This window comes from Pedobacter sp. PLR, assembly GCF_026239675.1.
In the GTDB taxonomy this organism is placed as follows: domain Bacteria; phylum Bacteroidota; class Bacteroidia; order Sphingobacteriales; family Sphingobacteriaceae; genus Pedobacter.
Genome location: NZ_JAPIVQ010000003.1, coordinates 57,672 through 173,014, shown reverse-complemented (window position 1 = coordinate 173,014; position 115,343 = coordinate 57,672). Strand labels below are relative to the sequence as shown.

The window sequence follows — 115,343 nt, the reverse complement described above, 5'->3', positions numbered from 1 at the left end:
AGGCGAACTGCCGAAGGAACCAGGGAATGATCATGATAAGCTGATGCTGCATCGTCTGATTTCTCATCACCAACACCAAACAGCATGATTTTGTTCACACCAAGTTTCAATCCTTTCTCCACATCCTTCAATAAAGTATCTTCAGAAAAATGGCTGATGCCCGGCATTGCTTCTAAAGGATGAATTACATTTTTCCCCGGTACAATGAAGTACGGATAAATGAACATGTCTTTAGATAACCTTGTTTCAGCTACCATTTCCCTCACTAAAGGATTCTTTCTCAATCTACGCGGACGGTGCACCATATTAAATTTACTTTTATTATTTTATATCTATTCCGAATACTGCTTCCGCCAATCCGATCTCATCAGGAGAATAAGGCTGAGTATAGGTTACACCCATCTCATCAAATTTCTTTCCCGTAGAGTTTCCGATGGCAATTACGCGCTGTCCCGGTTCTAATAAGTTTTCTACAAAGTAAGCATCAACATTAGAAGGGCTGGTAAAAATCAGCACTTCCGCATAAGTCTGGTCTACATCTTCTTCAATTACAGTCTCATAAATTGGCAGATCCACCACTTTCGTATCCGGTGTTAACGCTTTTTGTATGGTCTGCAATGAATCCTGTGCTCTTGGGAACAATACAGTTTGTCCTGCTACCAATTTGGCGAAATCTTCAGCTACTTCTTCAATATCACCACCTTCACCAACAAAGTCTGCCAAATGACCGGCTTTTCTCAATGAATCTTCAGAACCCCTACCTGCTACTGCGAACTTCGCATGTTTAGATAAGAATGGTTTCAATGCGAAGAAATACTCCACGCTATTGCGACTGGTAAAGAAAATCCAGTTGATGTGTTTCAGGTAAAATGGATCCAATACTGTTACAATAGGGAACGTACGGATCAATGATCTGCCTTCAATATCTATCTTATGCTTTTCTAATGCTTTTCTAAAATAACTATGCTCGCCGATTTCTCTGGAGATAAACACCTTTGAAGGTAATTTTCTATCCGGACTAAATTTAGCGACAATCTGTTCAGCTACACCTTCCAGGCTATCTACACGACAAAAGAAACGGTCAGGGAAATGCTCATCAGTCTCCGCTTTGGAAGTCCAGATTTCATACTGATCATTTTCTTTTTTACAGTAACATCCTAAAGGCATGTGGCAACCACCTTCAAAAAGGTTTAACACCTTACGTTCCACACCGATGGCGTCTATCGTTTCCTGATGATTTAATTGTTTCAGCAACTCAGCCAGTTCCGTATCATTTTCTCTGATCTGGATGGCTAAAGCACCTTGTGCAGGCGCCGGAACTAATTCCGTTGTATCTACTACTTCCACATGAAATTCTGAAAGGTCTATGTTTAAACGGTTCACACCAGCTTTAGCCAGCAAAATCGCATCATAATCCTCATCCCTCAACTTTTGAATTCTCGTAGGCACATTACCTCTTAAATCTTCAATGTTCAGGTCAGAACGCAGGGAAAGCATTTGTGCCTTACGTCTGTTGGAAGAAGTACCCACCATAGCTCCCTTTTTCAGGGAAAGCTTTTGTTTGATGTCTACACAATCTTTCAGGATCAATAACAGCTCTGAGGGATCCTCACGCTCTGTTACCGCCGCAATGGTTAAACCAGCAGGATGTGTAGTTGGCAAATCTTTATGGGAGTGTACGGCTATATCAATGGTACCACCTAAAAGTTCTTCTTCCAGCTCTTTGGTGAAAAAACCTTTACCCTCCAGCTTATCCAGCCTAAGGTTTAGAATTTTGTCTCCTTGAGTTTTGATGATCTTTAGTTCGGCCTCGGCCCCAATTTCTGCAAGTCTGTCTTTAATAAAATTGGCTTGCCATAAAGCCAGGTCGCTACCTCGCGTACCAATAATAAGTCTTTTCACGTTAATGATAATTTTTGGGCAAATCTAGCTATTCTTTACCAATATCTCCTTTGCCATAACCATTGGAATGCTGATACACTTTTTTTCCATGTAATTCATCACTTTTTCCAATACCAGTCTTGAGTTTTCATCAAGACTGCTGATCTCCTCGGCAAAGACACCATTGATAGCAGTATGCTTAATTTCCTTGATTTTCTGAGGAACACTACTCATTGCAATCTCTATCTTGCGTTGACGTAATACCAATTCAAAGTCTTTGATATTTTCTTCTATGATGTGCTCGGCATTCACCAGCTCATCATAACGTTCCTGAATATTTTTGCGTGCAATCTCTTTAAGAGATTCGACTTCTATAAAATGGATAGGGAACTCTGCTACCACTTCCGGAGCGGTATCATTAGGAACTGCTAAATCGACAATTACCTTTTTGCCAGTTTCCCCATTTAGAAGTTTTGTATAGATTTCTTTGGTAATGATGGGCTCAGTTGCACCTGTACAGGTGATGATGGCATCAAATCCCTGGTTGAAGTTTTCCAGTTCGGACAGCGGATACGCTGTACCATTTAATTCTTTAGCCAATACCTCAGCATTTGCTAACGTTCTGTTGAAAACCGAGAAATTGGAGTACTTATGTTTTTTAAGATACTGTGCAATATTTTTGTTGGTCTCACCGGCACCGATAATCAGGAGCCTTGAATTGGCGCACATCTTAAGATCGCGCAATTTGCGGTAAGCCAGAGATACGATAGAAACCGGGTTTTTCGAAATATTGGTGTGTGTGTACACCTCTTTCGCTGTCTTCACTACCCTGTTCATAATCATGCGCATATAATCCGCAGTAAATCCTGCTACACGGCAAGCTTCATAAGCTTTTCGTACCTGAGCAAGAATTTCTTTCTCCCCTACTACCAAACTCTCTAAAGAGCAGGAAGTACGCAATAAATGATTAAAAGCTGCCCCTTGTTCATACACAACAACGTTTTCTACAAACTTGTCCATGTACTCTTCAGGCAACCCCATATTCAATACCGTAAGGAAACGTGTAATATAGGCTTTGTCCAGATGATGGGCAGAAGTAAACACAAATTCCACCCTGTTGCAGGTTCCGATGTAGAATATTTCTTTAACATCTAACTCCGATTGAATGTTCCTCAATCTGTCGTCTAATGTCTGCTCACATATCACCAATTTACCCAATGCTTTCAGGTCAATATGTTTATGCGTAAAAGCAATGATTTTTAAATATTCCAAAATGTCGTATTCTGTTTTTTTTTAGTGTAACAAAAGTAACAACCGAAGCTTATTTCACTGTCATTATGGAGTAATTAAGAGCTATTTAAAACGATTCCAAATAGAGCAGGAAGGTAGAAACATCTTTTCCTTAAATTTGTTATAGAGGTTATACACAAAGAAAACACAGCTACATGATTAAAAACGAGCAATTTACCATAACAGGGTCCTTAGGAAAGCCTATAATTGGAGATTACACAATTGATGATAAGCAGTCAAAATCAGCCATTATAATTTTTGTTCACGGCTTTAAAGGGTTTAAAGATTGGGGTGCACATCAGTTGGTTGCACGATATTTCGCCCAAAACGGGTATCCTTATCTCAAATTTAACCTGTCGCACAGCGGAGTTAGTCCGGAAAACCCAAAAGATGTGACAGATATGGAAGCTTTTGCGGCCAATACAATCAGCATGGAACTGGCGGATTTAAACTCCGTTATCAATTTTGCGGAGCAGAGTTATCATCCGGAAAAGATCTACCTGATTGGCCATAGCAGAGGTGGTGGATTAGTCGTGATACAGGCTGCACAGGATCCCAGGATTACTAAGCTCATCACCTGGGCTGCCGTTTCAGATTTCTCCAGCTTATGGAAAGCGGAGCAGGAAGAGGACTGGATGAAGACAGGGAAGATTTATGTGGAAAATGCCCGGACAAAAGAAAAAATGCCGTTGAATAGTACTTTATTAACGGATTTTAAGGAAAATAAGGAAGCATTTGACATTATTCATGCCGCAGGGCGGGTTACTATCCCATGGTTGATCTTACATGGTGATGAAGACATTAATGTCAAATTCAGCGTGGCACAGGAGTTGGCACAAAAGCAGTTAAAAGCGGAGATTCATAAAATTGAAGGGGCAAATCATGTTTTTGGCGCCAGTCACCCGTATCAGGAAACACAACTGCCAAAACATTTAAAGGAAGTGTGTGATAAGAGCCTGGAGTTTTTGAAGCAGGATGAATAGCATTGAGGCTAAAAAAGGGACAGAAACAAAAAAAGAGATAGATGACTCAAAGGCTGGAACCTTTGCCCTGAAGGGGGCAAAATTCCAAGGCCTTTTCCTTCACCTGTCTCTTTTTTTTTCTTAACAACAGTCCGATTATACTGAACCTTGTTTTGACTAACTAGTATCTATTTTGGTGTATTCTTTTTTATTTTACACGGAAGGAAACTGATTTATCTCCCCATAGCAAGGTTACTTTACCAGATTTTTCGATTTTGAAAGTCATCTGTTCTGTTAATACCGGAGATTTTTCAGGTTTTACAGTCACACGTAAAGCATCATCTGCTTCGGCGTATTTTGTTCCCCATTGTTTCCATGTTTTATTGAAGATAATGGTCCATTCTTTTTCTCCGGGGATGGTGTACACACTGTATTTTCCTGCAGGAAGTGCTTTACCTTCTACTTTTACGTCTTTGCTGACTTCAAAAGTAGTGGCATCATTGGCTCCGGTGCGCCATACTTTACCATAAGGGGCAATTTCTTCACCGATTTTCCTGCCTTTTACTGAAGGCTGACTATAATCAATGGTAATCGTTGCACCAGAGTTAATGGTTTCTTTAACGTTTGCCGGTGGACTCGCTTTCTTCTTCTCCTGAGCAGTTGCTGTCAGGGTAAAGAACCCCATAAACAGGGTTAATGCTAATAATGTATTTCTTTTCATCATCTTTTGGGTTTTGATCCAACTAAGATGATGAAAATTTAAAGAATGAAGAGCAACAATTAACTTACATAGACCCATTTGCCATCTTCTTTAATCAGGTCGATTAAATCATCGAGGGCACGGTCTGCATTTACATTTTTCTTTACTACTTCTTTACCACGGTATAGTGTGATTTTTCCGGGACCGGTACCTACATAGCCGTAATCAGCATCGGCCATTTCGCCGGGACCGTTTACGATACAGCCCATAATACCAATCTTGATACCTTTCAAATGATCGGTACGGGATCTGATCAATTGAGTAGTTTCCTGCAAGTCGAACAAAGTACGTCCGCAGCTAGGGCAAGAGATATATTCTGTTTTAGAGATGCGGGTACGGGTAGCTTGTAAAATACCAAAGCTGGTAGAGTTTACCAGTGCAAGGCCAACCTGATCAGCAGCACTGATCCAGGTCCCGTCGCCCAGGCCGTCGGTAAAAAGGGCACCAAGATCTGTTGCAGCGTACAACATGAAGTCGTCTGCATTCAGGTCAGGATAGTTTCTTTTGATAATTACCGGAAGCTGAATTTTATCGTTCAGCAAGCGGATAAAGAAAGCACGTTGTGCAGCCATACCATGTCCGGCAGTAGTTTCCAATACCAGTACTACATTGTCCTTGTCTTTTAACAGCGACAAGTCTATGGCTTCATTGGCATCAACACTTACTAAGTTTAATTGTGCATCTTTTACTACTGCAGCATGGTATTCTGCGTAGCTCATCAAAGGATGACTGTTGTTTTTATCTTTTAGATTTAACCAGGTCTGGTAGTTATAGATCTGCTTCAGGTTTCCCGGAAATGAAAACGAAGGAAGCGCATCACCCAGATAAACCAGGTCGCAGGCCTGATCAGCCATATTGTATTTATCCAGTCCGGCACTATATTTATAACCTACTGAAGTTAAAAAGTAAGGATCTTTTAAGTTTTCTTTAGATACATCCAACATCACGATCGGATGGTGATGCCCACCGATATGTTGTACAGGAGCAGTAATTCTGCGGTTGTACTCATAGGGTTGGTAAGGCAGGTTTTTGATGGCGATCTGTTCTCTATCAGGCGTTGAATCAGTTTGTAAAGCTCTTTTTTCATAGCGCAATGCCATTGCTTTAGCAACCGGTGCTTCAAATTCAGGATCTTCCGTCAGGGAAACACGAATGGTATCTCCTAAACCATCTTCCAGCAAGGTACCAATGCCGACAGCCGATTTAATCCTGCCATCTTCCCCGTCGCCAGCTTCTGTTACACCGAGGTGTAAAGGATAGTTCATCCCCTCTTTAACCATGGTTTCTACCAGCAAACGATAAGCCTGTACCATTACCTGCGTATTGCTCGCTTTCATCGAGATCACCAGGTTATAGTAATTCTGGTCTTCACACATGCGGATAAACTCCATTGCTGATTCTACCATTCCCCTCGGGGTATCGCCATAATGGCTCATGATACGATCCGATAAGGAGCCGTGATTGGTCCCGATTCTCATGGCAGTACCATACTCTTTACAGATTTTCACCAAAGGGACGAATTTCTTATAGATGCGGTCCAGCTCTGCCTGATAGGCTTGCTGAGTGTATTCTATACTTTCAAATTTCTTCTTATCGGCGTAATTCCCCGGGTTTACCCTTACCTTTTCTACAATTCTTGCGGCAGATTCTGCGGCATTAGGTGTAAAATGGATATCGGCAACCAAAGGCACATTGTATCCACGGTAACGCAATTCTTTTTTGATGTTGGCCAGGTTTTCTGCCTCTTTGATGCTGGGTGCAGTAATACGTACGTATTCGCAACCAGAGTTTACCATGCGAATGGTTTGTTCAACGGTACCAATGGTGTCCATGGTATCGGTAGTGGTCATCGACTGAATCCGGATTGGATTTAATCCGCCCATAGGCACATCACCGATGTTCACTTCACGCGTTAGAAACCTTGAATATTGGGTTAAACTATTGCAATACCCACCTATTAACTCTTTTTGAACAATTACTTCTTCCATCAATTTAAGATAAGAACATCAGCTTGCGATGTAAATATCTGGCAAAGATAAAGATTATGTTGATTAAATCAGTCTTTCCTTGATCACAAGGGTCTCTGCAATCAGGTCATGAAAACATTGCTGTTTCCTGTTGAGGAAACTATATAGATAACCAAAGAAAACCGGAAGTACCGATAAAGCTTTGGCTGCATTCCGGCCAAAGGAATTCCCCAGACTGATCCGGTTGCCTTCCATATCTGTGACCCGGATATTCAGCAGAGCCTTACCAATGGTTGCCTGTTTAATACCGGCCTCGGCGATGCTACCATAGAAAAATTTAGCCAGGGGAATCAGCGGCAGACCGATAACAATTGCTGCAATCCGCTCTGTCTTTTCCGTAATGAAAATAAAGCCCAGCAGCACTAAAAGCGCATAGCACAAAGTAATCAGGAAATAATCAATTACGCTGGCCAGCAGCCTTTGGTCAAAAGAGGCAAAATACTGTGGTGCGGTCTGATGATAAGTAAAACCAAGAAGCTCACGCAGTTCCGGGAACTCGTGAGCTTCTTTATAATCATCCATTCCAGGCTTCCTTACAAATGTTCCCGGAAGGATGGATAACGTTTTCAGCTGGTCTAAAGGATAAGGTCCCGTTGGCTTTCCATTGATCACAACGGTATATTTTGGGCTAACCCCGTTTTCCATGCTTTATAATTTTAAGCTGATGGCCATGGTATCATGACCATCCCTGAATTCATAACTAGTAACGTGAGACTTCAAAACTGCTCAGTCCACCATCAAAATTAATGAAAATCTTGTTAGTTGAAGTACTGTAATTCGGCGTTTCATAAGTCCCGTCTTTCATTTTTGTGAATCCGGTGAAATCTTTGGCAGAAAGTCCGGTTTTAGTTTTTATTCTACAACCCGATTCTGTAGGGATATTAATTTTAACATCCGCGATTCCCGTTTTCACATTCACATCCGTGATCGGTAATCTACTTCCAAGCTTGATATCCAATGCCGCAGCACCGCCATCAAAATTGAACGTACGCACTTTGTACTCGCTCAGGTCGAAATCTACTTCTCCCGCACCCATATTCATGTGCATCTCCCATTCCGGGTTTTTATTCAAATGAAAATCAACATCATTGCCGCCTTCATTCATCGACCAGCCCGACTTACCCTTCATTTTGAAAGTAACTGCAGTAGTGCTATCTGTAGTGCTTTTAGTTAAGGAGAACTCCCCTGCTTTTTTCTCTACATGCGCCTGCAACAAGCTGTCCGTTTCTCCTTTTAGCTCAAAGGAAGTTCCTCCACCGGAGATATTGAATACTACTTTCTTATTCAGCGCTTCATCATAAGCCTCAGAGAAATTCAACTCATCATAACCTCTGTCACTGGAATCGCTGTGATCATCCGTATTCATTTCTTCAGAAAGCTGATCTCCGATCCAATTACGACCATTTTCTGGTCTCTGCTGCCCTTTCACGAATAACATCGATAAAGTGATCACCAGAACGCCTATGGAAACCATGCCACCTACCTGCGATTTGCTTCTGCTAAATAGGATATTTACTCCTGCAATGATCAGGAAGATCGGCCAGAAACGGATCACATTCCGCCAGTAAAAATCAATAATATGAAAGTTCTCCAGAAGTAATACACCGCCGATAAACAACAGTACGATACCCCACATTATTCTATCTGTTTTCATCTATCTATATTTTTATAATGAATAGCTATACCTTTAATTAATCACGTTTAGTAAACCTGTCGTCTGCAGGTGGCACAGTTCCTTCAGTCCCGGTACCTGGTATCGAAGGGCCTGTTTGACTAACATCATCAGTTGATGGAGTCACAATACCCTCAGTAGCTACGGTCGGGTCAACAGCATCAACGGGATCAACCGTTGTAACCGGAGTAACGGGTGTTACCGGATTTGCCGCGTTCCCAAAACCATCACCCTGCTGCTCTTTCCAATTGTCCCAGGCAGTTTTATTTTTGCCTTTCATGATGAAACTCGCACCAATCGCAACAAAGACCAATGGCCATAATTTACCCAGACTAAACCAGAACGGAATGATGTTAAATTCATTCATCAGGAAGTAAATCCCGATAACCAGCAGGAATAAACCACCTACTGTTCTGCCTGTTTCATTATTTGTTTTAGAGAAGGGCTTGGTAAAGTCCTCCATTTTAGGGCTTGCTTTAAAAGGATCTTCATTAATAGTAGATGAAGTCCAGCTGCTGCCAGCAGAACCAGTATTTTCTGGTTTCGGCTGTGCCTGCGAAGCACTCCCCGGTGTACCAAACGGATTGTTTGGCTGCCCTTTGAAAAAGTCGTTGAATTTGGAGAACCGCAATGTCGGATCATTATTTACAGGAACAACAATCCACATCACAATGTAAACCAATACCCCTGTGCCTACCAAAAATATAGTAGAAAGCACAAACAATAGTCTGATAATAGTTACATCCACCTCCATATACTCCGCAATTCCTGAGGAAACACCTGCTAAAACTTTATCGTGTTCATTTCTAAATAATCGCTTGTCCATAATTATATCCTCCTTTTCTTATTTATTTTTTCTTTAAAACTGTAACGGTTTTAAGGTTACTTCATCAACGTTTACACCAGCACTCAGGTTTAAAATAGTATGTATGGTACCGGCAATATCTTCCGGTTGTACAAAACGCTCCGCGGGAATTTCTGTCCCTTCCCATGAAGATGTTAAGGTGGAACCTGGCAAAATTGCCGTCACTTTAACATTGTATTTCGATAACTCCTCCCGGTATACATCATTAAGACTTAGCAAGGCTGATTTAGTTACACAATACCCACCGGCATTTGGTATGATTTCTTTACTAGCTACCGAGCAAATGTTAAAAATATGCCCTGACTGCTGATTACGCATGATTTTACCAAAGTATTTAGAAAGATAATAAGGAGCCAACAGGTTCAGATTCAACTGTTTCTCGAAGGCATCATCTGCTTCATCCAGCATTAAACCCGGTAAATACGTCCCGGCATTGTTCACCAAAACAGCGATACCGGAATACGCCTGGCTTACCGCATTACAAAACGCAGCAACTTCCGCTTTGTTCCCCAGATCGGCAACATAAGTAAAAACAGAAACTCCGGTATAACTCAATTCGGCTGTAAAAGCCTCCAATTCAACGGCATTTCTTGCGCAAATGGCAAGATTATATCCGTTTTCAGCCAGTTTAATGGCAATAGCCCTTCCAATTCCTTTGGTGGCTCCGGTAATTACAGCATTCATCTCCTCTAAATTTGTCAGCAATATTACATAAAATGCCCTATAGTATATAGCCATATCCACACCTAAACGTGGCAAAAACAAGCAGTAAACGAAATATTTATTTAATAAATAAAGCAATGACCCAACAATTTTTGTTGTTTCTTTGTAGTAATATTGCATTATTACCATAGCTAATTTTTCATTAAATGAATTTCACCAATTTTGGCAGATACATACTCTTATTAAAGGCCGTATTCAGAAAGCCGGAGAAGTTAAGCATATATATGAAGGCCATCTTCAAACAAATGGACTTTATCGGCGTAGGTTCACTCGGCTTGATTTCTATCATCTCCACCTTTATTGGTGCGGTAATGACCTTGCAGATTGCCTTTCAGCTGGTTAACGATTTTATCCCTAAAACTATTATCGGTTCTGTAAACAGAGACTCCAGTATTCTGGAATTAAGTCCAACCATTACTGCAATTGTACTGGCGGGAAAAATCGGCTCTGCCATCTCTTCAGAGATTGGTACCATGCGTGTAAGTGAGCAGATTGACGCTTTAGAAATTATGGGCATCAACTCTCCGGGATACCTGATCTTACCAAAGATCCTTGCCGGAATTACCATGGTTCCCCTATTGGTGATCATTTCTATGGTATTGAGTATCGGTGGTGGATTTATTGGTGGTACTTTATCAGGAGCAGTTTCTGCAGCTGAATATATTCAGGGTATCACAACCGACTTCAACCCTTATACCATTGTAGTAGCCCTGGTTAAAGCTTTTGTATTCGGTTTCATCATTACTTCGGTTCCTGCATATGAAGGTTTTTATGTAAAAGGCGGTGCATTGGAAGTAGCACAGGCAAGTACAAGAGCGGTAGTAGTAAGTTGTATTACTATTCTGGCATGTGATTACATCGTAACCCAGTTATTACTATGATCGAGATCAAAGATATTTACAAATCATTCGGCGATAATGAGGTTTTAAAAGGGATTTCAGGGATATTTAAGCCTGGAGTAACCAACCTGATCATTGGCGGTTCCGGTTCCGGAAAAACCACCTTATTAAAATGTATGATTGGCTTACACCATCCTGAAAAAGGAAGTGTAGAATATGATGGACGCGAGTTCACCGCCATGAACTTTGAGGAAAAGATAGAGATCAGAAAAGAAATCGGGATGCTCTTCCAGGGATCAGCACTTTTTGACTCCATGACGGTAGAAGAAAACATCATGTTTCCTTTAAATATGTTCACCGATCAGGGGCGTTCCGAAAAACTGGACCGTGTAAACTTCTGTCTGGAAAGGGTAAACCTCACTGATAAAAACAAATTATTCCCTGCGGAACTTTCCGGAGGAATGAAAAAACGGGTGGGTATTGCCCGTGCCATCGCCATGAACCCTAAGTATCTGTTCGTCGATGAGCCAAACTCTGGTTTAGATCCAAAAACATCCATCGTAATTGATGAGCTGATTAAAGAGCTAACCGAAGAATACAATACCACTACCATCGTCGTAACACACGATATGAACTCCGTAATGGGAATTGGAGATTACATTCTTTTCTTACACGAAGGAAAAAAATTCTGGGAAGGATCCAACAAAGAGATCGCCCATACTGACATTCAAGAACTAAATGATTTTGTTTTTGCCAGCCGCTTTATGAAAGCTGCAAAAGACAAATTTTAATACCCATATTTTTATGATAAGCCTGTTAACACCAACACACTGGAAAGATTACGAGTTGATTGATTGTGGTGATTTTGAAAAATTAGAACGCTTTGGAAACCTGATTTTATGCAGACCTGAACCTCAGGCTGTATGGAAAAAGATGATGTCTGAGCAAGAATGGAAAAAATTAACCCATATCAGGTTCAAAGGTCGCTCGGCAACAACCGGCGAATGGACAAAAAGCTCTGCACACCTGCCTGACCGCTGGAATGTGAATTATAAAAACGACGATGTAAGTATTAACCTGCGTTTAGGTTTAACTTCCTTCAAACACGTTGGCGTATTCCCTGAGCAGGCAGTAAACTGGGACTATATCTCTTCCTGCGTTAAAAAGTTTAAAACACCAACACCTAAAGTACTTAACCTTTTCGCTTATACCGGTGCAGCATCATTGATCGCGAAAGCGGCAGGTGCAGACACTACGCACGTAGATTCTATCAAACAGGTAGTGAACTGGGCCAACGAAAACCAGGAACTTTCCAACCTTAAAGATGTACGCTGGGTAGTAGAAGATGCCTTGAAGTTTGTAAAAAGAGAACTGAAACGCGGTAAAAAATACAATGGTATTATCTTAGATCCACCAGCTTTTGGTCATGGACCAAATGGAGAAAAGTGGAAACTGGAAGACCATATTCAGGAGATGATGCAGGATGTAGTGCAATTATTGGATGAAGAAGAACACTTCTTAATCTTAAACACTTACTCTTTAGGATTCTCTTCTGTGATTGTAGAAAACCTGATCAAAACTTCTTTCCCACAGGTTCAAAACCTGGAGACCGGAGAACTGTATTTACAAGCTACCTCTGGTATTAAATTACCATTGGGTGTATTCGGAAAGTTTAATCACTTCGGTAAATAAGTAAGCAAATACCATCAGCTATAAAAAACAAAGCGTCGGGGCCTAATCCGACGCTTTAAACACACCTAAACCCAGGCAATCAATTATGGAGGGTAGTAGATTTTTTAGCTGACTACAGCCAGTTCATTCGCAATAAATCTCCAGTTCTCATCTTCAGGAATCCCTGGCTTACGCTTTCCGAAAAACTGAACGATAATCTCCCCTTTATCATCAAAAACTTCTATACTGGTTACAATGCCATCTTTTGTAGGCTTTTTAACCAACCATACCGAAGCAATGGCATCTGTTCTTAAATGCAGGTTGAAATCCGGATCAAGCACATTGAACCATGGACCTGTTTCCACTTGTTTTTTAACCAGTCCGGTGTGAATCTGAATACATCCGGCACTACTTGTAAATACCATAACCGGCAAGTCCGTTTCTGAGGCTTTGTGTAAAATCGCTTTCAAAGAATCCGGAGTGATAGAGAAGGCATGTCCTTCAGGAGCCAAACGAAGGGCTTGTGTTCTGCTCAAAGCATAGGTCCTCAAAAGACCATGAAAATCATGTGTATCCTCTAAAGCCAGCCATGACTTCTGGAAGCTTTCCACTGCTACTTCTTCATCAGCAACTTCTGTTGCCGCAACTTTTGCCGCAGCAATTTCTAATGGCGCTTTCTGATCATCCGCAGTATATTTAGCAACTAACTCTTCATAAGCAGCTTCCAGACTATCTTCCGTCAGATAAATCTTATGCACCGCTTCTCCGTCTTTACCAAAGAACTGTAAGCTTTTTCTATTGTTTTCATTTACGGCAAAGCCGGATGCCCATTGGCTCATGAATAACCTCAGGTCAATATCAGGATTTACAGCAAGGCCCATAGATCCGCGGAAAGTAACCTTATGATAAACTCCTTTACGCTCATGAACGCAATTGTCATTACGCGTTAAAGCCATTACTTTCCCTAAAGCTTCTACCCCTTGCAGGATTTCAGGAAACTCATCCTTTAAGCGGATGGCAGTATTCCCCACTGTAGTTGCCACTAAAGCTGCTTCGGCAGTACCTAATGCTCTGGCTGCATCTCTGATTCTTAGTTTAGGATTTTCTAATTTGAAAGCTTCCCATTGCTGTTTTAAATCTAATGAATTTTCCATAATTCTTACTTTAATATCGTTGCTGGTACAACCAGCGGACAGTTATAACCTTCACATTCCATCAGTTTTACTTTTATACTGAAAGTTTCGTGTATATTTTCACAGTTGATCACTTCTATTGGTAAGCCTTCGGCCACCTTTTTTCCCTGTTTCAGCATCATGATGCGATCTGCAAAACGGGAGGCAAAATTAATATCGTGTAAAATACAAACCACACAATAACCGCGGTCTGCCAGTTTCCTGGCCAGCTCCATAATCTGTTGCTGGTATAATAAATCTAAGCCATTCGTAGGTTCATCTAAGAACAAACAGGCATCGGGACTATCATAAATCTGCGCGATCACCCTGGCCAGCTGCACCCTTTGCTGCTCCCCACCGGAAAGCGTATTGTAATCTCTGGAAGCCAGGTGGCTGATACCTGTTTCTTCCATCGCCTCACGGACAATCCTAAAATCATCTTCGGTAGGCTTTTGCTTAAAATGAGGATAGCGACCCATTAAAACCAGCTCATTCACCTGAAAAGAAACCGACAATGTATTGTGTTGCGACAATACCGCACGTGTTTTCGCCAGATCTTCGAGGCGATAATCTGCTAGTGCTTTACCCTGGATGGTAATTGTTCCGGCAGAAGGGCGGATCTCGCGGCAAAGCAATTTCATCAATGTACTTTTCCCAGCGCCGTTGGCCCCTAATATCGCCAGCAACTCCCCTTTATGGGCGTCAAAGCTCAAGCCATCCAACAATTTCTTCTCTCCTACCTTAAAACTCAGTTCTCTTACCTTGATCATTTATAGGTTCGTTTTATTTCTTTCCGTAATGATGATATATATAAATACAGGGGCACCAATCATGGCCGTTAATATGCCAATTGGCAATTCTGCCGGTGCCACTACTGTTCTTGCAATTAAATCTGCCAGGGTTAACAACGCTGCACCCAGCAATGCAGAACCCGGAACCACCAACCGATGGTCGGCAGTAAAAGTCATCCTTAAAATATGTGGAATAATCAATCCGATAAAGGCGATCATCCCTGCTACTGCCACCGAAGCACCAACAGCCATCGTGGCCAGACAAATGACCAGTCTTTTGACCACTTTCACATTTATACCCATGTGCATGGCCTGTGCTTCTCCCAATGCCAGCGCATTTAGAGATTTAGCTAAAAAAGGCAAGCCAATTACCGGAATCAATACGAAAGGCAATAATGCCGTTACTGTTGGCCAGCTGGCACCGCCTAAACTCCCCAGACTCCAGAACGTAATGTTGCGGAGCTGTGCATCCGTAGCCATATAAGTTAACAAACCGGTAAAAGCCCCTGCCATCGCATTGATGGCTATACCACCTAAAAGTAAAGTGGTGATAATGGTTTTCCCGTTTCTCATTGCAATGCGATAAACCAACATCGTGGTTAATCCTGCGCCAATAAATGCGGCAATCGATAAAGCATAAAAACCAAGCACACCGGTTAATTCCTTAAATATTTTGGTTTCCAGTACGATCATGACCACCGCAAATAGCGTGGCTCCGGAAGAAATACCAATTAATCCGGGTTCCGCCAATGGGTTCCTGAAAAGCCCTTGAATCGCTGCACCGGAAATTCCGAGTGCGGCCCCAATCAATACGCCCAAAATTACCCTTGGCAAGCGCAGGTTTAAAAACACTGCTGCCTGCTGAGACTCAAAATTCTGTTGTCCGGATAAACCGGTATGATAGGCAATGATGGACATCAACTCTGAAAAACTAATGGGCACCGCCCCCACACAAGACGAAATAACCATCGTTAAAATCAAAACGATGGTTAAACATAAAAGGATATATCCTGTTTTTTTGATCACTTTATCTTTTCTGCTAATGAAGTTACTGCCTGACCTAATCGCGGACCAAAACTGGTCAGCATTTCTCCGGGCATAGTCACCACTCTTTTATTTTTCCCTGCATTGGTTTGGGCTACACCCTGTACTTCCAATAATCCGGAAACACCACCTAAACTTTCTAATCCATCATCAAATAGCAACAACACATCAGGGTTTGCTTTCACCAATGCTTCAGAAGTTAAAGGTTTGTATTCTTCAAATTCCGTAATGGCATTAACACCGCCAGCCATTTCAATCACTTTTTCTACGGGTGTACCTGTACCGCCAACCATCATGGTTCCGGTACCACGCGCATAAATAAACAACACTTTAGGCTTTTTAGAATTGTTGACATGCGCCTGTGCTTCTGCCAACTGTGTTTCAAAAGCTTTAGCCAGTGAATCTGCTTTAGCCGTATGCTGAAGACTATCCGCCACTGCATGAATCAGCTTTTTCGTTCCTTCCGCAGTAAAATCCTGATCAAAAAGAATCAAGCGGATTCCTGCTGCTTTAAACTGCGTAGCCAGCTGTGGACTCATTTCTTTAGCCATGCCCACTACGATATTTGGTTGTAGGGATAACACACCTTCTGCGTTAATTCTCCGGTTGTGTCCTACTTTAGGCTTGCTTCTCAGGCTCTCCGGGTAATTGCTGGTAATATCTGTCCCTACAATATTTTTCTCCAGACCAAGACCGGCAACAATCTCAGAAATCGTCCCGTTGAGGGAAACAATTTTGACACTATCCAGCTGTTGATCGGTTGTGTTTTTGTCTGCGCCGGCATTACAGGCATTAAGTGCCATTACCCCGCAAAACAAAATAATTAGTTTGTATTTCATGTCTTTGTTTTTTAAATCAGCAGCAGGAAAAAGGATGAGCTTCCGGCATCCACCGGAAGCTTCCTACAACCTAAACTAACCAAATTTTAGCCCTTCTTAACGAGTGCATACTCAATCACAGGCTCACCGCGTTTACCGCCATCACCAGCACCCATTGAGATGAACTTCAGTTTATATACATTTCCGGAAGCGTCTTTAATCACATAAAAACGATCCGCTTTAACTCCTGTTGCCGGACTGGTAGAGCGCCAGTCTGAACCAATCACATTACGATCTGCTTTGAAACTTGTTGCAGCGATATCACTCTCCTTATAATTAGCATAAGAAACTGTAGTTGTAGCTACCTGTGCTGCCTGAGCACCACCCAGATTGTTAACAAAAACAATATCAGAGAATCCATAAGGATAAGTAGTTCCTCCTGCTGCACCATAGTAGATAGACCAGGTCCAGGCCAGATCCCATTTCGCCTTTGCAGGCTCTACATTCAATACGCTTGCCACATCGCTAAAGTTTACAAACACAAAGTTGTTTGCTGCATCTTTAACCAGGTCGATCGTTTTGAAAGTCGTTTCTTTCAGTTTAGCATACTGTAAAGTATAGCCAGCTCCTTTTCTCAAGATGCGGATTTTCAATAAATTGTCTAATGACAACACTGAAGTATGGCTACCACCAGAAGGATTAACGATAAATACTTTATTGTCTGCATCAGTAGCAGAAACACTGGCAATAACATCTTTAGTTACATCGCCATAAACGTTGTCAATATTTACAAAAGGATGCACTGTAGGGGATTCTGAAACTCCCAGAGCAATGGCCAGATCATCCAATACCACATCTGATGCCGTTACCGCATTCAAATCTGATTTACCGGCAAGCTGAATCGCTGAGGTACCGTTGGTATTGTTCAGTCTTACGCGGAAATCAGTTCCCGAAGAAAAACCAAGTACCCAGGCATCTCTTTTTACATTGACCAGTGAGTTGCTGCTTAAATCTACGTACACCGTATTTAAAGCGCTACTTCCGGCTTCCGTTCCAAAAATCCCTTTTAGCGTCAATTGTGATCCTTCAGAAGTAATCGAAGAGAAAGTCAACTCTGTTTTCAGGGTGCTTCCCATGACCAGCGGACTTCCGGCAGCGCTAATGTTAAAGGCAATAGTTTCTGTACCATTGATCACTGCATTGGCTACTTTTTTCACTTTAAAAGAAGCAGTTGTTCCACCGGCAGGGATGCTCAATGTTAGGGTATTTCCTGTTGCTGCAGGTTCAGTGGTATATTCCGTTCCGTAAGTTAAGCCGGTTCCCTGAAGGTTAACGGTTACCGCTACGGCAACATCTGTGGCTCTTGCCAAATTTATTTTCAGTACCGCTTCTGCTGCAGATGCTTCAAGCCCCTGCTTTGCCGCTTCAAAATTGATGGTATTGTCTGGCATTGGCGGATCTGATTTTTTGCAGGACGTTGCCGTTGCTATCATCGTGATCATAAAGAGGAAATGGAGAACTTTTTTCATAATATTTTGATTTTATAATTGATTACTTTTTAGCCCAGCTCATGGTTAAACCCAGGAAATAAGAACGGCCATAGCCAAATGGATTGCTGCCATCGCTAACATGGGCGCCTGCCTCCACACCGGTGGTGCGGACTCTGGTTACATCCAGCAGGTTTCTTACTCCTCCATTGATGCTCAGGTATTTGTTAATGGTTTTATTTAGGGTCAGGTCTGCGATATGGTAAGCAGCCATTTTACTTAACCTGGCAGTAGTACCTTCCGCATTCTGACTCAGGATATAAGCGGATTTCTCCCCTGTAAATTTGTAGAATAAGCTCACATTGGTATTAATTTTTGGCACCAGATAAGAGATGTTGGAATTAATTTCCGGCGTCCATACAAATTTCGGTGTGCTCCCTAATTCATCCTTTTCTTCCGAATACATATTGTATTGTCCGATATAAGCAAAGCCTAAACTTGCTTGTAAACCTTTCCAGTATAGGGAATTGGTCCACTCGCCGCCCAGAGTTTTGTTTTTAGCGATATTGAGGTAAGTATTTACATTAGTTGTGCCTTCTACCAGGCCTAAATCAATCTTGTTTTTATAGTCGTTGAAAAAACCACTGACCATCGTATTTACTCGTAATTCCGGCGTCGATTTTACGGCCAGGGAAAGTGATCCATGGTAGCTATTCGAATATTCTGCTTTCAGATCGAGGTTTCCTTTCAGATCATGATTGCTGTCTTTCATATAAAAATACAGCTCTCTCAACATCGGTGCTCTAAACCCTCTGGCATAAGAAAGGCGCAGGTCAAGGTCTTTATTCAGTTTGATTTTAGTATGTAAGGAAGGAATAACCGGTGGCGCATCGTATATCGAGTTTTTAGTCAGCCTGAAACCAGGTTTCAATTGAATCGCCTCATTTATCTGCCATTGTGTGGATAGGAAAAATGAATAATCATTGATCACCGGTGAGCCGGTTATCCTGCCACCCTGTCCGGAATTCCTATTGAATTCAATACCTGGCTGCAAGGTCAGTTCCGGTGATATTTTATATTGAACTGTACTTCTAAAAAACAGGGTACTTAACTCATCCAGATCCTGTGAAGCCAGCTCTGTAGATAAGGTTTCTTTGCCTGTCGCCAGGTCCAGATCTGTAGACAATGTCCGGCGACTATAATCCGTATAAGCGGCAGCCGCATCTATGCTCAGCTTATCATTTACAAATAATGATCCCTGCAACTGGTGAAACCAACGTTTAGAAATGTACTCTTTATCTGATACTTTAGGCGAATTACTGACCGGTCCTAAGAGCTTTAAGCTTTCATCGGCACCATTGAAACGGTACCATATCTCTAATTTCCCATTTTTATATCCGGCAGCTGCCGAAGTCAGCCACTGATTTTTAGGCAACCATTCTTGCTCACGACCGGTTTTTAGCCCCTGCCATCCGCCAAAATTATTACGGCTACCGGAAGCAGCAGCATGCCATCCGTTTTTCTGCCAGTTGAATCCAATAAATTCGTTATGTGTTCCTTTGCCATCAAAGGCATTATATTCTTTTCCTGCGCTTTCTTCCTGAACCCTTGCCGTTACCGAGAACCGGTCCCGTCCGCCTCTTTTGGTAATGATATTGATCACCCCGGCCATGGCATCTGTACCGTATATCACCGACATCGGTCCTTCTACAATTTCGATCCGTTCTACGGTGTTTACATCAATTTGTCCGAGGCTCTCTTTTTCTACTCCACGATCCATCATCGGAACGCCATCTATCAGTATTTTAATACCTGCACCGGAAACGCCCATCAATTCAGGGGTACTAATTCCGGTTGGTCTATCTGTGGAGAAGCGAATGCCCAATTCCGTGTTTAATATACTTTTCAGCTCGGTAGCCCCGCGAAGACGGATCATTTCACTACTAATCGTCCGCACATTATAAACAGAATTACGTAAGGACTGAGGTTCGTATTGTCCGGTAATCACGACTTCATTGAGTTCGTAAGCATTTTCTTTCAGACGTATGGCCGGAAGGTTCTGTTCCTGATTCGCCACAACTTTCAAGGGCGTTTCTATTTGTTTTTTGGTAACCGATTGAAAAATCAGCGTTTGTTCCCCCTCAGGTGAAAATATTTTAAAGTTTCCTTCGGCTGTGCTGTAAGCAATCCCCTTTTGCCCTTTAATGAATACCAACACATTTGCCGCTGGTCTGCCATCTGCTGTATTTACAGTTCCGGAGATAAATCCACCTTTTTCCTGTGCATTAGCCGTGATTACGGAAATAAAGAGCAAAATAGGTAGCAGCAGCAATCGTGTCATTGTTTGATTATTTAGAATGATTTCAAATAGTGCTGCAAGTATAAGGACTTATTTAGAATTATTCCAAATATTATTTAGAATAATTCTAATAAAGATTAACAACAATAGCGCTTTCCTTTATGAAACTGCTTTTTTATTACTTTAAAGAGTGTTATACTTGTAACTATATTTATCTTTAAAAAACAATTACCCTTATATGAAAATACCTCAATTAGCAGGAAGAGTTTTGATTGGAATGGCATCGCTAGGTGTATTCATCAGCTGCACTTCTGACGCAAAGAAAACGAATGATAAGTCGACGACTGTAACTGCCACCGGCGATACGGTAACTACTCCGGAACCGGAAGTAGGAACAGTACGTGTACCGGTAGATACTGCAAAATATGATGCTTTAGTGAAAAAAATGGCCAATGGTGATACTACAGGTAACTGGGCAGGAAGAAAAGGTCCTTACCCACTAGCTGGTGCAATATTACCATTTAAGCGTATTGTGGTTTATTACGGTAACCTTCACTCTAAAAAAATGGGTGCTTTAGGGGAATATGCACCTAAAGAAATGTGGAGCCGTCTAAACAAGGAAGTGAAACATTGGGAAAAAGCAGATCCGAGCACACCTGTTCAGCCGGGAGTACACTACATTGCTTCTGTAGCGAGTGGTACACCAGGAAAAGACGGAATGTACATCAACCGCATGGGCGATAAACAAATTGACTCGGTATTGAAAATTGCTAAAATGCAGAATGCAATTGTATTTTTAGATATACAAGTAGGTTTAAGCACCATTCAAAAGGAATTACCAAGATTAGAAAAATACCTGAAAATGCCACAGGTGCATTTAGGTATTGACCCTGAGTTCTCGATGAAAGACGGTAGCAAGCCGGGAAAAAGAATCGGTACTTATGATGCTGCTGATATTAACTACTGTACGGATTACCTGGCTAAGCTGGTTAAAACGAACAACCTTCCTCCTAAAGTATTTGTAGTACACCGTTTCACCCGTAAAATGGTTACGAATTACAAAAACATTAAACTTCGTCCGGAAGTTCAGGTGGTTATGCACATGGATGGATGGGGTGAACCAGATCTTAAAATCGGAACTTACCGTCACTTTATTTTCCCTGAGCCGGTTCAGTTTACCGGATTCAAATTGTTCTATAAAAATGATTTGAAAAAAGCACCAAACAGATTGATGACTCCGGAAGAGTTGTTGAAACTGAAACCAGTACCAATGTATATCCAGTACCAATAATAGCATTGCTACCCTAATATTTTTTTAAAGGAGGTCTATATAGACCTCCTTTTTTTATGCGCTTCATATCCCAATCGTCCTGATTATCTTATTAATCAACAAAAACCCTTTCAGAAGAAACATCCTTTTCTAGTTGAATTTTCCTGAATCCAGAAAGAGAACACGAAAACCCAGGCTTAGCTGCTCCCGATAATTGAAAATCCTCCCTAATAATGCTTGAATATCGAGGTCCAAAATCCGATAAGAACCCGCTATCTGTTTTGCTTTTGTTTTGCTTTTGTTTTGCTCTTCTTTTGCTTTGATTTTGTTTGAGCAAAACAAAAGCAAAAAAACAGCAACAGAAGAACAGGGTAAAAAAAAGACAATAACCGAACACTTGCTCATTAACCTATGGTTAACAAGCAAGTGTTAAACTTCCTGAAATGTGAAACCATAAGCTCAGCCGGATCTAAAACACCAGGCTTACTGAATTTTTAGGGTTATCAAGCTTGGTGCTTTTCCTTTTGCCGTTTACCGTTACGTGGATCATATTGGATTGAGATTCGTGCTCGGCAAACAGCACATCATTTTTAATTTCGATATTTTTGATGGCTGGCAACGCTGCTGTTTCAAAGTAACACCAGGCGGCATCTTCTTCAATCTCATAGCCGAGATATTTAAATACGACCGGCTGCTGATTGACTTTAATTTGCAAATGCTTTTTCAGGTAATCCGCAATGCGCAAATCCACCTTTTTCCGATCTGCAGGTTTGAGAATATTGACCCTTTCCTTATACTGATGATCCAGTGCTTTTTCAAAATCATCAAAGAAAACACGCACGCTGACTTGTACTGTTTTAGTCTTAGGATCTTGTGTAATTTCCGTTACACTCACATAAAATGGGTGAAAGATGGGCAGCAGATAAATCAGTAGAATATGTAACATAGATGGCCTGGATGACCTGAAATTAAAAAAATGTGTGTATAATTAATTCAAAATTACGAATTCAATTAACAATGCAAGATTTTTGGCTTTATTTCCAGTTAGGCTGGCAACACATTTTAGACTGGCAGGGATATGATCACATCCTTTTTGTGGTCGTCCTCTGCGTAACTTACGCCATCAGCGACTGGAAGAAGGTCCTGATTTTGGTAACCGCATTCACTGTTGGTCACAGTATTACCCTCGCTTTAAGCGTTTTTAAACTGATCAACATTCACACTCCCCTCATTGAATTTTTAATTCCCGTTACCATTCTGATTACTGCGGCTGGTAATATTCTGAATAAAAGACCAAAAAACGGGGCAACAAACTTCAAATATCTCCTGGCTTTATTTTTCGGCCTGATCCATGGATTGGGATTCTCCAATTACCTGAGAAGTTTACTTGGAAAAAGTAAGAATATCGTCCCTGAGCTTTTGGCTTTTAATCTCGGATTAGAGTTCGGCCAGGTGATCATTGTGATTGGCATTCTTTTACTTTCCGCAATCCTGGTCGGCGTGTTAAAAATTAAGCGCTGGGACTGGAATTTCTTTGTTTCATCCGCTATATTTGGCATCTCCTTTATTATGGCTGCTGAAAGATTTTCTGCCGCCTTTTAAATGAAAAATAAAGAACAAACACCTTACACCACCGATTAATTCCTTACAAATAACAAATGAAAAGAAATCTACTGCTACTTGCTTTACTCTTGATCAGCATACATGGTTCTGCACAATATTTAAACAATCCCGGATCCAATCATGGCAATAAGTTTGAGCAACTGGGAACAATTATATCTGACCCGAACTCATACCGTTCAGCCTCAGGCGCACCAGGTCCTGCCTATTGGCAACAACGCGCAGATTATCAAATCAATGCGGAACTGGATGAAAAGAACCTCCGTTTAAAGGGTTCAGAGGCGATTACTTATTATAACAATTCCCCTGATCCACTCAGCTATTTATGGGTGCAGCTGGATGAGAATGAGCATAAATCTACCAGCGACAACAAGCTGACAGAAACCAGTAAGATGACCGACCAAATGGATTACCAGAAATTGGCGGGAATTATAAACAGTCCGAATGATCTGGGTGTAAAAATCATCCGGGTAACTGATGAAAAAGGAACTCCGCTTCCCTATACCATCAACAATACGATGATGCGGATCGACCTGCCGGCAGTACTTCAACCCAAAGGAAAGTATAAACTTAACATCTCCTGGACCTATAACATTTCCAACCGGATGACCGCTAATGGCAGAGGTGGTTATGAATATTTCCCTGAGGACGACAATTACCTGTTCACCATTACCCAATGGTTCCCAAGAATGGCCGTTTACTCCGATTATCAGGGATGGCAAAATAAACAATTCGAAGGAAGAGGTGAATTTGCACTGGTATTTGGAAACTATAAAGTAAACATGACCGTTCCGGCAGATCACGTCGTTGGTGCAACGGGCGAATGTCAGAATTATGCAGCGGTACTCAACAGCAACAGCTTAAAACGATGGAATGCTGCTCAAACGGCAAAAGCTCCGGTAGAAATTATAGACCTTAAAGAAGCCAAAGCTGCTTTATCAAAAAAAGCTACGGGCACAAAAACCTGGACTTATGTTGCAGAAAATGTAAGAGATTTTGCCTGGATATCCTCCCGCAGATTAGTCTGGGATGCGATGGCCACCCATATTAACGGTAAAAAAATCATGTCTATGTCGTACTATGGTCCGGAAGCATACCCGATTTACAGTAAATACTCGACTAAAGTAATTGACCATACCTTAAAAGTATATTCGAAACACACTATCCCATATCCTTATCCGGTGGCCATTTCTGTAGAAGCGGCAAACGGAATGGAATACCCGATGATCTGTTTCAATCATGGCCGTGCAGAAAAGGATGGTACCTATACAGAATCGACAAAGTATGGAATGATTGGTGTGATTATCCATGAAGTCGGACATAACTTTTTCCCGATGATTGTCAATTCCGATGAGCGCCAATGGTCCTGGATGGATGAAGGATTAAACACCTTCTGTCAATATCTGGCAGAACAGGAATGGGATATTAACTACCCTTCTCAACGTGGTCCGGCACATAAGATTGTAGATTATATGAAAATGCCAAAGGATCAGCTGGAGCCTATTATGACCAACTCTGAAAACATCATCAACTTTGGTCCGAATGCCTATGCGAAACCGGCCACCGCTTTAAACATCCTGAGAGAAACCGTAATGGGCAGAGAACTGTTTGATTATGCCTTTAAAGAATATGCTAAAAGATGGGCTTTTAAACACCCTACGCCTGCTGATTTGTTCCGTACGATGGAAGATGCCTCAGCAGTAGACCTGGATTGGTTCTGGAGGGGTTGGTTTTTCGGAACAGATCCGGTGGATATCGCCTTAAATGACGTACGTTATTACCGTATGGACAGTAAAAAACAACAGCTGGAAAACAAAGAAAATCAAAAATCATTTGATAAAAGCAATGACAATATCAGCAGAGCCCGCAATAGAAAAGAAGGGATAAAATTTGCCGTGGAACAGGACACCAGCTTATTGGATTTTTACAATAAGTTTGACCGTTTTGAGGTGACTAAGACTGCAGACGGAGAATTCCAAAAATACTATAGCTCCCTATCTGATGAAGAGAAAAAGCTTTATGAAAGCAAAAAGAACTTTTATGAACTGGAATTCTCTAATGAAGGTGGCTTAGTCATGCCAATCATCATTGAATGGACTTTTAAAGATGGCAGCAAAGAAATAGACCGCATTCCGGCTTATGTATGGAGAAAGAATGAAAACCAGGTGACTAAGGTTTTTGCAAAAGACAAGGAAGTCATCGCGGTTCAGTTAGACCCTTACCGTGAAACGGCAGATATAGACGAGCAGAACAACTCCTGGCCAAGGAAAGCGCAACCTTCAAGGTTTGAGCTGTTCAAGCAGCAGCAAGCGCCAAGAGGTAGCTCTACTGGTACCAATCCAATGCAACAAGCCCGACAAAAATAAATCAGGATTTCCTGATTTATTCTGATCCTAATAAAAAGGCCCCAAATTTAAATTTGGGGCCTTTTTATTTCATGAGCTATTTTAAAGGGGCTTTAAAACAAACCCAGCTGACCTTTATTGTCTATATCTACATCATCAGGGTTGGTGATCTCTAAGATGATGTTCTTAGCAGGCTTCTCTTCTTTATCTGTTTTTGAAGCGTTCCATGCCTTTTTAGGCTTTTCTTTTTCTGCAGGTGTTGATGCTTCTTCAGCTGTTGCTGTTTTCTCCGTTACCGGAGTTATTTCCTCAGTTGCTGTTGTTATTGCCTCAATTGGCGCCTTCAAAGCTTCTTTTGGATTTTCCACATCAACTGAACTATCCTTAACCAGCTCTTTTTTAGTGGTGTTAAACGGTTTTTTAACCGCAGGTTTTTCTTTCTTCTCCACAGCCTTATCCACAGCGTTATCCACATCCTGAGCCTGAATAACCTCTTTTACCAACAGTTTATCCACAACAGGTTCTTCCGGCGTAATTTGTTCCACTACTACTTTCTTAACCTTTACTGGTGTTTCTTTGACCGGGTCTACTTCCAAAGCCTCTTCAAGGGCTTCAGGGGATACATCTGTTACCTTCGTTGCTACCGGACTTTCAGCAACAGGAGTACTTTCTTCAGGGCTTTGCTCGCTAACGACAGGACCGTCTGTGCTTGTTTCAGCCTCATCAGCATCGTTCTCAGTTTCGGTATTGTTCTCAGTTCCGCTATCGTCAGGGTCTGTGTTATCCGGGTCGGTACTTTCAGGATCTGTATTTTCTGGTTCTTCGCCAGTATCTTCTTCCGTACTATTGTCTACTTTCCCTACCTCTTCCAATTCGTCCTCTTCATGGTTAAAGATTTCGATATGCTGAACATCATGTTGTGTTAAACGGTTTCCATTTGCACGGATTCCTTTGACATCAATAAATTCAGAAAGCAGGATTTCCAGTGTCTCCGGAGTCTGTGTTTTACCTTTTAACACATCTACCTTTAACATCGCCTCAGGGTTGCTGGTTAAATAAAGGAACTTAGATCCGTTTTCTTCAGAAATCAGACTTAGTTTTTTTCCTACACCAATTGGTTCGAAAACAAAACGTTTCACAAAGTGATTCTTTGCTTTACCTTCATACTGAACTACCGTAAAAGGCTTTTCAGGATCATACTTCTGAATCAGGATCAGATCCGCATCGAAATGATTGGTTAAATCAAAAGTACTCAGCTCATACCAACCATCTTTATGTACCTGCAGGATTTTATCATCTCCATCAAATTCGCCCAGATACTTACCTCTGCCATCCACATTTAACCTTCTCAGCAATTCATCATACCAGATTTTCAATCCTGATAAGGTAGATACCCCTTTACTTTTCAGTAAGATCTTTTTGATCGGGTATTTGGAAACGATATTTCCTTGCGAACCACGTCCTTTGATGGCGATTTCTGCAAGATCCAGATCGAACTGGGTTTTCTTTAATTTTGTATGTGGCTTCAGTAAAACTGTAACAATTTCCGCTTCCCCGTTAGGGTTGGCCGTAAAATAAAGGACTTTTGAGCCTTTACTTCCTTTAGTCAGGTCGTATTCTTTATCACGGGTAATACCGACTACAGCAAAGCGTTTCACGTAAGAAATTCCACTCGCCCCATCTTTATAGATCAGGTTGTAAATCGTACGCTCATCTCCTTTTTTAAACACCTGCGCATGTAAGATTCCCTTACCTACAAATGTTTTATCAGCTACTTTGGTGATGATACATTTTCCATCTTCCCTGAATACGATCACTTCATCGATATCCGAACAATCGGCTATAAACTCATCTTTACGCAAACCGGTACCAATGAACCCCTCTTCTCTGTTCAGGTATAACTTCACATTTGCTAAAGCCACTTTGGAAGCTTCTACCCTATCGAATAAACGGATTTCCGTTTTCCGCTCTCTTCCTTTGCCATATTTATCCAGTAATTTTTGGAACCAGGCAATGGCATAATCTGTCAGGTGACGTAAATGATTTTTTACGACTTTAATCTCATCCGCCAGTGCTTTCATTTGATCATCCGCCTTCTTCACATCGAAGCGCGTAATGCTGCTCATCGGTTTATCGATCAGCTTTTTGAAATCCTCCGGCAGGATATCTCTGTACAACTGCGGCATAAAAGGAACGAACAACCTGTTCAATACCTCTACTACAATGTCAAAGTTGCCTGAATTTTCATATTCGGCATTTTTATACATCCCCTCCTGAATAAAGATTTTCAGCAATGAGCTAAAGAAAATCTTCTCCTGAAGTTCGTTCAATTTAATTTCTAATTCCAGTTTCAGTAAAGCCTTGGTGTTGTTCGTATTCTCAATCAGAATATCGTTCACACTTAAAAAGTGAGGCTTATCTCCTTTAATGATACAGGTGTTTGGAGAGATCGACACCTCGCAGGAAGTGAAGGCATAAAGTGCATCAATGGTCACATCCGGAGATATTCCGGGTGCCAGCTGCACTACAATTTCCACATGAGCGGCAGTATTGTCTTCAATCTTCTTGATTTTGATCTTTCCTTTATCATTTGCGGAAAGGATACTATCAATTACAGAACCGGTAGTGGTGCTGAAAGGAATCTCCGTAATGACTAAAGTCTTCTTATCTTTTTCTGTGATTTTGGCCCTCACCCTGATCTTACCACCACGCATACCTTCGTTATAAGCAGAAAAATCTGCCATACCACCGGTAAAGAAATCGGGTAATATATTTGGGCGTTGTCCTTTTAGCACTTCAATGGAAGCTTCCAGCAATTCGATGAAATTGTGGGGCATTACTTTCGTTGCTAAACCAACAGCAATACCTTCGGCACCTTGCGCCAATAATAAAGGGAACTTTACAGGTAAGGTAACGGGTTCATTATTACGGCCGTCATAGCTCAACTGCCATACTGTTGTATCTCCGTTGAAGACCACTTCATTGGCAAATTTAGACAAACGTGCTTCAATATAACGTGGCGCAGCGGCGCTATCTCCGGTAATCGGGTCACCCCAGTTACCCTGACAGTCGATCAGCAAATCTTTTTGTCCGATCTGCACCATGGCATCGCCGATAGAGGCATCCCCGTGTGGGTGATACTTCATCGTGTTCCCGATAACGTTTGCTGCTTTATTGAAACGCCCGTCATCCATCTCTTTCAGCGAGTGTAAAATGCGTCGCTGAACAGGTTTCAAACCGTCGTTAATGTGTGGTACGGCTCGATCCAGGATAACATAAGAAGCATAATCGAGGAACCAGTTTTCATAAAGTCCGTTGATAGGAATTACGGTATGTTTGCTTTCTTCGTTTACGTTTTTTTCTATTTCGTCGCTCATCAAAAATGGATTGGATTCTGTAAATATAAGGGTTGAAAACGAAATTTTAAGCAGCGATTTCCCAACAGTACCCCATTAAGAAATACCTGCTTCAGGAAAGAGATTTAGCTTATTTTAACCAGGAAGAACACAGCCTGGTTAGCAAAAACAATTATACTGACAGTCGCGATTCCTTAAACAGGAAAGGCACCAGATTTTTTATCCCTTTAACTTTTAAAATTTCCCCGTTGATGCAATAGAACAAGACTTCAATCTCCTGTTTTTGTTGCTGTTCAAATTCTGCCATGACCTGTAAACAGCCACCACAGCAAGTCACCGGTTTATCGATGACAAAGTTATCAGTTTTTGCGGTAATTGCTATACTTTCAATCACGGCATTCGGATCTTCTGAACCGATCCTGAACAGGGCTACCCTTTCCGCACATAAACCCGATGGATAAGCTACATTTTCCTGATTACTTCCCAGGATTATTCTTCCGTCTTTTAACTTTACTGCTGCTCCTACTTTGAATCTGGAATACGGGGAATAAGATGTTTTCAATGCTTCCTCTGCCTTTAAGCATAATAATTTATCCTTCTCGTTTAACTCTTCCAGGCCCTCAAATGATTGGTAGCTGATTGTGAAATTTCTTTCTTCCATGCGCTAAACATACAAATTCCATGGCTTCCCTAAAAATCAATTTCATAACCCTGATCATAAACAATTTTATTATATTGATTGTACTAATAGGGAGAACATGCCAAAACCTGCCCGATGGCATGGTTTTAGTTAACCCATAATACTACAAACTATCAATTTAAGCCAATTGAATAAATATATACGTAAAAGTTTTAAAGTCGTCTTATGGATCATCGCGAGCATCATTTTGCTCCTGATCCTTATTGTAGTTTCTCTAAATATCCCTGCCGTTCAAAACTTCGTAAAAGACCAGGCAATCAGTTATTTAAAAAACAAGACTAAGACGGAGGTGAGCCTGGAAAGCATCCATATTGCCTTCCCTAAGGACATTGTGATGAACAAGTTCTATATGGAAGACAAAAAAGGTGACACGTTACTGTATGCGCAGAAATTGGCAGTCGACCTGGACCTCTTCAAAATCTTCAACAATAAAATAGAGATCAATAATATTTCTTTAGAAAAAATAAGGGCCAATGTGACCCGGATTAATCCGGATACCACTTTCAATTTCTCCTTTTTAGTGGACGCATTTATGTCTGATCAAAAGAAACCGGAAGATCAGGTGGAAAAAGATACGACCTCCACCCTTAAATTTTCAATCAATAAAATCAGTCTGGAAGATATTGGCATTGTGTATCGTGATGATGTTGCAGGAAATGAGATGAAACTTAATCTTGGTGAGTTTAAAACCAATATTAAAGACTTTGACATGGATCAGCAACGCTATGTTATCCGATCTCTTTCCTTAAAAAATACCGACTTAAAATATGCGCAGCGAAAACCACTCACGCAATTAAAAGCGCAGCTCGAACAAAGTATGGACACGGCAAAAACGGAATCCGGAAAACTTCCTTTAGTAGAGATCCAGGATTTTGTTTTTAACAAGGTGAAGATCGGCTTTGACGATCAGTTGTCGCAAATGAGCGCGGATGTTAACCTGAATGAGCTGGTGTTGACGCAACTGATTGCCGACCTGACCAACAACAAATACAATGTTGCGGAAGGGAAAATCAACAATTCTACCGTAGATTATAAAGCCTCCGCTAATCAGATGAAGGCCAAAGTAAATCTCAAAGAATTCTCTATCAGCAAATTGATGGCTGATTTAACTAAAAGCAAATACCAGTTAGAACAAGCGACATTAAACAATTCTGATGTGCTCTTTGCCTTTAGACCCGCAGCACCAGCAAAACCTTCATCATCGGGAAAAGCTTCATCATCGGAAAAAGCGGCTTCAGCTACAAAATCCGCAACATCTGCGAAAGGAGCCGCCAGTACAGACCCTGCTGCTTCGGCCCCGATTTCTTTACTACTGAGCAAATTAAATCTTTCCAAAAATAACATCCAGTACGACGATCTTAGTGCTAAGCCAAGCAAAGGCATGGATTTTAATCACTTAAAAATCAGAGATCTGGATGTCATAGCTCAGGGACTGGCATATGGTCCGGATGGCATCAAAGTGAAGGTAAATAAAGGCTTTATGAGAGAAAAAAGCGGCTTCCAGTTGTCAAGGCTTCAAGGTGACGTTTCTTACAGCGACAAGGCCATTTACGTCAAAAACTTCATCTTAAAAACACCGAATACTTCCATTGAAAATGCGACTTCATTGACCTATACCTCCATGGATGACCTGACGAAACATCCGGAAAAGGTAAAAATCAACATGGTGGTTAAAAACTCTACGATAGGTCTTAAGGATGCCGGCTATTTTTCCGATGCCGTTCCTGCAGCCTATAGGAATGAAAAACTAAAGATCAATGGCAGCGTTAATGGTTACCTCAACAACCTGAATATCCCGCGTTTTCAAGCCTCTGGTTTAAAAAGCACGAATATAGACCTCAATGGTAAGGTCAGAGGATTGCCGGATATGAACAAGCTTTATCTGGATCTGAACATTAAGCAGTTCTCCCTAACCAAACAAGATTTATTGGTTGTTATCCCTAAAAACACCTTACCCACAAATATAGAACTGCCAAACAGGATTCAGGCCACTGGTAAGTTTACAGGGTCTTTAACCAACTTCAACACCGGATTCAACATCAATACGGATATGGGATCGGCTAAATTACTGGCCACGATGAAGGGGCCGAAAGGCAAAGAGCAATATACGGCCAACGTTAGCCTGAACAATTTCAATGTTGGAAAACTGTTGAAACAACAGGCACAGCTGGGCAGGATTACTGCTAAAGCCACAATTAGCGGAACCGGTTTAGATGCAAAAACTGCCGCAGTCAAAATCAAGGGGCAGATTCTGACTGCTACTTATAACAAATACACTTACAAAAACCTGGATATAAACGGCACCTATGCACAACAAAAGCTGAACCTGAAAAGCAATATGGCGGATAGCAACCTGAACTTCAATTTAACCGCAGCGGTAAATATTGCAGGTAAATATCCATCCGTAAAAGCACAAATGGATCTGACGCAGGTAGACCTGAAAGCCCTGAATTTTAGTCCGACGGAATTTAAAGTTGCCGGTACTTTAGATGCAGACTTAAGTACTGCCGATGTCGATTACCTGAACGGCGATGTCTTTATAAAAGGCCTGCAAATCGTAAAAGAAGGCAAAAGGTTTAACGTGGACACGATTCAGCTTCATGCAGAAACCAGTGCAGAAAAAAGTCTGCTGACCTTAAAATCGGAGCTGATGAGCGCACGTATCGACGGAAAGTACCAATTGACGAATCTGGCCACCGCGGTGACCAATCAAATCAACAAATACTATCAATTTGGAGAAGTAAAACAGATTCCTGATCAGCGTATCCGTTTCTTTGCCAAAATATACAACCCTAAATTCATACAGGATTTTGTGCCTTCACTAACGACCTTCTCCCCTTCCTATATCTACGGATTACTGGATACAAAGAAAGACAGTTTAGCGATGAAAGCATGGGTTCCTCATGTGGTTTATGGCGATTACAAAGTAGACAGCACCAGATTGAGCATCGACAATACCGATCAGAAAATCAATTATAAGCTGACCGTAAAAAGCTTGCAAAGCTCTTCCATCAACCTATATAATACCGAAGTTAGCGGAGATGCTGTGGGCAATAACTTAGGGATTAACATTTATTTAAGAGATAGCAAACTCAAAGACAAATACCTGCTTGGCGGTACCTTCCAGTCTATCAATAAAGATTACCGCTTTAGTCTGGATCCGCAGAAGCTGCTGTTAAACTACCAGAAATGGGTGGTATCTCCGGACAATTACATCCAGTTTGGGCAATCGGGAATTATGGCCCGGGACTTTGACATCAGCAGGGACAATCAGTTACTGAGCGTCAACAGTGTGAGCAATGAAGCCAATGCGCCATTAAAAGTGCTCTTTAAAGATTTTAAAATTGAGACCTTAACCAAATTTGCTGAGCAGGACAGCTCGCTTGTTGGTGGTTCAATCAATGGAACGGTGGATGCGAAAGACCTGATGGGTACCCCAAAATTTGAGGCTAACCTGACTATTGATCAGCTCCGCTACCAGAAAGACCAGCTGGGTACGCTGCGTGTGGCCGTCAACAACAATACAGAAAACGCTTTTGAAACAGATATCTCCTTATCTGGTGTTCATGAACTTCGGGCCAATGGCTTCTATTATACCTCACCGGAAAGCGCTTTAGATTTAACCTTGAATGTGGATAAGATAGACCTGAAAGAGCTGGAAAGTGTTTCTATGGGTCAGATTAAAAAAGGCTCCGGAAGTATTAGCGGGCAAATGACTGTGAAAGGCGCTTTAACTTCACCAAAAATACTTGGAGAGCTGAAATTCAACCAGGCTGCATTTACTGCTACCTATGTGAATTCTTATTTCAGAATGCCGAATGAGACCATCAGTTTCAATGAGGAAGGGATCAAATTCAACAACTTTACGGTACTGGACTCCTTAAATCAGCCATTAAAGGTCAATGGGATGGTTTACACAACCAATTATAGTGACTTCCGCTTTGGGCTGGACATTTCTGCCAATAACTTCAGGTTGATGAACTCCACAGAAGCCGATAATGACATGATTTATGGAAAAGTATTTGTGACGACCCGTGCCTTCAAAATTCGTGGAGATTTAAATCAGCCGCAAATCAATATGGCGATTTCCGTGAATAAAGGAACCAAATTTTTCTTTGCCATGCCAACTTCGGATCCTTCGATCATAGATCAGGAGGGCGTGGTTCAGTTTATAGATGAAGATGCCCCGCCATTTAATGGCAATAAAGCCTTATCTACGGACAGCGTAAGCAAAGCGCCAATCCAGGGCATCAATCTAAGTGCCGATATAGAAATGAATAAAGAAGCTGAATTTACGGTTGTCGTTGATCCTTCTAATGGCGATATGCTAAAAGTAAAAGGGGAAGGCACTTTAAATGCAACAATGGATCCGAGTGGTAAGATCAGTATGACTGGCAGGTATCAACTAAGCGATGGATCTTATAAACTTTCTGTTGGTGGTATCGTGACCAGAGAATTTAAGATTCAACAAGGCAGTAGCATTGTCTGGACTGGTGAGCCGACCTCTGCCAATGTGGACATTACCGCTTTATACGAGGTGAATGCTCCAGCAATCGACCTCATCGCCAATGAAGTAAGTGAAGAAACAAGAAACACATCCAAGCAAAAATTCCCGTTCCAGGTATATCTGATGATCACCGGAGAAATTATGAAACCTATCATCAGCTTCAAGCTGGACTTACCAGAAAATGAACGCGGAATTATTGGCGGGCAAGTGTATACTAAACTGCAGCAGGTGAATGCCAATGAAAGTGAATTGAACAAACAGGTGTTCGCACTATTGGCACTGGAACGTTTTGTGGCTGATAATCCTTTCCAGAGTTTAGCAGGAAGTGGCAACGGCCTTGTGGCCAATTACGCCCGTCAGAGTGTGAGTAAACTACTGACGCAGCAATTGAACAATCTGGCTTCCGACCTGATCAAAGGGGTCGATGTTAACTTCGGACTGAATACTTCGGAAGATTATTCTACGGGAAAAATGGAGAACCGCACAGAGTTAGAGATAGGTTTATCCAAGAAACTTTTAGACGACAGGCTGACCGTTACGGTGGGTAGTTCTTTCGGGTTAGAGGGTGGCTCAGGTCAAAATAATGAGAATGCAAGTAACATTGCCGGCAATGTAAACATAGAATATTTACTATCTAAAGACGGACGTTACCGCCTTCGTGCCTATAGAAGAAATCAGACGGAAGGCATTATTGAAGGTCAGATTATAGAGACCGGAATAGGTTTTGCCCTGGTGGTAGATTACAATAAATTCAGTGAGATCTTTAGGAAGTTTAAAGATAGAAGATCGAATAAAAAAGAACAGAAGCCCAAAAATGAGAAAGCGAATTAGACCTTTATTTTTTATGAGTCTTTGCCTGGTATTTTCTGCCTGCAGCAATATTAAATACCTGCCCCCCGGACAAAACCTATATACAGGTGCAACGGTGATCATCAATCCGGATTCTACAGGAAAGATTTCGGAGGAAAAAGATGTGAAGGGGATTTTGGAGGCTAAGACCAGACCACGTCCAAATAAATCATTTTTAGGATTAAAAGTAAAACTATATATCTATAACCTGGCTGGCGAACCTAAGAAACAAAAAGGCATCCGATATTGGTTGAGAAATAAAGTTGGAGAGCCCCCGGTATTGCAAAGCCAGGTTAAAATCCCTTATAACAATGCCGTTTTAGGCAGTTATTTGATTAGTCAGGGCTATCTGCAAGCAAAGGTAACCGGAGATACGGTGGTCAAAAACAGAAAGGCAAAAGCCATTTATACTGCTGAAACCGGCGATAGATATATTATTAATAAAGTCACATTCCCAAAAGACAGTGCGGGAATCGCTGCCCATATCAACCACAATTCCAGCCAATCCCTGCTTAAACCCGGAAGTTTTTATGATTTCGATGTGTTCAAAGCGGAGCGCGAACGGATAGACAACGACCTTAAGCAAAGCGGTTATTTTTATTTTAACCCGGATTACCTGATCCTACAGGTCGACAGTACCATCGGAAAAAACAGGGTAAACATCTTTGTAAAAGTAAAAGAGATTACGCCGAATGCGGCACTTAAACCTTATACCATCAATGACATTACCATTTACCCAAATTATAGCCTGAGAAGTGATTCTGCCATCCGGGCCAGTACACCGGTTACTTATAATGACTTCATCATTAAAGATCCAAAAAACACGTTTAAGCTGGGCGTATTCGACCGTCTTGTATTTTTCAACAAAGGAGAGCTATATAACCGCAGAGACCATAACCAATCTTTAAACAGAATGGTAAACATCGGAACGTTCAAGGTGGTAAAAGCAGACTTTATACCGGTAGACAGCTTCAAAAATGATCAGCTGAACGTAAACTTCTACCTGACCCCTTTAAAGAAAAACTCCTTGTCTTTCCAGGTGATCGGAACTAGTAAATCCAATAACTTTGTCGGTTCTGAGGTGAAGCTAACGCAGACCACCAGAAACGTATTTCGTGGTGCCGAGCAATTGGAAATCAGTGCCAGCGGTGGTTTTGAGAAACAAATCAAGGGATCAGACCAGAAACAAGGGAATTCCTATTCCTTAACCGGACAGGCAAAATTGATCTTTCCACGTTTTCTGCTTCCTTTCTTTAAGTTCAACAGTACAAATGCTTTTATCCCTAAAACCAACATATTAACCTCTTATCAAATTCTGGACAGGGTGGATTACACCTTGAAAGCGATAAAAGCGGAGTTTGGCTATGAATGGAAGGAAAACATTTATAAAGAACATATCTTCAACCCAATCTCTATCAACTACGTGAAATCGAATGTAGTAGATTCGGCTACTTTATTTCAGAAAAACCCTTCTTTAAGGACAAGTTTAGAAAATCAGTTTATCATTGGTTTAAACTATAATTTCACCTACAATGATCAGGTGAATCAAAATAAAAGAAACAACATTTACTTCTCCGGAGATCTGGAAACCTCAGGTACACTTGTCGGCCTCTTTGCGTCTAAAGACGATGCAGGGAAAAAATCTTTATTTGGCACGGCATTATCTCAGTTTATCAGACTGGAAGGTGACCTGAGAAATTATTATAAAGTCAACAAAAAGGTAATCTGGGCAAACCGTCTGAATGTTGGTTTTGGGTATTCTTATGGAAATAAGCCAATGCCATTTGTCCGCCAGTTTTTTGCCGGTGGAAGTAGTGACATCCGTGCTTTTGGTTCCAGGTTATTGGGACCGGGTTCCTATGTGATCCCTGATAGTGTAACCTTCAAAGATCAGGGTGGCGATATTAAAATCATGCTGAATACCGAGCTGCGCTTCAAAATAGTGAGCATGCTTTATGGGGCTGCTTTTATCGATGCCGGAAATATCTGGCTACGGAAAAACGATCCATTAAAACCGGGTGGACAATTCAAATTTAACAGCTTCCTGAGTCAGATGGCCGTAGGTACCGGTGCCGGACTAAGGGTTGATGCTTCTTTCTTTGTGATCCGTCTGGACCTGGCCTTCCCGATCAGAAGACCCGATTTACCAACCGGACCAGCATGGGTGATCAGGGACATTGATTTTGGCAGCAGTGCCTGGAGAAAACAAAACTTAACATTCAATCTGGGTATTGGGTACCCTTTTTAACAGCTATATGGATTTTATCAAGAAGACATTCAACTTTCTTAAGGCAACCGGCCACCTTTTTATTGCGGCCGGAAAAGGTTTTATGGAAGACCGGGTGATGAAATTAAGTGCGGCTCTGGCCTATTACACCATCTTTTCGTTAACACCACTGATCATTATTGTTCTTTCCGCAGCCAGCTTATTTTTAGGTGACACCGCAGATCTGAGCAACATCAATCCGAGGGAGAAGTTCTTTGCGGAGATTGGAGACATGGTCGGTAAAGACGCAGCCAATCAATTGAGGAGCTTCGTGAACAATGCCAATTACAGCGGAAAAAGCACATTGGGACTAATTTTAGGGATCGGTACTTTAATTATCGGTGCTACGGCGGTCTTTATTGAAATCCAGGACAGTATCAACCTGATCTGGAAAGTGAAAGCCGTGCCTAAAAAAGGCTGGAAAAAACTCATCATCAACAGACTCCTTTCTTTCTCGCTGATTGCGTCCTTAGGGTTTTTACTCCTGGTTTCTCTGGTGGTCAACAGTATTGTGGTTGGCCTCGGGCATAAGATTGCCGCTTACATCAGCATAGCAGAAGTTTCTGAACTGATGATGTTAATTGTAACCAATGCGGTCACGCTGGCCGTAGTGACCAGTATTTTCACGATTATATTTAAGGTATTACCTGATGTAGAACTGAAATGGAGGCCTGCTATTATTGGCGCTTTATTTACGGCTTTACTGTTTGGAATCGGTAAATATATGATTGGCATTTATATAGAAGTTGGCAATCCGGCTTCGGCTTTTGGTGCCGCAGGATCCATCATTGTGATTCTGCTGTGGATTTATTATACGGCGATTATCCTTTATTTTGGCGCAGAGTTTACACAAGCCTATGCAGAAAAATATGGGGATGGAATTAAGCCCAGCAAGTACGCGGTACATACTAAGGTAGTGGTCGTAGAGAAAGAAGTTACCGCTTTACCTCCGCAGCATCCGGAAGACACCGTACGCTTAAAGTAGTTGAAGAACGGGGAAACCCAATATAGAACAGCATAAAACCGGCGGATACCATCGGATAGAAATTAAAATGGCCCGTAGATCAATTGATTTACGGGCCATTTTTATAAATTTATCATCGCTTTTTAAGCTGACTCTGCGACCATTTCTTCACCTGTCATTTCATCGGATTCTAAACCCCTGCTGATAACAGCTGCTTTGGAACGATCCAATGGAGCCACGATATCTTCTAAAGTATCTTTTTCGATTCTTAGGTTTTGGATGATGTGACGCTGTCTGTCGGGCGTATTTTTACCCATATAATATTCCAGCAGACTTTTGATCGTCTGATCTTTAAGGATCACAGGGTCTAGTCTGATGTCTTTACCGATAAACAAGCCAAACTCATCCGGAGAGATTTCGCCCAATCCTTTAAACCTGGTGATTTCCGGTTTATTACCTAGTTTGGCGATGGCTGCTTTACGCTCTTCATCACTATAGCAATAAATGGTTTCTTTCTTATTACGAACACGGAACAAAGGTGTTTGCAGGATGTAAACGTGTCCTGAGCGTACCAGATCCGGGAAAAACTGCAGGAAGAAAGTCATCATCAGCAACCTGATGTGCATCCCATCTACGTCGGCATCGGTAGCGATTACAATATTGTTGTAATGTAAACCATCCATACCATCCTCAATATTCAGGGCGTGTTGCAGCAAGTTGAACTCTTCGTTCTCATACACCACTTTTTTAGTCAGCTCATAACAGTTTAAAGGCTTCCCTTTTAAACTGAATACTGCCTGACAATCCACATCCCTTGATTTGGTGATAGATCCGGAAGCCGAATCTCCCTCTGTAATGAACAGCGTGGTTTCGTATCTTTTCTCGTGGGTGCTGTTGAAATGCACCTTACAATCTCTTAGTTTTTTATTGTGCAGGGAAGCTTTTTTAGCCCTGTCGTTGGCCAGTTTTTTAATTCCGGCGATGTCTTTACGTTCTCTTTCCGACTGCAGGATTCTTTTCAATAAAGCATCTGCCACATCGGTATGTTTGTGCAGGTAATCGTCTAATTCTTTCTTTACGAAATCATTGATAAAGGTCCTTACAGAAGGTCCGTCCGGCCCCATATTCTGGGAACCCAGTTTTGTTTTCGTCTGCGATTCAAATACAGGCTCTTGTACCCTGATCGAGATGGCAGCAATAATCGAAGCCCTGATATCCGCAGCGTCGTATTCTTTTTTATAGAACTCTCTTACCGTTTTCACAACAGCCTCACGGAATGCCGCCTGATGCGTACCTCCCTGAGTAGTGTGCTGACCGTTTACAAAAGAATGGTAATCTTCTCCATATTGCTGACCATGAGTCATGGCGATCTCAATATCATTCCCTCTCAGGTGAATAATCGGATAGCGGATGGTTTCTGCCCCTGCATGTTTATGCAACAGGTCGTACAGTCCGCGTTCAGATAAATATTTTTGTCCGTTGAAGTTGATGGTTAATCCGGCATTCAGGAACACATAGTTCCAGATCATGCTTTCCACAAAATCGCTGATGTAATGATAGTTTCTGAAAATCGTTTCATCCGGATAAAACGTAATGGCAGTACCATTGCGTTGCGTGGTATCAATAATCGGATTGTCGATCACCACCTCTCCTCTGGAGAACTCTACCTTTTTGGTTTTATTATCACGGTACGACTGCACCACGAAATTATTAGACAAAGCATTTACGGCCTTGGTACCTACCCCATTCAGTCCTACAGATTTCTGAAAGGCATTGCTATCGTATTTACCACCCGTATTAATTTTCGACACACAGTCGATCACTTTACCCAATGGGATTCCCCTGCCATAATCGCGGACGTTTACTTTCTGATCAGAAACGGTAATTTCTATGGTACGTCCGGCGCCCATCACAAACTCATCAATTGAGTTGTCGACAATCTCCTTTAGCAATACATAAATCCCGTCATCCTGAGCAGATCCATCTCCAAGTTTACCGATATACATACCGGGACGCAGCCTGATGTGTTCCTTCCAATCGAGGGAGCGTATACTATCTTCGTTATAATTCGGTTCAGCCATGATGTAATTTGAGTAGAATTACAAATTTAAGGTAATATGCCGGTGAATCAACATCAAAGTTTCAACAAATACACATTTTCGTGTATATTCAGGAAATAAAACAGAGACCCATGGCGGATAAGAAACAGCTCTCCCTCTTCGACTTATCTATGATTGTGGTCAGTTTGGTAATCGGGATGGGTATCTTCCGGACTCCGGTCAATGTTGCCGCAGGGGCGCAGGTCCCTGAGTTGTTTTTCTCCGCATGGATCATTGGCGGACTGGTTGCCCTGTGTGGCGCATTAACTTATGCGGAAATTGGCTCCAGATTCCCGGTCACCGGTGGCTATTATAAGATTTTCTCTGCTTTTTACCACCCTTCTATTGCCTTTGCCATCAATTGTATCATTGTGGTTTCCAATGCGGCTTCGGTTGCCGGAGTTTCCCTGATCGGTGCTGAATACCTGAGTAAAATTATCCTTCCTTTAGAACTACAGACAGAATTTTACCGGATTGTCATTGCCGCAATCACCATTTTTCTGTTTTACCTGCTCAATTTATCCGGGCTAAAAGTAAGTGCGAAGACGCAGAATGTTTTGTCGATGCTGAAGATTGGAATGGTGCTGATTTTAATTTGCGCTATTTTCACCGGTCCCGGAGCAGCAAGCCTCAGCAATAGTTTACCGGAATTTAAAACCACCACCGGTATTCCGCCGGATTGGATGGATTATGGAAAAGCCCTCGGCATCTGCCTGATTGCGATTTCCTTTACCTTCGGCGGCTACCAGCAAACCATCAACTTTGGCGGCGAAACCAAGGAACCGAATAAAGTGATTCCAAGGGCAATTATGACCGGTCTCGCCATCATCATCGTTTTATATATGGCCATCAATTATGCTTATGTAAAAGTGATCGGATTTGAGCAGCTGAAAACTGCGGAGAGCATCGCAGCCATCCTTGCCGGAAAAATATTCGGCCCACCAGGCTTCACCATCCTCTCGTGTCTGGTTTATTTTTCCGTATTGGGTTATGTAAATGTTAATTTACTGAGCAACCCCAGGGTGATGTATGCCATGGGCGAAGAAAGAGCACTACCTGCGATATTTAGTAAAAAGAGCGCAAAAAATGACGTGATGGTGGTGAGCCTCACCGTGTTTGCTATCATTTCTATTTTCACCTTATTCTACGCACAGACTTTCGATAAGATTTTAAACTACACCATATTTTTAGACTGTATCGGTATGGCAACCTCAGCGGCAACGATCTTTTTGCTGAGGAAAAAAACGGCACATCTGGACAAGCGCACAATATACAGTATGAAACTGTACCCGCTCCTCCCCTTGATTTTCATTGCTGCCTATACTTTTGTAGGTGTCAGTATTTACTTTAATGACCCCGAAGCAGGAACAAATGGCCTGTTAATTTTTGCGGGATTTATTCTCCTTTACTTTCTGAATGTTTTCATAAGGAAAGGAAAAAACAAGACCTGATGAACCGGGCCCTTCCTGATTTGAAACCAGCCCTAAAGACATGAAAAAAAGCGACCAAACCTACACACCGAATCCGAATTACAGAAGATGCCGATAAAACAACTGCCCTTAAATAAAGAGATCGCTTATGCTGCCGGAATGATGGGTTGGAGCATCATGACGAACCTGATTATTGTGATGTTACCTTACTTTTACCTGCCACCAAACAACTCTGGCTTGTCCCCGCTTGTGCCACAGCTTTTAGTATTCGGCGCTTTCAATATTTTATCACTCATTGCGGCTTCCGGCAGATTATTCGATGCCATGTACGATCCTTTTATTGCTTCCCTAAGTGACTCCAGTACGAATCCCGGCGGTAGACGAATCCCGATCATGAGATATGCAATCCTCCCGGCAGTGGTTTTTTGCTCCCTGGTTTTCTATCCATTGGTCAAAGGGGAAAGCATCACCAATGCCTGGTGGCTGACGATCGTACTGGCCGGTTTTTTCGTTTCGGTGACTACCTATATCATTCCATATAATGCTTTACTGGCGGAGCTGACGCATAGCGCCGATCAGAAAGTTCGTCTCTCCACTTATCAGCAGGTCGGTTTTGTTTTGGGGATGATTGTTGCCGCTTTGTGTAATAATTATGCGGATATAATCCAGCACTTTTTCCCGCTAACGGAACGTGCCGAAGCGTTACAATACACCATCTGGGGCCTCAGTATTTTCTCGGGACTGGTGATGACACTACCTATTATTTTCATCAATGAACGGGAATTTACGAATGCTAAACCTACGCATATCGCCCTCCTTCCAGCTATAAAAAACACATTCAGGAATTCAAATTTCAAGTATTACCTGATCTCAGATTTCAGCTATTACATTGCCTTAAGCATTATTTCCAGCGGATTATTGTTCTTTGTGACCGTTTTATTGGGCTTACCGGATTCGGACGGCGGGAAATTTATGGGGACCATGGTGGTCCTCTCTCTGGTCTTCTATCCTTTTGTCAATTATGGCGCTAAAAGGTTCGGAAAAAAGCCCCTGGTACTCGTTGCTTTTGCGGTGCTTAGCCTGATATTTGTCACCATCTTTTTCCTGGGACAGCTTCCTTTTTCTCCAACCATGCAGATGTACATCCTGGTTTGCTGCGCCTCCTTCCCGCTCGCAGCTTTGGGCATCCTTCCAAACGCAATCCTTGCCGATATCGCTCAGAAAGACACCGAAGAAACGGGAGAGAACCATGAAGGGATGTTTTTTGCCGTAAAATACCTGTTTGTGAAACTCGGTCAGACGCTGGGAATTGCTGTTTTCGCCATGCTTACCGTCTACGGAAAAGACCCCGGACATGATTATGGACTGCGCTTAAACGGGGTGGTTGGCTTTGTGCTATGTGTACTGGCTCTATTATTTTTCAGCCGGTTTAAAGAAAACAAACCCATTAATTAACAACTAGTTAGCTATAAATAAGGGAATTATGTAAAAGCCAAAAGTTATACGTACCTTTGCATTGAACGATATTCTTTCGTTTCATTATTACACATTAAAAGACAAACACATTGTTATTCGAAGAATTAAACCTGATTGAGCCAATTTTAAAAGCGCTCCAAACAGAAGGTTATACACAACCTACCCCTATACAAGAACAATCCATCCCAACTATACTTCAAGGCAGAGATTTATTAGGCTGCGCGCAAACCGGTACAGGTAAAACTGCCGCTTTCGCAATTCCTATGCTTCAGTTGCTGAGCAAGCCTCACGAAAACTCTAAAGTTCATAAGAACATCAAAGCATTGGTTTTAACGCCAACACGCGAATTAGCCATCCAAATTGAGGAGAGCTTTAAAGCGTATGGTAAAAACCTTCCGCTTCGTCATTTGGTGATCTTCGGTGGTGTTGGCCAAAAAGCACAAACTGATGCGCTAAACCGCGGTGTAGATATTCTTATTGCCACTCCAGGTAGACTATTAGATTTAATGAACCAAGGGTTTATCAACCTGAAGGAAGTTGAAATCTTTGTACTTGATGAGGCCGACAGAATGTTGGACATGGGATTCATTCATGATGTTAAAAAAGTAATTGCCAAGCTGCCTGTTAAAAGACAGACTTTGTTTTTCTCGGCTACCATGCCTCAGGAAATCCAGAAACTTGCAGATACAATCTTAACAAATCCTTTAAAAGTAGAGGTTACTCCGGTATCTTCTACCGCTGAAAAGATTAAACAGGAAATGTTTTTTGTAAGCAAGAACGATAAGAAAAACTTATTGATTCATATCTTACAAGATAAAGCGATTGAAACAGCGTTGGTTTTCACCAGAACTAAACATGGTGCTGACCGTATCGTTAAAGACCTGATCAAAGTAGGAATTAAAGCAGAAGCAATTCACGGTAATAAATCACAAAATGCCAGACAAAGGGCATTGACTAATTTCAAAGCAAAAGCAACAAGGATTCTTGTCGCTACAGATATCGCTGCACGTGGTATTGATGTAGATGAATTAGCACATGTGATCAATTACGAATTGCCAAACATTCCTGAAACTTACGTTCACAGGATCGGTCGTACCGGTCGTGCCGGATTAAGTGGAACAGCGCTTTCTTTCTGCGATGCGGAAGAAAGAGACTTTTTGAAAGATATTGAGAAATTAATCGCATTGAGTATTCCGGTAACGGAAGATCATCCATATGCGATGAGCTGGCAAAGCCTGATGAGCGCGTCAACTGAAAAACCTAAAGGTGGCGGTGGTTCACGTGGTGGTGGCGGTTCTCGCGGCGGCAATAGCAGAGGCGGCGGTGGTAGACCAGCTGCTGGAAAAGGTCAGGGTGGCGGTCAACGCGAGCCTAATCTGAGCGGAGCTAAAAGAACACCAAGCAGCGGAAGCCGCAGATGGAGCTCTAAATAAAAATGAGGGGGTACTTTGGTTCCCCTAAAAAAGCAGGCAGACTATTCGAATACTGAAATCTTTTACCCTGAAAAAGGGTAAAATTTTCTAGGTCTTCTCATAGCATGCTTGCTTTTTTTGTACATACTACAAAATACCTTGGGGAAACTAAACTGCAGGGGTATTAAAAAAGGTTAAGAGAGAGTATTGGCCAGAGTTAAGAGAGAGCCTTGGCCAGAGTTAAGAGAGAGCCTTGGCCAGAGTTAAGAGAGAGCCTTGGCCAGAGTTAAGAGAGAGTATTGGCCAGAGTTAAGAGAGAGCCTTGGCCAGAGTTAAGAGAGAGCCTTGGCCAGAGTTAAGAGAGAGCCTTGGCCAGAGCGGTTAATGGAAAGAAATCTCATTTCTAAAGCAGAACAACATTTCACAGATTTATTTGAGTTCTTTAAGTAAATTAAAAACATCAATCATTTTATAGATTATTTTAAGAATAAGTGGATATCATCTGTTTAAAAAAACAGTTTTGTTAAACATTTTTCGACATCAGACGTTAAGTAATTTAGCTATCTTGTATATGCACCTTTAACAGAAAGGGGTGAGCAACAATAGTTTAAACCAAATCTATCGAAAAATGAAAAAACTTATGAGCAAAATGATGGCTCTGGTAATGGTTACTGCCTTTATGGTGGCAACGATGGCCGGATGTAAAAGCACGCCGAAAGATGCTGACCTAAAAACTGCGGTAGAAACTGCGATTCAGTCCAGCCCTAACTTATCTGCTTCCGGCGTAACTGTTGACAAAGGAGTAGTTACCATTACCGGTCAGGTAACAGACGAAGCCAGTAAAGATGCCTTAGCAAAAGCAGCAGCTGCAGTTCCGGGAGTTAAATCAGTAGTGAACAACCTGACAGTCGAAGTGGCTAAAGTTGAAGTAAGTGCGGATACCCCATTAGCGCTTGCGGTAAAAGATGCAACAAAAGATTTCCCTACAGTTGCGGCAACCGTAAATGATGGTATAGTTACCTTAAAAGGAGAACTTAACAAAGGTGACCTTCAAAAGTTAATGATGGCAGTAAATGCCTTGAAACCTAAAAAAGTAGACAATCAATTGGTGATTAAATAACAGGAGGACCGAAAATGGCTTTACAAGAAAAATATAAAGAACTGGTTGACGCTGCCACTGCCGCTGGTGTAAACGATTTAAATGTACGTGAACAAGATGGTGTATTGTATATTGATGGTGCTACAAGTGGCGCAGTAAAACAACAATTATGGGACACCTATGAACGCCTTGATCCTAATTATGCATCAGGAGATCTTGTGATGAACATCAACAGTGTAGCAGGTGTTCCTGAAGGTGCTAAGCTAAAGGTAACGACCAACAGCTCTAACCTCAACATCAGAAAAGGACCAAGTACCAATGATGATATCGTTGGGAAAGCTGCCAGACACGAAGTTGTTACCCTTGTTGGAAAAGAAAATGACCAATGGTGGATGATCAAAACCGATGCCGGAGAACAAGGTTACTCCTATACTCAATACCTGACACCTGTAGAATAAATATAAAACCGCGGCATGGTATAATACACCGCGGTTTTACACGGTAGAAATCTACATCATGATTTTATAGACCTAGAAAATTATGTCCCCTTCCGGACAAAAGATTTCAGTCTATAAAATCATGATGTAGATTTTGAAGGTTTATAAGCACCTTGAACAGTTACAGGCAACCGATTCAGGATCTCTTCTTATACAGGTAATGATAAAGGACAACACCTGCTGAATAAGGACAGCGTGTTGTTCTTACTCAGCAGGTGTTATCCTGTCATTGTTTTAAACCTTCCTGATTCGGATGATATGCAACCAGTGCATCACCTTCATCAATGGATAGGTAGGATCAAATTCAAACCAGCGTGAAGCGAAGTTTGGGTTATTCGGTTTTTTATGGTGGTTATTTTGAAACAACTCACCCAGCATCAGGAAATCCAGAGGCAACGAGTTTTTACTATGATCGTCATTATCATGGTTTGAGTAACCGTATTTATGACCGCACCAGTTAACAATAGCGCCATGAATAGGGCCCATTAAGAAATGGATCGGTAATAGAAGGAACATCCACCAGGCGGTTGCAAAAGTGACATAAAACCACACATAGAAACCAATAAAAACGGTTCTTGTGATCCATGAATCCCCAATTTTATCGATGATTGGCCATGAAGGATAGTTATCTCTAAACTGCTCTTCAGGCTCAATATTATGTTTAGAATAATTCAGGTAGATATCTTTGGTCTTAATCATCATTCCCCATACATCTTTAACGAAATGTGGAGAGTGCGGATCTTTCTCTGTATCGCTAAACGCATGGTGCATCCGGTGTAGGATCGCATACGCTCTTGGATTTAAAAAAGAGGAACCCTGAGACAGGAAGGTAATGGCATAAAAAAACTTCTCCCAAAAGGCATTCATCTTAAACATTTTATGCGAAGCATAACGATGTAAAAAGAAAGTTTGTGAAAATAGAGAGAGGAACCAGTGTAAAAGAAAGAAAACTAAAATAATCATATTTGTATATATACGTACTTACGGACCTATGTCAGGTCTGGATGTTTGGGTTGCAAAATAGCAAAAAAATTCCCGTATAAGTTTTACCTATACGGGATTAAATCATATCTATTAGGTATTATCTACCAAAATCGTCTTGTACTCTTACAATATCGCTTTCATCAGATGGGTTTGCCGGATCAGTATGTTGCCAGATTTCGGAAACAATTCCCCAGTCGTCCAAACCAATTAAACGGTGTCTTTCACCTTGTTTTAATTTGATCGTTTGTCCGGGAGTCAGTTGTTTTACTTCTCCTTGTTCATCTGTATCACTGGTACATACCCCTGCCGTACCATTTACCACTCTCCATATTTCTGCACGGCGGTGGTGATATTGCCAGGACAAACGTGTATTAGGTGCAACGATTAATATTTTTGGGCTCAGTTTACCTGATATTTTCAGTTCATCAACATTTAATCCATCAAAATAAACATTGGCAAATTGTTGTGCCTGGTCTTCATCAATTACGAAAAAACCTCCCCAAGGGCGGCTTTCATCACGATTGACCACATTAAATCCTTCAATCTTTAAGCGTTGAGCTACGCCATCAAATATTTCTTTTTTCTGATCTGACATTTTATTCTCGTATTTAGGCCAAATATAATATATATCGACGGAAAATAAGTGCCGGAGCACAGGATTAACATAATCCATTGTAATTCAACGCACAAGGATTAAAATTCCCCATTAACGGGTAGTATCTCAATTCCGCACATGCGCGGGTCAGACACCTCGTTAATTTACCGGGCTCCTTAAGATAACAACCATGGATTGTCATAGAAATGTTTAATTTGAAATACGGGAAACTTTCCAGTAATTATATCCGTTATAGTCGTAGTTTGTTTGGTTTAGGTTGGTCTGTGGTGGGCCAACCATCAATTAACAGGGATACCTCTCCAAGGTTTATCCCTGTTTCTATTTTATAGCCCTGCCAGATTTCAGGGCCTAAAAAAAACGGCCTCCAATAGCTATTAACTATCGGAGGCCGTTTTTTCATGTAGTGTTTATGGTCTTAATTCACCAGTAACTTTTTAATTCTTTTCACTATATAGTCAATATCAAAGGGCTTGCTCACGTAATCATCCGCTCCCGCAGCGATACTTAAATCTTTATTCTGGTCATTTGCAGACATCACAATAATAGGAATGTGTTTGGTAAACATATCTGTTTTTAAATCTTTACAGATTTCCGCACCATCACCATCAGGCAACATAACATCCAAAATGAATAAATCGGGCACTGAATCTTTCAGTTTCCCTTTTAGCTCTGAAAAAGTAGACGATAGTTGCAATTCATATCCTTCATCTTTAAGCAGAACGCCAATGATATACCTGATATCTTCATCATCTTCAAGCACATGTATTCTTTTGATCATATTAAATTGTTTTTAAATTGAACTTCGGTCAATTACTAGCAACAATTTTGCCACATATTATAAACCCGCAATAATGATAGCATAAAACTTATAGAAATTAAGAAAACGCTAGTCTTTTTCTCCGATGCTGCTGGTACTTTCATTGATTCTGCTGATCATTTCATCGAGTTCCAGGGCGGAACGCTCCAACATCTCCATTAACGCAGGATCGGCAGCTTTCGTTTCAATCTTCATGAGGTTAACGATCCCGATGATATTGCTCACAGGCTTACGGAGTTTATGGGAGTTTTCCCAGGCAATCTTTTTAAGGATCTCATTTTTCTGCAACAAGCGATGTTCATAATCCTTGCGAACGGTAATATCCCGCAATGCACCTACCATCTTTTCTGCCTGCCCTTGCGCATCCAGCAGGATAAACGCCTGGTTGGAAACATATTTATAGGTGGCATCGGCACATTGCAGGCGATATTCACAACGCCAGAAATTACTCAACTGTTCCAGGCTGTCGGCCATGCTCTTTGCCACAAAGGCCTGATCTTCCGGATGGACCTTACTCAGGATCCATTCTTTAGTATTTTCCCGCAAAGCCGCAGTATAGCCATAGATTTCCGAAAAGCCATTTTGCCATTTTAATTCATCTGTTGCCGGGCTATACTCCCAGATCACATCATTCGTGACACGGGTTACGGTTTCATAAACCTGCAATAATTCTTTGATCTTTTCCTCAGCTTTCACATAGATCTCAATATCGATTGCAATCACCGTATAGGCCATTTTCCCCTTGTATTCTGTTTTATGGTGAGAAATCAGCACATGAAAAACTTCTCCGTTTTTCCTTTTGTGGTACCATACTTCTGTTGCACGGCCTTCTATATGTATCGTGTTGAGGTAGTTTTCCAGTTTTGGCTGCTCTTCTACCGGCCTGAGGTCCATAACAGACATGGTTAACAACTCCTGCCTGGTATAGCCATAGTTCTCCACCATCCGTTCATTGACCTCCAGCAAACGAAAGTTGCTGCGGTCGAACACATAGATCATGGCAATAGAACCTTCGAAAAGTTGTTTATAACTGTTTTCTACAGCAGAAATACTCCTTCGATACATTTCTATCAGCAAAAACAGGATGAGCCCTGAAATGACCAGAAAGATGAGGTTCTTATAATCGTATAAAAAACGCATATCCCTTTCCGGTGTTTGCTCGTTCAGATGTGTAATGCCTCTGCTACCCAAATTTAACCATAATGCGCCTAACGCAATATACATGAGGGTGATGAAAGCTGTTTTTCTACGCATACTGATTAAAGGTAGTTTAACTTTCCGATAGCAGTGTTAAACCTTCACAAATATCGCCCAGCATTTCGCAGGGATTCACATTGATTGCCAGTGCAATAAGATACAATTCCTCTGCCCTGAGTTTTGAAGTTTCCGTCAGGGTAAGCTCATTCATCCTTGCTTTTGTTAAACCCGTTCGTTTAGCTACCTGCGACTTATTCACAGATCTTTTAGCTAAATAATATCCTAATTTAGTCATGTTAAATATGGTTTTTCTTAAAATAAGTATAGATAAATATATAAATGAGAAAGATAATCTATACACTAATTGGTTAATTAGCCGGATTATACATACGTTTGTATTGATAATCTATACATATTATATAGTTAACAAGTCTTTTGTATGAAAAAGAACCACAACACCCCGATCCCCATCGTTTCTAAGGCCATCCTTTCCTCAGTAAATGTAGGCATGCTATATAGTTTTATGCTGAAAAGAATAGCCAAAGGCTACAGCACTTCAGAAGTTTCTTTTCTGATGGGATACACCAATGATTATATGAAACAAAAAGAAGAGTTGATCAGCATTGGTTTTTCTTTTGAAGACATGCACTGTTTTCGCCATGCGGTGGAAGAAAAATCGCTGAGCGGTGTAATTTCAAACTTCGAACACCTGAAAACGATGGGTAGCTACCAGCTTATCAAAGACAGTGATCCCATCAAAACATCGCTCAAAATGATCCGGTATGAAGAAGATGGCACGGAGACTCAAATCTTCCACCTGATAGAAACCAATATGGCCAATAGCAACCTTAAAACCGCAGAACTGGAAAATGAAGCAGAGGTTACTGCCATGCTCAACGTACTTTTTGAAGGCCGGATGTTTTACACACCGCAATCCCCTCTCCAGATCTATCAGAAATGCCGCAATACCTTATCAGATAATGTAGCGCCAAGACACCTGCAAACCGCATTAAAGACCTTAACAAAGAAGAAGGACTTCCCGAAGCTGAAAAGGATCAAGTCCAAAGACAATGGTTGCATGTATGAAAAAGTATTTGAGTGATGTTAGCGCTGGGTCAAAGAATTTCCGCTGTTCAAAGTATGATCAACAACATCAACACGGATAAGATTTATTTATATACGGTCAGCATAAACGGCAGAGAAACTCATTATGCGACCGTTATTGTGAATAACGAAACAGAAATCGAAATAGAAGAAAACATGATCAAAGGGTACCGCCAGCTGGAAGGACATAAAGGGTTGCTATTTACGATCTACCGGACCGAAGAACTTCTTTGGGAAATCAACAATGGCAACCTCTTCCTTTTATCTGTCTGTAGCCCTTCCAACCTCATTTACAGTGACCTTCATTCGTCCATTCTTTTGCCTTTATCGGATTTAAAAACAGAAATGAGGGCAAAGGCGATTGTCCGGTTCAGATCAGGCATAGAAAAAGTCAATTCTTTTATACGCGGGGCGAGTTTTTACCATCAGAGTGGGGAGCGTGGGCTCAGCACATTTATGCTCCATCAAGCCGCAGAAATCACTTATAGAACCATTGGCAGGAGCTTACTGGGTAAAGAGCGCCGCAGTCACCTGCTCCACATGCATCAGAACTGGCTGAGCAATGCCATTCCTCATATGCCCATCGCTTTTGATGACCAGCAGGAGGAGGAAAATGACCTGCTCCAACTATTAAACCTCTCCTACTCTTCGGTAAGGTATGAAACCAACTTTTCAATTGATGAGACCCGGCTCCTCCTCTTCTTCAACCGCATCCAGTACTTAATAGAAAGCAGCATCACCCTTGCGGAAGACCTGATTGGAATCTCGAATACCTATACTACCACGAAAATCATGACCATTCCGGTAGAGGGCTTTACCTTCGCCAAAGCGAATTACTATACCCGGATGAACCGGGCAAAAGCTCTAATAACAGCAGGAGAAAGTCTGCTTCAGGCAAAGCAAAAAGAGATCAGTACGACACTTTTTGCGCAATGTATTTCACAGGTATGTATGGCGATCATCGGTTTATACTCCGGCGGATACGAAGCCGAAAACCTCTTGCTACCTGACCTGCTCGACTTATGTCGCAGCCATTGGCCAGATCATTATTTACAGGTCCAGCGAGACGAGCCCAAAAACCATGCACTCTATCTATTACTCTTTAAAAGTGAGCATCCCTACAAACACGATTCCAGCCTGAACATCAAATGCGAGGAAATGCTGGCTATCCATCAGCTTTGCAAAGACTTCCTTTATGAGGCCGGAATTGCCGGAATAAAAAAACTCGATGATCTAGAACCACACAAACCATGAAGATAAAAACACCAACCCTCGTCCCCATTCCTCTGGAATTTAAGATTGCCTGTGCAACCTATGATTTGCACATTCCGGAAATCCTGCAACTTTTCATAGATCATGTTTCATTTTATGATTCATTGAGCCAGAAATCTGACGACCTCTACCGCTCTGCGACCAATACGCTGTTAAACTATTCCATTTCCATACGCAGAGAGACCAGTACTTCCTTTTTAAAGCAGCGGGAGCCGATTTTAAAATACATCAGGGAAGTCATCAGGATTGCCACCACGCCCGCACAAACTCATACAAAAAAAAGAAAAATGTGTGTGCCTATTGTGAAGAAGATCTATCAGATGATGGATCGGACCATAACCAGAGACACCACCTTAATACTGGACGAAGGCATCACATTACAGCTTAAAATGGATTTTTGTCTTTTATGTGAACTCCACAACTGCACACCGGAAGAATATCTGGAGCACTTCATGTCTCAAATATCCTTACCTAAAACCCATGCTAACCTGGGACTGAAAAGGGTGGTAGAAAACCAGGCGATGGGCTTTTTTTACAAGTCATTAAATATAAATAAGGCGAAGCCCAGCATTAGTGCCCATCGATATTTACAGGTGCAATTTATAGACCGGATACAGGAGTTACACCTCTGGTTGTTTATCATCAGAAGCTACGAAAAACGGGTTGAAAAATATGAGGAGCTCTATGACCAATATTATTATCAGCTCCTTGATGCCCATAAAAAGCAAAATGACCTCAAAAAACAACCAAATACATAACTATGAAAATGAATGTAACCATTAAGCCTACGGAAGACTTCAGTGTACTGTGCGACCTCTTCAAAGTAGAGCCACAAGCCCTGCTTCAGGAATTTGTTAACCAGGTTTCTTTCCCTTTTTATTACAGTCAGCCAGACGGTGATGAGCGCTGGGCAACGCTATTTTTTCTGTATTATCTTGGTAAATATGGCAGGGATAATGAAGTGGACATGCCGCAGCACGAACCTTTTATGAATCAAATGGCGGAAGTGGTATTCCAGCACCTGGAAGGTGGCCATCAAAATGCGACAAAAGCGGAGGCCGCCGGCCGGAAAGTAATGAAAAACTGGCACAAGCAGATCATGGAAAAAAGGGGGAAATAATCCCCCCTTTTTTATTATTTCGCTTTAATCCAATTTGCTAAATCATCCACCAATGTTGGGGAAACACTACCTGGTATTCCATACTGGGCCATGCTTCCTTTTTCTGTTTGAGGGATGAACAGGTGGTTTAAATCCGGGTACAACTTTAGGGTCACATTGCCTTTCTTACCTAATGCGGCTTTCCAAAGGTCAAAATCCTGTTGAGACACCTGAAAATCAAAAGCACCCTGAACTACAAAAATCTTTTGCTTGCTCAGTTTTTTTGCTGCTGCCACCTGATCATATTGATTGAGATCTGCCCAGTACGAAGCTGGTAGACCTAACAATACCGAATCCGGCTTCATTTTACCGAGTGTGGTAAATCTGGTTCTTGCAGTTTCTTTCAATACATCTGCCAGTTCTTTTTGCAGGTTACCAGTAGTATCCTTAGCTTGTTCAACGGCATATTTATTTTGTTCTTCAATGATATCTGTTAACTTCCTTGCAGGTGCAGCGGCAAGCACAATCCCTTTTAGGTCTGGTGCCATCTGCGCCAGTCTTGGCGCCACCATGCCCCCCATACTGTGTCCGAATAAAAAGACCTTACTCTTGTCCACACCAGGAATGGTTTTGGCCAATGCAATTGCAGCAAGTGCATCATCCATGATCTCTTCTTTTACGGTAAAGCTTTTGTTAAACTCACCGGGATAAGCCAATGTTCTTTTTACATAACGGATACTGGCAATTCCTTTACTGGCTAAACCACCCGCAAGGTCTTTAAAAGGCTTATTAGGACCTACAGTCTCGTCCATATCGCTTGGACCAGAACCATGTAAGAACACCACAAGCGGGAAGTTACTACCTGTAGCAGGCGTAGTCAATACACCGACCAGACTATGTCCGGGAGTTTCAATATAGGTTTCCTTTTCTTTATAAGCGGCTGTGTCCACATAAGCAGGCCTTGTATAAGGAATAACCTTTTTTAATTGTCTTGGGAATAGCCCGACTAACTTCTCCGTTTTATTGAAAACCAGTAGAAAGCCCTGAGTACCTTTTTCAAATTCAGCATCGACGGATACGGTGAAATACTCACCTTCGGATTTACTTTGCACCACATCCATACCTACATACTTGCCATAGTTGGTGGTCAGCGTGCTCCATATAGTCTGCAGATTTTCCGCAGAGATTTTAGACTGCACACTAATATCAAAAAAGCCCTGAGCTTCGGGAAACTTCTCCTGCTCCATCGTCTTCAAAAATTCTTCAGAACGTGTAAACAGCGACAATATGCCTTGTGAAAACCCGGCAACCGAGATCAGCAGGGCAAAAAATAATAAAATAACTTTCTTCATGTAGTGGTATGGATTGTGTTTTATTTAATTGGTTCTAAACCAAAGTTAGCATTATTTGATTCCCTTTTCGGGATTTCTAAATCAAAAAAAACCGGGTGCTCATTCGTCATGAACACCCGGTTAAAAAACAAAATCAGGGATTAATAACCCGGATTTTGCTTCAATATACCTTTACTACGATCTATCTGACTTTGAGGAATCGGGAAATACTCATCCTTATCTTCCATCACTACAGGTTTTAGATAAGAAAAATAATCTCCTTCAAAAGCGAAATAATTATTCATAGTTTGCTTCGCAATACCCCACCTCACTAAATCATAAAAGCGGTGACCTTCCAGCGCCAGTTCCAGTCGACGTTCAAAACGCACTGCGTTACGTGCATAGGTCTGGTCTGGAAAAACAAGATAAGGAGCCACATTATAGGCTGCTGCATTTCCGCCAGCTACCTGTTTTTTAGGCAATAATGCTGCCCTGGCCCTCACCCTATTGACTAATACCATCGCATTAGGTATGCTACCGGCTTCTACTTCACATTCTGCGGCCATCAGATATACATCCGCAAGACGAATAATATTCACATTTAAGCCCGTCACATTTGTATTTCCGGGACCGGTATTAGCCGGAACATCCACTGCATTAATTACGTTCTTTATGGCAAGGAAAGGGCCGCCATTTGCAGCATCCCTAATCCAGGTATCACCCGCCATATTGCCCCAATCCAAATATGGAACCCCTCTTCTGCCCAGGGTATAATCAATCCTTGGATCAAAAGGAATAGCCGTATCCACCACATAAGTGGCTTTTTGTTCCTTCGTCAATCCACGATCAGAAACATAAGCTCCGACGGTATACGTACCATCCAGGTAAGGTAAGCCAGCGGCAGTCACTTTAAATGCGTTTGCCAGGTCAATAGAAGGCTGGAAGAAACCGCAGCAGGTGATCGGCAAACCACTATTATATGGGAAATTAAGAATATCTCCCACATTACCGTTATCGCCACCCGTACCATCGGCACCTACAGAATGTTGCACAGAAAATATCGCTTCCGGTCCGTTTTCTGTATTGACATTAAAATTATTGGTGTAAGGGAGGGTTTCAATGCCTGGTCTCGCAGCAATCACATCATTAAACAAAGGCAAAGCATCAAGATATTTCTTTTGATACAAGTACACTTTCCCTAAATAAGCTTTTGCAGCAATTTGATTCATACGCCCTTTCTGTCCTTTAGGAAATTCCGGGGTAAGGTTGGCCACAGCAAATTTCATGTCCTCTACAATAGCAGGATAAATATCCTTCATATTGTCTACTGCCAGATCTGTGGTTGTTTCTGTGATCAAAGGCACATTTTTAAAGATCCTCACCAGGAAGAAATTATAATGTGCGCGTAATAATCTGGTCTCTGCAATAATTTCATTGGCCCTGGCCACAGGAAACTTTTTCTCCGTAGCCTGTACCAATGTCAATAGCTTTAAAGTATTATTACAGCGGGCGACACCTTCAAAGCAGCGATTCCAAACATTTTCCAAATTATCATTGGTACTCGTTGGCGAATGTCTTTCCAATAAATTCATATTGGGCTGATCCCCGTTCTCGCTTCCTTTGTGTGCATTATCAGAAGTAACCTCTCCTAATAACCACTGACTTGGTGCGGCCCCATAATTACCGAAAGTCCCGTTCACGTTTCCATTTAACAATGCATACGCACCTGTCAACAGTCCTTCTACACCATCTTGTGTAGTCAATTGAGGGAGAATCAACTCCCCCTGGGGATTCTTATCTAAAAATGACTTACTGCAACCTGTTGCGATAAGCACAGCCATTGCGAATATGATATAGTTTATCTTTTTCATACGTTTCTTATTTAATCATTAAAAGCCTACACTTAAACCTAACAGAAACTGACGTGGACTTGGGTACACCCCCCTATCTACACCTAGTGCAGAATAGGTTTCTGTTTCCTGACTCACTTCCGGATCAAGTCCTGTGTACTTGGTAATGGTAAACAGATTCGTTGCACTTGCATAAATTCTCAGTTTGTTTACACCCCATTTAGGTCCGAATACTTTATCAACCGGCAAAGAATAGCCGATCTGAAGATTTTTCATACGTAAATAACTACCGTCCTGTACGTAATAACTGGACGAAGCGTATTCAAAATCACTGGCTTTGATGTTTGGTGATGGAATCATGCTACCAGTATTGGTAGGACTCCAGGCATCCAGCATTCTTACGCTTTTTGCACCGGTAAAAGTGGAGAAGTCGGTGAAATATCTGGTGGCTTCATACAAATCAATTCCCTGCACGCCATTAAAGAACATAGAGATATCGAAATTTTTATAAGAAGCATTGAAGCTCAGTGCATATAGGAAATCCGGGTTTGGGTTCCCGATAATGGTCCGGTCTAAAGGTGAAATCACACCGTCACCATTCACATCCCTGAATTTCAATCCCCCAACTCTGGCGTCAGTATAGGATGCAGTTTGAGCCACTTCAGCAGCACTCTGATAAATACCCACTACATCGTAGCCATAGAAAGAGCCAAATGGCTGACCTTCTCTAAGAATACTGGTTTGCAAACTTCTGAATGAACCATATAACTGCTCCGTAATACCTGGCGCCAGTTTTTCAATTTTATTGGTATTCTTCGAGAAATTCACACCCACATCAAATTTAAATGGTTTATTATCGACTTTTCCATAATGATAAGCCACATTCAACTCGATTCCTTTGTTGCTCATATCCCCTGCATTCACAAATGGAGAGCTACCCATACCAACTCCTGTAACAGGCAATGGCACGGTAAAGAGCATATCACTGGTTTTCTTATTGTACCAATCTACGGAACCATCAATTGTGGAATTAAACAAGGTAAAGTCCATACCGACATTTATCGAGCTTAAAGACTCCCATTTGATACCAGGATTTGCATAAGCATTTTGCCATACCCCTGTGGTTACTGCATTTCCACCATCTATACCATAAGCAGAGTTAATTAATGAAGATTGGTACCTGTTCAGGTATTGATTAGAAGAAATCCGTTGATTTCCGGTTTCCCCATAACCTACTCTCAGTTTTAAATCCTGAATCCATTTGACCTGATCTTTAAGGAATCCCTCTTCAGAAAGTCTCCATGCCACACTTCCTGCCGGGAAATAACCATATTTATTCTCGGGTCCGAAGTTAGAAGATCCATCTCTACGAAGGGTTACACTGGCCAGGTAGCGGTCGTTAAAGGAATAATCTGCACGTCCAAAGATGGAGAACAAACTACCTACAGAACCGGTACTCGCATTGCTGATGTTGGAAGTACCTCCATTCAGGTAATAATAATCCATATCTCCCAGTAAGAAGAATCCATTACGTCCGGCATTTAACTGTCGGTTTCTGGAGCTGATCGCTTCTGTACCCAACAGGAGATTCAGGCGGTGTTTTTCTGCAAATACTTTGTTATAGGTTAATGTATTTGTCCAGGTCCATTCGCTGTTATAGCCTTGATATTCGTTCAGGTTATTGGAGTTATTTCCCTCGGAGAATTCCAGATTGGGATAGCGCATGCTCAAACCGTTATAGTTCTCATAGCGAAGACCAAAACTGGTTTTAGCGGTCAGGCCTTCAGCCAGGTCCAACTCAGCGAAAAGATTTCCGAAAAAGAAGTTACTTTTATTCAGGTTGTCTTTAGCACGGAATAAAGTAGCTAACGGGTTTTCAGAGTTACCCAGCTGACTGCCGCGGCTACCTGCAAAATTACCCTTGATATCATACACAGGAATGATGGTATTCATACGATATGCCCAGCCAAGCGGACTACCTTCATCCTGATACTCACCGGAAACATTAGGATTTACCCCAACACCGAAACCTTCAGAGTAGGAATACTGCATATTTTCCCCAAAACGGAGTTTTTTATCCAGTGCTGCAAAGCTCGTGTTTGCACGGACATTGTAACGCTTAAAGCCAGTGTATTTAATTGTACCCTGTTGGTTAATGTGTCCTGCAGAGAAGCTGTAAGTGGCATTTTCTCCTCCACCGGCTGCGCTTAACTGGTAATTTTGAATTGGTGCATTTCTGGTGATCTCGTCAAACCAATTGGTTCCTTCCTGATTAGCTTTTGTAATCTGATAAAAGGTTTTCGGATCATTGCTGTAATTATATAAAGCCGGATTGGCATCCGCTGGTGTTACTAATTGTCCGGATTTATCTCCTGCTACCAGATATTCCGGAAGTGTAGGTGTTGCTCCGTTACCGTAATTAGTCCCTGTTTCAGGTGGCAATCCTGCATTTTTATAGGCCGCAAACATATATTCTGCGTACTGCATTGGGTTCAACATTTTTGGGAACGTTCCCTTTCTAGGTGCCTGACGGCCATAATAAGTGTCAAAAGTAATACGTGGCGGACCAACGACCCCTTTTTTGGTGGTAATGATCACAACACCATTATTTGCCCTTGAGCCATATATTGAAGCAGAAGAAGCATCTTTTAGCACCTGCATGGATTCTATATCATTCTGGTTTAACCAGCTGAGTTTTCCTTCATAAGGTACTCCATCGATCACATATAATGGATCATTGTTACCGATAGTAGTTATCCCGCGGATACGGATTTGTGGTGTAGAGCCCGGAGCCCCGTCATTCACAATCTGAACACCTGGGGCTTTACCTTGTAAAGCTTCCACGGCACTTGCTGCGGGTTGCTCTTTTAATTGTGAAATATTAACTACGGAGACTGCACCTGTCAGGTCTTTTTTCCGCTGACTGGTATAACCTGTAACTACGATCTCGTTTAAATTACTGGCATCTGGATTTAATACAACATTAATACTGGTTTGATTACCTACAAGAATTTCTTTGGTAATATACCCTACAAAGGAAAAGGAAAGGATATCTGTAGGTTTGAGCTGGAGTGCAAAAGCTCCGTTGGAATCTGTCAACGTTCCCTGGGCCGTGTTCTTGACTTTCACTGTAGCACCTATAATAGGCAACTTGTCGTCACTGCTGGTAACCTTACCTGTGACTTTGACTTGCGCACTGACTCCAAAGGAAAGGAACAGGCAAGCCAGCAAAAGGAGAGACCTCCTTTTGAGATTTAGTTTGTTTTTAAGCATAAGATATTTGGTTAGGATAGTTAGTAGTCAGGTTAGTTAATAATACACTACATAGGCTTTATGATTTAATAAAAATTAAGGTTATTTACTCAGCATTTTACCACGTTCATAAAAACGCTGATAATCCAAGATACTGATAGTGTAATTAATACACAAGGACTTAGTGATATTTATTTTACATAATTTTTACTTTAAAATGAAAATACCCTTCCAGAAGAAGGGCATCGCGATAAATATTCTAATCAGGCATAATTTCAATCATCTATTCTCTTTTTAAGTTGAAACCATTTTCTTTATTTCAAAATAACCGGAGTTATTAAGTATTGGTGCGCCGATATTTAGAGGAGTAAAATATTTTATTTCTCTTTGTTTAAAACATTCAACTTTTCAAGAATCTGAAAGGTAATCTCCGTTCCTGAAGATTCGAAATCCGCTTTCCAGCGCAGTCAAAGAATTACAAATTTCAAATGTTGAAGCAGGAAGAATGCCTTTGTTAGACTCCTCCTTGTTATAATAAAGATAGCGGTCATTTTTCTGATAGCGTATATTTTTTCATATCATAAAGCGCTATTTGTTGAAGTCAATTTCATAGATATGCGCCCATAGTTTACCAGTGATGTAAACCTTATCGGCAATCTGATCGTAAGCGATCCCATTCATTTCCAAAGCGTCTGGATTTATGTTTTTCTCAGTCATACAAACTTTACTCAGGTCTAATTTACCCACTACATCGCCATTGGAAGGATCAATTTTAACGATAAAGTTAGTCCCGTATACATTTGCGTAGATATAGCCCCGGATAAATTCCAGCTCATTGAGCCGCGCCAGTGGCTGTCCATTTTCCGTCACTGAAATCGTCTTTACCGGCGACATACTATTCGGGCTGATGTAGGTTAAATTATCAGTCCCATCGCTCATAATTAAGCTTTTATCATCAGTAGTAAGGGCCCAGCCTTCTAAATTTGCATAGCGAAACTCGGATATTTTTTTGAATGATTTGGCATCATAAATAAAACCCAGTTGATTCTTATAGGTCAGCTGATACAATCTGTCTTTCAAGATGACAATCCCTTCTCCGAAATATTTTGACTTATCCAGCTCTATCTTAACATCCAACTTTCCTGTTTTCAGGTTTTGTATGCCGATTAAAGACCGGGTATTTTGAAGTTCAAGCGGAGCACCGGTGCTTTCCATTAACCGACCTCCATGAAACAAGAAGCCCTCTGTAAATAAGGACGTATCATGTGGAAAATTATTGGTCACATAATGACTGATGACAGGCACCCTTTCATTTTGTACGACCTCAGCTTGCTGGTTACTCCGGCAGCCGCTCATCACAAGCAATAATAAACCACAGGCAAGTGTTCTTTTCATAGTAGAAAGATATAGATAATTTCAACAGAACAGGCTTTCGCAGCAGGATTACAATTTATCACTCAAAGCAAGGTTCTAACAGAAAAGATACCTTCTTTGTTTTTATGTAGAATTATAACCTTAATTAATTCTCATATATTCGAAATCTTAATCTTATTTAATTAAATATGAAAAAATACGCTTTATTATTTATTCCGATGCTGTTTGTTTTAGCTTGTAAAAAAGATTCGGCTGTGACTGAAGAGGTTAATCCGTTCATCAATGTCATTAAAACCAGTTATAATAATACTCCTGAAACCCAAATGAAAAATTTTCCTGAAGTCGCTTATGTAGGTTCTCTTACTAGATATGGTGGCTCACACAGTTTTTTAGACCCCCTTGTTGGTGCTGAGCTTATCAATTCTGAAATGACCATGAGGACTATCGATGGAACAGCAATCAAAAGTGAAGCATTAGAGACTGCTAATTTATCCAACTACCTAACAGCATACAATTCGTTTGTAAATAACTCCACTCAAGTTTTTACGCCAGGAATCAGCTATGCAATATACTCGCCAGATTCCCTTGCAACAAAAACAAAAACTAAAGTTACCTTAGTTTTAAAGTCGACTTATTTCCACCTGGACATTAACACGATCAAGGATGAAAACATTAAACTATACAATGAGTTTCAATTGGCACAAGCAAAATCATCCGGCGCTTATTTGTCTAACATTGGATTCGGCTTGTCTTATACTACTGAAATCATCAGTGATACCAACCCGAAATTGTTAATCCCTGCTTTAGAAGCTTACTTAGATGACCAGATAAATAACAAAGGTCTTAAATCAGCAGAATTGAAAAAGAACATTATCTTATATGAAACCTTTAACTTCTCTTTTCTAGGCGGCAAATTGGATGACTGGAAGGCTGTAGCTGAGAACCCTAAACTAGAAATGATTGAACTGATCATAAAAAATCTTTATGTACCTAAACCTCAATCCGCATTTTCGATGGTTGGCTTTGAATTCAAATCACTAAAAGATGGTAAAATTGTCAAATAAATAACGGTCTGATTTATAAAAAAAGCTTATATCATTTACAAATGATATAAGCTTTTTTTATAAATACTTTTTCAGCTGCGGACCTTATTTCAGAAGCCATGAGATCAATTCTACTGGCTCTGCTAAACTCCAGGCATGAGGATGTCTTTGTCCTCCGTATCTAACGCCACGATCTTTCGTCAGGATCAATTCCACTTGATTTTCTTTATCCTTTTTAAGTAAGCGATTGACATACCCTGCTTCATCTACTACATTGATATCGGAATAATCAATACCTCTGTTTTTTATCCACCAAAGAATATCAGGTTCTGAATATAAGCGCAATGCCGTATTTTTATAATCAGGCAATTGTTTAAAGTCCATACCTGGCGTGTAAAAGGAATTGCGGATTAATCCATCAGTCAACTTTTCATTAGTATTCTTTAAGGACTCCATTTCTTTTGTCAGGCCTTGTTCTCCCAGCCGCGACAATGACCGGTACAACCTGTCCAAATCTAATGGTGGATCTATGGCAAAGATTTTCTTAGGGATGAGAAAGCCCTTTCCCTGTACTTTTTGCTGATGGGTATAATAAGCGATTGCGGTAGTTCCTCCGATGGAGAATCCGCCCAGAAATAAGGGTACACTGGTATCTATCTTGTTTGCAGCATAAAAATGGGCGATCATCTGCCCCAGCCTTTTGGTCGCTTCTTCAGTAATGGTAAATTTGTCGTTTTTTGGTGATAAGCCCGGCATGATCACGGCAAGATCTTTTTTAATGGCCTCCTGTACGATAGAAGTCTGTGCGGTTACCGAATAAGGATGTTCTCCAAACCCGGGAACCAATACCAACACCCCTTTTATCACTGGCGTTGCCGGTATTTCGAGTAAATAGTAGCAATCTTTCCCAAATAGTTTTTCATTGCTCACCTTTTCTGGTCCTTGCGCCAAACTAGTGGAAGCAATTACCATTATTAGTACGCAGGTAGTTAAAATCGATTTCAGCATGATATGTTTTTTCTGCCTACAAGTTATTGTACTATTCTGAGGAATCAAATCATAAAGAGAAATCATTAAATGATTACCTGTTTTCAGGATACATAGCCATCCGCGTCACCCTGTGAAAAGCGGAAACACTTGGCGCTGTAATTTCCAGCTCATAAATCACCTCCTTTGTTTTAGGATCAAGCTCTACAATCCGGCCACCTAATCCTTTATTTGTTTTAACGCCCATACCGGGACAGAACATCACATGACCTGTTTTCGGTAAATACTGCACTCCTGAAAGTGCTGCAGAAAAACCTTTGGCACCTCTGCTTTCTCCGTATGCCCATACCTGCTGCACGGTTCTTTTTACTTCATCTACCTTATACTCCACAATCCGACTGTAACCACCAGTGCTACCCAGGGTTGTGTTGTTAAAATGGCGGTTATATCCATTATCAAAAACCAAAATATTGCCATCAGGCATCAACACAGGTGTATGCGGGCCCCATGACCAATCAAAATCAGGATGGGCAACTGCTCCGGAAATCACCTTCTCATCTGTAATTAACTGTCCCTGGCCATCCACTGGCGACAATAAATATTGCTGATAAGCGCTGCTCCAGTTTTTATGTGGAGAAATCATCCATTTTACCGCTCCTCCCCTTGTAAAAGACATGATTCCCTGAAAACGTACCGTAGCCAGAAAATCATTTCCGAGTGCTGCAATGGAATTATTATGTGCCCAATTTCCTGCCGTTTGTGAATAATTTACTCCTGCCGGATCACCTTGACGGTCGTACCGGGAGCTATCCAACATATTGGCTAAATCCCATTCTTTCACAACCATACCAGATAATGGATTTAATTCTATAATATGGTCATTGATACGTGGCTTTCCGTTCAGCAAACGGGCTGTAGATTTAGAAACCGTGATCAGGAAATTACCATTGGAAGCTTCTGTAGCCTCATGATGAAAAGTATAGCCTAATTTCTTTAAATCCCATTGATTGATCAGATTACCGAACATATCTATTTCCACGATACGACTTTCCTGTCCGTCACCGCTAAGGAAATTTCCATTCTTCATCCGTTTTAACCCAATTGAGGCAGCAAACCTCTGCAATACAGGTGATTGCTTTAACATCAGTATCCAACGAATTTCCCCCTCAGCATCGAGCATGTAAGGGCAGGAAACATCCAGTTCACTTTCTCCGGGATAGCTCACCAGGTTTAACCCCGGCTCCATTCTGTCCTTTTGCGCAACGATAGTTTCGAAAGTCGGGAATGCTTTGACGTCAAGAGCAGCCGTTTGTATTTGAATATGGGTACGACCGCGCTCCTTCCCCTCCATATCTGTAAAAACAAGATCTACCTGATTGTTATAATTGGCATAAAGGCCGAACACAGGGATGACCTGTCTGGGATTTGAGGCTGCAAATAAGTGTTTAATCGTACCTGTTGTACCGGGTTTCCCCTCCACGATCACCTGTACCCTTCCCCTGCCTGGCAACAATACTTCCACCGTTGCCGACAAAGGATTATATCCCGATGGATTTAATGCCTGATCTTTCAGTATAAAATCCAGAGCGCCCCCTTTTGATAGTAAGGAAAGGCTCCTTTCATCTTTAAACTTCAACACGGTCTTCCATAATGCAGGTTGTTCCTCAACACTCGAAATCAGCGCCTGTGGAACCACAATATCACCGGTTTCAAAATGAAAAACATAGTTTTCATTCTCTTTGGTGTAGCTGTTGAGCAGAATGCCATTATTCACCATTCCTTCCAATGAATTCTGGTATTCAAGACCTGCCGGTGGCAGCACCTTATCTTTTTTACAAGCTATAAAAACCAGGAATGCACAGCATAGCAATCCTGTTTTTAAGCCAAAAAAACTTCTTTTCCCAATCATAATAGTCTATATGAAGAAGGTGAGGAAATAAAAATCTCCCCACCTCTTAGTTTTTTATTACATTTTATTTTCAAACTGCTGATCACGGCATTTTGAAATCAATAGCTTCAGGATTTCAATCTTTATCTCCACAATGGATGTTGCTGAATAGAAGTATTGGTATTCAGCTCATTCTGAGGAATTGGCAGGTAAAAATGTTTCGGCTGGAAGTTTTCTGCACCTTGTTTTTTATTATCTGTCAGCACTTGTTTCATTTGAGCATAGTTGTAAAAACGTTTCAGGTCGAAGAAACGGTGACCTTCAAAGAAGAACTCCAGTTCATTCTGATGAATTACTTCTTTCCATAAATCATCCGGGCCATTCCAGGTTTTATTGGCCAATCCTGCACGATCGCGGACACGCTTCAAGTCACTGGCAGCATCACCAATTTTCCCTGTTTTGATTGCTGCTTCTGCATGCAATAACAGCACTTCAGAAAAGCGCATCAAACGCAGGTTATTATTCTGGTTTTTCTGATTATACATGCTATTCGCATCCGCTTCATTCTTATAAAAATTGGTAAACTTCTTGATCAGGAAGCGCCCTTTTTTTCCGTTGATGGTCGGATAATCCGGTTCACCTCTCAAGCGTTTGGTGGCCGAAGCATCCCAAATCTGATCAAAAGTCATATTTCCAAACCAGGCACCATCAGGTGTAGCGGTCTCAAAATCCGAATGTTTCCAGAAAAAACTGGTGTACATACGTTTATCAAATCTGGTATCGGATCCTGCTGGTCTTTCTTCACTGATAAAATCCGCTACGATAGCCGCAGTTGGCATCCATTTAAACCAACCACCGGTACCCTGTGGACCTACAAAATTCGCGATTACAAACCCTTGAGTACTCGTTGCACTTTCCGAACCCCATGAACCACTTCCAAAACTTCCATCATAAATTAACTCAAAAACAGACTCCTTATTTAACTCGGTATTTTCGGTGAAATTATCCTCGAATTTAGTCGTCAAATCATAGCTATAAGGTGCTTTCATAATGATGCTCAACTCTGCTTCTGCCTCTGCATACATCTTTCTATAATTGTATGATTTCCCTAAGTAGGCAATTGCAGCACCTTTAGTTATCCTTCCAGCTTCAGCTGCAGGTCGTGTTATTGGTAAGAATTCTTTGGCCGCTTTGAAATCTGCTTCGATTTGTTTCCAGATCAATTCTTCCGGAGCAGATGCTTTCATGACTTCATTAGGATCTTCACTGGCAGAAACCAAACGCAAGGGTACATCACCAAAATTGGTGGCCAGAAGAAAATAAGAAAATCCTCTTAAGAAACTGGCTTCAGCAGAAAGCTCATTGATTTTTTCCTGGCTCATTGGTACCTTTTTTATATTACTCAGGAGCACATTGGCACGGTTGATTGTCTTATATAATCTGCTAAAATCGCTTTCTGCAGTATTGGCCGTATTAGCAAAGGTAGCCGGCTCCCAGTTCAAGATCTCTTCTCCTAAAATAAACCAGACATCATCAGCACGGTTCATGGTATGCCAACCGGTATATCCACCGTAGTAGCCGTACATTTGTCCGCGGATAGGAGAATAAACAGTCGCCATTGCAGATTGCGCATTCGCTTCGGAAACCCAGAAAGTTTTTTCTACAGCCTGATTTGGGTTCACACGGTCCAGAAATTCGGACTCCTTACAACCTCCCACAGCTATTGTCATTATTGCAACCAGAGACAGTTGCTTCCATATATTCGTTTTCATACTTAGTTTTTTTAGTGATTCCTTTTAATGATTAGAAATTTAATTGAAGGCCAAAGATTAAGGTCCTTGAAGAAGGGAAACGACCATGATCTGTTCCTCTTGACATGGTACTGGATCCACCACCATTCTGATCATCATTCTGACCAAGGTCCGGCGTATACCCCTTGTATTTAGTGGCTATAAAGACATTGTCCATAGAGGCAAAAACTCTTAAATCTCTAACATGGATTTTGCTAACCAATTCATTTGCGAAAGTATAACCCAGTTCTATGGTTTTCAGACGGAAGAATGAACCATCTTCTAACCAACGGTCACTCACACGACGTCTGTTATTATTTTCGTCCTGTTGCGTAAAGCGGGGAACATCAGTATTTCTGTTATCCGGAGACCAGGCATTCAATACGTTTGTACCGAAATTGGTAAACTCATTCATAGATTCCATGCGGGCACGGGTAAAGTTGTAGATCTTATTCCCTTGCAAACCGTCAAAGAAAACGCCTAAATCGAAACCTTTATAAGCCACACTACCACGAATACCGTAGCTGAAATCCGGGAATGGACTACCCGCGTATTGGCGGTCGTCGTCAGTAATTTGTCCGTCACCATTAAAGTCTATAAAGCGGATATCACCTGCTTTAGCCTTTGGCTGAATTACTTTTCCATCCGGAGTTTTATAGGCTTGTGCTTCTTCATCAGTCTGGAATAAACCAGCAGTTTTGATCGCGTAGAATGCACCAATCGGATCACCTACTTTTGCCCAGGTAATGGTTCCTTCACCTTGTGGATTATAACCTCCAAACTCTTGTTTAGAGCTACCAACAGTAATTGCTTTAACATTATTTTTAACGGTAGACAGATTTACACCAATGTTGTAAGTCAGCTCTCCAACCGTATTTTTATGGTTCAATAACAACTCAAAACCTTTATTCGTGATGACACCAGCGTTCATCGTTCGACTGCCATCGATCCCTGTAGAACCCGGCATTGCGATATCCAACAATACATCATCAGTTTCCTGAACATAATAATCTGCGGTAAGTGATAACTTCCCTTTGAAGAAGCTAGCATCTAAGCCTATGTTACTCGTTTTTGTTTCTTCCCAGCTTAAGTTTCCCGGAGAAACCCAGGTGATCCCGGTACTGCTACCCATCCACCATTGTCCACCCTGAATATAATTGATACCGCTGCTGCTGATGTTTTGAGTAGTATAGTTACCGATCTCCTGATTACCCAACACCCCATAACTCATACGGAGTTTAAACTCATTCACCGTATTCTTTAAGTCTCCAAAAAAGTTCTCATTCATGACATTCCATCCCACAGAAACTGAAGGAAACACCCCATAGTGATGCCCATTTCCAAAGCGTGAAGAACCATCTCTACGAACAGAGGCTGAGAACAGATATTTTGAATCATAGCTATACATCACACGGGAGAAAAGAGAAACTAAAGAGTTCTCCTGCAAGGAGCCTGAAGTGGACTGTTGTGTGGTAGAACCGGCACCGATAGAATTTGTTCCGAAAGGAATGTCGGAACGACCGGCACCGAAAGAACGGTTTGAATTTTCTTGTGCAGAATAGCCTAACAATGCCGATATGGTATGTTTTCCGAGGGTACGGTCAAAATGTAAGGTGTTTTCAATTAACCATTGGTTGTTGAAATAGGCAGACTCATCCAGTCTGGACTGAACTGCACCGGAACCAAAATTGTATGGTGCATTGAAATTATAATTACGTCCATTATTTCTATTGTAACCGAAGTTGAGTTTATATTTCAATCCTTCAATACCTAAATCTACTTCCGCATAAGCATTCAATAAGATGTCTGTTTTATTCAATTTATTATCAAACAATTTGGAATATCCGACAGGGTTGTCCATATTTTTCATCCATGGCAAAATACCAGCGTAACCACCCAGTTGATTCGCATCATAAACGGGCAGTAAAGGATTTTGACGCAAGGGATCGGTAATGGTTAAACGGTTATCTTTTCGCTCTGCTGTGGTTAATAATAAAGTATTACCAACACGGAAATGATTGTTAAAGAAAGAGAAAGTATTTTTTGTACGAAGGTTAAATGCCTCATATCCTGAATTGATCAAAATACCTTCCTGATTGATATAACCTCCGGACACGTTATAGGTACTCGTTTCCGAACCTCCGGTGATGCCTATATTTGCCTTTGTAATTGGCGCGGTACGATAAACTTCATCTTGCCAATTGGTACCAGAGCCTTGAAAATCTATTGCTTCTTTAGGCAGATAGCCAGACTGGTTCATGATATTTTTCCACTGCTGCGCATCGAGTACATCCAGTTTTTTGGCAATCCTTTGAACACCTGTATATACGCTGGTGCTGATCGTCGAGGCTGTATTTTTTTTACCTCCTTTTGTGGTGATCAAAACTACCCCATTTGCAGCACGCGAACCATAAATGGCCGCCGCAGCAGCATCTTTTAGCACTTCTAATGAGGCAACATCTGAAGGATCTACCATATTGATATCACCATATACCCCATCAATCACATATAAAGGCGTGTTGGAACCTAATGAACTCAAACCACGAACGTTAATGCTCATTCCTGCGCCCGGCTGACCGCTCACACTGGAAACGCTTACTCCGGCAACACGGCCCTGCAAAGCAGCACTGGTACTTTTTGCCACATCTGCCTGCATTTCTTTACCCGTTATGGAAGCCACAGCACCGGTCAGGTCTTTTCTTTTAACCGTACCATATCCTACCACGACCACTTCATCCAGCTGATCATCATCCGACAGGACTACCTGAATCGTAGTTGAATTTCCAACGGTAACTTCCGTTTTCTGCATGCCTACATAAGAAAACACAAGTACCTTTCCTTTGGCCGCATTAATGCTGAAATTTCCATCAGTATTGGTCATTGTGCCACCCGGAGAGCCTTTGATCACAACGGAAACACCAGACAAGGGGTTATTATCCGTGTCTTTCACTGTGCCTTTCACAGTAATTGCTTGCTGAGCCCATGAAAACAGGCTTAATGTCGCAAGAAACAGCATTAGTACAATTCTTTTCATATTTGGTTTTGATTTGGTTTATTAAGGAACGAAGCCTGGATATCCCTGAATTACCTTTCGGTAACCAGGCGATAAGCATCGCTGTCTCATACAGTTAATATTGATTTGGTTTATAGGATAAAGTTAGCCGAAAACGAAATTGAGAAATTGCATAATTTGCTCATTTGAATTGGACTTTTCGTTCTTTATTCCGGCAGGAATTGTTGAAAATGAGGATAAACAGGAGAAATATCGTCCAAATAGCTTCTGTCTGCCGGGTAATCTGCTGGCTTTAGGAGTAATTACCCCGGGGGAAGAAATTACTTCAATAATCTAAAAATCAACCAATTACACCTACACCCATTTGTACAATTGGCTCAATAGACTTGAACTATGCGCTCTTTTCAGTGTGTTGCGCTCCGGTAATTGCACAAAAAAGGTCCTGATTTATAAGAATCAAGACCTTTTTAAAATCCAAGGGATATGGCAGTTACCGAAAACCAGCTATACTATACCGCCGACGCTTAGCTTAAATGATGAGTTGCTGTTGTTGTTTATGGCTGTCGCGAAACTCAGCTGGAGTAATTCCTTTAGCCTTTTTAAATACGCGGTAGAAATAGGAGATGCTGTTAAATCCACAATGTGCGACCACCTCTGCAATAGGAATAGATTTTTTCAGCTTTTGCATGGCCATATTTATCCTGAAATCGAACAGGTAATCGGTGAAATTCATTTGGGTATTGCATTTTATGAAGCGCGCGAAAGTAGATCTGCTCATGTTTAAAGCCGCCGCCGCATCCGATACGCAAATCATCTTAGCGATATTACCGGAAATATAACCGTGTAATCTATTGATCATAATTTCATTAGTGGTCATTTCCGGAGAAGAAGCACTGGAAAGTTCTCTCACATCCTCCCCTTTTGACAATTCATACAAAAGGATAAATAACTTCATCACGGAATAGAACCCATCTTTTTCCATGGTAATGATTCTCAAAAGAGGGAGAATCCTTTCAATAGTCGCCGCGCCGAAAATAACGCCTTTAGCCGCACGGATAAATAGTTCCTGAATACTTTGAAATTGCTTTTTATCTAAACATTGTTCAATTAAAGAAGGGTGAAACTGAAGGGTGATTTCATGAATATCGGTAGCCGTACATTCACCATCTTTCCAGGCGTGTTTTAATTCCGGATTGGCGATAAACACGAGGTCTTTATCCCCTATGGTTTCAATGGAGTCGCCAACAATACGTTGGGCACCTGCTGCCCCTTCTACGAAATTCAATTCATACTCTGGATGTACATGTACGGGAAAAGTAAATGATGATTTGGTGCGGTCGAAAACTACAAAACAGTCTTTCTCCGACAGCGGAGATTTTTCCCTGTATATATCTGATATCATCATTCTTATATGCTCTATTTGGTTAGCTGATTCTAAGCTAGCTATTTTCAGGCATTATCATGGTCAATCTTATAAAAAGCAGGTATTAACGTAAAAAAAAATTAGCATTTCAATGGAACAAGCGCAGGATTTAAGTTTTGATTTTACTTAAGTTTAGCAGAGGAATACTGATGTAAATAAAAGTATCGCCTTTGGCAGCGGAATCCGGAAAGGTTTGAAAAAACAAGGCAGTTTTCTTTCTTACGATACTTTTTAAAGTGATCATATTACCCGATGGCTGCAAATCTTCCCAATTACCATACAGCTTTTCTAACCGGTCGATAATTCCGGAGCTGATCAACAGGCTTGCATTTAAAGATTCATACCGGGGCATACCAACTGTAATCTGAGTTAATAAACCGTTGTAAAAATCCAGCACAATTGTTTTAGGGGGATACCCAAAAAGCTTATAATTTGATGGGTAATTTACCTGGTAACTTTCAAAGTCTGGCTGATTACTTTCGATCTTGTTTACGGAAGTCCTGTTTTTAATGCTGTTCAGTGTTGAGCCAAGATCAAACTTATTAAACCCATGTTTAAAATCAAGATTTGCCGCACGTTGAGATTTAGCAGACTGACATAAAAATAATAAAACGGCTATGATCATGTTCGTATTTTCCATCTCCTAAAAACGGCCTCTCCTTTAAGACATAGTGCATGATCAGAACAGAAATTATATCTGGCATTTACTTTCTCGTCCCAATGTTTCATTGCAATAAGTTCTCCCATTGCGCAGGTTTCCGCATTAGCGAATATAAAATAGGTAATGCTATGGATATGGGCACCAAAATCAGCTTCCGAGGGATCTGTTGCATGAGTTATTGATAAATTCAGCAATTGTGCAATCTTAGCTGAGTTTAATATTTTCTCTTCAATTTTATTAAACTTTGCCTGTCCGTTGTTGAAGATGTACTGGGTTTTATATAGCCCATAAAGCCCTTCAAGTGTACTAACCGCCATAATTATAGTTTAGTAAACCGGTAACCGGTAGTTTTCATTACTTCATTGGCAAATCCGGAAACTGCCATAAGTACTCCTGTAACCATCGTTTGTTGTCCGGCCCATTTAACAAAGTTGTGCGTAGCCTCATATCTTTTACAAGTTTGACAAAATGAAACAATTGAGTTTTCTGCCTTTTCGGCATAGAGTTTTACTGATGCTGTCATTACCCCATTAGAACAATCAAGGAGACTTGAAAATCCAGTCATGTCGTTATACATGATTTGTGCCGCTGCATCTAATTCTTGTTGTTTATGATCTGAGAAAAACCCCATAATTGATAAAATGCTTAATGTGTGATTTACAGTGTTAATTGTTTCTTCCAAAATTATCGATATGCCTGGTGCTTTCTTTACTGGAACCCGTAAAATGCAGATCCCGGGTCCATTTATACCCTGTTAACTCAGCCCTTTTCTGAGTGATATTATGGCTTCAAAAAATAATAGGCTGTTTTTAAGTCGATTATGTGTTTTTATTTGCTTTACACAAACTAATTGCTATTTTTGCCACCCACAAGCCACAAGGGGGATTAGCTCAGCTGGCTAGAGCGCTTGCCTGGCAGGCAAGAGGTCAGCGGTTCGACTCCGCTATTCTCCACCCTTAAAAACCTTCAGGGATCTGAAAGTTTTAGTAATACTGAGTCGGTTTTATTGGTAAACGTTCTCGTTTATTTGATAGAAAGACAAAATGGGGGGATACCAGAGTGGCCAAATGGGACAGACTGTAACTCTGTTGTCGCAAGACTTCGAAGGTTCGAATCCTTCTCCCCCCACTCCAATAGAAAAACCTTTCAGTTAAAACTGGAAGGTTTTTTTGTTTTAAAGCAGATCAAATCGTGCACATTACCGTGCACATAATCGTGCACACAAACGATATCTAACCATAACCAAACACGTTATGGTAACTATTAAAGTCTTCTTAGATAAAAGAAGAATCACAAAGGAAGAAACCTACCCTCTTAACTTTAGAATCTATCACTTAAACAAATCTTTCACCAGATCATCAAAGATCTATTTAAAAGAGAACCAATGGGATAACCAGAAGAGAACAATAAAAAGCAACCATCCAAACGCCCTTACATTGAATAGGTTCCTTCTAAAGAGCTTTGCCGACTTACAATCAGAATTACTACTAGCCGATGATGCAAGTATAGTTGAGTACTTAAGTCCTAAGCCCATCCAATTAATAGAGAAGAAGCCCATTCCGACCGTATTCTCCTTTGTAAGTGATCTAATCAGTGAATTAAAAATGGACAACAAGATTGGAAATGCTTGGGTTTATGAGTCAGCGATCAATGCTTTAAAGAGATTTCATCCCAATAAATCATTAACCTTCGAACAAATTGACTTCGAATTCCTTGATAATTACAATAAGTTCCTGCTGAGAAGGGACGTAAAACATAATACCGCTTTCTTTTATATTAGAACGTTACGAGCCTTCTATAACAAAGCTATCAAACTCAAAGTTGTTGACAGGAATCTGTATCCTTTCCATGATATAAAGCTGAAAGCTGAACGAACGAAGAAGCGAGCAATTGATAAATCATTGATAACAGCTATTCTCCAATTGGATCTCCCGGAAGGTTCTACAATATGGCATGCTCGTAACTGGTTTATGATGTCATTCTACCTAATGGGTATATCATTCGTTGATCTAGCCCTACTGCAAACAATCAATATTAAGAACGGCAGGATACATTATAAACGACAAAAGACTGGGAAGACCTATGATATTAAAATACTTCCACAAGCACAGAAGATAATTGACTTGTACAGTTCTACACGTTCTCAGAACTACCTGCTACCTATTATAAACCGTAAGGTTGATTCAGAGGAAGTAAGATTGAGGCTTATAAAAGATAGAACCAGACTGGCTAATAAATACTTAAAACGAATGGCTGAATTAATAGAAACCAAGGAGACGATTACGACCTACACTTCTAGACATTCATGGGCTACCATTTGTAAGAAGCTAGGGTTCAGTATTGAAATCATTGCGGAATGCTTAGGTCATGAATATGGTAACAAAACAACCGCTGTATATCTTGACTCCTTCGATCAGGAGGTTATAGATAATGCAAATGAAGTAGTTGCTAAAAGTGTAAGCATTTAAATCCATATAGCGAAGTGGGTTACACTGCTTCGCTTACTTGCAATACATTGCTGTTACCTTATAAACAAATGATGGGAGATGGAATGGTATTGTCTCCTTCTTTGAAGTTGGTTCTGGTTTGATCAACGATGGTTCTGAGATCTTTTCCGCCGCTATTTTCCACCCCGCAATTTACTTGTGAAGTTAGGCGCAGTTAAATATATTTATAGCGGAGTGAAAAAATAGCGCTCCGCTTTCACAAAGATGCTATGTACGAAACCAAACTCAACCCCGACTTCAACAAGCTTAAAACCTTCTTCCCTAATATCACTGATGTCGATGTAACTCGTATACAGGAAGAAGGAGGCGTTCCTGTTATATTAGAATACATGAGTGAAGCAGGTTATTTACGTGTCTGTGAAGGCCTGAGAAGTGCTGTAATAAAGTATGGTATTGAAGATCATTATGCCGAATTACTCTATTTAATACTACAAAAGAACGAACAGATAAGGGAACGCTATGATGCTTATCAACAGAATTACTCAGATGACCAGACCTCAAAAGAGGTTGCAAAGTTTCTACTAGCCTACAAGGAATCAAAACCTAATCAGCATTTCCAACTAGTAGCAAAGCCTGTTACAGGTAGTGTTGCCATTAAAGATACAGCAGTAGCAAAGTGGATGTGCGAACAGATTTACAAAGCCATTGAAACCAAAGATTTCCCACTAGGTGTCTTCGGCGAAAAACTGCTATATGATCTCTTTGGTGACGATTTTAATAGTGACATACCTATCTCAATTGAAAGATTAAAAGCAACAGCAGAACTTAAGCCAAGAAAGCCAACGGTAAGAGTAAAGAAGCTACTCGTTGAATTCTGTCTCTATTTACAAGTTTACCTTTTAAACGAGACCAAATTAACTGCCTTACCCGATGTACTACTTACCGATGCACAGGCAAACTTCTTCTTCGATATACTGGAATCAATTGGGTACGTAGACAGGGAGGAGATAGAGTCTGAACCAAAGGACTACATCCACGCGATGTTCAGAAATCACATATAGGTAACACATTGATCTATTTGGCTATATAAGTTTTTGATAAGCGGTAAATATTATTGCCTCTATCCAGCTGAGCTACTAAGACATTTGTAGTGTGATATAAACAAATCACATAGATCATAATGGATATATTGGCACAACAGGCTTTATATGAAGCCAACAAGGTAACTGGCAGAGGTAAATTCTGCCCTAGAATCGGGACTTACAGGATCATTGATATTTTCAAAAGCACCTGTTATGGTAAGCCGGCTTTAATGGCTAACGTAAAATGGAAGCTTAATCCAACTGATGACTACGATGGTGATTTTACAGTGCAGATACAACTGGAATCATTTACTAGTGCAGATGCTATTGATAAAGAGAACTGGCATCACAGGGAGGTTAGAGTAACTGATGCAATGTATACCAAAGACAAACAGCAATTTACTTTAGAATGGGAGTTGTTGCCAATCCAGTCAATCTCTATTGATGCACTTAATAATTTACTGGCATCCGGTGATGAGGTACTAGCAAATAGTCTGTTACGATCAACAGATGATGTTGAGTTAGGTGACGATCAGATTGACTACGGCACAGGCGATGGTATAGAATACTAATCTGAACCAGTAAATTTATAGACATGGAGCACCTAGCAGTGCTCCTTTTGTGTTTAATGATGTTACTTGTAAGCTCTTGTTATATAGGGCTATATAACTTTGTAAAACCCTTTTAATACCATTGCCTTTCACGCATCTAGGCATCAGCACTTTTGCAGCAACGGAGTCAAACCCCTCTGTAAAGCAAGAGATGCAAACACAAGTAATAAAGATCAATTTAAAGATTACTGATAGGTTTGAAGTTGCCTTCTCTGACAAGTTAATTCCTTCTAACTCATATCTGGACAAGAGTAAGACAGGCTTGGGTATGACCTATGCAGAATTTCATGCCGAGCGACATAGCATTATTGTCATACCATACACAAGCATTATAGATTTAAAAGTTAAAGAGTACAAATACAAACGGCCATTAAAGATTGTAGATGAAGTGAAGCCTAAGGTAATTGGAGAGTACTTAAACTCAGATGTGGAGTATAAGAAGTTAGTAACTACACCGGAAGGCTTTAAGAAGATCATTGATGCTGCAATTGCCATTGAAAAATTGGATTGGTTATACAAAGAGTTTTTTTGCCTACTCGATGAAGCTCACTGCTATGCCGTAGAAGCATTCAGAAAATATATACTTATGCCATTCGACTACTTTTGGAAGTTTGCTAATAAAGCTCTAGGCACAGCAACGTATTTTCCGTACAGCGACCCACGGTTCAATCAACTTACACACTATAAGATCACGTATGATGACCCCTTTGGTAAGATCACTATCGTTGACCATGAAGACCCCAAGACCATCCTTAATCACTTCCTTACTCACCCCGAGAAGTTCCCAGGTAATGTGCATATTTTCTATAATTCTGTTACTGAGATAGAGAAAGTTATACGTGCAGCAGGGATAAAAGATGTTAATGTTTACTGTCGTGATGAGGAGCGAAATCATAGAATGCTTGGCGACAGTGCAATACATTTCAAACAAGAACCGCGCGTTGAAGACTACAAGAAGTTTAATTTCTATAGTGCAAGATATTATGATGGTTGGGATTTATTCGATGATGTTAAAACAACTATAGTACTTGTTACTGACGTGAAGGTAAAACATAGCTTGGTAGGAATACCCTATAATGGTTTTCAAGCTATAGGGAGGCTTAGAAAGGTTTCACCTCATAAATTATACCATATCACCAACAACTTTAGTAAAGAAGATAAGGATGTGAGATCATTTGATCACATAAGTAGAAACTGGTACTATCAGGCTAATAACCATACCCAGTATTACAATGATTTTAAATTTAAGGCACTAGAGGACAAGATGGAAGAGAAGCAAGAAACATGGAACTTTGTAAGTCCGTTCTGTAAATTTACATCAGTTACCAAAGAAGCCTATGTTCATCCAATGAAGGTTGATCAGAAAATATGTGAGGAATATTCTCATGAAGGTTACTCCAATGTTGGTACCATTGAACGGCAATGGAGGGAAATGAACTATGAAACAGAAGTAACCCGTCAAGAAAACCTTAAGCCATTGGTAATAAAAGGTGTACCTAAATCTACTGTTAACAAACAGGTCATCGAGTTGATAGAGGAGTACGCTATCCATCCAGAGAAATATTCACATACTCAAGCCGACATCACTATTGGGAAGCTACGGGAGGGGTTCAAAGACTTGTTGATTGCTTACAAGCTATTTAAAAAGGATGGGCTAGAACAGCTAGGCTATGATGATAAAGCAATAAAAAAAGCTCTTATAGAACATAGTAATGCCAACCAAGAAAATGAACTAAAATTAAGAGCTAAGGTTGCATATAAGGTTAATATACCTTATACCACTGATGGCATAGCATCGATACTTAAAAAAATATATGCTGACCTAAAAATTAAAGCACATAATGGTAAGATAAGAAAGGCGAAGGCCTCTCAATTAGAAGAGTTGAACATCTACTTAATAAAAAAGACCCAGAGAAATGACGTGGGAGGTGCCATTGATCCAAAGACCGGAAAGATTAAGAGGATTCCTGTTTGGATACTTCATGAATTTCCGAATGGCAACTAAGGGGCATTAGCCCGCATTATTGATGAGTGTGTTAAAAAAAGTTAGTTGCGCCTCTTTATATATATACAAATGAACGACGATAACACAAGTTATTTGACACTTTCAAGAATATGGCAGCAAATCAGCAATAGATCGATTTGCTTCATACTTCAATCACTTTACTTTGAGTTTTGACTGCTGCTACCTTATAAATGAATACTCCGGCAAGCAGAGGTAAGCAGTAAGAACCTATCAGGAAGATATTGGCTTTGCTCCAGAAGTTTTTGACGTGGGGTAGCGAGATTAGAATGAAAACTGCAACACAGCAAAGAATGCTTACTAATGTAAGTGCCAATCTTAACAACCAAATTGGTGTGTCTTTCTTTACTAAGAGGGTATAGCATAACCAAAGAAAGAGAAAGCAGGGGATGGAAAAGATACCACCAATAAGGACAGAAAGGAAGTATGTCAATAGGTATAAACCATTGAAGACATCTGCAAAATTCTCAGTTCTCAGTACTTTCATTGATACAATCATCAACATGGGTCCAAAGAATACACCGGTTAACCAAACTTTAAGAGGGAATTTATAATTGTGTAGCATCAAGTTAAAGGTAAACATATACTAATACATACAATATATATAAAATTTCAGAGCCCGATTCTAAGCCCACCCCTCCCTTCATCGTTTCTGAAAGCATATCGCTATATATGAAGCGGTCAGAGAGGCTCTCTCAATCCCCCTATTTCCCTTACTTGTTTAAACGGTGACATATTTCCCTTCATACTATTAAAGATAGTGCTCGAATAAAATTCTGACTGTATGTTAAGCTCAGTGAACCAGGTAGGACTTAAGCCCCCGACTAGATGCCGATACGAAAGCAAACAGTATATACAAGCCTTATTTGGCATAGATAGAACTGCTTTCTTTCAGAAATCAACTCAGATTAATTCACCTTATAAACAGTCAGAATGAGAGCAGAAATCCGTCAGAACAAAGAAAACAACACAAATTTACAGTCACAGCAAGAGATTGAACGCAGACTACGATCGGGTAAGAGAGTATATAAAAACCACCAACGTGCGAAATTAAATTCTACAGACTCACAACAGTCATTGAATCCGGCAATTGAAAACATGTACCACGTAATCGTCCGCAAGATTAAGGAGTTGTACTCACAACTACCCAATAAAGAAGATAAAGTGATGATTGAGTTCAATAATGCGGATGATCCAACAGATTCACACGGTCTCTTTACTGTAATGACACCTACATTCTTCTTCTATTTGGAGTGCGATATTAAAAACAACTACAGGATTGAGTACCTGTTCCACAACTGTCCACTCGAAACAGAGATAATGCAATTGATAAACAAGTACTCTATGGCCAGTTATAGCACCGAAGTCGTTAATCAACCGGATTATCCTACCTTCTTCCGTAACTGTTTACAGGTACAGCCTTCCCGTTTCATTTTTCAACTCTAACGAAGCTAAAAAGGCTTGTCGTAATTATTATGGCAAGCCTTCACTTTTTATAAGGTAACCTCTTCTAAAAGTGGTTCATCGCACTATTTTACCTTTTAAACCAATGACAGTCCACTCAATTTTAAACCCTTAAAACCTATTAACAATGGCAAAGAAAGTACAACAGCAGGTACCAGAACTAACCCCTGAACAATTAAGAAATGAAGAAGTCAATTGGGCATTTACCCAGATCGTAAATGACGGATTACAAATGCTCAAACCGTTTGAAGCGAACAAGTACAGAGCTGTAGTTACAGTAGATCATGCTGGTAATGAACGCTATCCCAACCTAATCAAAGAGAGCATTTCCTACTTCTGGAACCTTACATTAAGTAAAAGCAAGAATGGAGCTCTTCTAATTTATTACACCTATGACAATGAAGCTACTTCAAAGTTTGGTACAGTTATATTCAATAGGATGCTCAGGAGCATCTTTAAACACACATCTTCTGATAGAAATGACATCAATATTGAGGACTGCGTCAGGGTGAACACAGATACAAAGGATATCCACAACTTCTTCTATAAACGCATGATTGAAGGTGAGAGTGCTGTTGTAACCATCTCATCATTAGAACACGTCGCAGCATAAGAAAATAAAGGGTGTAACAGCCCTTTAATTCTATTTACATTTCATTAACTTTACACAAACTTAAAACGGAGGACTGAAATAGAAAGTAAACCCATAACATAGAATTACATTATTTAAGATATAGAGCGTTAGCTTTTGTTCTTGTGCTTGGAACCTAGGAAATTTTAAACACAACAAGGACAGATTTGCGAACGTCCATGCGAAAGCGTGGGCTGTTCCATTCTGTTGTGTTGGGCTTCCTAGGGCCTCAAGCGCGGATTGGCTACGGTTCCACGCTTTTACATTTATTAACGCGCCGAGTTGGGGACTATCGGTTATCATTTCATATATGAATCAAGACAAGTCCAGATTACAAACTATCCTACTTACACAGCTCTTAGGTGAAACCCCGAAGAAGCAAGATTTCGACGTTATGGTTATCAATGATTACCAAACGAGCACAGCCATCATGAGGTTACATTTCACCATGAAGAAAGAAGGCACTGTATTCATGCCAATAACTAAATCACTATTGACAGGGTATTCAGATGAGAAAACAACCTTTGGCAAGGGTATCCGCCTACTCCTCCTTCTTGATAAACAGCATGGTTTTTTATCATGGCTTAAGCGAGAAGACATCGGAGCGATCATAGTAACAACGGTTAAAGACCCATCACAAATGACTCGCGATAACCATTTTTCATACTCAACAGGTGATTTAGAACCTCTAATCAAAGAGTTACGTTCTATCGAGTCTGCACACAAGCAGGCTTATGAGCTTGCTGTCAGTTCGCTCATAGCGCAAAACACCTCACGATAGTCAACTACGAAGAAATATTAACAATCAATTATAACAACATGCACAAACAACTATTAACGCTATCGGTACTATGTTTGCTAATCATCGCCTCGTGCTCAAAAACTAAAAACGACCCTGAGCCAGACAAAGAACTAACCTGTAATGTAAAACTGGTTGAACACACCCATTCGCATGGTAATGCCAATGTAACTGATAAATACTACTATAGCTACGATAATGAGGGTAGGTTAACCCGCGTTGACTACGGTAAAGAACAATCTGCCGAATTTGAGACCTACACATACGCAGCTAATAAAGTTACTTGGAAAGGCGTTGCAGGTGATATAGAAGTGTACAACCTTGATGCAAATGGGAGGATTACAACCGCAGTACAAGGTAAAGATATTTTAAACTTCAAATACAATACAGATGGAAACCTTATTGAAGCGGCTGTAGATGGGGATATTGAAACCCTAACCTATTTAAACGGTAACCTAGTTTCAGCCTCGTTTGGTTCCTCTCCTTGGTCTACCTTCACCTATGGGGTAGAAAAAGCCGATAACGCAATCGTGTACTCTTGGATTTACGAGGATAAGTTCCTTGATTTTGATGAGATCAGCTCAAGGGTGACACCTTATATAGGTCAGAAGTCCAAGTATCTACCTAGTAAAAACATAACTAATCCGGGTATTAATCAATCAACGAATGATTATATTTATCAAAAGAATGCCAGTGGAAAGATCACTTCGGTACAGGTGTCAATAACAGATGCACCTGCCATCAAATCAACAGAGGAGTACAAGTTTACGTACGAATGTAAATAGTTATTAGATAGGGGAATGCTTAAGAGTCACAGTAAAATGTGGCTCTTTTTAATTTTAAACTATGCTTGAAGTAAACGATTTAATTACACTGATCAACTATTCCGACAATCCAACACTTACAGATTTCTTTGATATTAATGTAGAGGGACTGGATAAATACGTCAAGCCGGAAACAAACATACTTTCGTGGGTCATGCTATCTAAAGCGAGGAATCAAGGTCTAGATGTTGTGTTCGTAGATGATGACAAATTTTTTGATGGGTCATTTAACCGGATTAAAGGTACGCTATTGAATGGTACAGAGCCATTTGAAGGAGCATGGTATATCGAATTTGAATTAGCACCAGTCCTATTACACGGTCAGACTTTTAGCTTAATTGACCATTCTGAGTCAATGGGGTACGGAGTGATGATTGACACTGGTAACCTTATAAATGAGTTGATAAGCCATTACCTAAAAGATACTGGTAAAGTTGACTATGGCACCTTGGAGGAGTTTAAAGCCATAGAGACAATTCAACAGTTAACTAACTATATAAACAGAATGCTGACCATCCCTGAGCCAAAAACTCCTTGGTATTCGAAGTTGCCTAGTTTATCTGCTATAGGACTTTACCTAGTGGGTGTTATAGTACTGATCGGGGTCGGAATTTACTATGTCTTCAAATACATAAGCAGATTCTTCCGGTACATTAAATACCTGCTGAACAAGCCACTCTAATTACAACCACTTTAACAAGAGCCATTCATTTGGCTCTTTTGTTTATCTTTACATTAAAACATGTACAGTTATCTATTCGACAACAATATTTACAGGCATCTATCCACTTCAAAAGACGGCGAAGCTTTAAGAAGGCTTGACCAATCCTTGGGTGAAATCAAACTGTTAAAAACTATAAGTGAGGGGAACAATGTATATAAATTAACCCCTTACACGCTTATGGAGGCTGTAGGGCTCAAGAAAGTGCCGAACTTTGAGTTGAACATACCAACAAACCTGAAAAAAGTGAAGGCAATTCCTCAGTTAGTTGAATATCTCATGAGTGAAAGCTATCAGTTTTATTCTACACATCAAGATCTTAGCAGGGAAAACTTGATTAAGATGGCTAATATACAAAGCCAACATACGGATTCTAGTGAAAACTCTAAAAGATTCGAGCAGTTATGCATTTATGATGTTCTTCGCTACCCAACATTCCAAACTTACATCGCCGAATGCTTATCCTTTGACTTTATCTGTAAACAAGATTACTCAAAGGATATGATATTGCCATTAACAAGTTATCTCTTCCATACAAACCTATATCATTGTAAATTAACGAGCTTAAGCAAATTTAGGTTGGTTAAACTGCAATGGCAGTACATAAGCCCCTCTTATAAAGATGATACTACAGTAGATTTTACAAGTCTTGCAAAACGTGATGCGTCCATGAGACTTAAGAAGCATAAGGATTACTTAGATTGTGACTTGATCCACTTAGCATGCATGGGTGACTATTTAAACCATGAATTTCATCCCGTGATGGCTTTTACATGTGACAATAAAGATGTAATAAAAGATAGGCTTATAAACTATAAATCGATAAACTCTATGTATGTAAATAAGGTAATTCCAGATATGTTCTCGGATACGAACTCGCATATAAAGTTCATTTTCCCTAAATGGAAACCGGGAATAGTAGTTTTCTGCAACGAAGATGGTTCTATATATGATTATATAGATGTTAACGAACTTCGGCCTAATTACAGCTAACTGCATTTCAAGAGGGCGTCATATCTAACCATCATTCCTATCCTCAGGCTTCGCTCAAAAGAGGAGCTTAACTGAGGCGAAGGCTAATTCCAGTCATTGTTATATAACGTAAAAGGTTTATTTTAGATGCAGGTATATTACCATAAGCAACTGCCATGACAGATAAAACTAGACGCAAACAAATAAGAAGTGAACTTCGGTTGAAGGCTCAAGAAGAATTTGAATCGAGTCTCCCAATGAGCAGAGAGGAGTTTAAGGGCTTATTTGAGTATTTAGATTTAACATTACAGAAGGAAGAATGCAACGATGACCATGCATTAACCGTTTGGTTTTTAAATTTAATCGGAATAGAAAATGCAGGAGAGGTTGTAGGCTGGTTAATAGATAATAATGGCTTTTGTGATTGCGAGACTCTGGCAAATGTTGAAGAACTCTTCGAACGCTAATCGCAGACACACACAATGCCTTTCCCTCTTTTGCTGCTTAGAACAGGTTAAGGCATCGTATGGCCTTTGGTTTAGAAGTAAACACTCTGTCCAGTGCTCCCTACGAAAGGCACTGCGGACTATTCGTTCTATCAATGAGCCTGTGGTGTTATCAAAGCTAGTCGCCGGAAAAGCGGTACTTCACCGCTCCTAAGTGAGTGCATTAATCACGCCAGATCTGCCTTCGTTCATCTAGGATAAGTTTATCCTGGATTCACTCAGTTGAAATAGATCTGTCATGCTGAATGCCTTCCACAAAGTCCCGATTACGTGATAGCCTTCCTTGCATTTAATCTTCATTCTCTACGTTCATTTGATTCGTAATGCATCGGCTCTCCTTTGATATGTGCTCACCTGCGTGTCGTTTTAGGCTGCGTGACTGTCATGCCATTTGATGCCCTCTTCACTGTCCCTTTAAGTCAAATGCCACGCCAGTCTCTTGTGTGAAACATTCTTTGCAGTCATGCCGAAGGCATTCCCTCTGCAAAGACCTAAACCTCAATTCGCAGGCGGTGAGCAGAAATAAATTCTGTTTGGTATTAATAACAATAATAGCTTTAGCTTTGGTACAGATACTACAACATATATGAAGATTGATGATGTTAAAATAAGGATCAATGAACTGATCTCACTTAGCGAAGAAGTGTTATCAACTCAAAAAGCGACTCAGGGATATAGTAGACATGGAGCGTCAGTTAATGCTTTGCTATTCAATCAGCTTCGAGCAAGTTCTCTTTCTTTTCTAAAGAACTTGTTTGGTGAGAATCATCCGTACTATCAAGAGTTCAATACCAAGGTAAAGGATAATGCACCATCTCACACAAATATCGGCAAAGGTATCTTAATGGCAGTCAAACACGAGATTGACGGAGGATGGCTGTTCACAATAAAGGGATTAGTCTCAGCCGAGATTTTCTCTGACTTCTTAGAAATGGCAGAACATTTATTACAAGAGGGATATAAAGACCCTGCCGCAGTAATGACAGGTAGTGTTCTAGAAGAGCACCTTAGACAATTATGTAATAGAGAAGGAATAGCTGTTGAGGAGGAGAAAAGTGGCAAGTTCTCCCCTAAGAAAGCAGACCGACTTAATGCCGATCTTGCTAGTGCAGGAGTTTATAACAAACTAGATCAAAAGAGTATTACCTCATGGCTTGACCTTAGAAACAAAGCAGCTCATGGTAAGTACACCGAATACACAAAGGAACAAGTTGATTTAATGTACCAAGGAGTAACCAATTTTATATCCAGGACCTCATAGTGCTGTAATGCAATTGATATGATTGAATTCAATGAAACACAAACAGGTCTAAAGACCGGAGAAGAGCATCTTGTTCATAACGGAGAAAAGTTGGATCAGAACTTACTGGGCTTTTGGAGGTGGAACTCTTCTGATCTACTGAGCAATACCACTAGAGGTCGGTTCGCTGAATTCATTGTCGCATCAGCTACTATTGTAGACCTCAACCAAGTTCGAGATGAATGGGGAGCTTATGATTTGATCACACCGGAAGGAATTAAGATTGAGGTGAAGTCTTCTGCTTATGTTCAATCGTGGGAGCAGAAGAAGCTTTCAAAGATTTCATTTGGGATCAAAGCAGCCTTCAGTTGGGATGAAGAAACAAAAAAGCGAACAGAAATAGCAATGCGAAGTGCTGACGTTTATGTGTTCTGCTTGCTGCACCATGAAAACAAAGAAACCTGCGATCCACTGAACCTAAACCATTGGGAGTTTTATGTTTTAGCTACAGGGGAGCTTAATAGCTACACGCGAAGTCAACATTCAATAACTATCAATTCTTTACGTAAATTAACTGAACCAGTGGATTACAGCCTGCTAAACGATGAGGTGGTTAAGAAGAGTGAACTGAATAGTAGGTTATGCAGTGTGGGTGGTTGAGTTGGTTGCTGTGTTCCATCATTCGTTTATAAGGTTACCTATGGTCAAAATCCATTAACGCATCTTACCTTGTAAATGGTCAGGTTGGACTACTCACAATCATCAATCCAATATCCACAATCTGTATTCATCCCTTAATAATGGTTTTTACAATAACAAATGGAGATGGAAAGCATTAGTGAATTGCTATATTAGAATCAAATTAATTGCTATGAAGTTATATAAAAGGGTTGAGGATGAAATTCTATTCTGGGAGACTTGGGACATTGATGATGACAATGGAGCTGTGAATCGAGGCATAGTAGGACAGGTTGGGGAATATCGTGAAGTCCAGTCAAGCATTCTAGAATCCTTCAGGGAGAAAATACAAAAGGAAGTTGATGTAGTCTTTGAAAACGGTTATCAGGAAGTTGATATTGAAGATCATTATACATTACTGATTGAATTTATTGTTGATGGGATGGGCACACCTGAAGATGTCGAAAAGCGAACTAGACTTCAAGATAGGATGAATGACTTTTTAGGTTGGAACGGACTTGGTCATTGTGATGGAGGAAGCATTGGCAGTGGAACGATGGAGGTTTGCTGTTTTGTTATCAACTTTGATATTGCAAAACGATTCATAGAGGAAAATCTTTTAGGAACGGAGTTTGCAAATTACATAAGAATCTATGATGAGAATGAAGTTTAGCAAGTAACATATTCAATATCCATAATTTTCACTTACCCGTTAACAATGGCTTTTACAATAATAAAAGGATAAGAAAGAATGGAAGCAACTGCTATCTTGTAACTCTTAAGGAATCCACTTCATTGCGGAAATGAAAACAACAATCAAACGTATTTTCTCTAGTGAGACTAAGTGGGGGCACTTAACATTCTTGTTGGTTGCAACAGTATTAGGTACAGCCTTTCTTTATATCTTCGTAATCCCAGTTGCGTTTTGGAGTATCTATGGTGCAGGTGCTTCATCTGAACGAATTGACCGTTTACCCTTAGCTATATTTATTTCAGAATGGCTACCGTTGATAGTCGCACTTATTTTTTTATGGTTTAGTTCGGGTAGGAGTGTTAGAAACGGCAATCTGTCTGCGGCTAAGTCCTACTTATGCATTATCCCCTTGCTACTACTGTTGTACTTGTTGAGAATGCCAATCTTAGATGTTATGTTCACGATTTTTCAGTAGTGGGTTGTATTAATTACTCCACAAAGGTAAGCTTGTCCAATCGACACGTACAAAGAAGTTCCGGCATAAACGCTCACGTGGCCTTTGCCCTCCACCTATTTATTCCGTGTGCCTCTTTACTTAGTCTCTTGGAAAGCTTGGTTGGGTACCATAATTAATCAAAACACATTATGGTAAACACATCATTCAAAGTAGCAGAGATAGAGGTGAGCTACAAGCCACATTACAAAGTTGCAGAAAGACCACAGATTAGCAGTTCTAACGATGCCTATGAGATTTTCATACAGCAATGGAACATGAGTAAGATTGAGTTGGTAGAAGAGTTTAAAATACTTCTGCTGAACAGAAGGAATCGCGTACTTGGTGTCGTACACATTTCAAGTGGTGGTGTAAGCGGAACGATAGCAGATCCGAAGGTAATCTTTGCCACAGCATTGAAAACTGGAAGTTCTGGAATTATCTTGGCGCATAACCATCCGAGTTCTGAGGTTGATCCAAGTAGTGAGGATCTGAACTTAACAAAGAAATTGAGTGCAGGAGCTACCTTACTAGATTTAAAAATACTGGATCATCTGATCATTAGTCCGGATAGGTTCTACAGCTTTGCTGATGAGAGCTTGATGTAGCCGGATCAATTAATTAGATTGCAACAATTAACAAATAATATAAACAAAGGTTAGATACCGTGCGAGATTTGTGCACATAACATGGAGATAGGTAAAACAGGGGTTTAGGATACTCTCAGGAACGAAACACTCATTCCTGGCAGGCAAGAGGTCAGCGGTTCGACTCCGCTATTCTCCACCCTTAAAAAACCTTCAGGGATCTGAAAGTTTTAGTTTTACTTAGTCGGTTCCGTTGATAAGCGATCTCGTTTATTTTCAGGAAAGACAAAATGGGGGGATACCAGAGTGGCCAAATGGGACAGACTGTAACTCTGTTGTCGCAAGACTTCGAAGGTTCGAATCCTTCTCCCCCCACTCCAATAAAAAAACCTTTCAGTGAAAACTGGAAGGTTTTTTTGTTTAAAGCAGGTTCGGTTTCTTCAGAGCTCAGGTTTACGGTTTCCAGTAGAAAGCCATACCCATTTCCAGGTATTTTTGAAGCTTTCCATAATTAAATGAAACGATCTTTATTAGTCCTCTCCGTAATCAGTCTGTTAACGATTGTTTCCTGTTCAAAAAATAACAACGATTTAATTCCTGAAGGATCAAAAGAATGTGTTTTAAAATCTGCTGAATACTCCAGCCTCTCTAATGGAGTTCCAACAAACGGTAAGTTAAATTACACTTATGATCAAAACCAAAGAATTTCAACAATAAAGGGGAATCTCAATAGCAGTCTGATTTCTGAAAAGATGACTTATGATCAAGCTAAAATATTAATTTATGGTGAGCATGTTACCTCATGGGGGCAGAAATACGAATACAATGAAGAATTCAACCTTGATGCACAAGGTAGAATCGCAAGTATGCCAGATCTTTATTATAATACAATGGTCTTTTGTAAATATAATGAAGCAGGCTTTTTAGCAGAGGTAAAAAAGGTCTACACTGATCCTTTCTGGAAAACCGAAATTACAAATACTCAGACTTTCAGCTATACCAATGGGAATCTGATTAAGCTCGTTAACGAAACTAATGACAGCTACTATCCTGATAAAGTTAACAGTTGGATATCAAATATTACTTACACGCCTGATGAACTTAAGAATGATATTGTCTCTTACAAACTTTATGAATTCATTTTCCGTGAGGAAGCCAATTTATCCCATCTGACGGCATTTTTAGGTAAAAGATCTAAAAATCTTCCTGCAAAGATGGAAACGACTTCTGCTTATTGGAGTTCAGCCCATACAACGACCACTGAAACCACCATTAGACGATTTATTTATCAAAAAGACGATAATGGAAATGCGCTGAGCATAAAAATTGTAGAATTTCCAACTCCTCCCCCAAGCGATACGCTAAATGAAGAGTACAAATTTGTTTATACTTGTAACTAGTAACCACCTTCAGCTTTTGTAAAGATTGACAAGGAAAAGACCAGATACTTATATGCTGTTTTTTGGCTGGCCAGGATACGAATGATTAACCGTCCAGCAGCCCTGTGTAATTAACAACATGATAAAATCTTATACCAGTTCCGATTTCGACACGATTGCATCCTGGGTAACTGATGAAGAACTTTTGCTACAGTTTGCCGGAACTGATTTTACCTATCCACTGACAAGGCATCAATTTAATGATTACCAGGTTTTACATCCGGACCGTCGCTTTTATATGGGGTACCTGCCTGATCAGGCACCTTTTGCCTTTGCTGAAATTATCCCACAGGAAAGCGGAAACCCCAGACTAGCAAGAGTACTTGTAGGAAAACCTTCCATGAGAGGTCAGGGATTAGGGCGACAATTTATAGCATTGCTACTGGAAGAAATCAGGCTACGTTACCACAGCACTACAGTTGATTTATACGTCTGGGAAAAGAATAATGCAGCCATAAAATGTTATGAATCGGTTGGATTCATCCTATGCCCTGAACGCGCTATGACAATGGTCCATAAAGACTTCAGTTACCATATCCATAAGATGACGTATACAGCTGATTTTACCGGTTAATTAAGCACCAAATAGGCAAACGCACCAATAATAGTCCCAAATTTATAGATGGCAACACCAGCTAACAATAATAAGAAAATGGTTATTTTTTTATGTTTAAGAAGTCGATTGATAAGAGCGTTGTTTTCCATTTCACAGGTTATAAAGTAATTAGCTTGATTAATGATCTCTGAAAGATAATAAAAGTTATCTTGACAACAAAAAAGATAGTTGTACAAAATCCTAAAGCGTATTACAATTATTTATATCTTTAAATTCCCTGATCCCATTCATTGGCCCTTAAGATGCTATTACCAACTGTAGGCATTGAACAAATTTTCAACCTTCCCTACACAAAGGAGGACTTTAAGCTTGTTCACCACCAGCCCATCAATATGACTGTTATTCCTCATGCCCATAAGCATGATTTTTACATGATCCTGTTGATTGAAAAAGGAGGTGGCACCCATACCATAGATTTTAAAGAGCACGAGGTAAAAGATCATATGTTATTTTTTCTTGCTCCCGGGCAAGCGCATCAATGGGATCTTTCAGACGATACATCAGGCTATCAGCTCATGTTTTCCATGAAATTCCTATTATCAGGAAGTCAGCGTTTTCCCTATTTCAATTTATCCGCAGCCCCTTACCTGCCGCTTAAAGCGGAACAATACCGGGCTTTAATTACGGAATTGAAGCAGATAGAAAAGGAAGAAGAGATTGCCGACGACCTTTATGTCGACCTGATTCAAACCCGTTTGCAAGTCATACTTTTGCTCCTGAAAAGATGGTATTCTGACAACTTTGATGTGCATGAGTATGCGCCGGATCACCGCATTATTAACAACTTTCTGGCCTTATTAGAGCAACATTATACGGAACATAGTGAAGTTGGATTTTATGCCAGCGAGATGAGTGTAACCGCAAATTACCTGAATCAGGTATGTCGGAAGAAGGCAGGGATTACTGCCGGTGATTTGATCAGAGACCGGATTTTACTGGAAGCCAAAAGACTGCTCACCTTAACTCAGCTGGATATTAAAGAGATTGCTTATACCCTCGGCTTTAATGATTCTTCCTACTTTTCCAGGTTTTTCAAGAAGTATACGGACATTTCTCCTCAGGAATTCCGCAAAATGAATAATTAGTACCCTTGATGTGCTAACCAGTCCTGTTCGATTCCTTTTTGGAAATATAAATTTGTGTATGAAATACCGAATGATTTTATTGCTGTGTTCGCTGTTTTTCAGCTTAAACACCTTAACCGCCTGTTCCCAGGAAAAAACTATGACAAGTAATACAAATGAGATCTTCCAGATCATTGCTAAACACAACATCTCCGATTTGGAACTGTGGCTTGCTAAAAAGCCAAATCTGGAACTGAAAAACAAAAAAGGAGAAACTCCGTTGATGGCCGCTACTTACCTGAATCAGCTGCCAATGGTGAAGCTATTGATCGCTGCCGGAGCCAATGTAAATGCACAGGATGATATGTTAAACAGTCCTTTTTTATATGCCGGTGCTTCCGGATATCTTGAGATCGTTAAACTGTGTGTAAAATCAGGAGCCGATTATACCGTTTTCAACAGGTACAACGGATCAGCTTTAATTCCAGCCTGCGAAAAAGGCCATGTAGCCGTAGTAGAGGAGTTGTTAAAAGATAAAACCTATCCTATTGACCACATCAACAGATTGGGCTGGACTGCATTATTGGAAGCCGTTATTTTAGGCGATGGCGGACCAAAACAAGTGAAAATCGTACAACTGCTGGTAGATGCCGGCTGTGATATCAGCATTAAAGACAAAGACGGTGTGAATTCTTTGGAACATGCCAAAAAGAAAAACTTTAAAGAAATCGTGAATATCCTGGAAAAAGCAGGTTCAAAAAAATAAGCTTTATGAAAAAATTACAACTGATCTTAATGGGGTTACTTTTCGCCCAGTTCAGCTTTGCACAAAAAATAACCGCAGATTTATTAATTAAATCTGCCACAATTATCGATATCAAAACAGGGAAACTGATCCCGAAACAGGGAATCGCCATAAAAGATGGTATCATAACAGCGGTATTCCCGGAAAGTCAGCTTTCTAAATATACTGCTGCCAAAACACTGGATGCCACAGGAAAATTTGTGATGCCGGGTCTTTGGGATAACCATATGCACTTTGGTGGTGGTAAAGAATTGATTGAAGAAAACAAAAACTTATTGCCTTTATACCTTGCTTACGGCATCACCACCATTCGCGATGCAGCAGCAGATATTAGTCCGAGTGTATTGCAGTGGAGAGAAGAAATTGCAACAGGTAAGCTGCAAGGGCCAACTATCCTGACCTCCGGTCCAAAACTGGAAGGTTATAATTCCAGTTGGATTGGCGACATAGAAGTTGGAAATACTGCTGAAATCAAGGCTGCTTTAGATTCTTTGAAAAACATGAAAGTAGATTTCGTGAAGATCACAGACAATACTTTAAGTCCGGCATTATTTTTAGAAAGTATTAGCATGGCTCGTAAAGCTGGATTTAAGGTTTCTGCACATATCCCAAGTTCTATTACCATGGAGCAAATTGCCGCAGCAGGTTTAAGCTCGGTGGAACACCTGGGGTATGCACTAAAAGCCGGTTCTAAAGTAGAGAAAGAAATCTCAAAAGAAGTGGCTGAAGGAAAATTAAAAGGGAAAGCTTTCAATCAGAAAGTGATGGATACTTTTGATGAAACCGCAGCCTTAGCGACCTATAAGAACATGGCGAAACATGGCATGTATTTAACGCCTACCCTATCATTGAGTTACATTCTTACTTATTTTGAGCAAGACAATCATAAAAATGACGATTACCTAAAATACATTGGTAAAGGATTACAACAAACTTATGTTGGTCGTGTAAAAAGAGTAGAGCAAGACGATGCTGCAGCTATTGAATTCAGACATCAGCTATTTGAAAAAACCGTAAAAACACTTCCTCTTTTACAAAAAGCAGGAGTAAAAATAATGGCCGGAACAGATGCCGGTTACCTAAACTCTTATACTTATCCAGGCATCGGCCTCCATAAAGAATTGGAGTTAATGGTGAAGTATGGCTTAACGCCATTACAAGCATTACAGGCTTCGGTGATCAACTCACCGGCTTTCTTAAATAAAACAGCTTACGGGAGCCTGACTAAAGGCAAAAAAGCGGATATCCTTTTACTGGATGAAAACCCTTTGCAAAATATTAGTGCTACCCAAAAAATTCATGCAGTAGTGGCAAAAGGAACCGTATTAGACCGAAACACACTGGACAACATGCTGGAAGAAGTTAGAAAGAAAAACGATTAGACACCATAAAATCGCTTGATTAACAATTGATGAGTTAGAAAATCAGGCATAAAAAAACAGGGTACCTAAAGAAGGTACCCTGTTTTTTAGTTTAAGTCAATTAGTAACCTGGATTCTGAGGTCTCAGGTTAGGATTGTTTTTGTAATCCACTGATGGTAGCGGGAACAATAAATGTTTGTCTTTCAAGATCACATTAGGGGTTGCTGCGAAAGCGTGTCCTACAAAATTATCAAAACCCTGAGTTGATTCATTGTACACTTTTCTTAAGCGCACCATGTCGAACCAGGTAATGCCTTCATAGCACAGCTCATGCCAGCGTTCGCGCCATACAGCTTCTTCAAACTGCGTCTGACCTAAGCCAGCAAGCGGCGTTAATAACGCACGTTTTCTGATCGCATTTACGGCATCTAAAGCACCTTGATTTGGTGCACCATCTGCACGGTTTTGTGCTTCTGCATAATTCAGTAAAACTTCAGCATAGCGAATCTGTGGCCAGTTTAAGCTACTTTGAGCGGTACCTTTCACACCCAATGTTCCATTGGCGATCACATCAAAATGTTTAAAGATATATGGTGCATTTAATTGCTTCAACTCACCAAATCCTCCGGTATAATAAGAGGTATAGAAAAATCCTACTCTATCTTTTGCTCTTAAATCTCCAGCCTCATAAGAGTTGTAAAAATTAGATGTTGGCACCGTGCTACCCACCTCATCACTATAGGCTGAAACGTCTTTAAAGTTAGGCAATAACAGCTGTTGCATTGGATTCGTCGACACAGAAGCCAGGTACTGGATTCCAAACATATGTTCTTTTCTGTTCTCGGTAACCAGGCTATGCAATTCCGCATAGGTATCGAATAAACCGAAACCGCCATCTGTGATTACTTCCAGCGATTTATCCGCAGCAAGTTTATAATAAGCGGCACCTTTGTTTAAAGGAAATCCAGCCATTGTTAAATAGACCTTACCCAATAAAGCTTTCACAGCACCTTTGCTTGCTGTTCCGCTTGCCTGCTGCCATGGTAATCCAGCTGCTTCCGCAATCGTTAAATCATCTACAATTTGCTTATAAACCGCTTCTGTTCCAGTCCTTGCAGGATAAAAATCCGGAGATTTGATGTCCTGAGGGATAAGAATCAAAGGCACATCACCATATAATCTTACCAGATAGAAATAAGCCCATGCGCGCAAAAATCTTGCTTCGCCCAGCACTTGTTTTCTTCTGGTTTCATCCATTACACCGATTCCAGGCACCTTTTGAAGGGTTAGGTTGGTCTGCGCAATCACATTGTACAAGCCTGACCACCAGTTTCTAATCAATAGATTCTCTCCGGTGAAAGATAAGCCGGCAAGGTTATTCAGGTCTGAATTTTGTCCGGTTTCTGTCTTAGCGGTACCGGTAACCAGTTCCAGCATAGAGAAATTGGCAGCAAATATACCCGCCCCATTTCCAATAAAACGCGTCTGTGCATAACCTGCGGCAATAGAAGCTTCAGCATGTTCAGGAATGGTATAATAGGTTTCCGGCTCCAGATTTGAGGGATCTTTTTCTTCGAGGAATTTCTTACATCCGGTTCCAAGCACCACCATTGCAATCAGGAGGATTTTGCTTGAGGATTTTATATTTAATTTCATGATATCTTAATTAGTATTGACAATTTTTAGAACTATAAACTCACATTTAAGCCTACCATAAACGTAGTTGGCTTAGGATAATCGAAGAACGTTTGTCCCTGTGCAAAAGCATTGGAATACGTAGTTACTTCGGGATCATTTCCGGAGAATTTAGTGGCCAGGAAGAAGTTTTGCACACTACCATAAACCCTCATTCTGCTTATTTTCAATTTCTTGGTGATGTTTTCGGCGAAAGTATAACCCAGTAAAAGGTTTCTACCACGGATAAACGAACCATCTTCTACCCAGTGACTATCCACATTGGTTACATAACCAGCTCTGGTATCACGAATGGCTGCGATTGGCGTATTTTGGTTTTGAGGAGTCCATGCGTTTAAAACGGAAGCATAGCTATTGGCAATACCAACGCGATCTTCGGCAGAGTGTTTGGTCATATCCAACACATCATTACCGGCAGAATATTGAAGCTCAATCGTTAAATCTAAGTTTTTATACTTAAAAGTATTGGAGAAAGCACCCCATGCTTTAGGACTACCATTACCGATAATACCACGGTCATCATCATTAATCTGGTAATCACCATTCACATCCAGGTATTTAATATCACCCGGAAGCACTGGCTTACCTGCTCTGTAATTATATTTTGCAGCTTCTGTGCGTTCGCTTTCGCTCCAGGTACCGAGGCGTGTTAATCCCCAGAAAGAACCTACTGCCTCACCCACACGGATAATTCCTGTTTCATTGGTAAATCCAGGATTTCCTACACCGAAAATATCTGCTGGTGTAGCCAGTGAAAGTACTTTGTTTCTGTTAAAGGAAACATTAAAGCTGGTATTCCAGGTGAAATTATCGTTAGTGATATTCACCGTATTGATGGCCAACTCCAATCCTTTATTTTCCATGCTACCAATATTTCTGGTAATTGAGCCGTATCCACTTGTTAATGGTACCGGTGCATCCAACAACATATCTGTGGTTTTTCGGTAGTACACATCAGCTTCCAGGTTAATCCTGTTTTTGAATAATCCTAACTCAACACCTATATCTGACTGCCCAACTTTTTCCCATTTCAAATCTGGATTTGCGAGACGGTTTGTTCCTACACCACCTACTCTTGTATCATCAATAATGGCAGCATATCCTGTACCTAAAACTCCTAATGATAAATAACTAGGGATCTCAGAGTTACCGGTGACCCCATAACTGGCACGTAATTTCAGGTTGGAGATCACGTTGCTTTCTTTAATGAAATTCTCTTCAGAGACTTTCCACGCTACGGCAGCAGATGGGAAGAAAGCGTATTTGTTATTTGCCCCGAATTTAGACGAACCATCCGCACGACCAGTTGCCGTGAACAGGTATTTATCTTTGAAGCTGTAATTTAAACGTCCGAAGTAAGAGTTAAAACCAAAACGTTCTGCTCTTGAACTTCCCGGAATTGGCTTACTTGCCGCGCCTAGGTTATTGTATTGTAAATAATCGGTAGAGAAGTTTTCGCCACTGGCACCAAAACCGAAGATATTTGTTTCCTGCCACGACAAACCTAATAATGCAGTGATTGCATGATCTTTAGAGAAACGTTTGTTGTAAGTCAGGTAATTTTCAAATGACCAATAGGTTTCTCTGTTGTTGTCTAAAGCAGCAGTACCTTTCTGATCAAAAGCGATTCCGTAAAGGCTACGTCCATTGAATTCAGAACGGCCACGGGTTACTATATTTGCACCTATAACAGAGCGGAATTCTAATCCTTCAGCAAGGTTTATATTCGCATAGGCATTACCTAAAGTACTCTGTGTTTGTAATAAATATTTACGGTCTGTCAGGATATGTACTGGGTTAGAACCTCCTTCTGCGCCTGGATAGTTGACGTTATCCGCCCAGGTACCATCTCCATATTTAACAGGCAGGAAAGGGAAACTTTCTGTGATCATCCTTACCGAGTTCAGTCCGCCCGTACCTATATCTACCAGATTTTCCGTTTGATTGGTATAGCTTAAACTTCCGCCTACTTTCAGCCATGTTTTCATTTGACTATCCATGGTAAACCTTCCCGAATAACGTTTCAGGTAAGAGTTTTTCAAGAGACCGTTGTCATCTCTATGGCTCAGGAAGAAGCCATAGGTGGTTTCTGCATTACCACCGGTAAATCCTAGCTGGTGATTTTGAGACAGTTTATTCTGAGTCGCTTCTTCTAACCAATCAGTATCATACAGTGGCTTTCCATTACCATCAAAAAGCAAAGGCAATGATTTTCTTTTGATCCTTGGATCTGTATAATTATTTGCTGCCCATCCTGCAGGATCATAGGTCTTGGCATTGTCGTAGGCTAAGTTTTCTACATCAATGAATTCCTGGGCATTCAGCATTTTCACTCGTTTTGGTCCGATGGTAGGCACACTAACATCTACATCATAAGTGATTCTGTTACCAACAGTTCCTTTTTTAGTGGTGATCAGGATAACTCCGTTGGCACCTCTTGCACCATAAATCGCTACCGACGACGCGTCCTTCAACACTTCTACAGAGGCAATATCACCCGGATTCAGGAAGTCGATTGCATTACTACTTTGTGTTTGTGAACCTACCGGAAGGATTACGCCATCCACTACATATAAAGGATTGTTGGTGGTTTTAATGGAACTGAAACCACGGATACGGATGTTTGTTTGTCCGCCTGGACGACCAGAATTAGAGTTAACCTGTACCCCTGAAATACGACCTGCGAGTGCCTGGTTTAAGGAAGCTGCCGGGCGTTCTTTCAGTTGCTCTTCTTTTACAGAACCTACTGCTCCTGTTAAGTCAGACTTTTTACGTGTTCCGTAACCTACAACCACAACATCATCCAGATCTACCCCTGATGATGGTTTCAGTTTAATGCTCAGTGGTGTTGCACCTGATCCTGCTTCGCGCGTTTGCGTATCATATCCGATATAGCTGAACGATAGCTGATCTGTAGCATTTTCTACTTCAATACTGAATTTACCAGCAGCATCCGTTACTGTAGATTTGTTGTTTTTTAGTGATTTAACGCCTACACCTGGTATCGGTTGAGAATTTTCATCTACAACTACTCCAGTGATCAATATTTTCAGCGCTGCATTATTGGGAAACAAAAAAGTAGAATGGGATTTCGCGGCCTTTATCATCAGCTCAGATGAGGTAGCATGCGCCTGTATCCCCGTTAAACAGAGCAATGGAAGCCCTGCAAAAACTAAGTTTTTAATGTTCATTAGAATTTATATTTAGGTTAGTTATTGATTGTTTTGCATTCCCTGTATGCAAACTCCAGTGCCGAAGCTTTTTCCGGAGGAAGGGACCTAAACCATTTTAACGATTTAGCTTTTTGGTCTGGTAAGTTTATTTATTCATAATTATCCATTTTGGTGAAAATTAGGTTGTCTATCTGGTTGTAGTAATTCGTTTTATTATTTTTTAAAGAAGACATAAGGATTCCTCCCCGATGCCAAAATCAGGTTCCCTTTTCTCAAGGGAATCAGTTAAATCAAATAATTGAGAGGATTTCCGCTAAATAGTTGTGCTAATACGTTTTAAAAAATAGCCAGCGGTCTGTATAATAAAAGTAGAATCATTCATATTTGGTTATATTTTGGTTAATGATCGTTTTATCAAAAAGCATTAGCAACTACTAATACGTTTTACTAAATCAATGATAAAGAATAATTCCTAAATATCAAATAATATGTGAAACTAAATGTAAATCAGCTTCTTGGGGCATTTAACGCCCTTTTAGGTAGGAAATAATGAGTTTTGCGGTTCGTCCGGAAGCACCGGCGGTTCCCATCTTTCCGGATAATTCTGCGTAATCAGCCAACATTGTGGTTCTGACTTCACCGTTAAGCAAGTCTTTTACAATCGCAGTGATTTGCTGAGTATTGCAATCCTCCTGAATGAGTTCGGTGACTACCTTACGATCCATAATCAGGTTTACCAACGAGATAAAGCGGATATTGACCAGCATACGGGCAATGGCGACAGATATTTTACCTCCACGATACACCACTACCTGTGGTACATGGAATAAAGCAGTTTCCAGGGTTGCAGTTCCTGAAGCGACAATGGCCGCTTTGGCCACATGAAGCAGCTGGTAGGTCTGTCCGAAAACCAGGGTTACATTTGCCGTATTTATAAATTGCTGGTAATAGGCGGCCTCAAAACTTGGTGCAGCAGCTACTACAAACTGCTGATCAGGAAAAGCGGCAGTTACACTTAACATGTCAGGCAGTAAGCGCTCGATTTCCTGTTTTCTACTGCCAGGTAATAAAGCGATGATGTCCTTATCGAGCTGGTATTTAGTTTTAAAGTCCGGATCCGGAATAAACTGTGCGATTTCATCCAATAATGGGTTCCCTACATAATCTACTTCCATGCCCCATCCTTTGTAGAACCCGACTTCAAAAGGCAGGATACAAAATAGCTTATCTACGATCTTTTTGATCTTTAATACTCTCTTTTGATTCCAGGCCCATACTTTAGGAGAAATATAATAAGCGACTTTGATGCCGTTTGCTTTGGCAAATTCTGCAATTTTCAAGTTAAAACCCGGGAAATCAATCAGGATCAATACATCCGGACGGTAAGCCAGGACATCAGCTTTACAGGCTTTCATGTTCCTGAAAATGGTTCTTAAGTTCATCAACACCTCTGTAAAGCCCATAAAGGCCATTTCTGAATAGTGTTTTTTCAACTCTCCACCTTCGGCCTTCATTTTATCACCTCCATAATAGCGAAACTCCGCAGCTGGATCTTCTTCTTTTAACGCTTTCATTAAGTTGGCGCCATGCAAATCTCCGGAGGCTTCTCCAGCTACTAAATAGTATCTCATTATTGGTTGATTTTATAAAAAAAGAAAAGGAAAGCCCACAGGAATGTGGCACTGATGATACCCCTACCTGTATTTTCCTTGTTTATTTTAAAGAAGTATTGGAGTAATAAAGCGTTGACGGCAATAGAGGCGATGAGTAATAAATCGGCCCTGGCCAAAAAAGTATAACGGTGCATGAGGTACCAGGAAATACTGCCAAGGATACCGGGAGCCAGTATGCCGACTCCCAGTCCAATAAATACCGAATCTTTAACCCGTTTAAACATCAAATGTCCAGCTGTTCAATACAGGGATGGCATGGTGTGCCGTTAAATCGAATTGTACAGGGACAACGGATACGAAACCATGTTGAAGCGCCCATACGTCTGTATCTTCACCTTTATCATTATTCTGAAAAACTCCGGTTAACCAGTAATAAGGACGTTGGTAAGGGTCTTTACGCTCGTCAAAGTCTTCCGCCCATTTGGCATTTGCCTGACGGCATATTTTTATTCCTTTTAAGTCCGCTCCTTTTGGGAAGTTTACGTTGAGTAAGGTTGCTTGTGGCAGTCCGTTTTTCAATACCTCTTCAGAGATTACTTTAATAAATTTCTTACAGTGACTAAAATCTGCAGCTTCCGAGAAATCATCCAGTGAAAATCCGATAGAAGGAATTCCTTCTATCGCCCCTTCTACCGCAGCAGACATGGTTCCGGAATAGATGACATTGATGGAGTTGTTCAAACCGTGGTTGATTCCTGACACACATAAATCTGGTTTCTGACCTTTAAAGATCTTATTTACCGCCAGTTTTACACAATCTACAGGTGTTCCCGAACATTTGTACATTTCTACGCCTTCATAAAGATCAACGCGATCAAAACGCAATGGTTTTCCGATGGTAATGGCATGTCCCATTCCAGATTGTGGGCCATCCGGTGCTACAACTACCACATTCCCCAATTCTTTCATCACTTCAATCAGGTTTTTAATTCCTGGTGCTGTGATTCCATCATCATTTACCACTAATATATTAGGTTTAGAATTTTGCTTCTTCATAATACAAAAATACGAGATTTAGATAGAATGTTGAGGAATAATCTACTTTCCAACTATATTTGAATTATAACTTACTAAACATGAAGAACAAACTAATGCTACTCGCCTGTTTTTTAATTGCAGGGACGAGTCTAATGGCTCAGTCCGGTTTTCAATGGAAAACGGCAAGCTCGGGTGGATATACTTATAAGTATGTGACCAACGACCCGACAAAATCACGTTTTTATACCTTGAAAAATGGGTTGACCGTGATTTTATCTCCAAACACAAAAGAACCAACGATTGAATTCCGCATGAGTGTAAGAGCGGGAAGTAACACTGATCCGCGTTCTGCAACCGGATTGGCCCATTACCTGGAGCATTTGTTATTTAAAGGAACTGATAAATTTGGCACCTTAGATTTCGCAAAAGAGAAACCTTTACTGGATAAGATTGATGCACTTTATGAGCAATACAACAAGACCACTGATCCGGTGAAGCGTAAAGAGATTTATGCGCAGATTGATAAAACTTCCGGTGAGGCTTCCAATTTTTCTATCGCGAATGAGTACGATAAGATGATGAAATCGATTGGCGGACAATCGACCAATGCACATACCTGGTATGAGGAGACAGTTTACAACGAAGATTTCCCTTCAAATGCGACGGATAAGTTCCTGGCTTTACAGGCAGAGCGTTTCCGTAACCCGATTTTCCGTATTTTCCATACGGAACTGGAAGCAGTTTATGAGGAGAAAAACCGTGGTTTAGATGATGATTCCTGGAAGATCAATGAGAAAACTGCAGAATTATTATTCCCTACCCATAATTATGGTCAGCAGACTACGATTGGTACGGTAGAGCATTTAAAAAATCCTTCCCTGGTAGAGATCAGAAAGTATTATAACAAATACTATGTACCAAATAATATGGCGATCGCCATGGCCGGAGATTTCAATCCGGATGAAATGATCAAAAAAGTAGATCAGGCTTTCTCTTTTATGCAGGCGAAACCGGTAGCCTTATATCAGCCGGCACCAGAAAAACCATTGACGAAAATCCAGAAACTGGATATTTATGGTCCGAGTGCAGAAAGTGTAAGGTTGTCTTATAGAGGTTTTGCAGAGAATACGGAGCAAAGCTTGTTGCTAGACCTGATTTCGAGCATTCTTTCAAATGGTAAAGCTGGTTTATTGGATATCAACTTAAATAAACAACAAAAAGTTCTTCGTGCATCCGCAGCTTATCAGCAGATGAAAGATTACGGGATTTTCTTCCTGGTAGCACAACCTAAACAAGGACAGACTTTAGAGCAGGCGCAACAATTGTTATTGGATCAGTTGAATATCCTTAAAAAAGGAGACTTTGATGAAAGCTTAATAAAAGCAACGGTTGCCAATCAGAAACTGAGCTTATTACAGTCATTTGATGACAATGCCTTCCGTGTGGAGGCAGTTACCAATGAGTTTATTCTGAACCGCGCCACTAAGTGGGACAAGTCGTTGAACGGACAGGATGCGATGGCAAAAATCACTAAAAAACAAGTGATTGACTTCGCTAATCAGTTTTTCAAAGACAATTATGTGGTAACTTACAAACATAAAGGAGAAGATAAGAGTATTGCAAAGGTTGAAAAACCGACGATTACTCCGGTACAAACCAATGCCACAGAAACTTCTCCATTCGCTAAAAACTTATTAGCAAAGCCATCGGCGCCAATTGCGCCTAAGTTCTTAGATTTCAAGAAAGACCTTAATTTCGGTAAAGATGGTATCGCTGAGGTGATCACGGTAGAGAATAAAGAAAACAGTATTTTCCGTATGTCTTACCGCTTTGATATGGGTGCATATAACAATCAATTGATGCCTTATGCAGCTCAATATCTTGCTTTCTTAGCTACAGATAAATATAGCGCTGAAGAAATCAGCAAGGAGTTCTATAACATTGCTTGTAATTACACTTTTAATGTGAGCAACGAAGTGGCTACGATTAACATCAGTGGCTTACAGGAGAATTTTGATAAAGCGGTAAGTTTGGTGGAGCATATCCTGACCAGCTGTAAGGCAAATGAGCAGGCTTTAACGGAGTTAAAAAGCAGAATTCTTAAGTCCAGAGAGAACAATAAGTTAAATAAAGCGGCGATTTTAAGTGGTTTAATGAGTTATGCACAGTATGGTGCGAATAACCCTACCAACTTCACATTAACAAATCAAGAGGTAAACAATATGACTTCTGCGGATTTATTGTCGATTTTACATAACCTGAGAAACTATAAGCATACGATCACTTATTACGGACCAGAGAACCTAAGTACTTTCAGCGCAAACATCAGTAAGTTGCACAAGTTGCCAGCAGAATTTACGGCTATACCAACGGCAAAAAAATTCGTTTACACCAATAATGCAAAAAGCGAGGTTTATTTTGCAGACTACGACATGGTACAATCTGAGGTTAGGTGGGTAAGAAATGCCGGTCAATACGAGGCTGATCTTGCAGGAAAAGCGACACTTTTCAATAGCTATTTTGGTGGTGGTATGGGCTCTATTGTATTCCAAACCATCAGAGAATCTAAAGCCCTGGCTTATTCTACTTTCGCAATTTTCGCCTCTCCTGATCGTGCTGACAAACAATATTCGATGGTTGCTTATGTAGGTAGTCAGGCAGATAAAATGAATGACGCGGTAAAAGGGATGAATGAATTGTTAAATGATCTACCTAAATCGGAGAAATCGTTTGAAGCTTCAAAGTCTAATGCCATGAATGCGATTGAAACCAGCAGAATTACAAAAGATGGTATCATTGCTGCCTATTTTGCGAATAAAAAACTAGGTATCGACCATGATGGTAGAATTGATGAGTATAATGAATTGAAACCTTTAACTTTTACAGATATCAAAACTTTCCACGATACGCGTGTGGCCAATAAGCCATACAATTACTGTATCGTTGCTTCTGATAAGAAAGTGAAATTAGAAGATATGGAGAAATTTGGTGGGTTCAACAAGTTGACATTAGAACAGATTTTCGGTTACTAAACCGTCTTTTTTTTATAAACATACCTGAGTTATAAAAAGGGCTTCCTGAATTATAAAGGGAACTTTGAATCGTAAAAAGGTACCGTTACCTAAAACGAGAAAAGCCGGATCACGATTGTGATCCGGCTTTTCTCGTTTTTATATTTCTGATTAATATATTCTAGATTATCTACTTACAAGGATTTTATCCAGGTCACCAGTTCATCACGGGTCTTTCCTGTTTTCTGTTGTAGTTTACCATACATTTCATCTTCTTTACCTTCTTCGTATTTCAAATCATCATCGGTCAGATCGGCATAAGCTTGTTTAACTTTTCCTTTAATCTCATTCCATCTTCCTTTTAATTCCAACTTATCCATAGTCTTTTTTTTAAATGATTAACAATAAATAGATACCTAAAGAACAGCAGTTAAAACTATTTGTTTGATTTTCTGTAACGTTTTACCCCTCTTGACCATCTTTATTAAGAAGCTTTCCTGGAAAATGGATGTCCATCAGCTTAAAAATCACCCTCAGGGCAAAACATAAAAAAGAATAATTAAGACCAACACGAAAGCATAATCAAGCCCCAAACCAAACCTGAATCAGATGAAAAAATTGCTCTACTTATTATTATTTACGACCTGTATTTCCCAGTCTTCCTGTACGATGATCATCAAAAGTATGGGGAAAAGTCTTGTCAAAAAGTATGATGACCATACCGATATGAATGTATCTTCTTTCCAGGTCATGGATAACAAAGGAAAAGTGCATTCCTTTTCGGAAATATATACCGGAAAAACTGTTTACTTATACACCTGGGAAAACACAAAAAATGGTCCTCCTCATGATAAAAACTATGATGATCTAAAAGCCCGTTTTGCTTCATATCCTGATGTAGTTTTCGCGGATTTATATATTGGATCAGATGAAAAATCATGGCTTGACTTTGTTAAAAAACATTCTGCCACTAATTCCTTATTTCTAGTTAAAGATGCAGTTTCCAGCCCATTCTTAACTGCATTGGAAGGTTCTACAGTTGTTCCTTTCATCATTGGTAAAGACGGGGAGATCCTTTCTTTCAAAGGACCTAAACCACAAGATAAGATCTTAGTGGACTACATTCTCTTTCAGACCAGAAATGGTGTGGATGGCACTGCCTCCGGAAAAAAACTAATCAAAGGTGTGAACAGTGCGCAGAAGTTCAAGACAGAAGAGTTGAACGATTGGTATAAGAAACATTTCAAGGTAAATGAGATCAAGGATTTATCCTTTGGCATTTCCTCTACTCAATAAAAGAACCTTCTATTCGGTAAAAAAGAAGTCGTTTTGATACAAAGAAAAAAACGATTTTGATCCTAAAAGAAAAGGCAGCCTTCGTAAATTACTGAGGCTGCCTTTTTGTATTTGCAATTATTTATTTCTTAGAACCCTGGCCTATTTCTGCTTTTTAGACTTTTCAATGATCTCTTCTACAACTGTTGGATCAAGCAATGTGCTGATGTCACCAAGGTTGTCAATATCACCTTCTGCGATTTTCCTTAAAATGCGTCTCATGATTTTACCCGAACGTGTTTTAGGTAATCCGGTTACAAAAAGAATTTTATCAGGTTTAGCGATGGCACCAATTACACGGGTTACCGTTTGCAGGATATCCTTACGGGTAAGGTCGGCATCGTCATGGATATTCGGGAAAATGACGAAGGCATAAATACCTTGTCCCTTTACCTCATGCGGGAAGCCTACCACTGCACTTTCTACTACACCTGCGTGCATGTTGATGGCATTTTCTACTTCCGCAGTACCGATACGGTGACCGGATACATTGATGACATCATCTACCCTTCCGGTGATTCTATAATAGCCATCTTCATCTCTTAAGCAACCATCACCAGTAAAGTAAAGGTTTTCATAAGTGGAGAAATAGGTCAGCTTGCAACGCTCATGATCTCCATAAGTGGTACGCAGCATTCCAGGCCATGGGAATTTTATACAAAGGTTACCGTTTACGCCATTACCTTCAATTTCTACACCTTTTTCATCTACCAGAATTGGCTGAATACCAGGTAAAGGCAAGGTTGCGAAACTAGGTTTTGTTGGCGTTACAAAGGCAATCGGCGAAATCATGATTCCACCGGTTTCTGTTTGCCACCAGGTATCAACGATCGGGCATTCTCCTTTTCCGATGTTTTCATCAAACCAGTGCCATGCTTCTTCATTGATTGGCTCTCCTACGGAACCTAATACGCGAAGTGAGCTCATATCGATGCCGTTTAGAGGCTCTAATCCGAAGCTCATTAGCGAACGAATCGCCGTTGGCGCAGTATACAAGATATTTACTTTGTGCTTTTCTACGACCTGCCACATTCTGGATGCATCCGGATAAGTAGGGATACCTTCAAACATCAGTGTTGTTGCTCCCTGAGAAAGCGGGCCATACACGATATAAGAGTGACCGGTAATCCAGCCGATATCAGCGGTACAGAAGAATACTTCGTCTTTCTGGTAATTAAATACGTTGGAGAAAGTATAACCTGCATACACCATATAGCCACCAATGGTATGTACTACCCCTTTTGGCTTACCGGTAGAACCAGATGTATATAAGATAAACAACAAGTCTTCGGCATCCATTTCTTCTGCCGGGCAGTTGGTATCTACCAATTTAATTTCATCCTCCCACCATATATCGCGGCCTTTCAGCATAGATACCGGTGTTCTGGTATGCGTTAAAACGATTACACGTTCTACTGTCGGGCAACCGATCAAGGCATCATCAATTACTTCTTTCAATTGAATCTGCTTGTTCCCTCTGAATGCACCATCGGCAGTGATGACCACTTTACATTCGGCATCATTAATCCTATCGGCAATAGACTTCGCAGAAAACCCACCAAAAACTACAGAGTGTACTGCACCAATACGGGCACAGGCCAATACCGCAACGGCAAGTTCTGGCACCATCGGCATGTAAATACAGACACGGTCGCCTTTTTTAACACCATTCTTCTTCAGCACATTTGCGAAACGGCAAACCTGCTCATGTAATATTTTATAACTTAGGGTAATGCTGTCTTTTGTAGGATCGTTAGGTTCCCAGATAATGGCAGGTTTATCGCCATTTTCCGCAAGGTGACGGTCAAGACAGTTTTCCGTGATGTTTAACTTAGCGCCTTCGAACCACTTGATATTTGGTTCTGAGAAGTTCCAGGATAGTACTTTATCCCATTTCTTTCTCCACAAGAAATTATCAGCGATACCTGCCCAGAACTGTTCAGGTTGGTCCACGCTCAACTTATAAGTTTCCTGATACTCTTCAATAGAATTAATTTGCATGATTTGGTTTATGTCAACAACTAAAACTCAAATATAACTTTATTCAGTCCCTATCAAAATTTTAATACAAGGTTTTCCTCTTGTTTTGGGCCTGAATCTCAAGAAAAAACCTTGAGATTAATACTTACATTATCATTTTTTGGATATAAAGGGGGAAATCTTTATGCTCAATCTGCACTAGCCCCTGATTTCCTGCACTTACTTCACAAGATTAGGGTAATTCCCACTTATACAACTGGTTTGCTGCAGATTTATGGCAGTATTTTTAGCCATCCTATAATTGCTATATTATATATTGATGAGTAATCATAATAAATTTAAACTAAAGCTACTGATTGATTGTCTATCCTTTATTAGCAATAATATAAGCCATGACCAAAATTTAAATCACCAACAACCTCACAAACTATGGGTACACAGTTATACGATCAGATTGTTTCAGTGTTAAGAAGGGCCGAACTGGCCAACCAGCATTACCAGACGGAATCTTTAAAGTGGAACCTTGATCCGCACAAAGCGGAGCATCTGGAAATGAGGGAGGCGCTGAAAGAAATTTATGAGGTCAGGATTCCGATAACAATTATATTGATGATGAAAGCCATTGACCTTCCGGAAATAAATAACCTGATCTTACATGATGTATTGCATCCTGATCTCCAGATTGTTCAGCAAGCCTATGGTGTTACCCCTACTTTATACCATATGGAAGAATATAAATCACTTTGGTTACAGCAGCTGGAGAAGGAAAAAAAGCCGGAGCTGACACATTACATCAACGATTTTCGAAGATTTGTCTTACAATTTGAAAACCTATTGGGTGATTTAGAAGAATCTGTGGCCTTGTAATCCGTATAAATGTTGTATATTGCGCCCCGAGAGCATCCACGGTAGGGATCTGGGCAGCAGTCCGTAACACGCTGTAAATAAATTCAAAATATTTTAGATACCTACTTGATGATTACAAATATTTTATTGATATTTGCACACTCTTAAAAAAATTAAGAAAACATAATTAACACTATATTTAAAGGCATGTCTAGAGTTTGTGATTTAACCGGAAAAATGGCAATGACAGGTTTTAATGTTTCTCACTCAAACGTTAAAACTAAGCGTAAGTTTTATCCCAACTTACAACTTCAGAAATTTTATATTCCTGATGAGGATCGTTGGATAACACTGAAAGTTTCTACTTCAGCTATCAAAACCATTAATAAAATTGGTATTACTGAGGCGATTAATCGCTTCATGAAAAAAGGATATTTGTAAATAACATTGGTTGATGTGAATCGACCTTAAGATTAATAAAATGGCAAAAAAAGGTAACAGAGTACAAGTTATTCTAGAGTGTACGGAGCATAAAACTAGTGGCATGCCTGGTATGTCTAGATATATCTCTACTAAAAACCGTAAAAACACTACTGAGAGATTAGAGTTGAAAAAATTCAATCCAGTTTTGAAAAAGGTAACTGTACATAAAGAAATTAAGTAATACATTTAGTATTTAACTAAATACAATCTATTTAGATCATGGCAAAAAAGGTAGTTGCAACCCTTAAAACGGGAAAAGGTAAAGAATATTCGAAAGTTATTACAATGACTAAATCACCAAGAACTGGTGCTTATTCTTTCAAAGAAGTTATTGTGCACAACGATCACGTTCAAGATGCTATTGCATCCAAAAAATAATTTTAATATTTAATTATATTAAAGCCGTCCCTTTTAAATGGGAGGGCTTTTTTTGTTTAGTTAGACATTGTATGGGTTTATTTGATTTTTTCAAGAAAAAGGAAACTGCTCCCGAGGCGCAGGAAGCGCTGGACAAGGGTTTAGAGAAAACTAAAGAGGGTTTTTTGAGTAAAATCACGAAGGCCGTTGCGGGTAAATCGACTGTTGATGATGATGTGCTCGATAATCTTGAGGAGGTTTTAGTGACTTCTGATGTTGGTGTAACCACCACCCTGAAAATTATTGAGCGGATACAAGCTCGTGTAGCTAAGGACAAGTATTTATCAACTTCAGAATTGCATCGCCTGTTGCGTGATGAAATACAACTGATGCTTTCTGAAAACAACAGCAATGATTTCAGGAAGTTTGAATATGGACAACATAAGCCTTATGTAATTATGGTTGTTGGCGTAAATGGTGTTGGTAAAACGACCACCATTGGTAAGCTGGCACATAAACTGAAAGCTGAAGGACTGAGCGTAGTTTTAGGCGCAGCCGATACTTTCAGAGCCGCAGCCGTTGAACAGATCAAATTATGGGGAGAACGTGTTGGTGTACGTGTAGTAGCACAGGCAATGGGATCAGATCCTGCTTCTGTGGCTTTCGACACTTTGCAGTCTGCTGTTGCCAATGGCGAAGATGTAGTGATCATTGATACTGCCGGACGTTTACACAACAAAATTGGCCTGATGAATGAATTGGGTAAAATCAAGCATGTGATGGAAAAGGTAATCCCTTCTGCCCCACATGAAATATTATTGGTATTGGATGGTTCAACAGGGCAAAATGCCTTCGAACAATGTAAACAGTTTACAGAGGCTACCGACGTAAATGCATTGGCCATTACCAAACTGGATGGTACTGCTAAAGGTGGTGTCGTGATCGGAATCTCTGATCAGTTTAAAATTCCGGTAAAATATATAGGCGTTGGCGAAAGCGTGAACGACCTGCAATTATTTGACAAAAAAGCATTTGTAGACAGCTTGTTTAACTAGTTTTAGTTCAACAGAAGAATTCTACTCCAAATAAAAAATCATGAATACAAAACCCACATCTAAAATCATTCCCCTTAAAAAACCTAAAATCAATGTAATTACTTTGGGTTGTTCCAAAAACCTTTACGATTCAGAAGTTTTGATGGGTCAGCTTCGTGGCAATAGCATGGATGTGGTCCATGAATCGGATAAAATGGGGAAAGATGATATTGTAGTCATCAATACCTGCGGTTTTATCGACAATGCCAAGCAAGAATCAATTGATACTATCTTACAGTACAGCGAGCTTAAAGACGCCGGGAAAATTGCAAAAGTAATTGTGACCGGTTGTTTATCTGAAAGATATAAGCCTGAACTGGAAGCGGAAATCACCAATGTGGATGCTTTCTTCGGTACCAACGATCTGACCAATATTTTACATTCATTAGGTGCTAATTATAAGCATGAGTTGATTGGAGAAAGGTTATTGACCACTCCTTCTCACTACGCTTATTTTAAAATTGCTGAAGGCTGTAACCGCCCATGCTCTTTCTGTGCCATTCCTTTGATGCGTGGAAAACACGTTTCCAGAGATATGAATGAGTTGGTGAATGAGGCAAAGATTCTGGCAGCTAACGGTACAAAAGAATTAATTCTGATTGCACAGGATCTGACTTATTATGGCCTGGACATTTACGGAAAACGTAACCTTGATGAGTTGTTAAGACGTCTTTCTGATGTAAATGGAATTGAATGGATCAGATTACAATACGCTTATCCTTCCGGTTTCCCGATGGAGATTCTGGATGCGATGAACGAACGTGATAACATCTGTAAATATCTGGATATGCCTTTACAGCACATCACTGATAACATGTTGAAATCTATGCGTCGTGGTATTACGAAACAAAAGACGATTGATATCGTTAATCAGATCAGAGATAAAGTGCCTAATATCGCTATGCGTACTACTTTAATTTGTGGTTACCCTGGTGAAACAGAAGCTGATTTCGAAGAGATGATGAGCTGGGTTGAAGAAACTAAATTCGACAGATTAGGTTGTTTCACTTATTCTCATGAAGAAAAAACTCATGCCCATGATTTAGTTGACGATGTACCTGCGGAAGTAAAACAGGAACGTGTTGATGCCATTATGGAATTACAACAAGGGATCTCTTATGAGATTAACCAGGAAAAAATCGGTCATACTTATAAAGTACTGGTAGATAGAAAAGAAGGTGATTTCTTCATCGGAAGAACTGAATTTGACTCTCCAGAGGTTGATAATGAGGTTTTAATTGATGCTACAACAGGTTATGCAGCCAATGGAAGCTTCGTAAATGTGAAGATTGACAGAGCTGAGGATTTCGATCTATATGGACAAATTGTAAAATAAATTTGTGATGTATTGACTTCTGGTTTATTAACTTAAATTCGTAGCAATGCAGGCCAGATACATCTCTTACCAGGAAACCAATGCCTTCTCCACCGCTGTACTGGATTACATCGACGGAAAGGATCAGTTAAGTGCTTTTTATAAGTACACACCGGACTTTGAAGGCTTTGCTAAAGCCATCGAAAACCGCAGTTTTAAAGGAAACAGGTCTATACTGACCCGGATCCTCAAAAAGCAATATGCTACCATTAAGGCTCCCTCTTTAGTGGACCAAAATATACATCTTTTAGCTGATGACCGGACTTTTACCATTACGACCGGTCATCAGCTTAATATCTTTACCGGACCACTTTATTTCATTTATAAGATCGTAACTGCTATTAACCTTGCAAAAGAGTTAAAGGAGAAGTTTCCGAATGAAAACTTTGTGCCTGTGTATTGGATGGCTACCGAAGACCATGATTTTGAAGAGATCAACCATGTGAAAATCGAGGATAAAAAGCTAAGCTGGAATAAAAAAGCAGCCGGGGCTACCGGAAGATTAAGCACCAAAGACATCACAGAAACCTTATTATCTTATAAAGGCTACCTCGGCATTACGGAGAATGGCTTGCAGTTGGCTGCCCTGGTAGAAAAGGCATATGAACGACATGAAAAACTTTCTGATGCCACCAGGGAACTGGTAAATGGCTTGTTTGGGAAGTATGGATTGGTATGCGTAGATGCCGATGAGCGGGAGTTCAAAAAGGAATTTGCGCCTGTTATTGAGGCAGATATTATTGGTCAGCATAGCTTTGAACATATTTCTGAGAGTAATGCCGCGTTGGAGGCTAAGGGCTATAAAACTCAGGTAAACCCAAGAGAAATCAACTTCTTTTACATGACAGACCAATTGAGGGAGCGCATTGTAGAAGAGGACAAGGTTTATAAGGTCATGAATACCTCGATTCAGTTTACCGGGGCCGAATTGAAACAGGAAATCAGTGATTTTCCGGAGCGTTTTAGTCCGAATGTAGTGATGCGCCCGGTTTATCAGGAGGTGATCCTGCCAAACCTCGCCTACATTGGTGGTGGTGCAGAGCTGACATACTGGTTGCAGTTAAAAGCAAATTTCGACTATTACAAGATTGATTTCCCTATTTTGTTGCTTAGAAACTCGGCTTTAGTAATCGACAAACGTTCTGAGCTGAAAATGCAAATTCTCGGTATTAGTCATAAAGACCTCTTTAAAAAAACAGAAACACTTAAAAATGACTGGATCAAAGCACATGTCAATTTACAGCTGACCTTAGGCGATGAACAACGCACCTTAAGTGCGATATTTGATCAGATCAAGCTTAATGCTTACAAGATCGACAAAACCCTTTCTCAATCGGCTGATGCCGCTAAGACTAAGGCTTTAAAACTGATTGTTAATTTAGAGAAGAAAATGCTTAGAGCCGAAAAGCGCAAGCATGATACTTCCTTATCACAAATTGACAATTTAAAAGGGAAACTTTTCCCTACAGGGGTATTACAGGAACGGGTGCTCAATATCGCACCTCTATATGTAGCCTATGGCGACGATTTCATCGATTCCCTGATTTTAACTTTCAAACCATTGGACCACCAGTTTACGGTTCTATTTGCTTCATAAAAAATGACTTTTCACACTTTTACAGAACAAAATTTACGTCAATTTACGGAAAGGGTATTCCTGAAAATGGGATGTCCCGAAGCGGATGCACAATTGGCAGCAGATGTTTTGCTGAAATCCGACTTGCGGGGAATAGACTCTCATGGGGTAGCCAGGTTAAGCGGCTATGTCAGATTATGGGAGAAAGAGCGCATCAATGCTACACCAAATGTGCGTGTGGTTCATGAAACACCAACAACTGCTACTGTTGATGGTGATGCCGGATTAGGTCTTGTTGTTGCTCCTTTTGCCATGAAAATCGCTATTGAAAAGGCAAAGATTTATGGCAGTGGTTGGGTAGCGGTTAAAAATTCCAACCATTTTGGAATTGCCGGTTACCATGCTTTAATGGCGGTAGAACAAGATATGATCGGTGTGAGCATGACCAATGCCAGTCCGCTGGTTGCCCCTACCTATTCAAATGAAAGGTTATTGGGCACCAATCCGATGTGCTATGCTTTTCCTGCCGGAAAATACCCACCTGTAGTGGTAGATATGGCTACCGCAGCAGCGGCAAATGGAAAACTGGAGATCGCACAAAGAGCTGATCTGCCTGTTCCTGAAGGCTGGGTACAGGATAAAGATGGAAATTCTTCTACAAATCCGCATCAATTGAAAGATGGTGGTTCTCTTTTACCTTTAGGTAGCGATAAAGACCATGGTAGTCATAAAGGTTATGGCTTAAGTGCGACAGTAGATATATTATCAGCAGTGCTTTCAGGAGCAAATTACGGCCCCTGGGTCCCTCCTTTTGTAGCTTTCCTGGAACCTTCTGCAAACCCTGTCGGCGAAGGTCTGGGGCATTTCTTTGGTGCGATGAGGATTGATGGCTTCCGTCCAGCGGAAGACTTTAAAAACCATTTAGACAATTGGATTGAGAGATTTCAGTCGGCCAGTACGATAGATCCCGATAAAAAAGTGATCATTCCAGGTGAACCGGAATATGCTTTTGAGCAGGAAAGAAAAGTTAAAGGGATTCCAATCATCGATGTGGTGGTAAATGACCTGAATGAACTGGCTAAAAAATTAGGAATAACAGGTCTTTAATCCCTGTTATTCTTTTACAACCGGGGAGCTTCCTTACAAGGTGGCTCCTATTTTAAAACCAGCGTTTCATCACCTTTCCTATAAGGTAAAAAGACCATCACCATCGTCATCATTTCATCGGTTGATTTCATGTCTTTAGCAGAGAAAACCATTTTTGGTGGATTATTTGGGTTGTTGGGATTTTCTTTAGTATTGTCATAAGTCCCCTCAATAGTGAGCACAGAGCCCTTAGGAATTTTCACCAATTGTTTAAATCTATAAATCTCCTGCCATTTAAAGTCCCAGGAAGGAATAGAAACCAGCTTAATGGTATCTCCCGCGGGTGTGATGGCATAAGCTTTAAAATCTTTCCCTAACAGGTGCATGTGTGGCCAGACATATAACAGAGACTGGTCCTCAGGTGTAGTAATTTTCAGGTTGAACTTCCTGATGGATTCCGCAGGAATCATGAAATAAGGTTCAATAGATTTCTCTCCTATCCCACCAGACCCTAAACTAATCACACTCACCTTTCTGTTTACAGGCGTTTTTTTATAAAAGAAGTTAATTCCTGAAATATCTTCCAGATCTACTGCAGAAGGTGCATAATGTATAGTCAATAAGATCACCCCTCTTTTGGGCATTACCCAACCCATATCATTAGGGTAAGATTCATAAGAAGTCCCGGGAATCCAGCCACCATAATAGGTCATCGTTTTTTTAAACGGAAAATACATCGCGTACTTTGTACGGTCGTCATCGGTTAAATTCAGGTAATCATCACCTTGATTGATGTCTATACCTTCTTCTACCGGATGGATCGCAAAATTGGCGTGATGAATTATCTTTTTATTACTGGATTCAAATTCTATGGCTTCAACATTTTCCATTTGCCCTTGTTCAAAAGGAATTTTGAACACAATAAAACGTTCTTTATTATCGCCTTTAACTAAAAAAGGCTTTTTCATTTTAATGGTATAGTCTGGCTTTCTATTAAATTGCGTTGTAGTCGTATTTAACTTCATTGCAGCGATCTGCCCTTTTTCGGGTTTTCCTTCCGGAGCTTTTTGATCTACCCATTGCGCGATTAACTGCTTTTCAGCATTAGAAAGCGATCGGTTATTATGAAAATCCCTGTAATTATCATCAGGCTTCCATGGAGGCATATATCCTGACTGTGTTACTTTCTTTATAAAACCAGCTCTTTTTGCGACATCTTCATAGGTAAGCAGCGAGAATGGAGCTGCCTCACCTGGCTTGTGACAAGGCGCACATTTGGTCATAATGATGGGTGCAATATGCTGATAAAAGGTTACCTTCTGTGCAGAAACAGCGCTGCTGAAAAGGAGAAAAATGAAAATAAGTGGTGAATTTCTCATTGAAATATTTTGGTAATCCGGTCAGGTTTTATTGTTATTAAAGATGCACTATCCAGGCTTTATTTTATCATTAAAGTTTTGGCATTACAAGTCATTGATCAAACAGCCTACGGGTTTTGTTTCTTTGTAAGGGCTGATTTTATTGGCATTGAGTTCCGTTAATGCGTCTTCTAAATAATGTTCATTGATGATCTGACGTTTTTGTCCCAGGCTCACGGCCCAGTTATCAATCAGACCTCTGTATGGAACAGCTCCCATGCGGTCAATAACCACCGCTTCCGGTGTAGTGGTCGCATGAATATACTGTGTCAGACTCTTGTTCTTATCGATTAAAACAGGAAAATTAACTTTA

General features: G+C 40.6%; 94 protein-coding genes, 3 tRNA genes and 1 pseudogene (2 of these 98 cut by a window edge). 53 read left to right on the top strand and 45 right to left on the bottom strand.

Going from position 1 to position 115,343, the window contains the following annotated elements:
• The 3 genes in view from hemB to hemA are tightly spaced (at most 24 nt apart) and all read right to left on the bottom strand, a layout consistent with a single transcriptional unit that may run on beyond the window.
• Positions 1-305: the 5' end (the start) of a porphobilinogen synthase gene (gene hemB, locus OQX61_RS07805; RefSeq protein WP_265841092.1), read on the bottom strand. The gene continues 664 nt to the left of window position 1, outside the view; 305 of the gene's 969 nt are visible here — the first part of the coding sequence; its start codon is at positions 303-305; its stop codon lies off the left edge, out of view.
• Positions 306-321: 16 nt separating this feature from the next.
• Positions 322-1,902 carry a hydroxymethylbilane synthase gene (gene hemC / locus OQX61_RS07800; RefSeq protein ID WP_265841091.1) on the bottom strand — a complete coding sequence of 527 codons (1,581 nt, stop codon included), beginning with the start codon at positions 1,900-1,902 and terminating at the stop codon, positions 322-324.
• A gap of 24 nt (positions 1,903-1,926) precedes the next feature.
• Positions 1,927-3,153 carry a glutamyl-tRNA reductase gene (hemA, locus tag OQX61_RS07795; RefSeq protein ID WP_265841090.1) on the bottom strand — a complete coding sequence of 409 codons (1,227 nt, stop codon included), beginning with the start codon at positions 3,151-3,153 and terminating at the stop codon, positions 1,927-1,929.
• A gap of 173 nt (positions 3,154-3,326) precedes the next feature.
• Here hemA and OQX61_RS07790 point away from each other — a divergent pair, with 173 nt between their 5' ends.
• On the top strand, positions 3,327-4,154 hold the full coding sequence (locus OQX61_RS07790; protein ID WP_265841089.1) for an alpha/beta fold hydrolase: 828 nt from the start codon (positions 3,327-3,329) through the stop codon (positions 4,152-4,154).
• Positions 4,155-4,341: 187 nt separating this feature from the next.
• On the opposite strand, the gene OQX61_RS07785 is transcribed toward OQX61_RS07790, so the two are convergent.
• The 6 genes from OQX61_RS07785 to OQX61_RS07760 form a co-directional block, all read right to left on the bottom strand.
• Entirely contained in the window at positions 4,342-4,857 is a 516-nt protein-coding gene (locus OQX61_RS07785; RefSeq protein ID WP_322973551.1) for a DUF2911 domain-containing protein, read from the bottom strand.
• Positions 4,858-4,913: 56 nt separating this feature from the next.
• Entirely contained in the window at positions 4,914-6,881 is a 1,968-nt protein-coding gene (gene ispG / locus OQX61_RS07780; RefSeq protein WP_265841088.1) for a (E)-4-hydroxy-3-methylbut-2-enyl-diphosphate synthase, read from the bottom strand.
• 63 nt (positions 6,882-6,944) lie between these two features.
• Positions 6,945-7,565 (bottom strand): RDD family protein, encoded by a 621-nt coding sequence (locus OQX61_RS07775; protein ID WP_265841087.1) that lies wholly within the window; start codon positions 7,563-7,565, stop codon positions 6,945-6,947.
• 55 nt (positions 7,566-7,620) lie between these two features.
• Positions 7,621-8,574 (bottom strand): DUF5668 domain-containing protein, encoded by a 954-nt coding sequence (locus tag OQX61_RS07770; protein WP_265841086.1) that lies wholly within the window; start codon positions 8,572-8,574, stop codon positions 7,621-7,623.
• 37 nt (positions 8,575-8,611) lie between these two features.
• On the bottom strand, positions 8,612-9,418 hold the full coding sequence (locus tag OQX61_RS07765) for a PspC domain-containing protein (protein WP_265841085.1): 807 nt from the start codon (positions 9,416-9,418) through the stop codon (positions 8,612-8,614).
• 33 nt (positions 9,419-9,451) lie between these two features.
• Complete coding sequence (locus tag OQX61_RS07760) at positions 9,452-10,141, bottom strand: SDR family oxidoreductase (RefSeq protein ID WP_265841084.1); 690 nt, start codon at positions 10,139-10,141, stop codon at positions 9,452-9,454.
• 185 nt (positions 10,142-10,326) lie between these two features.
• On the opposite strand from OQX61_RS07760, the gene OQX61_RS07755 reads away from it, so the two are divergent.
• The 3 genes from OQX61_RS07755 to OQX61_RS07745 are packed head-to-tail and all read left to right on the top strand — an operon-like array spanning position 10,327 to position 12,711.
• Complete coding sequence (locus tag OQX61_RS07755) at positions 10,327-11,061, top strand: ABC transporter permease (protein ID WP_265841083.1); 735 nt, start codon at positions 10,327-10,329, stop codon at positions 11,059-11,061.
• Positions 11,058-11,810: an ATP-binding cassette domain-containing protein gene (locus OQX61_RS07750; RefSeq protein ID WP_265841082.1), complete on the top strand. Its 753-nt coding sequence runs from the start codon at positions 11,058-11,060 to the stop codon at positions 11,808-11,810. The genes OQX61_RS07755 and OQX61_RS07750 overlap by 4 nt, the downstream gene beginning before the upstream one ends.
• Before the next feature lie 13 nt (positions 11,811-11,823).
• The gene (locus tag OQX61_RS07745; protein WP_265841081.1) at positions 11,824-12,711 is read left to right on the top strand and encodes a class I SAM-dependent methyltransferase; all 888 of its coding nucleotides are present in this window, start codon (positions 11,824-11,826) and stop codon (positions 12,709-12,711) included.
• A gap of 104 nt (positions 12,712-12,815) precedes the next feature.
• Here the strand turns inward: OQX61_RS07745 and OQX61_RS07740 are convergent, their stop codons facing one another.
• The 6 genes from OQX61_RS07740 to OQX61_RS07715 all read right to left on the bottom strand — a co-directional run bounded on the left by OQX61_RS07740 (position 12,816) and on the right by OQX61_RS07715 (position 20,343).
• Positions 12,816-13,844, bottom strand: a complete 1,029-nt coding sequence (locus OQX61_RS07740) for a ChuX/HutX family heme-like substrate-binding protein (RefSeq protein WP_265841079.1) — start codon at positions 13,842-13,844, stop codon at positions 12,816-12,818.
• 5 nt (positions 13,845-13,849) lie between these two features.
• Positions 13,850-14,632 (bottom strand): heme ABC transporter ATP-binding protein, encoded by a 783-nt coding sequence (locus OQX61_RS07735; RefSeq protein WP_265841078.1) that lies wholly within the window; start codon positions 14,630-14,632, stop codon positions 13,850-13,852.
• Positions 14,633-15,622: an iron ABC transporter permease gene (locus OQX61_RS07730; RefSeq protein ID WP_265841077.1), complete on the bottom strand. Its 990-nt coding sequence runs from the start codon at positions 15,620-15,622 to the stop codon at positions 14,633-14,635.
• Between the two features lie 53 nt (positions 15,623-15,675).
• Complete coding sequence (locus tag OQX61_RS07725) at positions 15,676-16,536, bottom strand: ABC transporter substrate-binding protein (protein WP_265841076.1); 861 nt, start codon at positions 16,534-16,536, stop codon at positions 15,676-15,678.
• A gap of 86 nt (positions 16,537-16,622) precedes the next feature.
• Entirely contained in the window at positions 16,623-18,044 is a 1,422-nt protein-coding gene (locus tag OQX61_RS07720; RefSeq protein WP_265841075.1) for an HmuY family protein, read from the bottom strand.
• 22 nt (positions 18,045-18,066) lie between these two features.
• Entirely contained in the window at positions 18,067-20,343 is a 2,277-nt protein-coding gene (locus tag OQX61_RS07715; protein ID WP_265841073.1) for a TonB-dependent receptor, read from the bottom strand.
• 196 nt (positions 20,344-20,539) lie between these two features.
• Here OQX61_RS07715 and OQX61_RS07710 point away from each other — a divergent pair, with 196 nt between their 5' ends.
• The gene (locus OQX61_RS07710) at positions 20,540-21,592 is read left to right on the top strand and encodes a hypothetical protein (RefSeq protein WP_265841072.1); all 1,053 of its coding nucleotides are present in this window, start codon (positions 20,540-20,542) and stop codon (positions 21,590-21,592) included.
• 448 nt (positions 21,593-22,040) lie between these two features.
• On the opposite strand, the gene OQX61_RS07705 is transcribed toward OQX61_RS07710, so the two are convergent.
• Positions 22,041-22,517: a DUF6702 family protein gene (locus OQX61_RS07705; protein ID WP_265841071.1), complete on the bottom strand. Its 477-nt coding sequence runs from the start codon at positions 22,515-22,517 to the stop codon at positions 22,041-22,043.
• A 71-nt stretch (positions 22,518-22,588) separates the two neighbouring features.
• Here OQX61_RS07705 and OQX61_RS07700 point away from each other — a divergent pair, with 71 nt between their 5' ends.
• Together OQX61_RS07700 and OQX61_RS07695 are read left to right on the top strand one after the other, a co-directional pair.
• On the top strand, positions 22,589-23,173 hold the full coding sequence (locus OQX61_RS07700; RefSeq protein ID WP_265841070.1) for a HupE/UreJ family protein: 585 nt from the start codon (positions 22,589-22,591) through the stop codon (positions 23,171-23,173).
• A gap of 56 nt (positions 23,174-23,229) precedes the next feature.
• Complete coding sequence (locus tag OQX61_RS07695) at positions 23,230-25,557, top strand: M1 family metallopeptidase (RefSeq protein WP_265841069.1); 2,328 nt, start codon at positions 23,230-23,232, stop codon at positions 25,555-25,557.
• Between the two features lie 752 nt (positions 25,558-26,309).
• Here OQX61_RS07695 and OQX61_RS07690 read toward each other — a convergent pair.
• Together OQX61_RS07690 and OQX61_RS07685 are read right to left on the bottom strand one after the other, a co-directional pair.
• Positions 26,310-28,913: pseudogene (locus OQX61_RS07690) on the bottom strand (DNA gyrase/topoisomerase IV subunit A); the annotation flags it as partial.
• 151 nt (positions 28,914-29,064) lie between these two features.
• A complete protein-coding gene (locus OQX61_RS07685; RefSeq protein WP_265841068.1) occupies positions 29,065-29,553 on the bottom strand; it encodes a cytidine deaminase in 489 nt (162 codons plus the stop codon).
• A 166-nt stretch (positions 29,554-29,719) separates the two neighbouring features.
• Here OQX61_RS07685 and OQX61_RS07680 point away from each other — a divergent pair, with 166 nt between their 5' ends.
• Genes OQX61_RS07680 through OQX61_RS07670 form a run of 3 tightly spaced genes read left to right on the top strand, consistent with a single transcriptional unit; the run spans position 29,720 to position 38,199 of the window.
• Positions 29,720-34,930: a translocation/assembly module TamB domain-containing protein gene (locus tag OQX61_RS07680; protein WP_265841067.1), complete on the top strand. Its 5,211-nt coding sequence runs from the start codon at positions 29,720-29,722 to the stop codon at positions 34,928-34,930.
• Positions 34,914-37,196: a BamA/TamA family outer membrane protein gene (locus tag OQX61_RS07675; protein ID WP_265841066.1), complete on the top strand. Its 2,283-nt coding sequence runs from the start codon at positions 34,914-34,916 to the stop codon at positions 37,194-37,196. Before OQX61_RS07680 ends, OQX61_RS07675 begins: the two co-directional genes overlap by 17 nt.
• 7 nt (positions 37,197-37,203) lie before the next feature.
• Positions 37,204-38,199 (top strand): YihY/virulence factor BrkB family protein, encoded by a 996-nt coding sequence (locus OQX61_RS07670; protein ID WP_265841065.1) that lies wholly within the window; start codon positions 37,204-37,206, stop codon positions 38,197-38,199.
• A 122-nt stretch (positions 38,200-38,321) separates the two neighbouring features.
• Here the strand turns inward: OQX61_RS07670 and OQX61_RS07665 are convergent, their stop codons facing one another.
• Positions 38,322-40,259 (bottom strand): DNA topoisomerase IV subunit B, encoded by a 1,938-nt coding sequence (locus OQX61_RS07665; RefSeq protein WP_265841064.1) that lies wholly within the window; start codon positions 40,257-40,259, stop codon positions 38,322-38,324.
• Between the two features lie 110 nt (positions 40,260-40,369).
• On the opposite strand from OQX61_RS07665, the gene OQX61_RS07660 reads away from it, so the two are divergent.
• From OQX61_RS07660 to OQX61_RS07640, 5 genes are all read left to right on the top strand, one after another.
• A complete protein-coding gene (locus tag OQX61_RS07660) occupies positions 40,370-41,728 on the top strand; it encodes an amino acid permease (protein WP_265841063.1) in 1,359 nt (452 codons plus the stop codon).
• Positions 41,729-41,815: 87 nt separating this feature from the next.
• Entirely contained in the window at positions 41,816-43,162 is a 1,347-nt protein-coding gene (locus tag OQX61_RS07655) for an MFS transporter (RefSeq protein ID WP_265841062.1), read from the top strand.
• A gap of 110 nt (positions 43,163-43,272) precedes the next feature.
• Positions 43,273-44,616 (top strand): DEAD/DEAH box helicase, encoded by a 1,344-nt coding sequence (locus OQX61_RS07650; protein WP_265841061.1) that lies wholly within the window; start codon positions 43,273-43,275, stop codon positions 44,614-44,616.
• A gap of 607 nt (positions 44,617-45,223) precedes the next feature.
• A complete protein-coding gene (locus OQX61_RS07645; RefSeq protein WP_265841060.1) occupies positions 45,224-45,715 on the top strand; it encodes a BON domain-containing protein in 492 nt (163 codons plus the stop codon).
• 14 nt (positions 45,716-45,729) lie between these two features.
• Entirely contained in the window at positions 45,730-46,152 is a 423-nt protein-coding gene (locus OQX61_RS07640) for an SH3 domain-containing protein (protein WP_265841059.1), read from the top strand.
• A gap of 273 nt (positions 46,153-46,425) precedes the next feature.
• On the opposite strand, the gene OQX61_RS07635 is transcribed toward OQX61_RS07640, so the two are convergent.
• From OQX61_RS07635 to OQX61_RS07615, 5 genes are all read right to left on the bottom strand, one after another.
• Entirely contained in the window at positions 46,426-47,154 is a 729-nt protein-coding gene (locus tag OQX61_RS07635) for an acyl-CoA desaturase (RefSeq protein WP_265841057.1), read from the bottom strand.
• A 118-nt stretch (positions 47,155-47,272) separates the two neighbouring features.
• Positions 47,273-47,770 (bottom strand): phosphoheptose isomerase, encoded by a 498-nt coding sequence (locus tag OQX61_RS07630; RefSeq protein ID WP_265841056.1) that lies wholly within the window; start codon positions 47,768-47,770, stop codon positions 47,273-47,275.
• A 436-nt stretch (positions 47,771-48,206) separates the two neighbouring features.
• Complete coding sequence (locus OQX61_RS07625) at positions 48,207-48,569, bottom strand: response regulator (protein ID WP_265841055.1); 363 nt, start codon at positions 48,567-48,569, stop codon at positions 48,207-48,209.
• A 108-nt stretch (positions 48,570-48,677) separates the two neighbouring features.
• The gene (locus tag OQX61_RS07620) at positions 48,678-49,862 is read right to left on the bottom strand and encodes a PAS domain S-box protein (protein WP_265841054.1); all 1,185 of its coding nucleotides are present in this window, start codon (positions 49,860-49,862) and stop codon (positions 48,678-48,680) included.
• A gap of 16 nt (positions 49,863-49,878) precedes the next feature.
• Complete coding sequence (locus OQX61_RS07615; RefSeq protein ID WP_265841053.1) at positions 49,879-50,100, bottom strand: helix-turn-helix transcriptional regulator; 222 nt, start codon at positions 50,098-50,100, stop codon at positions 49,879-49,881.
• Between the two features lie 144 nt (positions 50,101-50,244).
• Here OQX61_RS07615 and OQX61_RS07610 point away from each other — a divergent pair, with 144 nt between their 5' ends.
• Genes OQX61_RS07610 through OQX61_RS07595 form a run of 4 tightly spaced genes read left to right on the top strand, consistent with a single transcriptional unit; the run spans position 50,245 to position 53,301 of the window.
• Positions 50,245-50,907 carry a hypothetical protein gene (locus OQX61_RS07610; protein ID WP_265841052.1) on the top strand — a complete coding sequence of 221 codons (663 nt, stop codon included), beginning with the start codon at positions 50,245-50,247 and terminating at the stop codon, positions 50,905-50,907.
• 38 nt (positions 50,908-50,945) lie between these two features.
• Entirely contained in the window at positions 50,946-52,163 is a 1,218-nt protein-coding gene (locus tag OQX61_RS07605) for a hypothetical protein (RefSeq protein ID WP_265841051.1), read from the top strand.
• Positions 52,160-52,939, top strand: coding sequence for a hypothetical protein (locus tag OQX61_RS07600; RefSeq protein WP_265841050.1), 780 nt, complete (start codon positions 52,160-52,162; stop codon positions 52,937-52,939). The genes OQX61_RS07605 and OQX61_RS07600 overlap by 4 nt, the downstream gene beginning before the upstream one ends.
• Before the next feature lie 2 nt (positions 52,940-52,941).
• Entirely contained in the window at positions 52,942-53,301 is a 360-nt protein-coding gene (locus tag OQX61_RS07595) for a hypothetical protein (RefSeq protein WP_265841049.1), read from the top strand.
• A 14-nt stretch (positions 53,302-53,315) separates the two neighbouring features.
• Here OQX61_RS07595 and OQX61_RS07590 read toward each other — a convergent pair whose 3' ends face one another.
• The 4 genes from OQX61_RS07590 to OQX61_RS07575 all read right to left on the bottom strand — a co-directional run bounded on the left by OQX61_RS07590 (position 53,316) and on the right by OQX61_RS07575 (position 61,108).
• Complete coding sequence (locus tag OQX61_RS07590; RefSeq protein ID WP_265841048.1) at positions 53,316-54,632, bottom strand: alpha/beta fold hydrolase; 1,317 nt, start codon at positions 54,630-54,632, stop codon at positions 53,316-53,318.
• 140 nt (positions 54,633-54,772) lie between these two features.
• Positions 54,773-56,482 (bottom strand): RagB/SusD family nutrient uptake outer membrane protein, encoded by a 1,710-nt coding sequence (locus OQX61_RS07585; protein ID WP_265841047.1) that lies wholly within the window; start codon positions 56,480-56,482, stop codon positions 54,773-54,775.
• Positions 56,483-56,500: 18 nt separating this feature from the next.
• Positions 56,501-59,734 (bottom strand): TonB-dependent receptor, encoded by a 3,234-nt coding sequence (locus OQX61_RS07580; RefSeq protein ID WP_265841046.1) that lies wholly within the window; start codon positions 59,732-59,734, stop codon positions 56,501-56,503.
• Positions 59,735-60,301: 567 nt separating this feature from the next.
• A complete protein-coding gene (locus OQX61_RS07575) occupies positions 60,302-61,108 on the bottom strand; it encodes a glutaminyl-peptide cyclotransferase (protein ID WP_265841045.1) in 807 nt (268 codons plus the stop codon).
• 167 nt (positions 61,109-61,275) lie between these two features.
• Between OQX61_RS07575 and OQX61_RS07570 the strand changes: the two genes are divergently transcribed.
• Positions 61,276-62,151 carry a hypothetical protein gene (locus OQX61_RS07570; protein ID WP_265841044.1) on the top strand — a complete coding sequence of 292 codons (876 nt, stop codon included), beginning with the start codon at positions 61,276-61,278 and terminating at the stop codon, positions 62,149-62,151.
• 84 nt (positions 62,152-62,235) lie between these two features.
• On the opposite strand, the gene OQX61_RS07565 is transcribed toward OQX61_RS07570, so the two are convergent.
• The 8 genes from OQX61_RS07565 to OQX61_RS07530 form a co-directional block, all read right to left on the bottom strand.
• Positions 62,236-63,138 carry a hypothetical protein gene (locus OQX61_RS07565; RefSeq protein ID WP_265841043.1) on the bottom strand — a complete coding sequence of 301 codons (903 nt, stop codon included), beginning with the start codon at positions 63,136-63,138 and terminating at the stop codon, positions 62,236-62,238.
• Between the two features lie 73 nt (positions 63,139-63,211).
• Complete coding sequence (locus tag OQX61_RS07560) at positions 63,212-65,026, bottom strand: aryl-sulfate sulfotransferase (protein ID WP_265841042.1); 1,815 nt, start codon at positions 65,024-65,026, stop codon at positions 63,212-63,214.
• 122 nt (positions 65,027-65,148) lie between these two features.
• Positions 65,149-66,777, bottom strand: coding sequence for a RagB/SusD family nutrient uptake outer membrane protein (locus OQX61_RS07555; protein ID WP_265841041.1), 1,629 nt, complete (start codon positions 66,775-66,777; stop codon positions 65,149-65,151).
• 31 nt (positions 66,778-66,808) lie between these two features.
• Entirely contained in the window at positions 66,809-69,829 is a 3,021-nt protein-coding gene (locus tag OQX61_RS07550; RefSeq protein ID WP_265841040.1) for a TonB-dependent receptor, read from the bottom strand.
• Positions 69,830-70,337: 508 nt separating this feature from the next.
• Complete coding sequence (locus OQX61_RS07545; RefSeq protein WP_265841039.1) at positions 70,338-71,213, bottom strand: AraC family transcriptional regulator; 876 nt, start codon at positions 71,211-71,213, stop codon at positions 70,338-70,340.
• A 127-nt stretch (positions 71,214-71,340) separates the two neighbouring features.
• A complete protein-coding gene (locus OQX61_RS07540) occupies positions 71,341-71,871 on the bottom strand; it encodes a hypothetical protein (RefSeq protein ID WP_265841038.1) in 531 nt (176 codons plus the stop codon).
• Positions 71,853-72,209, bottom strand: a complete 357-nt coding sequence (locus OQX61_RS07535; RefSeq protein WP_265841037.1) for a hypothetical protein — start codon at positions 72,207-72,209, stop codon at positions 71,853-71,855. The genes OQX61_RS07540 and OQX61_RS07535 overlap by 19 nt, the downstream gene beginning before the upstream one ends.
• A gap of 2 nt (positions 72,210-72,211) precedes the next feature.
• The gene (locus OQX61_RS07530) at positions 72,212-72,574 is read right to left on the bottom strand and encodes a hypothetical protein (RefSeq protein ID WP_265841036.1); all 363 of its coding nucleotides are present in this window, start codon (positions 72,572-72,574) and stop codon (positions 72,212-72,214) included.
• 197 nt (positions 72,575-72,771) lie between these two features.
• On the opposite strand from OQX61_RS07530, the gene OQX61_RS07525 reads away from it, so the two are divergent.
• From OQX61_RS07525 to OQX61_RS07415, 23 genes are all read left to right on the top strand, one after another.
• Positions 72,772-72,845: transfer RNA gene (locus tag OQX61_RS07525), tRNA-Ala, on the top strand.
• Positions 72,846-72,937: 92 nt separating this feature from the next.
• Positions 72,938-73,020: transfer RNA gene (locus tag OQX61_RS07520), tRNA-Tyr, on the top strand.
• A 125-nt stretch (positions 73,021-73,145) separates the two neighbouring features.
• Positions 73,146-74,360, top strand: coding sequence for a site-specific integrase (locus OQX61_RS07515; protein ID WP_265841035.1), 1,215 nt, complete (start codon positions 73,146-73,148; stop codon positions 74,358-74,360).
• Between the two features lie 248 nt (positions 74,361-74,608).
• The gene (locus OQX61_RS07510; RefSeq protein ID WP_265841034.1) at positions 74,609-75,400 is read left to right on the top strand and encodes a hypothetical protein; all 792 of its coding nucleotides are present in this window, start codon (positions 74,609-74,611) and stop codon (positions 75,398-75,400) included.
• 119 nt (positions 75,401-75,519) lie between these two features.
• Positions 75,520-75,993 carry a hypothetical protein gene (locus tag OQX61_RS07505; protein WP_265841032.1) on the top strand — a complete coding sequence of 158 codons (474 nt, stop codon included), beginning with the start codon at positions 75,520-75,522 and terminating at the stop codon, positions 75,991-75,993.
• Positions 75,994-76,183: 190 nt separating this feature from the next.
• Positions 76,184-78,037 carry a hypothetical protein gene (locus tag OQX61_RS07500; RefSeq protein WP_265841031.1) on the top strand — a complete coding sequence of 618 codons (1,854 nt, stop codon included), beginning with the start codon at positions 76,184-76,186 and terminating at the stop codon, positions 78,035-78,037.
• 951 nt (positions 78,038-78,988) lie between these two features.
• Positions 78,989-79,501 (top strand): hypothetical protein, encoded by a 513-nt coding sequence (locus OQX61_RS07495; RefSeq protein ID WP_265841030.1) that lies wholly within the window; start codon positions 78,989-78,991, stop codon positions 79,499-79,501.
• A 145-nt stretch (positions 79,502-79,646) separates the two neighbouring features.
• A complete protein-coding gene (locus tag OQX61_RS07490) occupies positions 79,647-80,132 on the top strand; it encodes a hypothetical protein (protein ID WP_265841029.1) in 486 nt (161 codons plus the stop codon).
• A 328-nt stretch (positions 80,133-80,460) separates the two neighbouring features.
• Entirely contained in the window at positions 80,461-80,931 is a 471-nt protein-coding gene (locus OQX61_RS07485) for a hypothetical protein (protein ID WP_265841028.1), read from the top strand.
• Positions 80,932-80,969: 38 nt separating this feature from the next.
• Positions 80,970-81,734: a hypothetical protein gene (locus OQX61_RS07480; protein WP_265841027.1), complete on the top strand. Its 765-nt coding sequence runs from the start codon at positions 80,970-80,972 to the stop codon at positions 81,732-81,734.
• A 61-nt stretch (positions 81,735-81,795) separates the two neighbouring features.
• Positions 81,796-82,455: a hypothetical protein gene (locus tag OQX61_RS07475; protein ID WP_265841026.1), complete on the top strand. Its 660-nt coding sequence runs from the start codon at positions 81,796-81,798 to the stop codon at positions 82,453-82,455.
• Positions 82,456-82,515: 60 nt separating this feature from the next.
• Positions 82,516-83,487: a hypothetical protein gene (locus OQX61_RS07470; RefSeq protein ID WP_265841025.1), complete on the top strand. Its 972-nt coding sequence runs from the start codon at positions 82,516-82,518 to the stop codon at positions 83,485-83,487.
• 155 nt (positions 83,488-83,642) lie between these two features.
• Complete coding sequence (locus tag OQX61_RS07465) at positions 83,643-83,933, top strand: DUF2695 domain-containing protein (protein ID WP_265841024.1); 291 nt, start codon at positions 83,643-83,645, stop codon at positions 83,931-83,933.
• 625 nt (positions 83,934-84,558) lie between these two features.
• Entirely contained in the window at positions 84,559-85,233 is a 675-nt protein-coding gene (locus tag OQX61_RS07460) for a hypothetical protein (RefSeq protein ID WP_265841023.1), read from the top strand.
• A gap of 18 nt (positions 85,234-85,251) precedes the next feature.
• Positions 85,252-85,872: a hypothetical protein gene (locus tag OQX61_RS07455; protein ID WP_265841022.1), complete on the top strand. Its 621-nt coding sequence runs from the start codon at positions 85,252-85,254 to the stop codon at positions 85,870-85,872.
• A 211-nt stretch (positions 85,873-86,083) separates the two neighbouring features.
• Positions 86,084-86,563 (top strand): hypothetical protein, encoded by a 480-nt coding sequence (locus OQX61_RS07450; RefSeq protein ID WP_265841021.1) that lies wholly within the window; start codon positions 86,084-86,086, stop codon positions 86,561-86,563.
• A 666-nt stretch (positions 86,564-87,229) separates the two neighbouring features.
• Positions 87,230-87,685 carry a JAB domain-containing protein gene (locus tag OQX61_RS07445; RefSeq protein WP_265841020.1) on the top strand — a complete coding sequence of 152 codons (456 nt, stop codon included), beginning with the start codon at positions 87,230-87,232 and terminating at the stop codon, positions 87,683-87,685.
• A gap of 271 nt (positions 87,686-87,956) precedes the next feature.
• Positions 87,957-88,039, top strand: a tRNA-Tyr gene (locus OQX61_RS07440).
• Between the two features lie 140 nt (positions 88,040-88,179).
• On the top strand, positions 88,180-89,064 hold the full coding sequence (locus tag OQX61_RS07435) for a hypothetical protein (RefSeq protein ID WP_265841019.1): 885 nt from the start codon (positions 88,180-88,182) through the stop codon (positions 89,062-89,064).
• Between the two features lie 118 nt (positions 89,065-89,182).
• Positions 89,183-89,677 (top strand): GNAT family N-acetyltransferase, encoded by a 495-nt coding sequence (locus OQX61_RS07430; protein ID WP_265841018.1) that lies wholly within the window; start codon positions 89,183-89,185, stop codon positions 89,675-89,677.
• A gap of 284 nt (positions 89,678-89,961) precedes the next feature.
• On the top strand, positions 89,962-90,804 hold the full coding sequence (locus OQX61_RS07425; RefSeq protein WP_265841017.1) for a helix-turn-helix domain-containing protein: 843 nt from the start codon (positions 89,962-89,964) through the stop codon (positions 90,802-90,804).
• Between the two features lie 139 nt (positions 90,805-90,943).
• Positions 90,944-91,549: an ankyrin repeat domain-containing protein gene (locus OQX61_RS07420; RefSeq protein ID WP_265841016.1), complete on the top strand. Its 606-nt coding sequence runs from the start codon at positions 90,944-90,946 to the stop codon at positions 91,547-91,549.
• 5 nt (positions 91,550-91,554) lie between these two features.
• Positions 91,555-92,970, top strand: coding sequence for an amidohydrolase family protein (locus OQX61_RS07415; RefSeq protein ID WP_265841015.1), 1,416 nt, complete (start codon positions 91,555-91,557; stop codon positions 92,968-92,970).
• A gap of 100 nt (positions 92,971-93,070) precedes the next feature.
• Here the strand turns inward: OQX61_RS07415 and OQX61_RS07410 are convergent, their stop codons facing one another.
• From OQX61_RS07410 to surE, 5 genes are all read right to left on the bottom strand, one after another.
• Positions 93,071-94,606, bottom strand: coding sequence for a RagB/SusD family nutrient uptake outer membrane protein (locus OQX61_RS07410; RefSeq protein WP_265841014.1), 1,536 nt, complete (start codon positions 94,604-94,606; stop codon positions 93,071-93,073).
• A gap of 32 nt (positions 94,607-94,638) precedes the next feature.
• Positions 94,639-97,836, bottom strand: coding sequence for a TonB-dependent receptor (locus tag OQX61_RS07405; RefSeq protein ID WP_265841013.1), 3,198 nt, complete (start codon positions 97,834-97,836; stop codon positions 94,639-94,641).
• Positions 97,837-98,342: 506 nt separating this feature from the next.
• The gene (lpxB, locus tag OQX61_RS07400; protein WP_265841012.1) at positions 98,343-99,449 is read right to left on the bottom strand and encodes a lipid-A-disaccharide synthase; all 1,107 of its coding nucleotides are present in this window, start codon (positions 99,447-99,449) and stop codon (positions 98,343-98,345) included.
• Positions 99,449-99,715, bottom strand: a complete 267-nt coding sequence (locus OQX61_RS07395) for a stationary phase survival protein SurE (protein WP_265841011.1) — start codon at positions 99,713-99,715, stop codon at positions 99,449-99,451. The genes lpxB and OQX61_RS07395 overlap by 1 nt, the downstream gene beginning before the upstream one ends.
• Complete coding sequence (gene surE, locus OQX61_RS07390) at positions 99,708-100,487, bottom strand: 5'/3'-nucleotidase SurE (protein ID WP_265841010.1); 780 nt, start codon at positions 100,485-100,487, stop codon at positions 99,708-99,710. The genes OQX61_RS07395 and surE overlap by 8 nt, the downstream gene beginning before the upstream one ends.
• Positions 100,488-100,567: 80 nt before the next feature.
• On the opposite strand from surE, the gene OQX61_RS07385 reads away from it, so the two are divergent.
• Positions 100,568-103,501, top strand: coding sequence for a M16 family metallopeptidase (locus tag OQX61_RS07385; RefSeq protein ID WP_265841009.1), 2,934 nt, complete (start codon positions 100,568-100,570; stop codon positions 103,499-103,501).
• 173 nt (positions 103,502-103,674) lie between these two features.
• Here the strand turns inward: OQX61_RS07385 and OQX61_RS07380 are convergent, their stop codons facing one another.
• A complete protein-coding gene (locus tag OQX61_RS07380; protein ID WP_265841008.1) occupies positions 103,675-103,860 on the bottom strand; it encodes a CsbD family protein in 186 nt (61 codons plus the stop codon).
• Between the two features lie 229 nt (positions 103,861-104,089).
• Between OQX61_RS07380 and OQX61_RS07375 the strand changes: the two genes are divergently transcribed.
• A complete protein-coding gene (locus OQX61_RS07375) occupies positions 104,090-104,776 on the top strand; it encodes a hypothetical protein (protein WP_265841007.1) in 687 nt (228 codons plus the stop codon).
• Positions 104,777-104,917: 141 nt separating this feature from the next.
• Here OQX61_RS07375 and acs read toward each other — a convergent pair whose 3' ends face one another.
• Positions 104,918-106,816 carry an acetate--CoA ligase gene (gene acs, locus OQX61_RS07370; protein WP_265841006.1) on the bottom strand — a complete coding sequence of 633 codons (1,899 nt, stop codon included), beginning with the start codon at positions 106,814-106,816 and terminating at the stop codon, positions 104,918-104,920.
• A gap of 408 nt (positions 106,817-107,224) precedes the next feature.
• Here acs and OQX61_RS07365 point away from each other — a divergent pair, with 408 nt between their 5' ends.
• From OQX61_RS07365 to OQX61_RS07330, 8 genes are all read left to right on the top strand, one after another.
• Complete coding sequence (locus tag OQX61_RS07365) at positions 107,225-107,662, top strand: hypothetical protein (RefSeq protein WP_265841005.1); 438 nt, start codon at positions 107,225-107,227, stop codon at positions 107,660-107,662.
• Positions 107,663-107,848: 186 nt separating this feature from the next.
• Entirely contained in the window at positions 107,849-108,082 is a 234-nt protein-coding gene (gene rpmB / locus OQX61_RS07360) for a 50S ribosomal protein L28 (protein WP_039866682.1), read from the top strand.
• A 40-nt stretch (positions 108,083-108,122) separates the two neighbouring features.
• Positions 108,123-108,305, top strand: a complete 183-nt coding sequence (rpmG, locus tag OQX61_RS24325) for a 50S ribosomal protein L33 (protein WP_008242799.1) — start codon at positions 108,123-108,125, stop codon at positions 108,303-108,305.
• 38 nt (positions 108,306-108,343) lie between these two features.
• Positions 108,344-108,502: a DUF4295 domain-containing protein gene (locus OQX61_RS07350; protein ID WP_082461406.1), complete on the top strand. Its 159-nt coding sequence runs from the start codon at positions 108,344-108,346 to the stop codon at positions 108,500-108,502.
• Between the two features lie 71 nt (positions 108,503-108,573).
• Positions 108,574-109,536 carry a signal recognition particle-docking protein FtsY gene (gene ftsY / locus OQX61_RS07345; protein WP_265841004.1) on the top strand — a complete coding sequence of 321 codons (963 nt, stop codon included), beginning with the start codon at positions 108,574-108,576 and terminating at the stop codon, positions 109,534-109,536.
• A gap of 40 nt (positions 109,537-109,576) precedes the next feature.
• Positions 109,577-110,911, top strand: a complete 1,335-nt coding sequence (rimO, locus tag OQX61_RS07340; RefSeq protein WP_265841003.1) for a 30S ribosomal protein S12 methylthiotransferase RimO — start codon at positions 109,577-109,579, stop codon at positions 110,909-110,911.
• A 46-nt stretch (positions 110,912-110,957) separates the two neighbouring features.
• Positions 110,958-112,547: a bacillithiol biosynthesis cysteine-adding enzyme BshC gene (gene bshC / locus OQX61_RS07335; RefSeq protein ID WP_265841002.1), complete on the top strand. Its 1,590-nt coding sequence runs from the start codon at positions 110,958-110,960 to the stop codon at positions 112,545-112,547.
• 3 nt (positions 112,548-112,550) lie between these two features.
• Entirely contained in the window at positions 112,551-113,633 is a 1,083-nt protein-coding gene (locus OQX61_RS07330) for an Ldh family oxidoreductase (protein ID WP_265841001.1), read from the top strand.
• Positions 113,634-113,680: 47 nt separating this feature from the next.
• Here the strand turns inward: OQX61_RS07330 and OQX61_RS07325 are convergent, their stop codons facing one another.
• Together OQX61_RS07325 and OQX61_RS07320 are read right to left on the bottom strand one after the other, a co-directional pair.
• A complete protein-coding gene (locus tag OQX61_RS07325) occupies positions 113,681-114,991 on the bottom strand; it encodes a cytochrome c (protein WP_265841000.1) in 1,311 nt (436 codons plus the stop codon).
• Positions 114,992-115,075: 84 nt separating this feature from the next.
• Positions 115,076-115,343, bottom strand: the 3' portion of a protein-coding gene (locus tag OQX61_RS07320) for a redoxin domain-containing protein (protein ID WP_265840999.1). 332 nt of this gene lie beyond the right edge of the window; 268 of the gene's 600 nt are visible here — the last part of the coding sequence; its start codon lies beyond the right edge, outside the window; its stop codon occupies positions 115,076-115,078.

Bases quoted from the DNA above. Each gene is read 5' to 3' on its own strand.
- OQX61_RS07790 (WP_265841089.1), top strand. From the start codon at position 3,327: ATGATTAAAAACGAGCAATTTACCATAACAGGGTCCTTAGGAAAGCCT.
- OQX61_RS07785 (WP_322973551.1), bottom strand. From the start codon at position 4,857: ATGATGAAAAGAAATACATTATTAGCATTAACCCTGTTTATGGGGTTC.
- ispG (WP_265841088.1), bottom strand. From the start codon at position 6,881: ATGGAAGAAGTAATTGTTCAAAAAGAGTTAATAGGTGGGTATTGCAAT.
- OQX61_RS07775 (WP_265841087.1), bottom strand. From the start codon at position 7,565: ATGGAAAACGGGGTTAGCCCAAAATATACCGTTGTGATCAATGGAAAG.
- OQX61_RS07770 (WP_265841086.1), bottom strand. From the start codon at position 8,574: ATGAAAACAGATAGAATAATGTGGGGTATCGTACTGTTGTTTATCGGC.
- OQX61_RS07765 (WP_265841085.1), bottom strand. From the start codon at position 9,418: ATGGACAAGCGATTATTTAGAAATGAACACGATAAAGTTTTAGCAGGT.
- OQX61_RS07760 (WP_265841084.1), bottom strand. From the start codon at position 10,141: ATGAATGCTGTAATTACCGGAGCCACCAAAGGAATTGGAAGGGCTATT.
- OQX61_RS07755 (WP_265841083.1), top strand. From the start codon at position 10,327: ATGAATTTCACCAATTTTGGCAGATACATACTCTTATTAAAGGCCGTA.
- OQX61_RS07750 (WP_265841082.1), top strand. From the start codon at position 11,058: ATGATCGAGATCAAAGATATTTACAAATCATTCGGCGATAATGAGGTT.
- OQX61_RS07745 (WP_265841081.1), top strand. From the start codon at position 11,824: ATGATAAGCCTGTTAACACCAACACACTGGAAAGATTACGAGTTGATT.
- OQX61_RS07740 (WP_265841079.1), bottom strand. From the start codon at position 13,844: ATGGAAAATTCATTAGATTTAAAACAGCAATGGGAAGCTTTCAAATTA.
- OQX61_RS07735 (WP_265841078.1), bottom strand. From the start codon at position 14,632: ATGATCAAGGTAAGAGAACTGAGTTTTAAGGTAGGAGAGAAGAAATTG.
- OQX61_RS07730 (WP_265841077.1), bottom strand. From the start codon at position 15,622: ATGGTTATTTCGTCTTGTGTGGGGGCGGTGCCCATTAGTTTTTCAGAG.
- OQX61_RS07725 (WP_265841076.1), bottom strand. From the start codon at position 16,536: ATGAAATACAAACTAATTATTTTGTTTTGCGGGGTAATGGCACTTAAT.
- OQX61_RS07720 (WP_265841075.1), bottom strand. From the start codon at position 18,044: ATGAAAAAAGTTCTCCATTTCCTCTTTATGATCACGATGATAGCAACG.
- OQX61_RS07715 (WP_265841073.1), bottom strand. From the start codon at position 20,343: ATGACACGATTGCTGCTGCTACCTATTTTGCTCTTTATTTCCGTAATC.
- OQX61_RS07710 (WP_265841072.1), top strand. From the start codon at position 20,540: ATGAAAATACCTCAATTAGCAGGAAGAGTTTTGATTGGAATGGCATCG.
- OQX61_RS07705 (WP_265841071.1), bottom strand. From the start codon at position 22,517: ATGTTACATATTCTACTGATTTATCTGCTGCCCATCTTTCACCCATTT.
- OQX61_RS07700 (WP_265841070.1), top strand. From the start codon at position 22,589: ATGCAAGATTTTTGGCTTTATTTCCAGTTAGGCTGGCAACACATTTTA.
- OQX61_RS07695 (WP_265841069.1), top strand. From the start codon at position 23,230: ATGAAAAGAAATCTACTGCTACTTGCTTTACTCTTGATCAGCATACAT.
- OQX61_RS07685 (WP_265841068.1), bottom strand. From the start codon at position 29,553: ATGGAAGAAAGAAATTTCACAATCAGCTACCAATCATTTGAGGGCCTG.
- OQX61_RS07675 (WP_265841066.1), top strand. From the start codon at position 34,914: ATGAGAAAGCGAATTAGACCTTTATTTTTTATGAGTCTTTGCCTGGTA.
- OQX61_RS07670 (WP_265841065.1), top strand. From the start codon at position 37,204: ATGGATTTTATCAAGAAGACATTCAACTTTCTTAAGGCAACCGGCCAC.
- OQX61_RS07665 (WP_265841064.1), bottom strand. From the start codon at position 40,259: ATGGCTGAACCGAATTATAACGAAGATAGTATACGCTCCCTCGATTGG.
- OQX61_RS07660 (WP_265841063.1), top strand. From the start codon at position 40,370: ATGGCGGATAAGAAACAGCTCTCCCTCTTCGACTTATCTATGATTGTG.
- OQX61_RS07655 (WP_265841062.1), top strand. From the start codon at position 41,816: ATGCCGATAAAACAACTGCCCTTAAATAAAGAGATCGCTTATGCTGCC.
- OQX61_RS07645 (WP_265841060.1), top strand. From the start codon at position 45,224: ATGAAAAAACTTATGAGCAAAATGATGGCTCTGGTAATGGTTACTGCC.
- OQX61_RS07640 (WP_265841059.1), top strand. From the start codon at position 45,730: ATGGCTTTACAAGAAAAATATAAAGAACTGGTTGACGCTGCCACTGCC.
- OQX61_RS07635 (WP_265841057.1), bottom strand. From the start codon at position 47,154: ATGATTATTTTAGTTTTCTTTCTTTTACACTGGTTCCTCTCTCTATTT.
- OQX61_RS07630 (WP_265841056.1), bottom strand. From the start codon at position 47,770: ATGTCAGATCAGAAAAAAGAAATATTTGATGGCGTAGCTCAACGCTTA.
- OQX61_RS07625 (WP_265841055.1), bottom strand. From the start codon at position 48,569: ATGATCAAAAGAATACATGTGCTTGAAGATGATGAAGATATCAGGTAT.
- OQX61_RS07620 (WP_265841054.1), bottom strand. From the start codon at position 49,862: ATGCGTAGAAAAACAGCTTTCATCACCCTCATGTATATTGCGTTAGGC.
- OQX61_RS07615 (WP_265841053.1), bottom strand. From the start codon at position 50,100: ATGACTAAATTAGGATATTATTTAGCTAAAAGATCTGTGAATAAGTCG.
- OQX61_RS07610 (WP_265841052.1), top strand. From the start codon at position 50,245: ATGAAAAAGAACCACAACACCCCGATCCCCATCGTTTCTAAGGCCATC.
- OQX61_RS07605 (WP_265841051.1), top strand. From the start codon at position 50,946: ATGATCAACAACATCAACACGGATAAGATTTATTTATATACGGTCAGC.
- OQX61_RS07600 (WP_265841050.1), top strand. From the start codon at position 52,160: ATGAAGATAAAAACACCAACCCTCGTCCCCATTCCTCTGGAATTTAAG.
- OQX61_RS07595 (WP_265841049.1), top strand. From the start codon at position 52,942: ATGAAAATGAATGTAACCATTAAGCCTACGGAAGACTTCAGTGTACTG.
- OQX61_RS07590 (WP_265841048.1), bottom strand. From the start codon at position 54,632: ATGAAGAAAGTTATTTTATTATTTTTTGCCCTGCTGATCTCGGTTGCC.
- OQX61_RS07585 (WP_265841047.1), bottom strand. From the start codon at position 56,482: ATGAAAAAGATAAACTATATCATATTCGCAATGGCTGTGCTTATCGCA.
- OQX61_RS07580 (WP_265841046.1), bottom strand. From the start codon at position 59,734: ATGCTTAAAAACAAACTAAATCTCAAAAGGAGGTCTCTCCTTTTGCTG.
- OQX61_RS07575 (WP_265841045.1), bottom strand. From the start codon at position 61,108: ATGAAAAGAACACTTGCCTGTGGTTTATTATTGCTTGTGATGAGCGGC.
- OQX61_RS07570 (WP_265841044.1), top strand. From the start codon at position 61,276: ATGAAAAAATACGCTTTATTATTTATTCCGATGCTGTTTGTTTTAGCT.
- OQX61_RS07565 (WP_265841043.1), bottom strand. From the start codon at position 63,138: ATGCTGAAATCGATTTTAACTACCTGCGTACTAATAATGGTAATTGCT.
- OQX61_RS07560 (WP_265841042.1), bottom strand. From the start codon at position 65,026: ATGATTGGGAAAAGAAGTTTTTTTGGCTTAAAAACAGGATTGCTATGC.
- OQX61_RS07555 (WP_265841041.1), bottom strand. From the start codon at position 66,777: ATGAAAACGAATATATGGAAGCAACTGTCTCTGGTTGCAATAATGACA.
- OQX61_RS07550 (WP_265841040.1), bottom strand. From the start codon at position 69,829: ATGAAAAGAATTGTACTAATGCTGTTTCTTGCGACATTAAGCCTGTTT.
- OQX61_RS07545 (WP_265841039.1), bottom strand. From the start codon at position 71,213: ATGATGATATCAGATATATACAGGGAAAAATCTCCGCTGTCGGAGAAA.
- OQX61_RS07540 (WP_265841038.1), bottom strand. From the start codon at position 71,871: ATGGAAAATACGAACATGATCATAGCCGTTTTATTATTTTTATGTCAG.
- OQX61_RS07535 (WP_265841037.1), bottom strand. From the start codon at position 72,209: ATGGCGGTTAGTACACTTGAAGGGCTTTATGGGCTATATAAAACCCAG.
- OQX61_RS07515 (WP_265841035.1), top strand. From the start codon at position 73,146: ATGGTAACTATTAAAGTCTTCTTAGATAAAAGAAGAATCACAAAGGAA.
- OQX61_RS07510 (WP_265841034.1), top strand. From the start codon at position 74,609: ATGTACGAAACCAAACTCAACCCCGACTTCAACAAGCTTAAAACCTTC.
- OQX61_RS07505 (WP_265841032.1), top strand. From the start codon at position 75,520: ATGGATATATTGGCACAACAGGCTTTATATGAAGCCAACAAGGTAACT.
- OQX61_RS07500 (WP_265841031.1), top strand. From the start codon at position 76,184: ATGCAAACACAAGTAATAAAGATCAATTTAAAGATTACTGATAGGTTT.
- OQX61_RS07495 (WP_265841030.1), top strand. From the start codon at position 78,989: ATGAGAGCAGAAATCCGTCAGAACAAAGAAAACAACACAAATTTACAG.
- OQX61_RS07490 (WP_265841029.1), top strand. From the start codon at position 79,647: ATGGCAAAGAAAGTACAACAGCAGGTACCAGAACTAACCCCTGAACAA.
- OQX61_RS07485 (WP_265841028.1), top strand. From the start codon at position 80,461: ATGAATCAAGACAAGTCCAGATTACAAACTATCCTACTTACACAGCTC.
- OQX61_RS07480 (WP_265841027.1), top strand. From the start codon at position 80,970: ATGCACAAACAACTATTAACGCTATCGGTACTATGTTTGCTAATCATC.
- OQX61_RS07475 (WP_265841026.1), top strand. From the start codon at position 81,796: ATGCTTGAAGTAAACGATTTAATTACACTGATCAACTATTCCGACAAT.
- OQX61_RS07470 (WP_265841025.1), top strand. From the start codon at position 82,516: ATGTACAGTTATCTATTCGACAACAATATTTACAGGCATCTATCCACT.
- OQX61_RS07465 (WP_265841024.1), top strand. From the start codon at position 83,643: ATGACAGATAAAACTAGACGCAAACAAATAAGAAGTGAACTTCGGTTG.
- OQX61_RS07460 (WP_265841023.1), top strand. From the start codon at position 84,559: ATGAAGATTGATGATGTTAAAATAAGGATCAATGAACTGATCTCACTT.
- OQX61_RS07455 (WP_265841022.1), top strand. From the start codon at position 85,252: ATGATTGAATTCAATGAAACACAAACAGGTCTAAAGACCGGAGAAGAG.
- OQX61_RS07450 (WP_265841021.1), top strand. From the start codon at position 86,084: ATGAAGTTATATAAAAGGGTTGAGGATGAAATTCTATTCTGGGAGACT.
- OQX61_RS07445 (WP_265841020.1), top strand. From the start codon at position 87,230: ATGGTAAACACATCATTCAAAGTAGCAGAGATAGAGGTGAGCTACAAG.
- OQX61_RS07435 (WP_265841019.1), top strand. From the start codon at position 88,180: ATGAAACGATCTTTATTAGTCCTCTCCGTAATCAGTCTGTTAACGATT.
- OQX61_RS07430 (WP_265841018.1), top strand. From the start codon at position 89,183: ATGATAAAATCTTATACCAGTTCCGATTTCGACACGATTGCATCCTGG.
- OQX61_RS07425 (WP_265841017.1), top strand. From the start codon at position 89,962: ATGCTATTACCAACTGTAGGCATTGAACAAATTTTCAACCTTCCCTAC.
- OQX61_RS07420 (WP_265841016.1), top strand. From the start codon at position 90,944: ATGACAAGTAATACAAATGAGATCTTCCAGATCATTGCTAAACACAAC.
- OQX61_RS07415 (WP_265841015.1), top strand. From the start codon at position 91,555: ATGAAAAAATTACAACTGATCTTAATGGGGTTACTTTTCGCCCAGTTC.
- OQX61_RS07410 (WP_265841014.1), bottom strand. From the start codon at position 94,606: ATGAAATTAAATATAAAATCCTCAAGCAAAATCCTCCTGATTGCAATG.
- OQX61_RS07405 (WP_265841013.1), bottom strand. From the start codon at position 97,836: ATGAACATTAAAAACTTAGTTTTTGCAGGGCTTCCATTGCTCTGTTTA.
- lpxB (WP_265841012.1), bottom strand. From the start codon at position 99,449: ATGAGATACTATTTAGTAGCTGGAGAAGCCTCCGGAGATTTGCATGGC.
- OQX61_RS07395 (WP_265841011.1), bottom strand. From the start codon at position 99,715: ATGTTTAAACGGGTTAAAGATTCGGTATTTATTGGACTGGGAGTCGGC.
- surE (WP_265841010.1), bottom strand. From the start codon at position 100,487: ATGAAGAAGCAAAATTCTAAACCTAATATATTAGTGGTAAATGATGAT.
- OQX61_RS07385 (WP_265841009.1), top strand. From the start codon at position 100,568: ATGAAGAACAAACTAATGCTACTCGCCTGTTTTTTAATTGCAGGGACG.
- OQX61_RS07380 (WP_265841008.1), bottom strand. From the start codon at position 103,860: ATGGATAAGTTGGAATTAAAAGGAAGATGGAATGAGATTAAAGGAAAA.
- OQX61_RS07375 (WP_265841007.1), top strand. From the start codon at position 104,090: ATGAAAAAATTGCTCTACTTATTATTATTTACGACCTGTATTTCCCAG.
- acs (WP_265841006.1), bottom strand. From the start codon at position 106,816: ATGCAAATTAATTCTATTGAAGAGTATCAGGAAACTTATAAGTTGAGC.
- OQX61_RS07365 (WP_265841005.1), top strand. From the start codon at position 107,225: ATGGGTACACAGTTATACGATCAGATTGTTTCAGTGTTAAGAAGGGCC.
- rpmB (WP_039866682.1), top strand. From the start codon at position 107,849: ATGTCTAGAGTTTGTGATTTAACCGGAAAAATGGCAATGACAGGTTTT.
- rpmG (WP_008242799.1), top strand. From the start codon at position 108,123: ATGGCAAAAAAAGGTAACAGAGTACAAGTTATTCTAGAGTGTACGGAG.
- OQX61_RS07350 (WP_082461406.1), top strand. From the start codon at position 108,344: ATGGCAAAAAAGGTAGTTGCAACCCTTAAAACGGGAAAAGGTAAAGAA.
- ftsY (WP_265841004.1), top strand. From the start codon at position 108,574: ATGGGTTTATTTGATTTTTTCAAGAAAAAGGAAACTGCTCCCGAGGCG.
- rimO (WP_265841003.1), top strand. From the start codon at position 109,577: ATGAATACAAAACCCACATCTAAAATCATTCCCCTTAAAAAACCTAAA.
- bshC (WP_265841002.1), top strand. From the start codon at position 110,958: ATGCAGGCCAGATACATCTCTTACCAGGAAACCAATGCCTTCTCCACC.
- OQX61_RS07330 (WP_265841001.1), top strand. From the start codon at position 112,551: ATGACTTTTCACACTTTTACAGAACAAAATTTACGTCAATTTACGGAA.
- OQX61_RS07325 (WP_265841000.1), bottom strand. From the start codon at position 114,991: ATGAGAAATTCACCACTTATTTTCATTTTTCTCCTTTTCAGCAGCGCT.